Below are 109,103 nucleotides of genomic sequence, written 5' to 3'. Positions count from 1 at the left end.
GGATGTGCCGGCCTCATCGCGAGCAGGCTCGCTCCCACAGGTTTTGTGTTGAGTTCAGCCTGCGGGGCACTCGTTGATCGTGCTCGCGGCCTGGAACAGGATTTTCGCAACGAAATCGATCTCCTGCTCAGTGATGATCAGCGGCGGCAAGAAGCGCACCGTCGCCCCATGGCGCCCGCCAAGCTCAACGATCAAGCCGTGCTTCAGGCAAGCCTGCTGGAAGGCCTTGGCCCGGGCCGTGTCCACCGGCGGGTGGCCCTGCACATCGAGGGTGCCCTGCGGGTCGACGATTTCCATCCCGAGCATCAGGCCGCGACCACGCACATCGCCGATCCAGGCGAATTCGTTTTGCAGCGCCTGCAGTTGTTTCTGCAGGTAAGCGCCGACCTTTTCAGCGTGCTGGACCAGGCCTTCATCACGGATGAAACGCAAGGTCGCGGTACCCGCCGCCATCGCCAACTGGTTGCCGCGGAATGTGCCGGCGTGGGCGCCCGGCTGCCAGACGTCCAGCGACTCGTGGTAGACCATGACCGACAGCGGCAACCCGCCACCGATGGCTTTGGACAGGGTGATCACATCCGGCGTGATACCCGATTGCTCGAAGCCAAACATCCGGCCACTGCGGGCAATACCGCACTGGATCTCGTCGACGATCAGCGGGATACCGTGGGCCTGGGTCAATCGGCGCAGTTCCTGCAGCCAGCGGTCCGGCGCGGCAATCACTCCGCCCTCGCCCTGAATCGGCTCCAGGATCAGCGCCGCCGGTGCGGTCACTCCGCTTTCCGGGTCGTTGAGCAAGTGTTCCAGGTAACGCACGTTCAACGTGACCGCCTGATCACCGGCCACTCCGAAAGGGCAACGATAGTCGTGCGGGAACGGCAGGCGCTGCACACCTGGCATCAGTGCGCCGAGGGCATTTTTCGGTGACAGGTTGCCACTGATGGCCAGCGTACCCAGGGTCATCCCGTGATAGGCCCCTTCAAACGCCAGGACCGAATGCCGCCCCGTGGCGGTGCGGGTCAGCTTGAGCGCGGCCTCGACCGCATCGGCCCCACTCGGGCCGCAGAACTGGATGCGTGCATGGCGAGCGAACTCGCTGGGCAGGCAAGCGAAAATCTCTTGGACGAATGCGTCCTTTACAGGCGTCATGAGGTCCAGGGTGTGCATCGGCACACCGGCCGCCATGACCTGCGTGATGGCTTCGATGATCACCGGGTGGTTGTGGCCCAGCGCCAGGGTGCCGGCACCGGCCAGGCAATCGACAAACACTTGCCCCCGGCTGTCCTGCACATAAATGCCATGGGCCCTTTCAAGCACCAGCGGAATGCGTCGCGGGTAACTGCGGGCGTTGGATTCCTGCTGTTGCTGACGTTCCAGCAGTGGAGTCGGATCGAGGCAGTAAGGACTCGACAGACCGGTGTGCAACAGGCGCAGCTGTTGCGCGCCACCCGCTGTGACATTCGAAAAAGCACTCATGATTTCCTCCATGGAGGCTGGGTTTGGAAGGAACAAACAGCCGGGAAACAAACATCCGAAACGTTGCAGGACAGGCGCGAGGAGATTGCCTCCCCGCGCCTTTGGGTTTTACATGTCGTAGCGCAGAATCATCCCCACCGTGCGCGGCGCGCCGACGTCGATGATGTCGTCGTTACGGTTGTTGGTGATGTATTCCTTGTCGAAGGCGTTTTTGACGTAAGCGGACACAGCGACGTTCTTGGTGACTTTGTACTCAGCGTTGAGGTTCACCAGAACATAGGCGTCGCTCTTACGCTCACCCGTGACTTTGCCATTTGAATCGAATTCATACTCCGAAGGCGCGGTGCCCTGATAGACAATATCCGTGCCTAATATCAGACGGTCGTCGAAGCGATAGACACCCCCTACCGAAGCCTTGTACTTAGGCGAATAGAGGAACGACTCACCGCTCCTGTCCTGCCCGCTGCCTGTGACGAAGTCCTTATATTTGCTATCGGTCACGGAGGCGCCGACGTTCAAGGTCAGCTGTTCGGTGATGTCCTTCTCTGCGAAGACTTCCAGCCCCTTGATATCGCTGCGACCCGCGTTGAAGACATCAATGAAGTCGCTGCCGTTGCGCCTAACACTGACCTGCTGGTCTTTCCAATCCGTGTAGTACAGGTTGGCGCGGGTGCGCAGGGTCTTGTCGAAGAACGAACCGCGGTAGGACAGCTCGTAGTTGGTGGTGTATTCCGGATCGTAGGCTTGGTGACCGCTACCGGAACGCAGGTTGACGCCACCACCGCGGTAGCCTTTTTGCACCATGAAACCGAGGTATTGGTTCGCGGCCAGCTCATAGTCGATGCCGAGTTTCGGCAGCACGGCGTCAAATGACTTTTTGACTTTGCCGGATTCGGAGAAATCGTCCTGCTCGACGTCAGTGTCGTTGGTCTCGTGGTCGTAACGCAGGCCGGTGATCAAGGTCCAGCGCGGTGCGAACGTCCAGTTGACTTCACCGAACACTGCCTTGTTCTCGATCGTGGTATCGCCCTTGACCGTACCGAACAGCACGTCATCGAAAAACAACCGGTCGTGGAAGTTGTTGCTGTTGTGGCCGTAGTACGCACCCACAAAGCTCTTCACCGTGTCCGAGGTGTAGTTCAAACGCAGCTCCTGACTGAACAGGTTACCGTCTTGCTTACGCAGAACGACCTCGTTGTCCACGGCATTCTGGTCGAAGTCCAGACGGTTGCTGTAGTCGGTACTGGTATTGGCGGTCATGCTCGTCAGCGACCAGGCATCGTTCAGACGATAATCCACCTTGGCGCTGAGGGTATCCTGCTTGAGGTTGTCGAAGGCCTTGGTGTTGGACCCAATGTCGTAATAGCTCGGCTTGCCGTCGGCGCCGCGCATCGTGGAACGATCCCCTTGGCGATGTTCGCTGTGGGCGTAGGTGAGCAACACGTCGGTGTCGTCGTTGGGCAGGATCAGCAATTTGCCGCGGGTGTTGCTGGTGCGACGCGGGTTGGCGTCGTCATTGAGCGTGGTGTTGCGGATGTAGCCGTCACCTTCGCCATAATCCACGGCGATACGCCCGGCGATCTTGTCGTCGACGATGGAGCCACCACCGGCCACCGCCGCCCCGCGCTCACCGTAATTGCCCACATTGGTTTGCGCCGAAAAGCTCGGTTCGAAGGTTGGGTTCTTGGTCCGGATAACCACCGCACCGGCCAGGGAGTTACGGCCCTGGGTGGTGGATTGCGGACCGAGGAATACTTCGACCTGTTCGGCATCCCAGAGCGGGACCGGGCTGAGGGTCAGCGCACGGTTCGGCTGTACGGCACCGTCGACATAAACGGAAACGGCACCATTGAGAGTCGCTGGGCCCTGGTCGTCAAAACCGGACACCGGCACACCACGGATACCCCAGTTTTCATTGCCGGCCTGGCTATAGACGCCGGGCGTGCGGGCGAATACATCCACCAGATCCTTGTCGCCGTGCTCTCGCAGATTCTTGTCGGTGAGGACCACGACGCTGGACTGGGTCTGCTCAAGCGTGCGGTCGATTTTTTCACCTGTCACGGTGATTGGAGCAATCTCCATCGTGCCGGCTTCTTCGGCCGCCCATGCAGCGTTGCTCAGGCCTATGGCCGACCCTACAGCCAACGCAATTGTGTTCTTTTTGAAATTCACGCCCCGCTCCCCTGCGACAGATATTTTAGGTTTTTTGAGCTGGCCGAAGGCTGTGTGGCGCCAGCGGAGCGGAGTCTAATCCAAAAAAAAAATTAAATAAATAGTATTGATAATCTATCTCATTTGTACCTAGTATGACGTCTTGTATTGATCTGAATACATTACAGACGAGTCCTACACAACCGACCGCTGCCCTGCTTTCAAGGTCTTGTGACTGGTCGAAGAAGATATAAGAGGATGCACAAGGATGACCTCAATCGAACACCTCAACGGGCGTTCCGAGCTTTTTTCCATGGCGCCCACGGATGCAGGCGCCCAGTCGCTACCCCTGCTGGTGCAAGGGACATCGGGACAATCGATCCACGATCTGGACGCCTCGATTCGCGACGGCCTGGCTCATGCGCTGACCACGGTTGGCGGCGTGTTGTTTCGCGGTTTCACCGTCGCCACGCCCATCGATTTCAAGCGCTTCGCTGCCAGCTTCGGGGCACCGCTGGCCAGTTACGAATTCGGTTCCACGCCGCGCAGCAAAGTCTTCGCCGGGGTCTATAGCTCCACGGAATACCCGGCCCATCAATTCATACCCTTGCACAACGAGCAGGCCTACACCCGCCCTTGGCCTTCGCGCATCTGGTTTCACTGCATCAAGGCCAGTGAAACCGGCGGCGAGACCCCGATTGCCGACAGCCGCCTGATCTACCAGCGCATGCCCGCCGAGATCCGCGAGCTGTTCGCCAGCCGCGAGTTGCTCTACGTACGCAACTACAGCGGCGCCCTGGACCTGCCTTGGGAAAAAGTCTTCAACACCCAGGACCGTGCCCAGGTCGAACGCTACTGCCGGGACAACGACATCGAGTGGGAATGGAAAGCCGATGGCGACCTGCGCACTCGCCAACGTTGCGCCGCCGTGCAGCAGCATCCCGATACCGGTGAATGGGTCTGGTTCAACCAGGCGCACCTGTTCCATGTCTCGGCCATCGAACCGAGCGTACGCGCCAGCCTGCTGGCAGCGGTGGGTGAAGAGAACCTGCCGCGCCATGTCTACTTCGGCGACGGCTCGGCCATTGCCGACGACATGCTCGACACCGTACGCGAGGTTTACCGCGAGACTGCCATCAGTTTCCCCTGGCAGCCGGGCGATATCCTGATGCTCGACAACCGACTGGTGGCACACGGTCGCAATCCTTTCACCGGTGACCGTAAAGTCATCGTGGCCATGGCGTGAATTGCACATGTTTTCATTCAAACATTGGATCGAGGTGCTGGAAGCCAACGCCCAGCACTTCCCTCAACGTGCTGCCCTGCATTTCTTGCCGGACGGTGTAAACATCGGCGAAACCCTGACCTTTGCCCAGTTGCACGAGCAGTCCCAGTCCCTGGCGGCCGCGCTGCAAGCACGTTATGCGCCGGGTGATCGCGTGCTGTTGATGCTGCCCAGCAGCCTCGACTACGCCCGCGCCTTCTGCGCCTGCCTGTATGCGGGCCTGATTGCCGTGCCGTTGTTTCCGCCACCGTCGCGCAAACCGCGCCACCTCGACCGCGTCCGCAACGTGGTAGTGGATGCCGCGCCAGCGCTGATTCTGGCACCGGCGGATCATTGCGAAAGCCTGCAGGAACTGGTGGAGGGCCGCGTCGAGGTGCTGACCGTCCAGCACCTGGGCACACCACCGGCCAGCCAGTGGCAACGCCCGGCTATCGACGGTTCGACCGTAGCCTTCCTGCAATACACCTCGGGCTCTACCGGCTCGCCAAAAGGCGTCGAGGTGCGTCAGCGCAACCTGATCGCCAACGTCGAACTGATGCGCCAGGCGTACGATTTCGACGAACACGGCGCCATGGTCAACTGGCTGCCGCTGTATCACGACATGGGCCTGATCGGCGGCATGCTGGCTCCGCTCTACAGCGGCATGCCGTGCTACCTGATGGCCTCCCAGACCTTCGTCAATGCGCCGTCGACCTGGCTGCAGGCATTGAGTCGCTACCGAGCCACCGCCAGCTTCGCCCCCAACTTCGCCTATGCCCTGTGCAACCGCGTGGTCAGCGACAACCTGATCGCACAGCTGGACCTGAGCAACTGGAAACACGCCATCAACGGCGCTGAGCCGATCCATCCCGGCACCCTGGAAGCCTTCGCCCAGCGTTTTGCCGCCTGCGGCCTGAACCCGTTGGCCATCAGCCCCGGTTACGGCCAGGCCGAAGCAACGCTGTGCGTCAGCGCCACGCCGGCCGATGCGCTGCCGGTGGTGCTGCGCCTGGACAAAGCCGTGCTGGAGAGCGGTCGCGTGGCCCTGGCCGCTGCCGATGCCGCCGCGGTGGAGTTCGTCGCCTGCGGTTATCCGCAAGCCTTGCACAGCATCGCCATCGTCGACCCGCAAACCTTCGAGCGCTGCGCCGCCGATCACATCGGCGAAGTCTGGCTCAAGGGCCCGAGCAACGCCGAATCCTACTGGAACAATCCCGAAGCCACTCGTGAGGCCTTTGAGGCACGGATTGTCGGCTCATCGGAGCATTACCTGCGCTCCGGCGACCTGGGCTTCATGCACGAAGGCCAGGTGGTGATCTGCGGGCGGCTCAAGGACCTGTTGATTCTCAATGGGCGCAACCTTTACCCCCACGACATCGAATTCGCCATTACCGACGCCGAGCCGGGCATCCGTACCGGACGCATCGCCGCCTTCGCGCAAATGGACCCGGCACTGGGCCGCGAGAAACTGGTGATTGTCGCCGAGCCGCAGCGCAAGTTCGTCGACCCGGCGCATCATCCGGCGCTGTTCGCCTCGATGCAAAACGCTGTGCGCGAAGCCGCCGACTGTGGCATTGACCAGATTGTGCTGGTGCAAGCCGGCACCATCCCGATGACCACCAGCGGCAAGATCGCCCGTCAAGGTGCGCGCAAACAATTGGCCGCCGGCACGTTGAGCATCATCGCCCAGAGCGGTGGAACGCTGGCCTCGAACGACGAGCCCCTTGACCTTGCCCGGCTCAAGCGCCTGGCGACCGAAACATCGCAACAGGCCCAAGCCGCCTGCCGCCAATGGCTGGAACAGACGTTGCACGCGGTCAACCCGTATTTTTGCGCCGACTTCGACCTCAGCCTGATCGGCCAGGGCCTGGATTCCATCGGCGTGGCCGACTTTGCCGCGCGCCTGCACAGGGACCTGGGTTGGAACCTCGATACTCAGGACCTGTTCGGGGAAACCACCCTGGAACAATGGGCGCTGGCCCTGCACGCGTTCCTCAATGATCCAACGCCAACGGCCGACACTCCCACCGAGCAGACCAACCCCAGTCAGGGACATCAATCGTTCGCCCAGCGTCGGCTGTGGTTCCTGCGCCAACTGAACCCGGACGACACCCGCCACAACCTGGTGCTGCACCTGCGCCTGCAAGGTCCGCTGGACATCGAGACGTTGGCCCTGCGACTGAACACGCTGGTCGAGCGTCACGGCGTGTTGCGCACGGTGTACCGCGACAGTGTCGATGGCCCGCAACAACAGGTATTGCCGGCCACGGCTGTAGCACTGGCCCATCATGATTTGCGTGAGCAGAACGAAGCACAGCAACAACAGACGCTGAACGAACGCCTGGCCCAAGAACACGCCACCCCTGTCGATCTGCAAGCCGGCCCAGTGCTGCGAGCGCAGTTACTCAGCCGACATGACCAAGACCATGACCTGCTGTTGACGCTGCACCACATCGCCTTCGACGGACGCTCGGCGCAAATATTGTTGGCAGAACTGGCGGATTCGGCGGACGCCGCGCTGCCGGGGCAATACCTGGCTTTCGCCCAATGGGAAGCCCTGCACTGGAGCGAACAGCGAATCGCCACTGAGCAAGGCTTCTGGCGCGAACACCTGGCCGGCATGCCGCAAACGTTGGAACTGGGTGGCAGCGGCCAGGCCCCGGGCGAATACAGCCTGGACTTCAACGTGCCCCAGACCGGCTGCGAGCGATTGGCAGCGCTGGCCCGCGAGCAAGGCATGACGTTGTTCATGCTGTTGCTGGCCAGTTATCAATTGGTCCTCAAGCAATTGGGCGGCCAGCCGCAGTTCCTGCTGGGCACCGACGTCAGCGGCCGACCGCTGGCAGAGCACAACGACGTCATCGGTTTCTTCGTCAACCAGTTGACCCTGCGTTGTGACTTGCGCGGCGAAGCGACCCTGGCCGGTTTCCTTGAGAAGGTTCGCGATGAGTCGCGCCTGGCCTATGCCCATCAAGGCCTGCCTTTTGATCTGGTGGTCTCGGCACTCGCGCCGCAGCGCCGCCCCGGTCACTCGCCGCTGTTCCAGGTCAAGCTCAACTATCAACCGTCACGGGTGACCCCGACCGCCATCGCTGGCGCGCAGTTGTCCGCGCTCGACGTGGCCCAGGCACCGGGGGATTTCCACCTGGTGCTCGACCTGGTGCACGGCGACGAAGGCCTCGCCGCGACCCTCAAGTATCGCGGCGAATACTTCGACCGGGACCGTGCCTTGCGCCTGCAACACCTATGGACGCGCCTGCTGGAGCAGATGCACAGCCTGCTGGACGAGCCGTTGCCGGCAGTGGCCGAGCGCATCGACAGCTGGGATCAGGCCTTTACCCGGGAGCGACAGCAGTCCCAGGCGCTGGCCGGTCGCAGCCAGATGATGCAAGCCAAACGTCGCTCCTTGTCCCTTTAACCGAGTCGGATGCCGTTATGTCTATCGTGCCCCCATCGCCACGCGCCCTTGGCGCCGTGCGTCGCAAAGCCATGAACGTCTCGGAACAACAGTTGGTCACCGAGCGCCTGCTCAGTCCGGACCACGCCCTGCCCCTGGTGATCGAGCCGGCGGTCAGCGGCGTTGACCTGATCGCCTGGGCCGCCCGGGAACGCGAGTCGCTGGAAAAAAAATTGCTGCAGTACGGCGCCCTGCTGTTTCGCGGCTTCAACGTCGCGTCCGTCGAGCAGTTCGACCAGGTGATCGCCGCCCTCTCCCCCGGAGCGCTGGAATATATGTTCCGCGCGTCCCCCCGGACACGGGTCGGCGGCAACATCTACACCTCGACCGACTACCCGGCCGACCAGATGATTTTCCCCCACAACGAGCACTCCTACTCGCCGCGCTTCCCGCTGCGGTTGTTCTTCTACTGCCAACTGCCGTCCGAGACCGGCGGTGAAACACCGATCGGCTCGACCCGCGCCGTAAAGGCCAGGATCAGCCCGCAGATCGAAGCGCGGTTCCGGGAAAAAGGCGTGCTGTACGTTCGCAACTACGGCGACGGTTTCGGCCTGCCGTGGCAGAGCGTGTTCCAGTCCGAAGACCGCCGCGAAGTGGAAGCCTACTGCGCCAGCGTCGGCATCGAAGTGGAATGGAAAGACAACAATCGCCTGCGCACCCGCCAACGCGGGCCGGCCGTGGTGCGCCACCCGCGCACCGGCGAAGAGGTCTGGTTCAACCACGCCACGTTCTTCCACATCAGCACCCTGCCCGAGCGAATCCGCGAGTCGCTGCAAAGCAACTTCAACGACCTCGACCTGCCCACCAACACCTTTTACGGCGATGGCGAACCGATCGAGCCGCAGGTTCTGGAATCGCTACGCGCGGCCTACCTCGACTCGCTGGTGCGCTTCAGTTGGCGGCAGGGCGACGTGTTGTTCATCGACAACATGCTCGCCGTGCACGGTCGCGAACCCTTTACCGGCAAGCGCGCCATCATGACCGGCATGGCTGAAGCCCTGCTGTCGAGCGACGTTGCCGTCTGACATTCAACGGGTCCACCCGCCGTTCGCAGGCGGCTTGCCTGACACGAGTCCAGCAAGCCCCGACGTCTGTGCGGTGATCCAGGCTCAAACCCTTTTCCAGTCGAGATGAACATGAGCGGACTTCAAGGTTTTCGTATTTCCCCGCAACAGGCATCGGTTTACCCCCACACCCACGGCGCAGCGGCGCACCCGTTTAGCTGCCATTTGCAATGGTCGCTGTCGCAACCGCCGGATGTCGATGCACTGAACAACCGCCTGCAGGCACTGGTGGCCGGCAGCGAAATCCTGCGCACACGCCTGATGCCCGTGCCAGGCCTGCGCCACCCGGTGCAGGTGATTGACGAAGCCGGCTCACTGGCGGTGAACCTCCAGGACCTGCGCCAGCACAGCCGCGCCGATCAGGACGCCGCACTGGCTCAGCTCGCCACCCAGCCCCGTGACTGGACAACCCCGCTGTGGGTGACCCTGGTGCGCCTGTCCGATGAGCAATACGTGCTGGACCTCGCGGCGGCCAGCAGCCATTTCGACCTCGCCAGCCTGAAATGGCTGGCCGGTGCATTGCTGCAGGACACTGCCACGGACCTGTCCGAAACCCTGCAGTACGCCGATTACGCCGAATGGCGCTGGAGCCTGGTGGAAGACGCGCCGGACCATCCGGGCGTGAGCTTCTGGAAACCTGCGGGCGACACCGAGCAGGCCACCTTGCAACTGCCGCTGGAATCGACTCTCGATGGTGGATTCGCGCCGACCCGACTGGAGCTGACGCTGCCAGTCGACCTCGCCCGTCACCCGGCCCTGACCCAGGAGCTGCTGCTGGCGGCATGGGCAGCCGTCCTGGGACGACTGGCCGGCCAGCAACAGGTGCCACTCACTCTGATCCATGAAAGTCGCGGCGCGGAACTGGAGAACACCCTGGGCCTGTTCGAACAGTGCCTGCCCGTGAGCATCGAACTGGATGCCCAGGCGCCCCTGCTGGAGCAAAGCACGCAAGTGGCCGCCACCCTGGAACGGCTGATTGGCTGGCAAGACTATTACACCGGCGACCACCCCGCCGGATACGCTTTTGCCTGGCGCTCCGGCGATGCCCGGGAGCGCCACGCCAGTGCGGTCATGAACCCGTCGAAGGCTTGCCTGAACGTTCGCCAGTTGCCCGACAGCCTGCACGCGCAGGTGGTCTACGACCGCCATGTCCTCAGCGCCGACGCTGCGGGCTGCCTTGCCGAACAATGGCTGCAACTGCTGCAAGGCGCCCTGGCCGAACCGCAACGGGGCTGGGCCCAATTGCCCCTGGGTGGCGCGCTGCAATCGCAGTTGATCGGCACCGGCGCGAGCGCCCCCTCCATCGAACCGGTGACGCTGGTGGAATTGATTGCCCGTCAGGTTCGCCAACAACCGAACGCCATCGCCCTCAGCGACAAGGACGGCGACCTGAGCTACAGCCGCCTCGACGCCTGCGCCACGCAACTGGCCCATCAACTGGTCGCCGCCGGCATCGGTCCAGGCGTGCCCGTCGGCATCCTGTTCGCCCGCAGCAACGCGGCCATTGTCGCCATGCTCGCCGTCTTGAAAGCCGGTGGCGCCTACGTGCCCGTCGACCCGACCTACCCGGCCGACCGTCGCGCCTACATGCTCACCGACAGCGCCATCGCCCACATCGTGGTCAGCGCCGAACTGGCTGACAGCGTGCCGGCCAACCTGCAACGCTTCGTGCTGGATGAGCTGACGACACAGGACCTCGGCGATTGGCCGGCGCTGCCCTTGCCGGACGCCAACGACCTCGCCTACCTGATCTACACCTCCGGCTCTACCGGTACGCCGAAAGCCGTGGAGATCAGCCACGGCGCCTTGAGTTTCTCGACTCAAGTGCGCATGGTGGCCTATGAGACTCCGGTGCGCGCCTACCTGTTGTTGTCGTCGTTTGCCTTCGACAGTTCGGTCGCCGGGATTTTCTGGACCCTGGCCCAAGGCGGACGCCTGGTATTGCCCGCCCCGGGCGAAGAGCTGGAGATGGCCCGCCTGGCGCAGTTGATTGCCCAGCACCAGGTCAGCCACGGCCTGTCGCTGCCGTCGCTGTACCAAGCCCTGCTCGATCAATTGCAGCGCAGCGGGGGAACCGACAGCCTCGCCTGCTGGATCGTCGCGGGTGAGGCTTGCCCGCCGTCGCTGATCGCGCAACACAGCAAGACCCTGCCACACGCACATCTGGTGAACGAATACGGTCCCACGGAGGCCACCGTCTGGGCCACCTATGAGGTGTTGGACCCAAGCCGGAACGTCAGCATCGGCCGTCCGATTCCCGGCATGGACCTGCGCCTGCTGAACGAATTCGACACGGCTTGCGGCATTGGCGAACCAGGTGAAATCGTCCTCGCCGGCCCAACCCTGGCCCGCGGCTATCGGCACAAACCCGAAGAAACCGCCAAGGCCTTCGTCACGCTGGCCGATGGCACTCGCGCCTACCGCACCGGCGACCTGGCGTGCTGGTTGGCCGACGGGCGCCTGGCGTTCCTGGGGCGCAAGGACCATCAGGTCAAGGTCCGTGGCTACCGCATCGAGCTGGGCGAAATCGAACGCCAGTTGTGCAGCCACAGCGACGTGCGCGAAGCCGCGGTGATCGTTCAGGAACATGCCGCCGGTAAGCGCCTGCTCGCCTATATCCTGGCCGCCCACGGCTACGCACCGGACTCGGAGGCGATCAAGCGTTTCCTCGGCGAACGCCTGCCGTCGTACATGGTACCGGCCCTGGTGCTGACCCTGGCGAGCTTTCCCCGCACGCCTAACGGCAAGCTCGACACCCGCCAGTTGCCCGACCCGGACCAATTCGATGAAAGCGCCCATGTGGCGCCGCGCAATGCCATGGAGACCACCCTGCAAACCATCGTCGCCAAGGTCTTGAAACTCTCGACAGTGAGCGTCACCGACAATTTCTTCGCCATCGGCGGCGACTCGATCCTGAGCCTGCAGGTGGTGGCCCAGGCCCATGAGCAAGGCATCGCGCTGTCGGCCAAGCAAGTCTTCGAACGCCAGACCGTCGCGGCCATGGCCGAGGTGGCACAACGGCTGGATCCGAGCGCCACCGAGCCGCAAGCCGACAGCACCGAATTCAGCGCCTCGGGCCTGTCCGATGACGAAATGCAAGCGCTGATGGCCGAACTGGACGAGGCCGACCTGTGAGCGGTTCTTCTCGTCACCACGCCATCACCGTCGCCCCTATTTACGCAGGACCGTTTTAATGACCAGCGAAAAAACCACCGGTAACCCGATCGAAGACATTTACCCGCTGTCGCCGCTGCAACAAGGGATGCTGTTCCACTCCCTGCTGCACGAAGACTCCGGTGTGTACCTGATGCAGGATCGCTACCGCATCGGCGGGGCCATCGATGAAGGCGCGTTCCTCGAATCGTGGCGCCAGGTGGTGGCGCTGCACCCTTCCCTGCGTGCCAGTTTCCAGTGGAAAAGCCAAAAGCAACCGGTGCAGGTGATCCATCGTCAGGTCAAGGTACCGCTGGACACCCTCGATTTGCGCGGGCTCGCCCCCCATGAGCAGGAAGCGCGAATCCGCACCCTGCTCGAAGACGAGCAGAAAGTCGGCTTCAACCTGTCCAAACCACCGCTGATTCGCTTTCGGCTGGTGCGCCTGGCTGATGAGTCCTACGAATTCATTCGCAGCTTCCACCACATCCTGATGGACGCCTGGTGCATTTCCCTGGTGACCGTGGACTTCCTCAAAGTCTACGAAGCACTGTGCAACGACCGCACGCCGGAGCTGAAAAGCCCTCGGCCGTTTCGCGATTACATCCAGTGGCTGCAACGCCAGGATGCGGGCAAGGCCGAGGAGTTCTGGCGCGGCCAGTTGCAAGGTCTAAACGCGCCCACGCCACTGACCGTGGACAACGGCGTGACCCGCGACCGCTACACCGATGCGGTGCTGGTGGACGATCAACTGATTCACCTGAACGAGCAGCAAACCCAGGCGCTGGCGGCGTTCTGCCGCAATCGGCGGATCACCCCGAACACGTTTTTCCAGGGCGTCTGGTCACTGCTGCTGTCGCGCTACAGCGGGCAACAGGACGTGGTCTTCGGCGTCACCGTGGCCGGGCGTCCGGCCGACCTGACCGGTGTAGCGGAGATGATCGGTCTGTTCATCAACACCCTGCCGCTGCGGGTTTCGGTGGACCCGAATGCCACGCTCGGCCATTGGCTGGGCGACCTGCAAAAGCTCAACGTCGACATGCGTGACTTCGAGCACACACCGTTGACCGACATCCAGGGCTGGAGCGATTTCCCCCGGGGCGAGACCCTGTTCGACAGTATCCTGGTGTTCGAAAACGCGCCCATCGACGAACAGATCCTCGAAGGCGGCTTCCAGTTCAGCCTCGAAGGCATGGACCACAGCGTGCACACCCACTACGGCTTGACCGTGGTGATCCTGCCGGGCGAACAGCTGGGCATCCGCGTGTCCTATGACCGCGAACGTTTCGAAGCCGCCACCGTGCAACGCCTGCTGGGCCACATCGCCAGCCTGGTGCGCAGCATGCTCGCCGCCCCCGACGCGCCGTTGGCCAGCTTCGAACTGCTGGCCGCCGCAGAACGCCAACAGTTGCTGGGCGAGTGGGCACTCAACCCCCACGATTTCCCGCTGGATCAAAGCTACGCCGAGCTGTTTGCCGCCCAGGTCGCCCAGCGCGGTGATCAGGTCGCCGCGATCTGCGCCGGTGAGTCGCTGACCTACGCCGAGCTGGACCTGCGTTCCACGCGCCTGGCCCACGCCCTGCGCGAGGCCGGCGCCGGTGAAGATCAACTGGTCGCGCTGGTGGCCCCTCGTGGCCTGGCGCTGTTGACCATGATGCTGGCGGTGTTCAAGGCTGGCGCAGCGATGTTGCCCCTTGAGGTCAATCACCCGCCCGAGCGCCTGCGGGAAATCCTCGGGCTGTCCCGCGCGCCTCTGCTGGTGGCGAGCGAAGCCTGCAGCGGCCTGCTCGATCAACTGCTCAGCGGCCTCGACCCGGCGCCGGAGGCGCTGTTCGCCGAGGCCTGTTGGACGTCCAGCAACGATTCGCCACTGCCGCGGCTCGGTGGCCCGGACAGCCTGGCCTACGTGCTGTTCACCTCGGGTTCGACCGGCACGCCGAAGGGCGTGATGATCGAACAGCGCGGCATGCTCAATAACATCTTCGGCAAGGTGCCGGCCCTGGGCCTCAGCGCCGCCGACCGCATTCCGCAGACCGCCTCGGTGGCGTTCGACATTTCGGTGTGGCAGTTCCTCGCCGCGCCGGTGCTCGGTGCGACCGTGCACATTCTTCCGGATGAAGTCGCCCACGACCCGCAACGCCTGCTGCAAGTGCTCGCCAGCGAGCGCCTGAGCGTGCTGGAAATCGTCCCGAGCCTGATGCGCACCTTGCTCGCGCTGTGCCCGTGCGATTTGCAACTGCCGGACCTGCGCTGGGTATTGCCCACCGGTGAAGCCCTGCCGCCGACCGTGGCCCGGGACTGGTTCGCGCGCTTCCCCGACATCGCCCTGATGAACGCCTACGGGCCGGCCGAATGCGCCGACGACGTAGCCTTCCAGCCGATCTTCGCAGCCCCGGGGGCCGAAGTCAGTCACATGCCCATCGGCCAGCCGACCGCCAACAACCGCCTGTATGTGCTGGACGAAGCCCTGCGCCCGGTGCCGGTTGGCGTGGCCGGGGAAATCTGTGTCGGGGGCGTCGGCGTCGGCCGCGGCTACCTGCACGACCCGCAGCGCACCGCTGACGCCTTTATCGACCACCCTCAACTCGAAGGTCGCCTGTACCGCACCGGTGACCTGGGCCGCTGGCGTGCAGACGGGGTGATCGAATACCTCGGCCGCCGCGACCAGCAGGTCAAACTGCGCGGGCACCGGATCGAGCTGACGGAAATCGAACACCGTCTCGCCCAGCACCCGAACGTGCGCGAAGCCGCCGTCCTGCTGCGGGAAAACAGCGTCGGCGAAGCCTGGCTGGTGGCGTACTGGGCGGCCCATGACGAGTCCCTGGGAAGCGACGGCCTGAGCGACCACCTGCGGGCGCAACTGCCGCCGTACATGGTGCCGGCGGCCTTCGTCTGCCTGGACAAGCTGCCCCTGAACAACAATGGCAAGGTCGATCGCAAGGCCTTGGCCGCCCGGGAACTGGACTGGCAGGCCGACGCCGAGGAAAGCATCGCCCCGCGCAACGCACTGGAAACCACCGTGGCGTCCATCTGGGCCGAAGTGCTGGGCCGCGATACGGTCGGCGTGGAAGACAACTTCTTCACCCTCGGCGGGCATTCGCTGCTGGCGACCCAGATCGTTGCCCGCCTGCGCACCCAATTCAAGCTCGACCTGCCGTTGCGGGTGCTGTTCGAGCACCCCACCGTGGCCTTGCTGGCTACAGCCATCGCCGCGCGCCAGACCCAGGCCGCCGCACCGCAAACCGCGGCGATCAGCGCGCTCAAGGCCCAACCGCGTCCAGCGCTGCTGCCGCTGTCGTTCTCGCAACAACGGCTGTGGTTCATCGAGCAACTGACGCCGGGCACCACGTTGTTCAACATTCCGTTCGCCCTGCATCTGAAGGGCGAACTCAATATCCAGGCGCTGCACGCCAGCCTGAACGACCTGCTGGTGCGCCATGAAATCCTGCGCACCGGCATCCACAGCACCAACGGCCTGCCGTGCCAGCGCATCAGCCCAGCGCTGGAAATGTCACTGCCCTTCGAAGACCTGTCGGGCCTGACCGCCACCGAGCGCGCCGGTGCGCAGTTCAATGCCTTGCAAGACACCTTCGAGCAGCCGTTCGACCTGACCTGCCCACCGCTGCTGCGGGCGCGTTTGCTGCGCCTGGGGCCGGGCGAGCATGTGTTGGGTATCGCCCTGCATCACCTGGTCTCGGACGCCTGGTCGGCCACCATCGCCCTGCGCGAGCTGGCCCTGGGTTATGAAGCCCGTTGCAACGGCACTCCCGCCGAACTGCCGGCCCTGCCATTGCAGTACGCCGACTTCGCCCTCTGGCAGCGCGAACACCTGCAAGGCGCCGAACTCAAGCGCCAACTCGATTACTGGACCACCACCCTGGACCGTCGCGACAGCGATGCCAGCCCGCTGCTGGCCTTGCCCACCGATCATCCACGGCCATCGGTGCAAAGCTACCGCGCCGGGATCGTGCAGCGTGAACTCAGCGCCGACCTCAGTGGCCGGGTGCAAGCCTTTGCCAGTCGCCTCGGCACCACACCGTTCACCGTGCTGTTCGCCGGCTTCGCCGTGCTGATGCACCGCTTGAGCGGCGACGCCACGGTGCTGGTCGGCACCCCGGTCACTCACCGGGAACAACCGGGCACCGAAGGCCTGCTGGGCATTCTGTTGAACAACCTGGCGATTCGCGCGGACTTCGAGCCGCAAGCTGGCTTCACCGCCCTGGTCAAACAAGTGGCCGAGCGTCTGCGCAGTGGCCTGCTGCATCAGGACCTGCCGTTCGAACAATTGGTCGACAGCCTGCAACTGCCGCGCAGCCTCAGCCATGCGCCGCTGTACCAGGTGATGGTCGCCCAGCAACTGGCCATGGAGTCGCGCTTGCGCTTCCCCGGGCTGGAATTCGAAGCCCTGGACACGCCGCTGCGGCACTCCGAATGCGACTTGGATTTGCACGTGCTGTGCCCGGCCAATGCGCCGATCCAGCTGGAGCTGATGTTCGCCCTGGACCTATTCGTCGCCGACAGCGCCCGCCAGACTCTCGCGCGCCTGGAGCATCTGCTCGAACACATGCTCGCCGAGCCACAGCGCCCGGTCGCCGCCTTGCCGCTGCTGATGGACGCGGAGTGGCAACGCACCGTGGTCGAGTGGAACCGTACCGAGATGCAGGTGCCGACGCACCTGACCTTCGCCCAGTTGTTCGAACAACAGGCCGAGCGCACCCCGGAGCGTGACGCCCTGTGCTTCGAAGGCCGCAGCCTGAGCTATGGCGAACTGAACCGTCGGGCCAACCAGGTGGCGCATTACCTGCGCAGCCAGGGCGTCGGCGCCAACCGCCCGGTGGCGTTGTGTGTCGAGCGGTCGCTGGAACTGCTGGTCGGCCTGCTGGGCATTCTCAAGTCAGGCGGCGCTTATGTACCACTGGACCCGACCTACCCGGTGGATCGCCTGGCGTACATGCTCGAAGACGCGCAACCGGCACTGTTCCTTGGCCAGCAAGGCCTGCTGGAACAGCTGGGCGCCGAACTGCCACGCTTGCGCCTGGACAGCGACGCAGCGCTGTTCGCCAACCAGCCAGACAGCAATCCTGCCCCGCTCGCCGGCCCGCAAGACCTGGCCTACATCATGTACACCTCCGGCTCGACCGGTAAGCCCAAGGGCACCTTGGTGACCAACGGCTCGGTGGTCAACCTGGCCTGGGCGCGTATCCATGGTTTGTATCGCCGCTACACCGACCAGCCGATGCGCACCAGTTTCAACTATTCGTTCGCCTTCGACAGCTCGGTGGCCGAGCTGATCCTGCTGCTCGACGGCCACAGCCTGTACCTGACCCCGGAAGACGTGCGCTACGACCCCGAGGCCCTGGCCGGATTCTTCCGCGACACGCGCCTGGAAGCCTTCGAGTGCACCCCGGCGCAACTCAAGGCCCTGCTTGAAAGCGACGGTGTTCGCCGTGGCGAGGTGTACCTGCCGCGCTTCGTGCTGTTCGGTGGCGATGCGGTGGATGCGCAGCTATGGCAACGCCTGCCGTCGATTGCCGGCAGCCGCTTCTTCAACACCTACGGCCCGACCGAATGCACGGTCGATGCAACCGGCTGTGCGGTGGATGACTTCCCGCTGCGGCCGATCATTGGCCGGCCGATCGCCAACGTGCGCACTTACGTGCTCGATGCTTTCCTCAACCCGATGCCGGTGGGCGTCCCGGGGGAACTGCACATCGGCGGCGCAGGCGTGACCCTGGGCTACCTCAACCGTGCCGAACAGACTGCGAAGGTGTTCATCGAAGACCCGTTCTCGTCGCTGCCCGGCGCGCGGCTGTACAAGTCCGGCGATCTGGTGCGCTGGCTGCCCGACGGCCAGCTCGAATACCTGGGACGCATGGATCATCAAGTGAAGATTCGTGGCTTCCGCGTCGAACTGGGGGAAATTGAAACCCTGATCGGCGCCCAACCGGGCGTGCGCCAGGCCGTGGTATTAGCCCGTGAAGACGTGCCCGGTGACAAGCGCCTGGTGGCCTACGTGACGTGCGATCAGCAGGCCGACATCCACGCCTGGCGCAAAGCCATTGGCGCCGCCCTGCCCGACTACATGGTGCCCTCGGCGTTTGTGCTGCTCGATGAATTGCCGCTGACCGACAACGGCAAACTCAACCGCAAGGCCTTGCCGGCCCCGGACATCCAAGCCGCACCAGACGCCCTGGAGCCACCGCGCAGCGCCGCCGAACAGCAACTGGCAGCGCTGTGGGCCGAGTTGCTGAACGTGCCTCCGTCGCAGATCGGCCGTGACAGCCACTTCTTCTACCTCGGCGGCCACTCGCTGCTGGCGGCGGCGCTGTTTGCCCGCCTGCGCCAACAGTTCACCAGCGTGCCACCGTTGCGGTCGGTGTTTGAACACCCGACCCTTGAAGCCTTGGCCGCGCTGCTGGGCGATCCCCTGCAAGCCCCGGCGGCGACCTTCGCTGCACCGGCACGTCCGGCACGCCTGCCGCTGTCGTTCGAACAGCAACGCCTGTGGTTCCTCGAACAACTGAGCGCCGGCGGTGGTGAATACAACGTGGTCAGCGCCGTGCAACTGGACGGCGAACTCAATGTCCAGGCCCTGCAAACGGCCCTGGACAGCGTGGTCCAGCGCCACGAGATTCTGCGCAGCCGCATCGTGCGCGATACCGACGGTGAGTTGGCGTTGATCGTCGAACCGCAAGTCGCTATCACCTTGCAAGTCACGCCACTGCAGGCCGCCAGCGACGAGCAGTGGCAACAACTGACCGACGCGGCGATCCACGGGGAAACCGGCCGCCGCTTCGACCTCGCCGCTGAAGTGCCGGTCCGGGCTACGTTGCTGCAACGCAGCGGCGGCGCCCAGTCACTGCTGTTGCTCAGCCTGCACCACTGCGCCACCGATGACGCCTCCAGCCAGAACCTGCTGGAGGAACTGCGACAGTTCTACACCGCCCAGTGCCAGGGCACTCCGGCGGCACTGCCGGCGCTGGCGCTGCAATACCCCGATTATGCCCTCTGGCAGCGCGAGCCCAGTCAACAGACCGCGTTCAGCAGCCAACTGGAATACTGGCGCAACCAACTGGAGGACGGCGACTACCTGCTGGATCTGCCGACCGAACAGGGCCGTCCAAACCAGCTCGCCCCGACGGCCGGCGCAGTGCAACTGCAATTGCCGCCCGCCCTGGTGGAACGCCTGCGGCAGTTCGCCCAGCAACGCGGCGCCACGCTGTACATGCTCATGCTCGGTGCGGCGCAGTTGCTCTTGGGGCGCTACGCCAACCAGCGCGACGTACGGGTCGGCAGCCCGGTGGCCCAGCGTCCATTCGCCGAGCTGCAACCGCTGATCGGCTGCTTCGTCAACACCGTGGTCATGCGCGCCGATCTGGATCCGACGCTGGATTTCGAAGGTTTGCTGGGCCAGGTGCGCAACCGTGTGCTGGATGCCCAGCAGCATCAGGACGTGCCGTTCGACCAGGTCGTGGAGCACCTGAAACCTTCGCGCAGCCTCGGCCAGACGCCGCTGTTCCAAGTGCTTTTCGCCATGCAGAACGCCGATTCGTCGAGCCAGCCATGGCCGCAGTTGCAGGTCAGCGAACGGGCGGTGACCGCCCAGGCCACCAAGTACGACCTGAACTGGGAAGTGCACGACGGCGAGGAGCTGTCGGTGTTGCTGGAGTACCGTGCCGCGCTGTTCAGCGAATCCACGGCCCGGCGTTGGCTGGAACAGTGGCAACAACTGCTGGAAGCCATGCTCGAAGCACCGCAGACCCATCTCGGGGACTGGACACCGTTGCCAGCGGCAGAACGTCAGCGTCAACTGGTCGAATGGAACGCCACCGAGCGCAACTACAGCGGCCCGACCAACCTGCACACCGCGCTCAGTCAACAAGCCGCCCTGAGCCCCAACGCCCCAGCGCTGGTGTTCGAAGGCCAGCGCCTGAGCTACGCCGAGCTGGATCAGCGCGCGCAATCCGTCGCCCGGGCCCTGCGTGCGGCCGGTGTGGGCACTGACAGCATCGTGCCGCTGTGCATGGAGCGTTCGGTGGAGATGGTCGTCGCCTTGCTCGGCATCGTCCATGCCGGCGCTGCGTGGCTGCCGCTGGATCCGGATCTGCCGGCTGCACGCCTGGCGTTCTTGATTGAGGATGCCGATGCCAAGGTCACCTTGACCCAGACGCAATGGCTGTCGCGCCTGCCCGCCGGGCATCAGGCCTGGACCCTCGACGCCCTGCCCCAGGCCCCAGCGTTCGAGCCGATCAGCGTCGAAGCTCACGACCTGGCCTACGTGCTCTACACCTCCGGTTCCACCGGCCAACCCAAAGGCGTGATGAACGAACACGGCGCCTTGATGAACCGCCTGCACTGGATGCAGGAGGCCTTCCCGATTGGCCCGAACGACCGCGTTCTGCAAAAGACCCCGTACAGCTTCGACGTGTCGGTGTGGGAGTTCTTCTGGCCGCTGATCACTGGCGCGACCCTGGTGGTCGCCCGGCCGGACGGGCATCGCGACCCGGCCTACCTCAGCCAGTTGATCCAGCAGGAACAGGTCACCACCCTGCACTTCGTGCCGTCGATGCTCCGCGCCTTTGTCGAAGAACCGAGCCTGATCAACTGCCACAGCCTGCGCCAGGTGTTTGCCAGCGGCGAAGCACTGCCGGTGGATCTGGTGCGGCGTTTCATGGGCCAGCACCCGGCGGCGCTGATCAACCTGTACGGCCCGACCGAAGCGGCCATCGACGTCTCGGTCTGGCGTTGCTCAGCGGACGATGTGGTCGTGGCAATCGGCAAGCCCATCGCCAACCTGCGCTTGTACATCCTCGACGAGGCCATGCAGCCGCTGCCGATTGGCAGCATCGGCGAGCTGTACATCGGTGGCGTCGGCGTGGCCCGGGGTTATCTGAAACGCCCGGACCTGACCGAAGAGCGCTTCCTCGCCAGCCCATTCATCGAGGGTGACCGCCTGTACCGCACCGGCGACCGTTGCCGCTTCCTGGCCGATGGCAACATCGAGTACCTGGGACGTCTCGATCATCAGGTGAAATTGCGCGGCCAGCGCATCGAATTGGGGGAAATCGACGCTGCACTGCTCGCGCAGGCCGGCGTTCGCGATGCCGCCACCTTGTTGCTCGACCAGCGCCTGGTGAGTTTCTGGTGCGGAGACGCCGATGAGGCGACCCTGCGTGCCGAGTTGAGCGACAGCCTGCCCGCGCACATGCAGCCCAGCCTGTTCGTGCAGCTCGACAGCCTGCCGCTCAACAGCAACGGCAAGCTCGACCGCAAGGCATTGGCCGCCACGCCGCTGCCACAGAGCCAAAGCGACCAGCCGCGCACAGCACCGCGCAACGCCACTGAAAGCGTACTCTGCGAACTGTTCGGCGAAGTGCTGGGTTGTTCGCCAGTCGGCATCGAAGATCACTTCTTCCAACTCGGCGGCCACTCCTTGCTGGCCACCCGCCTGGTCAGCCGGGTCCGTGAGCGCCTAGGGGTTTCCCTGCCCTTGCCGCTGGTGTTCGCCCAACCAACGGTGGCGGCCCTGGCCGAGCATCTGCGCGCGGCCATGCCCGGTGAATGGATCACCGCACAACCGCGCCCGGCGCAATTGCCCCTGGGTCTGGCCCAACGCCGGTTCTGGATGCTCAGCCGCCTGGTGCCGGAATCCCGCGAGTACCACATGCCGTTTGCCCTGACCTTGCGCGGTGAGCTGCAGGTTCAGGTCTTGCGCGAGGCCTTTGAGCAGCTCAGCCAGCGCCATCTGGTGCTGCGCAGCCGGATTGTCGACGTCGACGGTGAGCCGCAACTGCTGATCGACCAGCACGGGCCAGCGCTCGCGGTCACTGGCGTTGCAAACCAGGACTGGGCCGCGGCCTGCGCCAACGCCCAGGACGAACTGATGACAGCGTTCGACCTGGCCGCCGCCGCGCCTTGGCGCGCGCATCTGCTGCAACGCCAGGGCAGCGACGAAAACCTGTTGCTGGTGTGCCTGCACCACAGTGCCACCGACGGTTGGGCCATGCAGTTGCTCATCGACGAACTGACCCAAGCCTACGCCGCCGGTCTGAAGGGGCAGTCGCCGGCCTGGACGCCGCTGGAGATCGACTACGTCGATTTCGCCGTGTGGCAACAGCACCCGGACACCCAGGCCCAGCGCAACACCAGCCTGGAGTACTGGAAAAACCACCTCGGCCAGGACGACTACCAGCTCGACCTGCCCATCGACCATTCCCGTGGCGCCGAAGCGGACCGTCGCGCCCGGCAACTGATCGTGCGCCTCGGCACCCAGCGCGCTGACGCCATCCGCCAGTTCGCCCGTCAGCGCAGCACCACCACCTATGTGGTGCTCGCTACGGCCTTGAGCGCGCTGCTGGCGCGTTACAGCGGTCAACGAGAGATTCGCCTCGGCACCCCAGCAGACCAGCGTGATCAACCGCAAGCCCAGACACTGCTGGCCTGTCTGGTCAATACTCTGGTGATTCGCAGCGACGTCGACCAACGGGCCCCGGCCGAGCAATTGCTCGCCAGCCTTGAGGCCGACCTGCGCGCAGCCCAGGCCCATGCCGACCTGCCCTTCGCCACTTTGGTCGGGGCTGTCGCGCAAAACCGCGACCTGAACCGTACACCGCTGTTCCAAGTGCTGTTCTCCCTCAACTACGGCCGGATAGACAGCAGCCAATGGCCGAGGCTGAACGTCGAAGAGCAGATGCTGCCGGTGGTCGACGCCAAGTTTGAACAGAGCTGGGAAGTCCAGGACGATGGCAGCGACATGACGCTGGCGCTGGAATACCAATCGGCCTTGTTCGACGAAACGACGATACAACGCTGGAGCGCGCAGTGGTGTGCGTTGCTTGATGCCTTGGTGGCAACCCCTGGACGCACCCTGGTCGAACTGTTCCCGCAACAGCAGGATCAGCAGCAACTGGAACGCTGGAACGCCACCGAACGTCACTACAGCGGCCCGACCAACCTGCACACCGCGCTCAGCCAACAGGCCGCCCTGAGCCCCAACGCCCCAGCGCTGGTGTTCGAAGGCCAGCGCCTGAGCTATGCCGAGCTGGATCAACGCGCGCAATCCGTCGCCCGGGCCCTGCGCGCAGCCGGTGTGGGCACTGACAGCATCGTGCCGCTGTGCATGGAGCGTTCGGTGGAGATGGTCGTCGCCTTGCTCGGCATCGTCCATGCCGGTGCCGCGTGGTTGCCGCTGGACCCGGAATTGCCGGCTGCACGCCTGGCGTTCCTGATCGAAGACGCCGATGCCAAGGTCACCTTGACCCAAGCGCAGTGGCTGTCGCGCCTGCCAACCGGACATCAAGCCTGGACCCTCGACGCTCTGCCCCAGGCTCCAGCGTTCGAGCCGATCAGCGTCGAAGCTCACGACCTGGCCTACGTGCTCTACACCTCCGGTTCCACCGGCCAACCCAAAGGCGTGATGAACGAACACGGCGCCTTGATGAACCGCCTGCACTGGATGCAGGAGGCCTTCCCGATTGGTCCGAACGACCGCGTTCTGCAAAAGACCCCGTACAGCTTCGACGTGTCGGTGTGGGAGTTCTTCTGGCCGCTGATCACCGGCGCGACCCTGGTGGTGGCGCGTCCGGACGGGCATCGCGACCCGGCCTACCTCAGCCAGTTGATCCAGCAGGAACGGGTCACCACCCTGCACTTCGTGCCGTCGATGCTCCGGGCCTTTGTCGAAGAACCGAGCCTGATCAACTGCCACAGCCTGCGCCAGGTGTTTGCCAGCGGCGAAGCACTGCCGGTGGATCTGGTGCGGCGTTTCATGGGCCAGCACCCAGCGGCCCTGGTCAACCTGTACGGCCCGACCGAAGCGGCCATCGACGTCTCGGTCTGGCGTTGCTCGGCCAACGACGTGATCGTGCCGATCGGCAAGCCCATCGCCAACCTGCGCTTGTACATCCTCGACGAGGCCATGCAGCCGTTGCCGATTGGCAGCATCGGCGAGCTGTACATCGGTGGCGTCGGCGTGGCCCGGGGTTATCTGAAACGCCCGGACCTGACCGAGGAACGCTTCCTCGCCAGCCCATTCATCGAGGGTGACCGCCTGTACCGCACCGGCGACCGTTGCCGCTTCCTGGCCGATGGCAACATCGAGTACCTGGGGCGTCTCGATCATCAGGTGAAATTGCGCGGCCAGCGCATCGAGCTGGGGGAAATCGACTCAGCGCTGCTGAACCTACCGGCCATCACCGGCGCCTGCACCCTGGTCATCGACAACCGCCTGGTAGCGTTCTACAGCAGTAGCACCGCGCAGTCGGATCTCGACACCCAGCTCGCGGCCGAACTGCCGGCGTACATGGTGCCGGCAGTGTGGGTGCAAATCCCGGCCCTGCCCCTGAGCACCAACGGCAAGATCGACCGCAAGGCCTTGGCCGCCCTGCCCTTGCCAAACACCCAGAAAGACTACGCGGCACCGCGCAACGAGCTGGAGCGCCTGCTCTGCCAGTTGTTCGGCGAACTGCTCGGCGACACCTTGACCGGCGGCCGTGAAGTCGGCACCTCGGACAGTTTCTTTGCCCTGGGTGGTGACTCGATCCTCGGCCTGAAACTGATCTCGCGTCTGCGTGAACAGGGCTATTCGCTCACGCCACGGGACCTGTTCCGTTCGCCGACCCCGGCGGCGCTGGCCCACGTGACCACGACACTGTTGACCCAGGCCGAGCAAGGAGACGTGACCGGGCCAATGCCGCTGATGCCGTTGCACCAGTGGTTCTTCGACCAGCAGCAGGTCCAGGCCGCACACTGGAACCAATCGGTGCTGGCCGACAGCGACCGTCGCCTGGAACCGGCCATCGTGCAAGCCACGCTGGACCGTCTGGTGGCCCACCACGACGCCCTGCGCTTGCGTTTCACCAATATCGACGGGCAATGGCAGGCGCACATCGCGCCGGTGGCCCCGGCCCAACTGACCCGCTGCGAACACCCGGAACAATTGCTGCACGTCGCGCAAAGCCTGGACCTGCAACACGGCCCGCTGTTCGCCGCGGCCTTGCTGGAGGGCACCCCGCAGCGCCTGTATCTGGTGGCCCATCACCTGGTGGTCGATGCGGTGTCCTGGACGCCGCTGCTGGAAGACTTCCAACAGCTATACGCCGCCCTGGAGCGTGGCGAGCAGCCGACGTTGCCGGCAAAAACCACCTCGTATCGTCAATGGGCCGAGCACCTGCAAGCCCATGCCGTGAAGGCTGCTGCCGAGCATCGCTACTGGACTGCCCAGACCTCTGCGAACCCACCGCCCATGGCCACGGTCGCCGAGCGCCAGACACTGGCGGCCCGCTGGGAGGCCAGCCGCACGCAGCAATGGCTGACCGAGTCCCACGCGGCCTACCGCACGCAACCGGAGGAACTGCTGATCGCCGCCCTCGCCGCAACCCTGGCCGAGGTCGAACAGCGCAGCGATATCGTGGTGGACCTTGAGCGCCACGGACGTGACGCACCGTTTGCCGGGCTGGACGTCGGCCGCACCGTCGGCTGGTTCACCACGCTGTACCCACTGCGAGTGAACGCCCGCGGTGCCGCGGGCGAGCAGGTGCGCAACGCCAAGCAAGCCTTGCGCGACGTACCCGGCCAGGGCCTGGGCTACGGCTTGCTGCGCCAGCGCGGCGAGTTGCCGGCCAGCCACGGCGATGTGCTGTTCAACTACCTGGGGCATGAGCAAACGCCAGAGGGCTGGTTGCGCGCAAGCAGCCTGACCCCGCCGCCGGAGGTGGCCCCGGTGAACCGAGTGACCCATGCCCGTGAAGTGGTGGCCTGGCTGGAAGACGGCGTGTTACGTGTCGAATGGCACAGCGTCACGCCGAACGCCGACAGCCGTTTGCCCGCTCGTCTGCTGGAACATTTGCAGGCGCTGGTCGAGCACTGCCTCGACCCGCAGGCCGGTTCGCTGATGCCAGCGGATTTCCCGCTGGCCAAGGCGCTGAACCAGAAGTCCCTGGACAAGCTGCTGGGCAAACTCAAGACCAAACCCAATTCCCAAAGCTAGCGAGCGACGCCGCGCCCGCGCAGGTCTCGGACCGGCGCGGCGCCCTGATCGACTCACTTGAGTTTTCAAGACTTTGAAATGGACCAAACAAGCATGAACAACATCGAAGACATCTACTCCCTTTCGCCGACCCAGCACGGCCTGTTGTTCCACAGCGTCTACGAACCGGATTCGCGGGTGTATTACCAGCAGTTGAGCCTGGACATGAACGGCCCGCTGCAATTGAGCGCGTTTCGCGGGGCCTGGCAGGCGCTGATGCAGCGTCACGCGGTGCTGCGCAGTGCTTTTCTCTGGGAAGAGCTGGACGATGCCTATCAGGTGGTGCAACAGGACGTTGAGTTGCCCTTGACTGAACTGGACTGGCAGGACCGCGCCGAGCCGCAGGCCGCGCTCGAACAGTTGGCACTGGAACAGCGGGCACAACCCCTGGAGCTGAATGACTCACCGCTGATGCGCGTGTGTCTGGTGCGCCTGGCCCCCGAGCGCTGGCACCTGATCTGGACCTTCCATCACATCCTCATGGACGGCTGGAGCGTCGGCATCGCCGTGCAGGAATGGCTGGCGCTGTACTACGAACAAGCCCATGGCCGCCCCGCCAACCTGGCGCCTACCCGCCCTTATCGGGACTACATCGCCTGGCTGGCGGAACAGGACATGGCCGCCACCGAAAGCTTCTGGCGCGAACAGTTGCAGGACGTGAGCGAGCCGACCCCACTGCCCACCTTCGCCGTACGCCAGCCAGCGCCTGCGGGGGCACCGTTCGCCGAACGGGAAAGCCTGCTGAGCGCCAGCGAAACCGAGCAACTGGCGCACTTCGCCCGCCAGCATGACCTGACCATCAACACGCTGATTCAGGGCGCTTGGGCGCTGCTGCTGGGCCAACACGCCGGGCGTGACGACGTGGTCTATGGCGTCACCGTCGCCGGACGTCCGGAGAACCTGGCGGCGGTGGACAGCACCGTCGGATTGTTCATCAACACGTTGCCGCTGCGCGTGCAATGGGCCGACGAGCCAACCCTGGTGGACTGGCTGCAACACTTGCAGCAAGCCAACAGCGATCTGCGCCACCACGCCTACCTGCCCCTGGGCAAACTCAAGTCGATGACGCGCATCGCGGCTGAACAGGCGCTGTTCGACTCGATCCTGGTGTTCGAGAACTTCCCGGTCACCGACGCACTGAACCAGGACACCGGTGGTTTGAGTTTCAGTGCCCCGAGCAGCGACCAGCAGGCCGATGGCATTACCCTCACCCAAGGCCGCAACCACTTCCCGTTGGCGCTGATCGTGGTGCCGGACAAACAACTGCACTACCTGATCAGCTACGACCGCAGTCGCTTCAGCGATGCCGAGGTCGCGGTGTTGTCGGCCCAATTGCGTGCGATCCTGTTGGCGATGACGGCGCACGCGCAGTGCCGGGTCAGCGAGCTTGAATGGCTGAGCCCTGAAGAACGCCAGCAATTGCTCGTGCAGGGTCGTGGTGTGCAACTGCCGGTGCCCCCTGCGTGCCTGCACCAGCGCTTCGAACAACAGGTGGCCGCCCACCCGCAACAGCTGGCGGTGCGCGACCGCCAGAGCGCCCTGACTTACCGTGAACTGGACCAGCAGGCCAACCGCCTCAGCCAGTACTTGCGGGCCCAGGGCATCGGCCACGACAGCGTGGTGGCACTGGCCCTGGAACGCAGCGCCGAGTTCGTGATTGCCCTGCTGGCCACCCTCAAGGCCGGCGCCGCCTACCTGCCGCTGGACCTCAAGCAGCCGGCCGGGCGCCTGGCCGACGTGCTGGTGGACAGCCGCGCCGCACTGCTGATCGGTGCCGCCGCTTCACCTCTGCTCAAAGGCCTGGTCGAGCACACCCCGACACTCTGGCTGGCGGAACAGGCCGACGCCATCGCCTCCCAGCCAGACACGCCACCTGCCGTGGTCCACAGCCCGACCGATGCTGCCTACGTGATCTACACCTCGGGCTCCACCGGCACCCCCAAGGGCGTGGTGGTCGAGCACCAGTCCATCGTCGATTACCTGACGGCAGTGCACGCAGTGCTCAACCCGCCACCGGCGGCTCGCTACGGCTTGCTGTCCAGCGTCGCCGCCGACCTGGGCCACACCCAACTGTTCGGCGCCCTGTGCAGCGGCGCCAGCTTGTTGCTAGTGGATGAAGACAGCGGTTTCAGCCCGCTGGCACTGGCCGAACTCTTCGACCAACACCCAGTGGATGTGCTGAAAATCACCCCCAGCCATCTGGCCGGCCTGTTGCAGGCGTTGCCCGATGCCCGCCTGCTGCCCCGCGCCCTGCTGGTCTTCGGTGGCGACGCCCTCAGCCCGGCGCTGCTGGAACAGGTCAACCGCCTGGCGCCAGGGCTCAGGGTGTTCAACCACTATGGGCCGAGCGAAGCGACGGTCGGGGCGATTGCCACCGAGTTGCCGGCGGGCCTGCGCAGCATCGCCCTCGGCCGGCCACTGCCGAACCGTCAACTGCAAGTGGTCGATGCCAACGGACGCCTGGTGCCCACCGGGGTGTCCGGTGAGCTGCTGATCAACGGCGCCCTGGCTCGGGGTTACCTGCACCGCCCGGACCTGACCGCCGAACGCTTCCATCTGGACGAGAATCAGCAACGCTGGTACCGCACCGGCGACCGCGTACGCTGGCAAGTGGACGGCCAACTGGCGTTCCTCGGTCGGGTCGACAGTCAGGTCAAGATCCGTGGCAACCGCCTGGAGCTGGGCGAAGTCGAAGCGCAGCTCAAGCGCCTGTCGCCGTTGATCGAACAGGCGCTGGTCCGTGCCGTGGAACTGGACGGCAGTTTGCGCCTGGTGGCCTACCTGGTCGCCAGCCAGTCGCTGTCCGCCACGAAACTGCGTAACGACCTGGGTGCGCGGGTGCCGGACTACATGGTGCCGGCGCACTTCATCACCCTCGACGAACTGCCCCTGACCCGGAATGGCAAGGTTGATGTCCAGCGCTTGCCGCTCCCGCAAAAACCCACGGACGACAGCGCCACCCACGTCGCGCCGCGCAATGAAGTCGAAGCGCAGCTGGCCGCCATTTGGCAGGACGTCCTGAAGCTGGAACGTGTCGGCGTGCACGACAACTTCTTCGCCCTGGGCGGCGATTCGATCATCAACTTGCAGATCATCGCCCGCGCCAACCAGCAAGGGCTGAAACTCACGCCCCGCCAGCTCTTCGAGAACCGCACCATCGCCGATATCGCCCGGGTGCTGGGCGCCGATGCCAGCCATGGCGTGGCGCACGCCATCGCCGATGGCTATGAACTGCCGCTGGCCGCCGGGCAACTGGCGCGCCTGCAACAAGGGCCGTTGCACGCCACCTGGCGTTGCGTGGCGCTGACCCAGGCCATCGACAGCGAGCTGCTGAGCCAGGCCATCGCGGCGTTGCAGCAACACCACCAGGCCCTGCGCCTGGCGCTTAAGGCCCTGCCGGAGGGCCAGTGGCAGCAACGGGTGCTGGTCGCGGCCAAGGCCCCGGTCATCGCCACCGAAAAACTAGAGGCCTGCGCCCCGGCGCAACTGCAAGCCCTGGCCCAGGCCGGTGTCGACGCGCTGGAACTGGACGCTGGCCAAACCCTGCATGCCCGCCTGCTGGAGGTGGACGGCAAACACGCCCTGCTGCTGGCCGCTCATCCGCTGTGTCTGGACGAGGCATCCTGGTCGCTGCTGCTGACCGACCTCAACCTCGCCTTGGCGCAACTGCGCTATCAGCGGCCGGTGCGCCTGTCCTACACCGGCGGCGATTTCACCCAGTGGACGCGGCACCAACAGGCCCACGCACAGGGCGATGCCCTGGACGACGCCTGGGAACACTGGCTGCAATACGCCGGCGTGGAAACGCTGCAACTGCCTGACAGCCAGCAGCCGGCCAGCGTGGTCGAGCAAGCCTTGCCGGCCGCCACCTCAGGTGAGCTCAAGCGTTTGGGCGAAGTGCTGCAACTGGACTGGCACAGCCTGTTGGCCGCTGCCGTGGTCGAACAGTGCCGTGAACTGTGCGGCAATGGCCTGGTTGCGCTGAGCGTGCACGATGCCCGGCCGAGCGCCGAGCGCCTGCCGGTAAATGCGCCGATTGCCGTGGCCGACCTCGACCCGGCACGCATCATGGGGCCATTGGCCCTGGCGGTGCCGTACTTCCTCCAGCCCGACGGCGACAGCCTGCTGCAACGCTTGCAGGCCCTGACCGCGCAAATGCGCGCCTACCCGCAGCACGGCGTCGACTATGGCGTCCTGCGCTACCTGTCGGACAATACCTACCTGCAAGAACCGCTGCGCGATCTGCCGGCGGCATCGGTGGCCATTCGCTGGTTCGGCAACCTCGACAGCCATCGCGAAGAGCGTGGCATCCTGGCCCAGGTCGAAGCCGCAAGCCCAGCAACAGCTTCGACTTGCCCGCTGACCCTGGACGCCTGGTGGCAGGATGCCTGCCTGCACTTGCGCAGCCAGGGCACCCTCGCCGCCGACTGGGCACCGCGCCTTGCACAACGCCTGAGCGACCTCGCCGGGCTTGCCACCGCAGCCGACCTGCGCCCCGCCAGCCAGGCATTCGCGCTGTGCCACAAGCAAGCGGCAACCTTGGCATCCGAACCGCTGGACTGGTCAAACATCGAAGACGTCTACCCGCTGTCGTCCATGCAACAGGGCATGCTGTTGCACACCCTGTTGCAACCCCACAGCGGCATCTACCTGATGCAGCAACGCTACAGCTGGGACGGGGTCTTGCAGCGCCCGGCGATGGAAGCCGCTTGGCAGCTGTTCCTTGAGCGCCATCCCATGATGCGGACCGCCTTCTGGTGGCAGGACGATCATGAGCCGCTGCAATGCGTGTACCGCCAAACGCCTCGGGCGTTCGACTGGCAGGACCTGCGCCACCTCGATGAAGAACAGCAGCGTCTGGCGATGGACCAGGCCCTCGAAGCACAGCGCCTGCAGGGTTTCGACATGGCCTGTGCGCCGCTGACCCACCTGCGGGTGTTCCAACTCGATGAGCGACGCTTCGCCGTGGTGCGCAGTTTCCACCACATCCTGACCGATGCCTGGTGCTTCGGCCTGCTGATGGAAGACCTGTTGGCGATCTACCAGGCCATCGTGCGCCAGGAGCCTGTGGCCCGTGCGCGCCTGCGCTCGTTCCGCGGCTACATGAGTTGGCTGGAACGCCATGACATGGCCGCCGCCCATGCATTCTGGCAGGCCGAAATGGCCGGTTTCAGCGAACCGACGCCACTGCATGTGGACAGCCCCGTGGCGCGCCCGGAGCAAGCGCCGGAACAGGTCGGCGACGTTGACCAGACCCTGAGCATCGCCCAGACCCAGCGGTTGCAGCAGCTGTGCCAGCAATACCAACTGACCCCCAACACCTGGATCCAGGGCGCCTGGGCGCTGTTGCTGTCGCGCTACAGCGGCAACCGCGATGTGCTGTTCGGCGTGACCGTCGCCGGCCGCCCGACTGACTTGGCCGGTGTCGAAGAAATGGTCGGGTTGTTCATCAACAGCTTGCCACTGCGCATCGATGTCGACCCCCAGGCGCCAGTGGCTGACTGGTTGCAGGCGCTGCTGTCTCACAACGCGCAATTGCGCGAACACGAAAGCGCGTCACTGGTGGACATCCAGCGTTGCAGCCAAGTGCCGCGCGGCCAGCAGTTGTTCGACAGCCTGGTGGTGTTCGAGAACGCGCCGCTGGACATCAGCAGCGTGCAACTGGACGCCTTCAGCATCGACATCTATGAAGACCGGGTGCACACCAATTTCCCGATGACGGTGGTGTTGTACCCCGGCGACCGCCTGGGCATTCGCCTGTCCTACGACAGCATGCGTTTTTGCACTGACACCGTGCAGCGCATGCTCGGCCATCTGGTGCAGCTGCTTTCGGGCATGCTGGAGACGCCGCAAGCGCCACTGGGCAGCCTGCACATGCTGCCCGAGGCGGAACGCCGGCAGTTGCAGATCGATTGCAATCGCAGCGACGTCGACTTCCCGCTGGAGCGCGGCTATGCGGCGCTGTTCGCTGAACAAGTGCGTCGCCGCTCGCAACACCTCGCTGCCGTATGCCAGGGGCAATCGCTGACCTACGCCGAACTGGACCGTCGCGCCAACAGCATCGCCCACGCGCTGCAAGCAGCCGGTGCCGGCCCGGAAACCCTGGTGGCGCTGTTCGCTGAGCGTGGCCTGGCCTTGCTGACGATGATGATCGCCACCCTCAAGGTGGGCGCGGCGTTCCAGGCCCTGGACATCCAACAGCCCCACGCACGCCTGGCGGAGTTGCTGGACCTGGGTGAAGCACCGCTGTTGCTGGTCTGCGAGCACGCGAGCTCGACGCTGGACAAGGTCCTGCCGCAGATGCGCCAGCAACCCACCTGCCTGATCGCCCAGGCGCTCTGGCAAGGCCGCGAACAGCCGCCAGTCACCTATGCGCACAACCCGGATCAACTGGCCTACGTGATCTTCACCTCGGGTTCCACCGGCACGCCAAAAGGGGTCATGGTTGAACAACGCGGGATGCTCAACAACATGTTCGGCAAGGTCCCGAGCCTGGGCCTGGGTGAGCACGACAGGATTGCCCAGACGGCTTCGGCGGCATTCGATATCAGCGTGTGGCAGTTCCTCGCCGCGCCGCTGTTCGGCGCCACCGTGCACATTCTTCCCGATGCCCAGGCCCACGATCCTGTGGCCCTGCTCGATGCGGTTCAAGAGCAGCAACTGACACTGCTGGAAACCGTGCCGGCGCTGATTCGCGGCATGCTCCAGGAAAGCCAGGCGCACCACTCCCTGGCGAGCCTGCGCTGGCTGCTGCCCACCGGCGAGGCATTGCCGCCGGCCCTGGCGCGGGACTGGTTCGCCCGCTTCCCGGCGATCCCGTTGATGAACGCCTACGGTCCCGCCGAATGCTCGGACGACGTCGCCTTCTACCCCATCACCGAAGCTCCTTCCGACGACTGCCTGCACATGCCCATCGGCAAGCCGACCGCCAATAACCAGGTGTTCGTTCTCGATTCGGCGCTGCGCCTGGTCCCTGTCGGTGTACCCGGCGAATTGTGCATCGGTGGTGTCGGCGTCGGTCGCGGTTACCTGCGCGACCCGCAACGCACCCGCGAAGCCTTTGTTGCGCACCCGTTCCAGGCCGATGCGCGCCTGTATCGCAGCGGTGATATCGGCCGGATGCGCGCCGATGGCGTGATCGAATACCTCGGACGGCGCGACCAGCAAGTGAAGATCCGTGGCCACCGCATCGAACTGGGCGAGATCGAAAACCGCCTGATGCAACACCCAGCGGTGAACAGCGCGGCGGTGCTGGCACTGCCCGACGCGCGCGGGGCGCTGCAGCTGGTGGCCTGGTATGTGCTCGACGACACGGCCAACCTGGGCGGCGAGTCCGCGCAACAGGTCTTGAGCGCTTACCTGGGCCAGCAACTGGCAAGCTACATGGTTCCGGCCCGTTGGTTGGCCCTTGCGCAGTTGCCGCACAACGCCAATGGCAAGGTCGACCGTCGCGCCCTCGCCGCCCTGGGCGTGCCCCAGGACGAAACGGCGCAGGCGCAATGCTTGGCACCGCGCACGCCGACCGAACAGGTCCTGGCCGAGCTGTGGCAGGAGATTCTCGGCCTGGAGACCGTCGGTGTGCACGACGACTTTTTCGCCATCGGCGGTCACTCGTTGCTGGCCACCCAGGTGTTGTCGAGGATTCGCCGACGGTTGAACGTAAACCTGCCGCTGCGCACGCTGTTCGAGCGTGGCACCTTGGAACAATTGGCCGAAGCGGTCGATCAGCAGCGCGACGCCCAGACCGAGACCGACGGCAACAGCGAGATTGCCGTGGCGCCACGCAACCAGCCATTGCCGCTGTCCTACAGCCAGCAACGGTTGTGGTTCCTGGATCGCTTCGAAGGCTCCAGCGCCGCCTACAACATGACCACCACCATCAGGCTGCGTGGTGCGCTGGACATCGCGGCGCTGCAAGGGGCCTTGCAAGCGGTGTTGGAACGCCATGAGTCCTTGCGCACGGCGTTCCATCTCCACGGCGACCAGCCTTGCCAGGTCATCAGCCCGGCACCGCGGGTTGACCTGACACCGACCGAACTGAGTCACCTGGACCACGAGGAACAGGCGCAAACCCTGCAACGCCTGATCGATGAACAGGCGGCACGCCCGTTCGATCTGCAACAGGCGCCGATGTTGCGCGCCAGCCTGCTGCGCCTGGGCACTGGCGATCATGTACTGCAACTGGTGCTGCATCATATCGCCACCGATGCCTGGTCCATGGGCATCCTCATGCAGGAGCTGATCGTCGGGTATCAGGCCCGCACCAGCGGCTCGACACCGGTGCTGCCGGTGTTGCCGATCCAGTTCGCCGACTATGCCTACTGGCAACGCAGCGAAGCCCAACAGCGCCTGCTGGCACGGGCTATCGACTACTGGCGCCGTCAGCTCGACGGCGCGCCAACGCTGATCCCGCTGCCGCTTGACCAGCCACGGCCGACGCGTCCCGACTATCAGGGGGCGGCCCTGGAGCAACGTTTCACACCGGCCCAGGCACAGGTGCTCAAAGCCTATGCTCAACAGCAGCGGGCGACGCTGTTCATGGTCCTGCTCAATGCCTTCAACAGCCTGTTGCAACGGGCCACCGGGACCCACGACTTTATCGTCGGCACCGACCTGGCCAACCGCGAACATCCGGCCCTGGAACATCTCATCGGGTTCTTCGTCAACGTGCTGCCGATCCGTGCCCGTCTGAGCGAGGGCGAAACCTTTGACACCCGTCTGCAACGTTTGCGCGAGGATTGCCTGTCGGCGTTCCAGCACCAGCAGGTGCCGTTCGACAAACTGGTCGAGGAGCTGCAACCGCCGCGTACACCAGGGGTCAATCCGCTGGTCCAGGTGCTGTTCGTCATGCAAAACACGCCCAGCGGCAATGCCAGCCTGCCGGACCTTGAGGTGGAACACCTGGTGTCACGCCAGGAAAGCAGCAAATTCGACCTCGCCGTGTTTGTCGAAGAGGACGACGATCAAGGCCTGAACGTGCGCTGGGTGTATCGCACCAGCGTGTTGCAGGAGCCGACCATCCAGCGCCTCGAACAAGGCTTCGAGAGCCTGTTGGAGCAGATCGTCTCGGCCCCAGGGCAAGCGCTGGAGCATTGGTCGTGGCGCCTTGAGGGTGGCAACGCCAGCACAGCGTCCCTGCCGGATTCATCGCTCGATGAGGCCACGGCACGCAGCGCCCGCAAGCAGTCCAAATTGAGCAAGCTCAAGCAGACCCGGGCAACCGCTGTGAGCCAGGTGGCCCATGAGCAGGTCCGTACCCGCACCCTTAACGCCGGGCAAGCCTTGCCGTTGGTGATCGAGCCGTTGCTCGGCGACCTGGACCCGGTGCACTGGGCGCTGCAAGCGCGGGAATGGATCAATGCACAGCTGCTGACCCACGGTGGCCTGCTGTTCCGGGGTTTCAACCTGCCGGATGCTGGCGCTTTCGAACAGTTCGCCCAAGCCATCGAGCCCGACCTCTACGGGACCTACGGCGACCTGCCGAAAAACAAGTCCGGCAAGAACATCTACCACTCCACACCGTACCCGGAACAGCACATGATTCTCTTCCACAACGAGAGCTCCCATCTGCCGCAGTGGCCACGCAAGCAGTGGTTCTATTGCGAAACGCCGGCGCCGCGTGGCGGTTGCACGCCCATCGTCGATTGCCGACAGGTGTTGGCGCGCTTGCCCGAGGACATCGTCGCTCGCTTCAAGGCCCTGGGGCTGCTGTACGTGCGGCACTTCACCGACAAGCTGGACGTGCGCTGGCAGGACTTCTTCAAGACCGAACAGCGCGAGGAAGTCGAGCGCCAATGCCTGGCGTCGGGTATGCGCTGGGAATGGCTGGGGGCCGACAACCTGCGGATCGCCCAGCACTGCCCGGCCATCGTCGAGCATCCCGAAACCTTGGAACTGTCGTTCTTCAACCAGGTGCAACTGCACCACACCGCCTGCCTGGAGCCGGAAGTGCGCAGCAATCTGATCAGCCTGTTCGGCCCCGGACATTTGCCCCGCAACGTGTACTACGGCGATGGCAGCGTGATCGAAGACGCAGTGATGCAAGTGATCGGCGAGGCTTATGAAGACTGCGCGGTACGTTTCAGTTGGCAAAAGGGTGACATGGTGATGCTGGACAATATGTTGGTGGCCCACGCTCGGGATCCCTTCGAGGGTGAGCGCAAGATCTGTGTCGCCATGGGCCAGATGATGCGTCGCGAACAATTGACCGGTTGCCTGCCCGAAGCACAGCCGGCGTTAGTTGCAGAGGTGCAGGCATGAGCGCCTTTGAAACTCGCGAAGAAGCCTTCGCCCTCTCGCCCCAACAACGCAGCCAGTGGTTGGCGGGGTTGCCAGCGGCGCGCTTGGAACTGGAAATAAAAGGCCCGTTGGCCCTGGAGCGTCTGCACCAACGACTCGCCGCCCTAAGTGTGTGTCACGAGGCCCTGCGCCTGCGAGTACGGCCAGAGCCGGGCTTGCTGATGCCCTTGCAAGTGGTTGAATCCACGGTCATGGGCGCGGACGCCATCAGCGTCGAGGTGCAAGCGGTCGACGGCGATCGGCAGCGAGTGACGCTGCACCTGCCGGCGCTGAGCGCGGATCGCGGGACGTTGCTACGCCTGGCTCAGGCATTGGGCTCGGTAGAGGCACCATCGGTGGATGACGAGGCGATGACCTATACCCAGTACAGCGCCTGGCTCTACGAATTGCAGGCCGATGAAGACGCCGAGCCTGGCCGGCGTTTCTGGGCCAGCCAGGCCTTGGACGAGGCGGCCGCCAGCGAGTTGCTCTACCGTGAGGTACGCAGCGAGCGCTCCGACGCCCCGGTGACCACTCGCTTGAGCGCCAACCCACAGCTGAGCATGGCCCTGGAAAGCTTTTGCCAACGTCACGACGCATCGCCCGAGCAAGTCCTGATGACGGCCTGGGGCGTGCTGTTGCAGCGCCTGAGTAGCGGCGACAGCCCGGCACTGACGTTGAACTGGGTCCACGATTGTCGCGACGACTATGAAGAACTCGCCGATTGCTGGGGATTGTTTGCCAAGCCCCTGCCCCTGCGCTGGCAACCGGCGGCGAACAGCCATTTTGCCCAGGCGCTGGCGAACCTGCAGGTGCTCTGCGAGCAAGCCACCGAATGGCAAGAATACTGCGGCGTCAGCGCTGCACTGCCGGCCGACACTTTGCAGTACGGCTTCCAGTGGGGTGGGCAGTTGCCCGATCGGCTCGACACCTTGGGCAGCATAGCGTCGACGCTCACGGTGCTGGACGCACAGGCCATCCCCGCGGGCATGGAGCTGCTGCTGGTGGCCGAAACGACCGCTGGCGGTTATCGCCTGAACCTCTGCCACCTGCCGAGCCGCTACAGCGAACAGGCCGCCCTGGTCCTGCTGGAGCAACTCCAATCGCTGCTGCTCGATGCCCTCGCCAACCCAGGCAAGCCCCTGGCTGAACTGTCAGTGCAGGCGCCGAGTTTTACCGCAACGCTGGCCGCTCTGCAGGCGCCATCCGACCCTGCGGTACTGCCGTTTACCAGCGTGCCGGCGGGTTTCGATAAATGTGCCGCGCAGTTTCCAGAACACTTGGCCCTGCGCGACCCCAATGGGCAACTGAGCTATGCCCAATTACAGGCCCGCAGCAACCAACTGGCGCATTACCTGCGCGCCCAAGGTGTGGGTCGCGAAGATCGCGTGGCGCTGTACCTGGATCGCTCGACACAGATGGTCCTGGCCATGCTCGCCGTGCTCAAGAGCGGCGCGGCGTTCGTTCCCCTGGATGTGCATCAGCCGGCACAACGCTCGTTGGCGATCCTGCAACAAGCCCAGCCGACCTTCATTCTCAGCGGCTCGGCCGGCAGTGCCCCCGCGTTGCCGGGCATCGGCAGCCTCGACCTGCGCGATGAAGCGGCCTGGCAGCAAGCGCCAACGACTGCAACCAACGTCGAGCTCCAAGGACAGGACGCGGCCTACGTGCTGTTCACTTCCGGCAGCACCGGTACGCCCAAAGGCGTCATCGTCGAGCACGGACAGCTAGCCAGTTATGTCGCCAGCGTATCCCGGCGCTTGCAACTGGCCGCAGGCGAACGCAGCGCAGTGGTCACCTCACTGGCGGCCGACCTGGGCTACACGTTGCTGTTCCCGGCCCTGCTCAGCGGCGGCGAATTGCACCTGCTGGACAAGGAAACGGCCATGGACGCCCAGGCCTGGGCAGCCTGGCAGGCGCAGTACCCGATCGACCACTTGAAGATCGTGCCGTCGTTGCTCGACGCCTGGTTGATTCACGCCCAAAGCGCTGCCGTGTTGCCGCGCAAGCAATTGATCCTCGGTGGCGAAAGCTGCTCGCGGCGCCTGCTGCAAAGCATTCGCAGCCTTGCTCCGGCGCTAACGGTCGTCAACCATTACGGCCCGACCGAAACCACCGTTGGGGTGGTGATGCACAAAGCCGATCCGAGCGTGGATTATCGTCGCCTGCCCCTCAGCGACCGCCTCGACGGCATGCGCCTGTACCTGCTCGACGAGCAGCAAGCGTTGGCCGCCCCAGGGCAAAGCGCCGAGCTGTATATCGCCGGCCCGCAACTGGCCCGCGGGTACCTGGACACGCAACAAAGCGCCGGGCGTTTTATCGAGCTGGCACATCGGCCAGGCGAACGTCTCTATCGCACCGGCGACATGGCCCGCTATCGCCATGACGGCAGCCTGGAAATCACCGGGCGGGCCGACCGCCAGGTGAAAATCCGGGGGTTCCGCGTGGAGCTCGATGAGATCCAGGCGCAGCTGACCAACCTTCCCGGAGTGGCCCAGGCCGCGGTGGAATGCATCCCCCGGGGCGAGCTCGGCCAGCAACTGTTCGCCTTCATGACCCTGGCGCCCGGGCATTCGACCACAGTCGCCAGGCTGCATGGCCAGGCCCAGGATTGCTTGCCGGACTACATGCTGCCCACCCTGCGGATCGTCGAAGCCTTGCCCCTGATGGGCAACGGCAAGCTTGACCGCAAGACCTTGCAGCAATGGGCTGACAAAGTCCTCGACACGGTCGGCAGTGCCTTGCCACGCACGCCGCTGGAAGCCCTGCTCGCCGAGGTCTGGGCACAGGTGCTGGGCCTGGAGCGAGTGGGCATCGACGATGACTTCTTCGAGCTGGGCGGCCACTCCCTGGCGGCGGTGACGCTTGCCAGTCGCCTGCAGACCGCGCTATCGGCACCGGTGACGGTCAATGCGGTGTTCAACGCCCCGAGCGTCTCGGCATTTGCAGCATTGGTGCAGGCCGAGCTCAAACTCTCGCCGTTGGTGCGGTTGTCGGCGCCAAACGTCGACGCCGTACAACCTCCCAACCTGTTCTGCTTCCACCCCTCCACCGGCCACGTGCAGGATTACCGCACGCTGCTGGCGCCGCTGTCGACCTGGCACTTGTGGGGCTTGCAGGCGGCGTACCTGAGCGACGACAGCACAACGTTGGGCGGCGATATCGAGAGCCTTGCCGCGCTCTATGTCGAGCACCTGCGCCAACAGCAACCACAGGGGCCTTACCACCTGCTGGGCTTCTCCCTCGGTGGTCTGCTGGCGATTGCCGCGGCCGCTCGCCTGGAAAGCCAGGGCCAAGCAGTGGCGTTTCTCGGTATCATCGACTCGCAGTACCAGCATCAAGTGCCAGAAGACAGTGTCGAGGCGCTGCTGGAATCAGCCTCCCAAGCGCTGACACCGGACAGCCAGACCGTGTTGCGCCAGTTGCCGCCGCCGATCATGGCCGCATTGCGGGAGCAACTGGACGCCCTGCCCCCAGCGGCACGCCTGCCGGAGCTGGTGCAGTGGGCACGCCAGCAAGGCCTGCAACTCGATGGCGACAGTTGGGAGCATTTGCAAACGCGCCTGCGCTACCAACAACACACGCAGCATCTGCTGGCGACCTTCAAGCCTGCCCGGCTAAGCTGCCCGGTGCATGTCTGGTGGGCCAGCGACACCCTGGCCCAGGCTGACTTCGCCGACCCGCAGTGGGAAGACCTGAGCAGCGGGCCGTTGACCCGCGAGGTCATCACGGCGCAACACCTGACCATCCTTGAGCAACGCGCCTTGCACGAACAGTTGGCGGCGCGTCTCACGGCCATTGCTACACACGGAGCGGTTTGAAATGGATCTGTTGTTACTCATGGCTAAACGCTCCTGGCGCGCACTGCTGGTGGCGACCCTGACGGGGTTGATTTGCGGCCTTGCGGCAGCCGGTCTGATCGCCAACATCAACCACAGCCTGGAGGTGTTCGATAAGCTGCGCCCGGTGGATGGCCTGCTCTTCGCCGGCCTGGTGGTGTTGGTCGCGGTGTCGCGGATAATCTCCGACATCAGCCTGTTGCGCCTGGGCCAGGCGGCCGTCAACGACATGCGCCTGCACCTGAGCGCCAAGCTGATCGACACGCCTTACGCGCAATTGCAGCGCCTGGGCAAGCATCGCCTGCTGGCGATGCTCACCGACGATACGCAGACCATCAGCCAGGCGGTGGAGTTGGTGCCGATCCTGCTGGTCAACGTCGGGATCATCGCCGCGTGCCTCGGCTACCTGGGTTGGCTCAGCATGCCATTGCTCGGCCTGACGCTGCTGCTGATCGTGCTGGGCAGCCTGAGCTTTCACTGGCCGCAACGCCGGGCGCTGACCTCGATCTCCCGTGCTCGCGAGCTCAAGGACCAGTTGTTCAATCAATACCGCCTGCTCACCGATGGCAGCAAGGAACTGCAACTCAACCATCCACGCCGGCAGCACTTCTTCACCCGCCTGCTGATACCGGTGAGCCAGCAATACCGCCGCGATTTTGTACGGGGTATGAGCATCTACGCCCTGGTCCTGAACTGGGGCAATGCGGTGTTCTACATGCTGATCGGTGTGGTGTTGTTCGCCGCGCCGCATTTCATCGACCTGAGCGCGAGCCTGGTCACCGGCTATATCCTGGCGATCCTCTACATGATCACGCCGTTGTCGGAGCTGATGCACGCCTTGCCGACCCTCGGTCGGGCCAGCGTGGCCCTGAACAAGATCCGCGCCTTGGAAGGCGAGATGCAAACCGCCGACGAGGCCGTCGAGACGATCTCGCCGACCCAGGTTCGCAGCCTGGTGTGCCGCCAGGTCACCCACACTTACTACCGCGAGCGCGAAGACGGTCATTTTACCCTGGGGCCCATCGACCTCACCCTCAATGCCGGCGAAGTGGTGTTCATCACCGGCGGTAACGGCAGCGGCAAGACCACCCTGGCGTTGTTGCTGACCGGGCTGTACCGGCCGGAAAGCGGCGACGTCATGCTCGATGAGCAAGTGTCCTCAAGCAATGACAATCACCATTACCGACAGCACTTCTCAGCGATCTTCACCGACTTCTGCCTGTTCGAAAACCTGTTCGATGGCGACGATCCGCACCTGGTGAAACAGGCACAGGACTACCTGGTGCATCTGCAACTGGACCACAAGGTGCAAATCGAGGACGGCAAGCTGACGACACTGGCGTTGTCCACCGGGCAACGCAAGCGCCTGGCGCTGCTCAGTGCGTACCTGGATGATCGCCCCTGCTACCTGTTCGACGAATGGGCGGCCGACCAGGACCCGGTGTTCAAGCACTTCTTCTACACCCGGATCCTGCCGGACCTGCGCGAACGCGGCAAACTACTGATCGTCATCTCCCACGACGACGCCTACTTCGGCCTGGCCGACCGGTTGATCCGCATCGAACATGGCAAGCTCAGCGAAGCCGCAGCCTGCGTCGAGGCTTCGTCTCAGGCCACGATGCTGTCCAACTGAGCGAACACACCTTCAGGGCTGCTTCGCAGCCCAACGGGGATACATCCCCTCGCCACAACTGTGCGCAGGCCGGGAATCCGAGGAATCGCGATTCTTGCATAGCCCTCCCCAAGCTGGAGTGGGCCCAACAATCTCAGGCAAACAGGCTTGGTTTTGTGGCGAGGGGATGTATCCCCGCTGGGCTGCGCAGCAGCCCCTTTGTGAGCGCCGCTCAACCGTCTTCATAGATGTAATGCAGGTAGCTCACCTGCTCCGCCAGCGGCAGGCGGTGCAGCTTGGGGCAGGATTCGCAGAGCACCGGCGGTTGGCCTTCGACCGGCTCGTGCAATTGGTAATGCAGGCAACAATGCCGGCGCAATGGCAAGCAGGGGCAAATCTGCGGCGCCGGTGATTCGACCATGCGTTGCAGACCTCGCAGCTTCAAGCGCCCGTTGTTCACCGTGACCTGTTCCAGCCACCGGTGCGCCTCGGCAAAGCCGTCCCTGGACAGGTCAGGGTCCATTCTGGCGAAGGCACCGTCCCAGATAGCAACGAAGTTGCCCCACAATATTTTCGGGGCCAGGCCACCGGCGGCGGCCAATGTGCTGAACAGTGGTGCCAAGTGCTCGTGGATCAACCGCGACCAATACACCGCACGGCCATCCGCATCCAAGGCAGACAGTCCGGTGGCCAGGCCCAGCGCCGACGGTTGGCCGTCGTCGTGTATCAGCAAGGCCTCCTCGTCCCAGAACTCGATCGCGCAGCCACGCGTCAGCACACAGGCCAGGGTGGCCGGCAGGACGATACTCATGTAGTTCATCGACCACTGCGAAACCACGGCGGCGCGGTTCACCCCTGGGTAACGCAAGGCAAACCGGGTCAGCAAGGGTTGCAGTACGGCAGGGTCGGCAAGCTGGCTCAACGCGATGGCAGGCTGATCACCAGGTTCCTGCCGAATGACACGCTGTATCGGCGGCCAGGCCTGGTTAAGCCATTCTGGAAATTCGATAACGGGGCTCCCGTGGCTTTCCCTAATTAATGCAAACGATTAGCATTGGCTGATCCTATCCTCCCTCCCCTGCAAACTCAACGTCGTTAGCGACCAGGCTCATCAAGACCACATGCACACACTCCGCAATTTCTGGCGTCTCGCGCGGCCTTTCTGGGCATCCGAGGAAAAGTACCCGGCCCTGTTGCTGCTGTTGGCCACTGTGCTGATGACCCTGTGCCTGGTCGGGGTCAACATCCTCACCAACTTCTGGAACCTGCATTTCTATAATGCCTTGCAGGCCCTGGACTACCACGGCTTTCTGATCGGCAGCCTGCAATTCATCCTGCTGCAGATCGGCACCGCCGCCTTCACCGTGGGCGCGTTCCACTTCCAGCAGAAGCTGACCATCCGCTGGCGGCGCTGGGCCACCCGCAACATGCTTGATCAATGGCTGGACAGCCAGCGCTACCAAAAGCTGAAGCTGACCGAAACCGAGGTCGACAACCCCGATCAGCGGATCGCCGAAGACATCGACCTGTTCATCGTCAAGTCGCTCAAATTGAGCCTGGGCCTGTTGACCTCGGTGGTGTCGCTGTTTTCCTTCCTGCATATCCTCTGGCAGGCTTCAAGCCTGGTCAGCGTGCCGTTCAACGACCAGTCCATTATCATTCCGGGACTGCTGGTATGGGTCGCTCTGGTGTATGCGCTCCTGGGCACAGGCCTGGCCTTCTGGCTGGGGCGCGCGCTGCCCAGCCTCAACTTCATGCAGCAGCGACGTGAAGCGGATTTTCGTTTTTCGCTCATCCGCCTGCGGGAGAACGCTGACTCGGTAGCGCAATACCGCGGCGAAGTCGTAGAGAACGAACGCTTCAACCACCGCCTGGAGGCGGCGCTGGAAAACTTCTGGGCGCTGGTGAAAAAACAGAAGCTGATCATGGGCTACTCGACCTTCTACTTGCGCAGCGCGACGGTCATTCCGATGTTCATCATGGCGCCACAGTTCTTTGCCGGCGCCTTTCCCCTCGGCCGCCTGACACAGATCAGCGCGGCCTTCGGCGAAGTGCACGCCGCCATTGCCTACCTGGTGAGCGTGTTCCCGGAGCTGTCGGAATGGAAGTCGGTGATCGACCGTTTGATCGGCTTCCAGGAGCGCTTGGATGACGTTGAGGTCAAGTCTCAGGTCAGGCTCGAACAACAGGCCGACGGTCTCGACATCAAGGACCTGGACATCTGGCTGCCGAACGGCCGACCGTTGTTCAAAGACTTCAATCTGTCGCTCAAGCCCGGTGACAGCCTGATGATCCGCGCGCCGTCCGGCTACGGCAAATCAACGCTGATCCGCACGATTACCGGGCTTTGGCATCACGCTCGTGGCTCAAGCTGTTATGACCGTGAGCGTGCCCTGACGCTTGCGCAAAAACCCTATCTGCCGTTGGGCAGTCTGCGTGAAGCGCTGTGGTACCCCAACCCACCCCGTCGCGAAGAAGATGCCGCGCTGCGCCAGGCCATGGAGCAAGTCGGCCTGCAACACCTGAGCGATCTGTTGGAGCAGGAGCGGGACTGGACGCAGACCCTCAGCGTCGGCGAACAGCAACGCTGTGCGTTCGTCAGGGCCCTGCTGGCCCGCCCGACGGTGCTGTTCCTCGACGAGAGCAGTTCGGCACTGGACTCAACCAACGAGGCGCGCTGCTATCAACTGCTCAAAGAGACGCTGCCGGAAACGATCCTGATCAGCGTCGGACACAATGCTTCGCTTGAGCGCTTCCATTGGCAAGTCCTGGAGCTGCAAAGCGAAGCACGGTGGGTGCATCGGAAGGTCAAGCAACCGGTGTGAGTTCGCAGAGCACCGGTTTTGGCGATGGGTTTAGTGTATTCACCGCCCATGAGCAGAACACTCCAGCCCCAGCCAAGTATTAAAACAAGGCATCCAGTACCCGGTAATAGCTAATCCCGGCGGCAAGATAAAGCCGCTGCAAAGCATGAAAGGGAATCTGGCGCAGTGGCATGACCGGAAACGGGAAATCCTGCGTCGTCCCCGACAGCTTCGCTGCCAGATGCCTGCCTAACGCCGTGGACAGGGCAATGCCGCGACCGTTGTAGCCGAGCAGGACTGACAGCCCCGGTGCGGGATCATGCACATGCGGTAGAAAACTTTGTGTCAGGGCGACCCGACCACTCCAGCGGTATTCGACCGGCACATCCGCCACTTGCGGAAACAGCGCACCCAACGAACGCTCCAGATGCGCCCAGTCACGCTGTCGGGAAGGCTCCGAGAAGGGGCCCCGCCCTCCCAGAAGCAAACGCCCCTGTGCATCCTGCTTGAAATACAGCAGCAAGCGTCGTGAGTCCGAACAGACCTCGCCACCGGGCAAGATGGTCTTGCGTATCGCCGGTGGCAGCGGATGGGTCGCGATGATGAAGCTGTTGGCCGCGACGACGGTCTGGCGCAATCCGGGCCACAGGTCGTCGGTATAGCCATCGGTGGCCAACAACACCCGCTGCGCACTGATCCTGGCCCCTTGCGCAGTAGACACAGTCCACCCCGATTGCTGTCGCTGCAACCCCGTGACACGGCTGTGGCCGTGGATCATCGCGCCCAGCCCCATTGCGGCCTTCGCCAGGCCACGGGCGTAACTCAGTGGATGCAAACTGCCGGCCCGCGGATCAACCCAGCCGCCCAGATAGTTCTCGGTACCAATACGTTGACTGACCGCGGCTCGGTCCAGTAGCTCCACCTTGACTCCGCGGCGTTGCCATTGCGCGGCGCGCTGCTCGATGACCTTCATCGCGGTGGCCGAACAGGCGGGTTGAATCCAGCCTTTTTGGCTCGCATCACACTCGATGCCGTACTGGCGGACCAACGAAAACACTTCGTCAGCGGCTGAACCGGCCACATCGAGCATCGCTTCGGCTCGGGCCGGACCGAATTTGGCGTGCAATTGATCGGGGTCGAATTTCAGCCCCGGGATCACTTGTCCACCGTTGCGCCCCGAAGCCCCCCAACCCGGCTCGCCGGCATCCAGCACACAGACACTCACACCTGCTTCGGCCAAGCGCAAAGCTGTGACCAAACCGGTGTAACCGGCACCGACAATGGCGACATCCACCTGTTTATCTTCGGCCAGCGCCGGCGTTTGCACCGCGGGTGTCGCAGTCGCGGCCCAGAGAGAGGCCGGCAGTTGAGGTGCGAAAGGTACGTTCACGCCTGCACCTCACCGCTGTGATTGAGCAGTCGGCGAAGAAAGTCCTGAGTGCGTGGATGCGCCGGGGTGCTCAGAACCTCCCCCGCCGGACCTGACTCGACGATCTTGCCGCTGTGAAGAAAACAGACCTTATCGGCCACGTCTCGAGCGAACGCCATCTCGTGCGTCACCACGATCATGGTCATGCCTTCATCGGCGAGATTGCGCATCACCGCCAACACTTCGCCGACCAGCTCCGGATCGAGCGCTGAGGTCGGTTCGTCGAAGAGGATCGCCTGAGGGTTCATCGCCAACGCTCTGGCAATGGCGACACGTTGCTGCTGACCTCCGGACAGTTCGTCCGGGTAGGCATTCATCCGATGGGACAAGCCAACCTTTTCCATCAGCGCCTCAGCATTCCTGCGAGCAGCTTGAGGGTTTTCCTTCTTCACATAGATCGGCCCCTCCATGACATTTTCCAAGGCCGTGCGATGCGGGAACAAATTGAAGCGCTGAAAAACCATTGCCACCCGGCTGCGAATGTCGTGGATGGTCCGGGCATTGCGCTCGACACGTTCGTCGTTGACCAGAACGTCGCCCTGATCATAACTTTCCAGGCCGTTGATACAGCGCAGCAACGTGGACTTCCCCGACCCCGAAGGGCCGATCAGGCACACCACTTCACCACTTTTAACCTGCAGGTCGATGCCTTCGAGGACCGCCACGCTGCCGTAACTCTTGTAAACGCCCTTGATCTCTATCATGACGTTCTCCGAGTGCTGAAGCGTGCTTCCAAACGACGTAGCGCAAAGGACAGCGGCAGGCTCATCGCAAGGTAAAGCAATGCCACCAGGGTGTAGACCGTCATGTTCTCAAAGGTTGAAGAGGCGATCAGTTGTCCCGCGCGAGTCATCTCGGCCACGGTGATGGTGGAGACCAACGAGGAATCCTTGAGCATCATGACCAGCGTATTGCCATAAGGCGGTAAAGCAATGCGAAATGCCTGGGGCAGCACCACTCGCCGCATCACCATCGCACCACGCATACCCAACGATTCCGCTGCCTCGATCTGTCCTTGCTGAATAGCCTGGATACCGGCCCGGAAGTTCTCCGCCTGATACGCCGAATAAGCGATCCCCAGACCAATGACACCGGCCTGCATTGCGGTCAGCTGGATGCCAAATTCCGGCAGAACGAAATAGATATAGAACAGCTGCACGATGATCGGCAGACCACGAATGATGTTCACCACGCTGATGGCGAACAAGGCGATCGTGCGTATCTTCGAAACCATCATCAGGGCAAAGAGCAGCCCTATCAGCGAGCTGAGTACAAACGAACCGGCCGTTACCTGAAGAGTGACCACCGCCCCTTTGAGTAAGATAGGGAGGAAGTCCAAAACATTCTGGAGAATCATAAAGCTACCCACAGGACAATGAGTGGACCCGCCTGCCGACGCAGGCGGTCGACAAAACCGTCAGTTGAGTTTCCACTTCTCGATGATTCGTTCGAGCGAACCGTCAGCCTTGATCGCAGCGATGCCTTTGTTGACCTGCGCCAGTGTTGCGCTGTCCCCCTTGCGCACGATCAGGCAAACGTCCCCCATCACCACAGGCTGATAACTCTGTACCAGGTGCACCTTGTTCTGTGTGCCCTGAGCCAGTTGGTAGGCCACGATCGGGCGATCGGCGAAGCCTGCCTTGATACGGCCAAGCGCCAGGTCACGCATCAGATCAGGGATCGAGTCATAGCCACGGACCTCCTTGAAGACACCACGCTTGTTCAGCTCATCGATGAACACAGTACCGACCTGGGCGCCGACTACCTCACCGGCAAAATCTTCCATGCGGGTGTACTGGGTCTGGTCGTCGGCTTTGACGATAAGCCCCTCGCCATAGCTGAAGACCGGATCGGAATACTGCACCACCTTTTCCCGCGCCGGCGTCCGGAGCATGGCGGCGGAGATCAGGTCGATCTTGTTTGAAGTCAGTGACGGAATAAGCGAAGCAAAAGTGGTCTGCTGGATCTCCACCTCGAAGCCGCCAGCCTTGGCCACCGCCTGCGCGGCGTCGACCATCATGCCCTGGATGCTCTGGCTTTTGACGTCGAGAAAGGTGAAGGGAATACCCGTCGCGGTTGCGCCAACCTTGTAGACGGGCTCGGCGACGACATTGGCTGAAGCGATGCCAGTAGCCAGAGCGACAACGAACGTGAATGCACGAAAGCGAGTAAGCATGGCGTATCTCCCATTGGACGTTTTTGTTTGTCTTAAGTCCGGTAAGGGTTGCCCCAATGAATGGCAGGAGGCTCAAAATGACTATAAACGATTTACTAAAATCGTAAAGAGATTTATAAATATCGAATATCGATACTTATAAATCAATAAAACAAGGATTCCCCATGAGCGATACCCCTCATCCCCTCTTCAATCAGTCACTGGAAAAAGGTCTGGCCGTGTTGCGGGCTTTCAACGCATCCCGGCGCACGATGAATCTGGCGGATATCGCGCAAGCGGCTGAGATCAACAAAAGCTCCGCGCAACGCATGATTCACACCCTCGAAGAGCTGGGTTACGTGCGCAAGCATCCGCAGACCAAGCGCTTTCAACTGACCCCGAAGGTCATGGAAATCGGCTACAACTACCTGGCCGCCGACACGCTGGTTGACGTGGCCAATCCGTTCCTTGCCGAGCTGGCGCAGGCTACCGGGGAAACGACCAATCTGACCGAGCCCGACGGACTGGACATGGTTTACGTTGCACGCTTCGTAGCGCCGAAATTCATCCCTATCCACATGCCCATCGGCAGTCGGATACCGATGTACTGCACCGGTTCTGGACGAGCCTTTCTAAGTGCCCAGCCAGACGACGAACTCGCTGCCGCACTGCAAGCCAGCGACCGCAAACGACATACCCAATACACGCTGACCGAGATTGCCGACATCATTGAGCAAATCGAGGCCACGCGGCGCAGGGGGTACGCCATAAACAGGGAAGAGCTGTTCCTGGGCGACATGTCCATAGCTGCGCCAATCATTGGCAGTCAGGGCCTGCCGGTGGCGGCGGTGCATGTGGTGGTGCCCAGCAGTCGCTGGACCATGGAGGAAGCCGAGCGCAAGCTGGCGCCCGCGGTTATCGAGTGTGCACGGGCGATTCGCTCGTCAATACGAACCCTGTAGCCGATGTTTTTTTTGCGGCAGTCTGAAGGCGAGGCATGCTGAGTCGTGCGCGAACTGTTTTCGCCGTGCAGGAGGGTTGCCCGATACAGGGCGAGCCGGCGGCGCGCTTGAGTGTACCGCTACAAAAATGAGCGCTTTAAAGTTTTTACCCCATAAAGTATTTTTGCAGCACTGACTGGGGCCAGATGTGCCCTACTCTTGACCTGACAAGGAACTTGCGTGAGCGGACTGCGAGAACGGCAAAGGCTCGAACGGCGCCAAGCCATCAGTAAAGCGGCGATCGAACTGTTCGAACGCCAGGGCTTCCAGAACACCACCATCGAACAGATCGCCAACCAGGCGGGCGTTTCGGCGCCCACGGTATTCAAGTACTTCGGCAACAAGCAGGAAATCATTCTGGAAATCCTCCATGAGGCTGACCGACGCGCCCTGCACGATACCCGCCGCCTGATCCCGGCCATGGACGACCCGGTGGACGCCCTCTGCTACCTGGAAAAACTCCTCACCGATTATGCCCTCCAAGTCATGCACCCCAGCCTGTGGCGCGAGCTGTTACCGCTGATCCTGTTCGGCGGCCAAAGTGAATTGCCCGAAGGCTACCGCGCCATGAACGATGCTCTGCGCGCTGAAATCAGCGGTCTGCTGCGCGAGTTGCAACAAGCCGGCAAACTGCGCGCCGACCTGGACGTCGACCTAGCGGCGTTCCTGCTCAACGACTACGCGCACCTGCAACTGCTGCGCCTGGTCAGCCAGACACCGCCGGACATCGAATCCCACTCCAGCCAGGTACGACGCATCACCGCCCTGCTATTCCAAGGCATGCGTACCTGACCCTGGCGGGCATCCTGGTCGCTGAAATCACCACCCAGGATCGGCTAATTGCGGCGACGCAACCATAGCCACGCCGCCGCGCTGTTCAGCGGTTGGTCTTGATGGTGGTCCAGACACGGGTGCGGATACGCTCCATCGCCGCCGGCATCGGCTGCAGCGGGAACAGGGTTTTGCGCGCCTCTTCAGGAATGTACATGTTGGGATCGTTGCGAATCTCGGCATTGACCAATTGCGTCGAATCCTTGTTGGGGTTCGGGTAGCCGATCCGGTTGCTGATCATGGCGATCACTTCCGGGCGAAGGATGTAGTTGATAAACGCGTGAGCCTCGTCTGCATGCGGCGCATTGATCGGCACCACCATCACATCCGACCACATTGGTGCCCCCTCCTTGGGCAATGCCATGGCGACCTTGACGCCCTTGCCTGTCGCGTCCGCCAACCGCTTGGCCAAGGCCACGCCGCCAGACCAGCCTACCGCCACGCAGACCTCATCGTTAGCCAGGTCCATGCCGTATCGCGAGGAGTTGAAGTAGGTGATATCGGGGCGGATTTTCAGCATCAACTGCTGCGCCTGGGCGTAGTCCTCACGTTTCTGGCTGTTAGGGTCCAGGCCCAGGTAGTGCAAGGCGATGGGCAGGATCTCGTTGCCTGCGTCGAGGAAGCCGACGCCGCAGCCGGCCATTTTTTTCAGGTTCTCTTCCTTGAAGATCATGTCCCAGGTGTTCATCTGCACATCCGCGCCAAAGATCTTCTGGACCTTGTCGACGTTGTAGCCGATCAGCGTAGTGCCCCACAGATACGGCACAGCGTAACGATTGCCGGGGTCGCCCACCGCCTCCAGGGAGGTCATGAACTGCGTATCGAGGTGTTGCCAGTTGGGCAACTGGCTGCGGTCCAACGGTTCGATGGCGCCGGCGGCGATCAGATGGCTGATGTTAGAGCTGCTGGGAAACACCACATCGTAGCCGGAGTTGCCGGTCAATAACTTGGATTGCAGGGTTTCGACACTGTCAAACACATCATAGATCGGACGAATGCCGGTCTCTTGCTCGAAGTTCTTGAGGACTTCGGCTGGCAGGTACTCGATCCAGTTATAGATGCGCACCGTGCGCTCTTCGGCCAAGCACCAGCCGCTACACAGCCAAGTGATGACGACGCCCGACAAGGTACTACGCAAAGACTTGTTCATGCTCAAACACTCCTACGCGGCCGCGATGGCTCGCGGCGCTCAATAACGGTAGGTGAAGTAGAGTTCCAGGGCATCGAAGTTCCGGTCATTGCCGAAGATTTGCTTGGCCGCCGCCAGGGGTTTGACCCAGTTGTACGACAGTGAGGTGTAGAAGGACGGCGTTGGGGTCCAGTCGAGAAATACCACGCTTTCATCGGCAAAGCGCCGGTCACTGACTGCAGCACCCATGTAGTTTTTCTCGTCGAGCCAGAACTGATAGTGGATCGCGCCCAGGGTCAGGGTTTGGCTCAGGTGCGTCTTGAGCGAGAACTGCTGGACGTTTTCGTTGCTGTTGAACAACAGGTAGTTGCCGACCACGTCGCCGACCAGCCAGGTACTCCAGTCGATGAAGCCTTTACTCAACGGGTCCCAGGCCTTTTGCCGATTGTCACCTGGGTTGTCGTCGCCGGAAAAGCTCGCGTAGCGGTAACCGAGGATCGGCGTCAGCGGCACGTCGCCAAAGGCATAGTCGGCCTGGGCGTACCAGGCGTTGGCCGCATAGTCGACGCCCTCACCACTGCCGCGCTCCACAGCGTATTCGGCGTTCAGGGTCAAGGCTGCGACACCCGGCACCTTGGTATTGAGCGCGCGCAGGTTGTAGACCTGCATGCCGTCGCGCCGTCGTGGCAGCGTGCTGCCGCGCGGGCCGAGGGCGTTGACCTTGAGCGCCATCGCGCCGAGGGTGACTTGATCGTCGAGGTTGTAGTCGAGATTGAACCCGGTCATGCGAAAGTCACCCAGGTCGTCGTCGGTGCGTAAACTGAAGACCTGACTTTTCAGCGCACCCTGCTCCCAGGCCAGGATGGCCGAATCCTTGAAAGCTGTACGCGGACCGAGCCAGTAGGCGCCGTCGTTGAACTGGTCGAGGTTGCCATCCATAACGATGAAACCGGTGCCGACCATATAGTTCTGGCGCCCGGCGGTAAGCTTCCACTCGCCGACCTGCACGCCGGCAAACATCTCCTCGCTGGCCACCTGGCCATCGGAGCTTCGGGTAAAACCACCCGCGTCGCCATCACCGAAGGTGGTGGCGGCCACCACCGACGCGCCGCCGAGCAGGTTGACGTCCGGGGTCAGGGCGTAATCGAACTTGATGCCGGGTTTAACGTAAAACTCCTGCCAACCGATACGGCTGCCGTCATTGCGGCCGTTGCGCTGGTCGACCCGGCCACTGCCGAAGTTGACGTTGCGCGTGGTGATGGTCGCACCGCCAGCGGTGAGGTTGAGCTCGCCCTTGAGGTCGCCGTCCTCGAAGGCGTAGCCCGCCAGGGCAACCTGGGCGCTCAGGGGCAGACAGACCGCCGCCAGCGCGCGGGTAGAACGCATCGTGAAATACATCGTGAAGCTCCTGTGTAGTTATTGTTGTTACAGGGCAGTTGCAGACGGCACAGCACGCCGCCAACACCTGGGCAAGCCAGGTGGAATCCAGACGCTGGATCGTTATTGTTGGAAGTGGCGTCAGCGCGTCAGATGCGCAGCAATGGCGCGCAGCATGCGCACGCTGTCGGCATCGAACGGGCCGACCGCCTCCGGCAGCGACGACTGCTTGACGATCACCACTTTGGAAGGCTTGTCGATGAACAGGTATTGGCCATGGATGCCACCCGCCATCAGGGCCTGACTGTGGTCGTTGAACACGTACCACTGGCTGCGGTAGGACGCGCCGGGCGTCCACGCCGAAAACTCGGGGTTAGCCGCATAGATCGCCGGAGACGCGCCACTGGCGATACGCCCGATGGCCTCGCTGGACAACAGTTGCGAACCTGCGTGCCGGCCGTCATTGGCCAGCAAACGACCAAAGCGTGCCATGTCACGAAGGGTGGCGCTGAAGCCGGCACCCGCCACGCTGCGCCCCCAGGGGTCGGCCATGAAATAGCCGTCGCGCTCACAACCCAGCCGGCTCCAGACCGCTTGCAACAATTGCGCGCAGGACCTGCCCGAGGCACATTCCATCACCCAGGCCAGGGCCTCGGTGGTGGCGGTCACGTAATGGAAAAACCCACCGTGCTCACCTCGCTTTCGCAACGACGGCAGGTATTGGTAAAGGGATTCGAATTCGCTGTATTGGCTTGGCGCCGGGTTGAAACCGCAGGCATAACCGTATTGCGAACTCTCGGACGCCGGGTCGTCATAGACCTCGCTGTAGTCGACCGCCACAGCCATGTCGAACAGCTGACGCACGCTCGCATCACCGAAGGCGCTGCCTGCCAGTTCGGGCACGTAGCTGCTGACCTGGCGCGCCGGGTCGAGCACGGCATCGCTGATCAACTGTTCGCCCAGCACGCCGATCAGCGACTTGGTCACCGAAAACATGATGTGGCGATCGTCAGGACGCTGACCGTTGAAATAACGCTCGAACAGCACCTGATCACCTCGCATCACCAGAAAGCCATCAGTGTGACTGGCCCTCAGATGATCAAGCACGCTAATGCTCAGGCCGCAAACGCTGTCAAAATGCAGCTCATCCAGCGCCTGGGGCGCTTCGGCCAAGGGGTCGCATGGGCCCCGCCCAGCCTGCACTTCAATGGATGGGCGCAACTGAGACAGATGGCGAAACCCCCAGCGGTTGAAGGGCGGGCGCATCCAGTTTTCCCAAGTCACACGCTGCTCCGGCGCAGCGGGAAACCCTTGCATCAAGCGCGGAACGACCGGCTCGACAAGTGAAGATTCATTGACCTCTACGTAAAGCCTGACGAGTAAGGGGACGGCGTTCTGGCTCATCTATGTGATCCTGGAAATGACTCTGCGTGGAAGCAGATGCAGGAAAACAATTACCCCTATAAAATATTTTAGTCAATAAAATATTTAATCGTCGTTTGATATGTCCACCTCGTCGGCGGAAAATGCCACAGGCCAAAGACCTGTGGTGATGAGGGTCAAATCCTTTGATATACAAGCCGAAGCGGCCGGAGCCGGTATCGCTTAGTTAGTCTTTAGTATCCCAGCAGCGAAACAGGACGCTGGCGTTAACGCCGCCGAACCCGAATCCATTCGAGAGCGCATGGGTGATCGGCATCTTCCGGGCATTGAGGGCGACCAGATCAAGCCCCTCTGCGGCCTCGTCGGGGTGAAGCAGGTTCAGCGTCGGCGGTACGACTTGATCACGCAGCGCGAGCACTGTGAAGATCGCTTCAATGCCCCCCGCCGCCCCCAAAAGGTGCCCGGTGGCGGACTTGGTCGAGGTGATAGCCACGCCGGAGTCAGTCCCGAACACCGAGCGAATCGCTGCCAACTCCCCGTTGTCGCCCACCTGTGTGGAGGTCGCGTGGGCATTGATATGCTGCACGTCGGTGGGGCTGACCCCCGCCTGGCGCAGAGCCTGCTGCATGGCACGCCCTGCGCCGCTGCCGTCTTCCGGGCCCGCCGTCAGGTGATAGGCATCGGCGCTGGTGCCATAGCCGACCAGTTCGGCCAGGGGCTTGGCACCTCGAGCCAAGGCATGCTCCAGCGACTCGATCACCAGCAGCCCGGCCCCTTCGGCCATGACAAAACCGTCACGGTCACGATCAAAGGGACGCGAGGCCTCCTGAGGGCGTTCGGCAAAGCCCGTGGACAGCGCGCGGGCGGCGGCAAAACAGCCCAGGGTCACACGGTCTATCGCCGCTTCGGTACCGCCACATATGGCGATATCCGCCTCACCGCTTCTGATGAGCCTGGCCGCATCGCCAATGGCTTGCACCCCGGCGGCACAAGCCGTTACAGGCGCACCGAGAGGCCCCTTGAGCGCATGCCGGATGGAAACGTGTCCGGCCGCCATGTTGGCGAGAAAGGCCGGCGCGGTGAATGGCGACAAGCGGCGCGGCCCACGTGCATCGGTAGTGCGTACAGCGTCAGCAATTGCGCCAAAGCCACCGACGCCCGATGAAATGATCGTCGCAGTGCGTTCCTGGTCTGAGGCTTGCGTCGGATGCCAGCCTGCCTGCGCCAGGGCTTCATCGGCAGCGACCAGGGCGAACTCGATGAAACGGTCCATCTTCTTGCGATCCTTGACCGAGATAAAGCGCTCGGGGTCATACCCCGCAACGGCATCCTCTTGCAGAGACGGCACCTGGCCGCCCACCGCAACGCCGGTACCTTCGGTGATATCGCCAGACAGGTTACGAATACCGGAACGTCCTGCCAGCAACCTCTGCCAGACTTCTTCCACTGCACAACCCAGGGGGCTGACAATGCCCATGCCTGTGACGACGATTCGCTTTTGACCTTCGGCAGTCATCATAAAAACCTCTTCATTTCTCAGTCGACATCCACTGACAACAGCAGGCGTTTGCTGGCTTACGCCAGCCTCGCTGTTTCAGTTTGGACCTGTTTGTCAGGATGGATCTTGAACCAGATGGAATACATCGCCGGCAGAAACACCAGCGTCATGATGGTGCCGACGAAGGTCCCTCCGATCAGCGTGTAGGCCAGCGTCCCCCAGAAGACGGAATGCGTCAGGGGGATGAATGCCAGGATGGCCGCCAGCGCCGTCAGCAGCACCGGCCGGGCCCGTTGCACGGTGGCCTCGATCACCGCGTGGAACGGGTCCAGCCCTTCTTGCGCGTTGTGGTGGATTTGCCCAATCAAAATCAGCGTATTGCGCATCAAAATGCCCGACAGTGCGATCAGGCCGACCAGGGCGTTGATACCAAACGGCTGCTGGAAGATCAGCAAGGTCGGCACCACGCCAATCAATCCCAGCGGCGCGGTGAAGAACACCATGACCATCGCCGAGACCGAGCGTACCTGGAGGATGATGATCAGCAACGTCAGGGCAACCATGATCGGCAGCAGCGGAACGATCGCCTGGCCGGCCTTGCCCGACTCCTCGATGGCCCCCGCCTGCTCGATCCGGTACCCGTCAGGAAGGGTGTCCATGAGCGGCTGCAGTTGTTTGAGGATTGCGCTCGAGACGTCCGGTGGCTGCAAGCCTTCGGCAATGTCGCCGCGCACGGTAATGGTTGGCGTGCGATCACGCCGCCGCAGGATCGGGTCCTCCATGCGCACATCCACCTCGCCGACCTGGGACAGCGGGATACGCTGTCCCGCCGCGCCCACCAGGGTAAAACCTTCTATCTTGGCGGGATCGAGTCGAATATCACCCGCGGCGCGACCAACCACCTGCACCGAACGGATGTCCTCGCGAACCGCCGTAATCGGCACCCCCGTGAGCAGGAACTGCAACTGCTGGGCGACGGCATTCGAGGTCAGACCCACCGCCTGCAAGCGATCTTGATCCAGGCTGAAATGCAGCGTCGGCGTCAGTGGTCCCCAGTCGGTATTGACGGTCCGCATCATCGGGCTCGCCTGCATGACGTCCTGTACCCGACCGGCGATCTCGCGCAACGTTGACGGATCGGGGCCCATGACCCGGTAGGCCACGGGGAATGGCGAATACGGACCAAACACCAGTTGAGTCACCCGCACCCGCGCCTGCGGGGCGAGCCCTTCGGCGACCGCTTCGCGAAGACGGAACTTGAGGGTTTCACGGGCTTCCTGGCTGCTCGTCAGCACCACAATCTTGGCGAAGGATGGGTCAGGGAGCTCCGGCGCCATCGCCAGGTAGAAGCGCGGCGCACCTTGACCGATATAGGCGGTGATGATTTTCGCCTCATCCTGCTTTTGCAACCAGGCCTCGACCTTGGCCGTGGCGGCGCTGGTCTGCTCGATGGAGGTTCCATAGGGCATCTGCACCTCGACCATCACCTCGGGACGGTCTGAGGTCGGGAAGAATTGCTTCTTGACCAGACCCATGCCGAGCATCGCCACGACAAATGTCGCGACCACGGTGCCGGCCACCCACCATTTGCGCGCGATGACGCGAGTCAGGACCTGGCGAAAACGATTGTAATGACGCGTGTTGTAGATCGCCGCGTGACCGCCCTCGACCGGTTTGATGTCCGGCAATAGCTTCACCCCAAGATAAGGGGTAAAAGCCACCGCGACGACCCAGGAGGCGATCAGGGCGATGCCGACGATCCAGAACATGTTGCTGGTGTATTCGCCGGCGGTCGATTGCGCAAAGCCGTTGGGCATGAAGCCAATCGCCGTCACCAGCGTACCGGACAGCATCGGCGCAGCGGTGTGGCTCCAGGCATACGCGGACGCTTTGATCCGGTCGTAGCCCTCCTCCATTTTTACCACCATCATTTCGATCGCGATGATCGCGTCGTCCACCAACAGCCCGAGCGCCAGGATCAGCGACCCCAGGGTGATCCGGTCGAAGTTCTTGCCGGTGGCCGCCATCACCACAAACACGATCGCCAATGTCAACGGTACGGCGGCTGCGACCACAACGCCTACACGCCAGCCCATGCTGAGAAAGCAAACGAGCATGACCACCAGCAGCGCGACAAAAAATTTGACCATGAACTCACCGACGGCCGAGTCAATGTTCACGGCTTGATCGGTGACCTTGGTCAGCGTCATGCCCAGTGGCATGCCTTCATTGATCTTGGTCGTCTCGGCGTCCAGTGCCTTGCCCAGGTCCAGGCCGTTCCAGCCCTCGCGCATGATGATCCCCAGCAGCAGCGCCTCTTCGCCGTTATTGCGAACCAGGAAAGTGGCCGGATCTTCATATCCGCGCTCGACTGTCGCGACGTCCGAGAGCTTCAGCGTGCGCCCCTGGATCGTAAGCGGTGTATCGCGAATTTTCGCCAATTTATCGAAGGCACCGTCCACCCGCAGGACGACTTGCGGCCCTTGGGTTTCGATAGAGCCAGCAGGCGTGAGCAGATTCTGGCTGTTCAGCGCGGCGAAGATATCCTGGGGCGAGACGCCCAAGGTGGCCAGTCGATCATGAGAGAACGACACAAAGATTCGCTCGGGCTGCTCACCGATGATGTTGACCTTCTTCACGCCCGCCACGTGCAACAGGCGCTGGCGCAACGCTTCGGCATCTCGCACCAGCAGGCGCTGCGGCTCGCCTTTGGCCTTCAGGGCGAACAGCGCGAAGGTCACGTCCGAATACTCGTCATTGACCATCGGCCCGATGACGCCCGCCGGCAGCCGAGTGGCCTCATCGTCGAGTTTCTTGCGCGCCTGATAGAACTCCTCCTGCACTTGCGAGGGCGGCGTGCGATCAACCAGTGAGACCATGGTGAAAGCCAGACCTGGACGGGTGTAGGTTTCCGAGCGGTCGTACCATTTCAGTTCTTGCAGGCGCTTTTCCAGCGGCTCGGCGACTTGGTCCTGCATCTCCTGGGCGGTCGCGCCCGGCCAGGCAGTGATGACGGTCAATTGCTTGACCGTAAACGGCGGGTCCTCGGCACGCCCCAACTGGAAGAACGCCAAGGTACCCGCGACGGCAATCAGGAAGATCAGGAAGACGGTAATGGAGCGCTCGCGAACGGCGAGTGCCGATAAATTGAGGCTCATTGACGGCCCCCGGCAACCTTCACGTCATCCTGTTGGCTCAGCCGCACTTCCTCGCCATCACGCAGTAGATGGGCGCCCAACGCGACAATGCGCTCGCCAACCTTGAGCTCACCTGCAACTCGAGCAGCGTCGTCGCTCAAGCCCAGGACCTGAACAGGCCGCCAGCTGACTTTCGCCGGTTCCCCGGCGATGACCCACACACCGGTTCCCTTGCCCGGGTCATAAAGGGCTGCGATCGGAACTTGCAGGACCGGCCCTTGCGCGGCGTCTTCGGCGATCCGAAGGGTCACGGTCGAACCCAGCGGCGCATTGGCCAGCCCGCCCGCCAATACATACCGCGCCTCAAAGGTGCGTGTCACAGGGTCAGCCGAATCCGACAGCAGCCTCAACTTGGCAGTGACAGCAGCCGAGGTGTTGCCGTAAAGCGTCGCCTGCGCGGAGGACCCTGTGGCCGGACGCAATGTCTCAGGCAATTGCACGATGGCTTCGCGCTGACCGGCCCGTGCCAGTCGAACCACTGGCTGCCCAGGGCTGACCACTTGCCCGGGTTCGACGAGCGTCTCCATGACAACGCCATCGGCGTCCGCCAGCAGTACAGCATAGCCCGACGCATTCCGGGCCACGTCAGCCTGAGCTTGCGCGGCGCTGAGTTGTGCCTTCGCGGTATCGGCGGCGGCTTTGATCTGGTCGTAGCCGGACGCGGAAATGGCACCCGCGGCGACCAGTTCGCGATAACGGGCCTCGTCATCGGCGGTCTGTTTGGCTCGGGCTTTGGCGGCGGTGACAGCTTCTTGCTGCGCGCGTGCTTGCAAGCCTAAGTCGATGGGGTCCAGACGCATGAGCGGCTGCCCCCGCTTAACGGTCTGACCGGTATCGACCAGCCGCTCAAGTACCTTGCCCGACACTCGGAAACCCAGGTCACTCTGGACGCGAGCCGCCACGACTCCGGTGAATGAACGCCAGAGGCCGGACAAATCCTGAACTTCAGAGACCCTCACCAAAGGAGCGAGCGTGCGCGGATCTTGGAGGGTGGAAGAGTCGCCACACGCCGTCAGGACGAGAGGCAACAAGCAAGCGGCAAGGGTGACAGGTCGAAGCCGGCGCATAGATTCCCTACTTGAAGAATAGAAACAGGTGTCACATTCTCTGGCGCGTGACCAATACTGTCAATGGTCACAACTATCATGACCAAAGTCTGTATCGCAGCTCTCTCGACACTACTGCGACCTGAGTCCCCACAGATAGCAACCACTTATGAGGCGTCCATTGACAGGAAGTGACCAATATATAATATGGTCACAAATCAATCTCCACTTCAGGAATCTCCATGTCGCCACTGCACCCCGCTGCTCTGATACTGAGTGCCAGCTTGATGGCAGGCTGCGCGGTGGGTCCGGACTATCACCGTCCGGACACTGCGCTATCGGACCGTTTCCTCGGTCAACCCTCTGTCGAACAGCGGTCCGCGACGATGCCGGCCAGTCTCGTAGCTTGGTGGGAAGGCTTTGATGACCCAGCGCTGACCGAATTCGTCGCCAAGGCACTTGAACAGAACCTGGACCTGGCGCAGGCCTCGGCGCGCGTCGCGCAGGCGCGGGCCGGCCTGGGTGCGGCCAATGCTGCTTTGCTGCCCTCGGGCAATATCAGCGGCCAGGCTGCGCGCGCCTATCAGTCAGTCGAAACCCCACTCGGCCAAGTGCTGAGTTCAACGCCTGGCTATGATCGGTATGGAAGCGCTTACGAACTCAACCTCGGGGCCAGTTGGGAGGTCGATTTGTTTGGCAGCCTGCGACGGTCACGCGAGGCCGCCCTGGCCGAATACCAGGCATCCGCAGCGGGCGCCACAGCCATCCGCCTGGCCGTCGCTGCACAGACCGCCGACATCTACATCACTGTTCGCGGATTGCAGACCCGTTTGGGCATTGCCAACCAACAGGTCAAAACGCAGCAGGAACTGCTGGAGAAGGTCCAACTGCTCTACAGCAAGGGCCTCGCCGCCAGCTATCAGGTTCGCCAGACCGAAGGCGCCTTGGCACAGGTCCAAGCAACAGTGCCGGTCCTGCAAATTGGCCTGGATGCTGCGATGAACGCACTGGATATCATGCTCGGCACGCCGCCCGGCACGCATCGCACACAACTGGCCAATGCGCGGAGCATTCCTCTGCCCCCCCAAATAACCGCTATGGGAACGCCTGCCGATCTGCTGCGCCGCCGGCCCGATCTCATCGTGGCCGAGCGCCGTCTAGCGGCCTCCAATGCACGCATCGCAGAGGCCGTTGCTGAGTACTATCCAAAATTCTCCCTCAGTGCGTTGCTCGGTAGCGCCTCCGCTGTATCCGCCGGCAACCTTTTCACCGGGGGCGCCAGCCAGTCGGCGGGTGTATTGGGACTGCGCTGGAGGCTCTTCGATTTTGGCCGTATCAACGCGCAAATCGATCAAGCCAAGGGACAGGAAGCCGAGGCCCTGGCCGCTTATCGCCAGTCCGCGCTGCGTGCCAGCGAGGATGTCGAGAACGCGTTCTCCTCGTTGGTCAATCGCGAAGCCCAGGCGACCACCCTCACCGCAGCAGAGACGGCCCTGACTCAGGCCCGTCAATCCTCGTTCATTGCCTATGAGAAAGGCACCGCTAGCCTCATCGACGTCCTGCAAGCCGACGAAACACTGCTGCGGGCTTCCGATGCCCGAGCGCAAGCGCGAACCGAATCGGCACGAGCGGCGGTTGCGGCGTTCAGGGCACTGGGCGGTGGCTGGCAGCCTTCCCACGCCGACCCTGTGGCAAGTCGATGACGTAACCAGGTGACGTGGCACCACCTGCGCGCCCTCCTCCTTAAGCTAAAACCAGCAGAGAACAGCGATATGAAAACGAACGATAACTCTTGGGTGCTCATCACGGGCGCATCGAGCGGATTTGGCGAGGAGTTTGCCCGGCAATATGCAGCCCAAGGGAAATCACTGGTTCTGGTAGCACGCCGATTGGATAAACTCCAAGCGCTGTCGGCGCAGTTGCACGAACGCTTCGGCGTTGAGGTGCTCGTCGAACAAGTCGACCTGTCCTCGATTTCGGCAATCATCGAACTGTACCAGCGACTGAGCGAGCGTGGTGTCGTGATCGATGTGCTCATCAACAATGCCGGGCATGGCTTGCAGGGGCCCTTTCTGGATCAATCCGTAGAACAATCCCTAGCCATGATCGATTTGGACATCGCCAGCCTGACAGCCCTGACGCGCCTCTTCGCGACTGACATGCGGGCCCGAAAACGCGGACATATCCTGATGGTTGCCAGCCTGCTGGCCTTCCAGGGCGTGAAGAATTTCGCCGTTTACTCTGCCGCGAAGGCCTATGTGCTTCGCTTCTCTGACGCGCTTCATCGTGAACTCAAAAACGACGGCGTCGTGGTAACCGCACTTTGCCCCGGGATGTCGGACACCGGATTTGCACAAAGCGCCAGGCAAAAGCTCACACCGGCCCTGAAAATGGTGATGATGCAGCCCCAGCCCGTTGTCGCTGCGGGGATCCGTGCGCTGCAAGCCGGACGCATGAGTGTCGTGCCAGGCTTTGGCAACAAAGCGATTACGGTCTTGACCTGGGCCACGCCTCGCCGGTTTCACCAAGGCATCATGGCGCACGTCATGGGCGTCTGAGTGGGCGATGTGGAGGCCTTCCCGAAGGGAAAGAAATGCGTACAAAAAGGCCGGAGGCAACCTATGCTCCCGGCCTTTTCTTTATCGTAAAGCGGCAATCAATCAGAAGCGATAGCTGACAGAAGCACCGAGGCCGCTGGCACTGTTCTTATACGTGGAGCTGTAGGCGCCCCGGGTCGCTGAGGTGTGATTGACCTGCACGCTCTCTTCCCACAGATAAGAATAGGCAACGTCGATCGTGACATCGTCCACCGGCGTCCAGCCTGCACCGAAGCTGATCACCGTCCGGTCGCCCGTAGGAATACGTGGCCCGCGGTCGGTGTTGTTGGTGGGCGACTGGTCGACCGACAGGCCTGCGCGAAGCACCCACTGGTTGTTCAACCGGTACGCCGTACCGATGGCGTGGGCCCACGTGTCATGCCAGTTCTGCTCTTCGGCAACGATGCTCAGCGAGCCACTGAGCAAAGGAGGCAAACCCGAGTTCTGGATGACCAGTTCCTTGAAGCGACTCCAGCGTGTCCAGGTGCTCCCCGCATAAAGCGTCCAGTCATCGTTGAGCTGATGAGTCACCGAGAAGTCCACCGACTCCGGTGTATCCACATCCAGCGAAGCGTCATAGCTCTGGCCGCTGACGCCCAGCAAGCTGAAGACTCCACCAGTAACCTTGGTCTTGGCGTCCAAGTGGTAACTGACTTTGGAGTGGTACGTCAGACCCACTCGGGTTCGGTCGGTAGCCTGCACCAGGATCCCCGCGTTGAAACCCAGGGCCGTGTCGTCGCCGGTGCTTTTGAGTTTTCCATCATTGCGCCCAGGACTGAGTGGATTGGGCACCATCCCGGACAACTCACCGCTGATACGGTTGATGGTAGGACCGAACCCGATCGACACTTTGTCGTTAAAGGCATAGCTGATAGTGGGCTGGAACGTGAGGGTCGTGACCTCGCTTTTGTTGGCGTAATAACGCCCGGCGAAACCGCTGCCATAGTCGGTAATCAGGCCGAAAGGAACATAAAAACCAACACCGAACGCCCAGTGCTCATCAATGGGATTGACGTAGTAACCCATCGGCACCGTGGTCGCTGGCACCATATCGCCGTCCTGCTGGCCACCGAAGGTGCTGCGAGTCTGGCTGATGTCGGACTTGGCGAACAGCGTCGCCGCCCCCAGACTGACCTGCTCCCTCTTCAAGCGAGACATGCCCGCCGGATTGCCAAAAACGGTGCTCGCATCTTCAACAGAAGACGAGCGACCGGCAAACCCGGATCCCATCCCACTGATGCTTTGCTCATTGAGCGCGAAACCGCTCGCCAGCACATGAGAAGTTGCGAGCGCAACAGCGAGACCCAGCGGGGTCTTGAGCCATATTTTTTTCATTATTAAAACTCTTAAAAGCAGTAGCTGAGGTGAATGGAGCGGGTGTTGTGTTATGTGAAAATTGCCACGGTCTGGCGCGCCCAAAGCACTCGTCGACCGCTTTCGTCCCAGATTTCCATATCTTGCAATGAGTAACCTTCCAGCGCCTGCTGGCTGAAAGAACTGATAAGAAACCATTCACCAGCAACGGCCGGCTGCGGTAGATCAATCATCCAGGACGCAGAGCTGATGGCGGCGGGTTCGGTGAAGCAGGTCATGGCGGCCGGCGGCAAACTGTCAGCGAGCGCAACCAAGGCGACGGCCGGGTCCACGCCCTGTGCATCCAGGTGCCGCACCCACATCAACAGTTCGGGATTTTCTGCGCCAGATACTGGCAATGAACCGCCCGCCGCGCGCATCTCGAAGTTATGGGCGCAAGCCGGCGCGACGTTGCTATCCAGAACCAGCGTGGGGTATTTGGATGGCCCCTCTACAAGCGGTCTTCCCCAGGAGTTGTGGCTGATTTTGCTCGCGCGCGGCTGAGCGAATAACAGCGTGGTGCGCAGCGCCAAGTCATCGCCCGACATACAGTCGACCGCTACCGAGGTAACTGACCGCCCTTGACGCAACACGCTGGCCTGGAATGTCTGAGCCTGTGTGACAGGACCAATGAACGACACCTGGGCTGACCTGAACGGCGGAAAATCTGTCGGACACTCACGCAAAACCGCTTGCAGCGACAGCGCCGCAGACAGGCCGCCAAAGACCGTGCGTCCCTGTAGCCAGTTGGGTGGGGCTACAAAAGGTGAGTGTGGATCGAATTGCTGCAGCATCTGGGCAAAGCTGGTCATATCAACGCTCCCCTGAACTGACCGGTCGTGATCCCCACCAAGCAGCACGCAGGCGTCGCCCTCTCCCAATCGAAACGGGTGGATGGGATCGGTGAAGACCTGACCTGAAGAAAAGCGCAGGTCTGCGGCGGCGCTGGATCATGGCGATCTCTTGAGAACTGATTCGCCATACTTATTCAAGTGACCATTTGTGTCAACAGTCACAATCCAGGAAAATGAATACCTTCACTCAGAAGGTGAAATCACAGGGGACCCACGCGGGGATAGGTTGCAACGGCAATGCAGCCCTCAGCCTGAACTCAGGGCATGAGGCTACGCAGGATAAGATTGGAGGTGAGCGTTGGGGCATCCTCGATGCGATCGAGGTTGTACTGCAACAGCAACGGATTGACGAAAGGCTGGAGCGCCAGATGTATCGCGTCTACCGTCTCGTCCAGTGGCGTCCTGCGCTCGAACTCACCGAGTTCTCGACCCTCCCGTACGATCTGCAGAACAAAGTCTTTGATCTGGGCATTATAAACCTGCGAACTTGGCCAACGCTCCGAGGCCGAGAACGCGGCGATGTCGTAGAGCTTGCGGTCGTTGAAGAACAGGTCCGCGCCCGTGACCATCAGTGTTTTGACCATGCGTCTAAAGCGCTCCGTGGGTGAGAGGCCTTCCACCTTGATGGCCTGCTCCACGGCGGCAACGATTTGCGCCAGACAATTTTTGCAAATGGCTTCGCCAATGGCCTGCTTGGAATCAAAAAACTTGTAGATGTACGCCTTGGAAAACCCAATGGCCTTGGCCAGGTCGGACACCGTGGTCTTGCCGTAACCGTATTGACTGAAATGTTCGTTGGCCGCCGCGACAATTTGGTCTCGGATGTCATGGTCAACGGGGCCACGGACGCTGGGGGAGTTTGGCTGGTTCATGCAATCAGCTTACTGACCTCGGAGGCGGATGACAACTTGTGACCATATTGTAATTAAGTCACATACCTGGCGATTTGGCTGGATAGCCGTTTGCATGTCAGGAACTGCCATCGACGCAACTGCCCTGCTGTACTGGGTGTACCTGGGACTCGCTTCCAAATGATTTCCTGACATCTGGTGCTCATCCCTGCGTCTGCGGACCATCAAGGGGAATATCGAGGATGAAGGTTGCCCCCTGTCCAACCCCGTCGCTGTGCACGGTCAAGCTGCCCCCCATTTCCTGCGCGGCCAGCGCGCAGCTGTGCAGGCCGAAACCGTGACCATCTTTGCGAGTAGTGAAGCCATGGGAAAAGAGCCGCGCCAGGTGCTCCGGCGCGATCCCATTGCCGTTGTCGGTCACCTTGATACGCAACGCTGGCCCGTCAGCCAGGAAGGCGCTGAACGTGATGCACGGGCGGCGATCGGTCACGCCGTTCATTGCTTGCTTGGCATTGCGGATCAGGTTCACCAGAATCAGCAGCACCCGATGCCGGTCCAGCGACAGCAAGGGCAAGTCGGCAATGTCCTTGACCACAGTCACCTCCTGACGCGCCAGTGATCCAGCACTCATGCGCAAGGCATCATCGATCAATTCCGGGACCGGTACTGTCTCGACGATACTGACGGCAACGGCATAGGATTGCTGGGCAGCGACAATGGTCTTGATGTGGTCAATGCCCTTGGTGAGTTGACCGAGTTCTTCGATGATGCCCTGTTGCTCTGTCGCCACCACCTCCGCCAGCTTGAGCAGATAGCCGGGCAGCAACTTTCCTTTGTGGTCTGTGGTGAGAAAATCGCTCAAGTCATGGACGTGTTCGTTCATCATCTGAGCCACCTTGCCCAGCCCTTGGGCTTTGGAGGTGCGCATCAGGCTGCTGACCAGTTCTGCCGATACGTTCACGCTGTTGAGGACGTTGCCGACGTTGTGCAGCACAGTCGTAGCGATTTCGGCCATGCCCGCCTGACGGGATTTTGCATGCAGTTCGGTTTGCACTTGGCTCATGCGTAGCGCCGCGCGTACGCGAGCCATGAGCTCCAGCGGTGAGAAGGGTTTGGCGATGTAGTCATCGGCGCCACTCTCCAGCCCGGAGACGCAGGCCTCGCTACCGCCACGGGCGGTCACCAGGATCACCGGTAAATGGGCAAAACCGGCGCTGGCTTTGATTCTGGCGGTCAGGCCAAAGCCATCGAGTTTCGGCATCATGACATCCGAAACGACGACATCGATGGGGCGACGCTGCAGGAGTGCCCAGGCCTGCTCTCCATCAACTGCGGTGGCGACGATGTAATCGTTTTGCAAAAGTTCTCTGAGATAGCTGAGCATTTCCGGGCTGTCGTCGACCACCAGCACTCTGGATCGCAAGGCGTGTTCCGGGTGCTGCTCGTCGCCCGCGCCTTGCGTCGCGACTTGGTCGATGCGACTGCCTTGGTGGCCGTCGTCGAAACGCAGGAGGCGCTGCTCAATAGTGCTTGTTGTGCTCGATGACAATCGCTCCTGCATATTGCTGGCTTCGGTCGGCACGGTGTTTGGCTCGGCCCCCAGCGGAAGTCGAACAAAGAAGCACGAACCCCGTCCAGGCTCACTGTTGACGCCGACTTCGCCCCCCATCAGTTCGGCCAGATCCTTGACCAGGGCCAGACCGATGCCTGTACCGCTGTAGTGGCGCGTAGCGGAATTGTCGATCTGGGAAAAACGCTGGAACAGCAACGGCAGCTTGTCAGGCGCAATGCCGATCCCCGAGTCTTGCACCGCGAGTTCAAAACGCTCGCCATCAATCAGCGTCACTGCCAGGTGCACGGTGCCGCCAGCGGGCGTGAACTTGATGGCATTGCTCACCAGGTTGAGAAGAATCTTCTCGAAGTGTCGGGGGTCCAGGAACACCGTGCCGAGCGCAGGATCGATGCTGCTGGTTAAGGTGCAGCCTTTGCCCTCGGCCACCATGGCGGCATCCTCGGCCAGCACCCCCACCATCTTGTTCAAATCAACTGGCGAGGCACACAACTCGAACTTGCCCGCTTCGGCTTTGGAAAAATCGAGGATGTCGTTCACCCGGTTCATCAAGCGCAGCGCATTGCGTTGGGCGCGGTCGATTTGCACATGCCAGTCCGCCGGCGGGATGGTCGCTGCCGAGAGCTGCTCCAGGGGGGCGAGAATGAGGGTCAGGGGGGTGCGCAGTTCGTGGCTGACCGTGGCGACGAAATCGCTCTTCGCCTGGTTAGCCGTCTCGGCCTGGTTGCGCGCCAGAATGAGCTCGACGGCCTGTGCCTCCAGCACCTCGGTCTGTTGGTGCAGTGTGTCGGTCCGTTCGGCGACCATTCTCTCCAAGGACGCCTGGACTTGCTGTCGTTCGGCTTCGGCCTCAGCCTCCAGCACCCGGATGCGCAGGGCATTCTCCTGGAACACCCGTACGGCGCGGGTCATGATTCCAATCTCGTCACCGCGTCCGGCGCTGGCGATCTCGGCGTTCAGGTCGCCGGCCGCAAGCCTGCGCATGACCGAGGCCAGGGCCACGATGGGCTGTGCGACAAATCGCGACGTGCTCCAGGCGATGGCGCCGGCTAGCAGGATGGCGATGGTACCGGCAACTATCGTTGCAAGCATGCCGCGATCATTGTGGACCAAGGCGTCGGAACGCGCTTGGCCCGCGAAGCGCGCAACCAACTGGCCGGCGCTGCGTGCCTCGTCGCGAACCTGGTCGCGCGCGTCGCTCAAAGCGTTGCTCGCCTGATGGAACCTGGCGAATGCCGCCCGGTAGCCGGCAATCTGTTCGCTGACCGTCAGGGGCGTAGCCTTGGCTTGCAGTCCCCCGGACGAAGGCAGAACCCGAGCGAGACGGGAGAGTTCATCAAGGATGTGGCCGACAGAGCTGGCGACCTCGGCTGACGGTGAGAGGCGAAACGACAAGGTCTGCGCCTCAAGGGTGGCTACACGCTCGGCGAAACGCTTGGACAACGCGGCGGCATTGTTCAGCAAACCGGTGGCTGCCTGAATGTCGCTTGCGTCATGCGCAACGCGCCCATCCACCTCACTCAACATGGCCTCGAGATGCTCGACCACATCGCCTACGACGGCGAGCTGCCGCAACGCCTCGCCTCCCCGCAACTTGGGCGCCTCGCCAAGGCGCTCTACCGTCACGCAGGTAGCAACGACTGCCGTCGCCAACTGGTCCAGGGTCTCTCTTTCCTGCGGTTCCCCCATCACCTCGCGCAATTGCCCGACCACGGGCGGGAGTGCCGCGCAGGCGTTGCGCGCCGCGGCCGCCCCATCACCGGTCACCAGCATCTTGGCCACATTGGCGATGATGATCCTTTCGCCGTTGCGGAGGATATCCAGGATGCGATGGGCGCTTTCAATGTTGCTCACCTGCGCCTGGTGCTCAGCGGTGCGAGCGTCAAGCCCCTTCAGCCCATCGGCAATGCCCTGTTCGACCAGGATCGTCGCTTCTCGCATCCGGCCGTAGTGGGCTGTCATGTTCTCCGTTTCGCCATCCATGGTCAGGGTCGCCGCCCGCAAAGCGGCGATCGCCGCGGCGAGCCTGTCCAGTCCACCCTTGAGCGATTGCGCCTCTGCCACGGCAATGGCGGTAAGGCCAGCGATAGCCGTCGCCACCATGCCTTCGGCCTGGGAGAGGCTTTCCTGGTCGCGGGTGGCGATGAAGTTTTCCACCCGCTCGGTGGCCCCGTTGACCGAGGCCAGTATTTCTGCGGAATGGCTGGCCGAGTCCACCGAACGAACCATGCCTCGCAGGCCATAAAGGTTCACTAGCGATACCGTCAGCATCAGAAACACCAGTGCGGCGACCGCCAGCCCGATCCTGACGGCAATAGGCCTGTCCGTAGTGGGCCTGAATGTCAGCACGTCGCCTCGCCTCCTCGCTCCCCGCCCACCACTACTGCTTCGTCACCTCCGGCAAAGGCGCCGGCGGCGCCGTATGGTTGACCGCCGCGTCGATCATCGCCGCAACGGAAGCCTGGCTGTAGAAAGGATTGGCGGCGCCGCCCACCGGCATAGTGGCGAGCCAGGCGTCCAGGTCTTTCGCGTCGATGCGTACCAGCGGCACCTCGACGAACTTCGGCACCTGCTTGCCCGCCAGAATCTGCTGGGCCACCCAGAACCCCACCTGGGAGACGCTTGGGGAGGCAGAGACCGAGACGGTCTCGTAGCCATTGGCATCGCGCTCCTGTTTCCACAGGGCAAGTTCGTCCTGACGGTTCCCCATCACAATGATCGGCAAAGGGCGCCCCGCCGCCTTGAACGCCATGGCCGCGCCATAACCGTCGCCTCCCTGAGTTGCGACGGCATCAATGTTGGGCAGCGACGGCAGGGCCAGCGCCACCTCTTTGCGGGCGACGGACGCTGTCCAGTTCCCGTACACGGTCTTGGCGAATTTCAGGCCCGGATAGTCGCTGGCGGCCTTGCGAATGCCGTCGCTGATGTTCTTGTCGGTGGCATCACCGGCAATGCCGCGGATCTCCAGCAGCGTGCCGTTCCCCTTGAGGCGCTCGGCGATGTAATCCATTTCCACGCGGCCCATGGCGGACCAGTCGTAATCCACGGTATAGACGCAGCCTTCGCTGACCAGGCTGGCCATGACGACCACCACGATGCCAGCGTTGCACGCATCGCGGATCACCCCGTTGAGGGCAGTGTCGGACGCGGCCAGGATGACGATGGCGTTCACGCCTTTGACGATCAGGTCCTGGATATGGGCCGCCTGTTCCGCCGCCGAGTTATTCGCGCTGACCACCGAAGCCTCGCGGATCAAGCCATCCTTTTGTGCTTGGGCCGCAACCTCCTGCCAGTTGCGCACCATCACTTTGCGGAAATCACTGCCAGCGTAGGAGTTACTGAAAGCAATGCTATAGCTTGAGGTAGGGCCGCCGGCGATGCCGCCGTCGGCAGCTTGGGCTGGATTGGCAGCAACCATCGCCAGCCCGGTCACGCAGCCGGCGAGTCGCCACAAGACTTTGTGGATCCGTTTAGTGCTCATACTGCTCTCCACGTCCTTGGGATGTACCAAAAGTCATCCACCTGCCCCGCCGACAGCCTGGATCGACTGTTCTATCTGATTGCAGAAACCGGTGTGCAGATTGGAGATCGTCGTCAGGCTTCCTCTAGCGGCCCAATCGAGTGTCTCGCGCAAATGCTAATGAAGTGGCTATCAGCATAGTCTCAACATGCCCGTTGCGCTCACACCATGGTGTTGGCTCAACTGTTCCCAGCCTCAAGCGCACGGTAATGGTCAATCTTGACTTGTAGTGCAGCAACGGCCTTTTGCATGGCAGCAACTTCGGCCTGTACATCATGTAAATGGCTCTCCAGCATCTGGCGGCGTTCGGCAATCGTTGAATCCCCGGCGCTGCGCAGCTTGGCGAATGTTTGCATTTTGCCGATGGTCATGTGGGTGGTGCGTAAACGCAGCAGAAACTCCAGCCACGCCATATCAGTCGGCGCATAAAGCCGTTTCCCGCCGGCCGCACGGGCGACCGGTGCCAACAGGCCGATGCGTTCGTAGTAGCGCAGGGTATAGGCCGTGAGGCCAGTGCGCTTGGCGACCTGGTCAATCGTCTGGTAGGCGTTCATAAGCACAATCCTTGGCCATCAGTGTTCGGTAATGCACCCGTCCAGCTCACTCAGGAGATGCGGCAACCATTTTGATGCCTCGTTTGGCAAACACTTCCCGCGCTGCGCTGATGCCATTCAACGCGCTTGGAAAACCAGCATACACCGCCATCTGGATGATGATTTCAACGATTTCCTCAGGTTTGCAACCCACATTCAGCGCCCCTTCTATATGCACTTTGAGCTGAGGTTGCGCATTCCCCAATGCGGTGAGGGCCGCGATGGTTGCCAGCTCGCGTGTGCACAGAGCAACACCAGGTCTGGAAAACACATCACCATAGGCGAAATCGACTATCCATTCACCCAGCTCGGGCGAGATATCGCTAAGCGATTTGACCACGTTGTTGCCGGCGGTCCCGGTGATTCTTTCCAGGGTTTCGGCCCCTTTCACTCGTCGACTATCCGGTTCAGCTGCCGACGCCGGAATTGCGATTGCTGAAAGCACGAGCCCGGTTACAGCGCTCAGTTTTTTTAATGTCATGACCTGTCTCCTTGTTTAAGCCGCGCAACGGACCTGGCCGTTTTGGCGGTGCAACAAGGAGGCTATTGGTTAGAGCGCGCTCTAAGTCAAGCGCCAGTTGCTTTCAGCTAAAGGGGCCCGCAGCTAAAGGGGGACAAGCCTGTTTTCTGTACGCCCCCCCCTGCTTCTGGCCGTTTCGCAGATTGGGGGGAGCATGTTGAGCATTTGCGAATGGCTGCGATGGGCGCTAGCCGTCACTGATCAATGGTCACTCACAGCCCCCGCACTTCATCGTCACACCACCGCAGTTGCAATCGTTCTGGAACGCCAGGCAAAAGCCAACACCATCAACAGCCCCAGACCCGCCATTGCCGCTCCAGCCAGGGAAATCGCCGGATAACCCAGCCCGGCATTGATCACCGCTCCGCCCAGCGCCGCACCAATGGCGTTGCCGAGGTTGAAGGCGCCGATGTTCACCGCCGAGGCCAGATTGGGCGCGTCCTTGGCGGCTTCCATGACGCGCATTTGTAGCGGCGGCACCAGGGCGAAGCTGGCAATACCCCATATCAGGATGGCAACGGCGGCCGGCAGCGGCCAACGCATCAGTACGGTGAACGCCAGCAAGACGAGAATCAGCACGCTCAGCGAAACGATCAGGGTGCGATCTATCGAGCGGTCGGCGGCCTTGCCGCCCCACATGTTGCCCAGCGTCAACCCCACACCGAACAGCACCAGCATGGCGGTAATGTAGGCGGTGGACGCATGGGTCTCACTGCTGAGGATCGGCGCAATGTAGGTGAAGACGGTAAACATGGCACCCGAACCGACTACGGTCAGGGCCAATGCCCCCAGCACCGGTCCACGACCCAGCACCCGAATTTCGGCCAGTACACCGACGCCTTTCGGCGCCTGCAGGTTGGGCAGGGCGAACCACAACGCGATCATGGTCGCCACGCCGAGGCCGGTAATACCCCAGAATGCCGTGCGCCAGCCGAACAGTTCGCCAAACCAGGTGGCCAGCGGCACACCGCCGATGGTCGCCAGGGTCAGGCCCATGAACATGGCTGCAACCGCCCCGGCACGTTTCTCTGGGGCGACCACGCTGGCGGCGACGATGGAGCCAACGCCAAAGAATGCACCGTGGTTCAGCGAGGTCACTACCCGGGCGACCATGAGGCTGTAGTAATCGGTGGCCAAGGCTGACATCAGATTACCCAGGGTGAAAATCGCCATGAGTCCGATCAGCAGGTAGCGCCGGGGAATCCTGCCGGTGGTCAGGGTCATCAGTGGCGCGCCGAGCAGTACGCCCAGGGCGTAGGCACTGACCAACAAACCGGCGGCAGGGATGGAAACGCCGAGATCCGCAGCGATGCCCGGCAACATGCCCATGGGGGCGAACTCGGTAACGCCGATGCCAAAGGCACCTATGGCGAGTGCGACAAGTGGTGGATTGATACGCATGGAAGGCTCCTTATCTATGCCGCCAATGCTACGATCCGGTCTTTTCAGGCGGTAGATAGTATTTTTGGCAATCACCTTTGCGTAAGAGGCATAAATGGATTTCAACGGCAGGTCGGGTGAAATGAGTGTGTTCGCCACCGTGGCGCAGGAAGGCAGCCTGTCCGCCGCCGCGCGTGCATTGGGGCTGACACCCTCGGCGGTCAGTCGGATCATCGCGCGTACCGAACAACGTCTTGGCACTCGCCTGTTGTTGCGCACCACCCGAGCGATCACCTTCACCGCCGAGGGCGAGGCTTTCCTGCGCGGCGCCCGGCGTATCCTGGCCGACATGGACGAGGTCGAAGAAGCCATCGCCGACCAGGGCGTGCCCAGGGGCCGTTTGCGGGTGAGCGCCGCCCTCGGCCATGGGCGGCAGACCATCGTTCCCTTGGTGGCAGCATTCAGCGCCCGCTACCCGAACATCGTCGTCGACCTCACCCTCGGCGACGAAGTGGTCGACATTCTCGGCGGCCAGGCCGACGTGGCGGTACGCTTTGGCCATTTGCCCGACAGCCCGCTGACCGCACGAAGGATCGGCGACACCGGCCAGGTCGTGGTGGCATCACCCGAGTATCTGCAGCGCCACGGCATCCCCCAGGAACCGGAAGACCTGCTACGGCACAACTGCCTGCGCTTCAACTTCCGGCGTGCCGAACCCAACTGGCCGTTCATCCGCGACGCCAGGGAGTTTTCCCTGAAGGTCAGCGGCAACATCGAATGCAGCAGTGGTGAAGCATTGGCACAACTCGCGCGAGTAGGTGCCGGCATTGCGCGTATCGGCGAATTCACCGTGAGCGAGGATCTGCAACGCGGTGACCTGATACCGCTGCTGGAAGCCTGGAACCCAGGCGACCGAGAACCCATCCATGCGGTGTTCGCAGGGGGTTCGGCAATGCCGGCGCGGGTGCGGTTGTTCGTGGACTTCTTGCTGGAACATCACCGGATGTAGTCAGTTCGCAAAGCTGCCCCCCTCGATGTGATAGACCGTCGGTTCTTCCGAAAAATATTCCTCTAAACCTGCCATGAACACCTGATGGTCTTCACTCGCTTCGAAGCCCTTGTGGTCCTCGAGCGAGCGCCAGCGCACGATAAGGTTGAGTACCTGGGGCGTTTCGATGCCTTGCGCAAGCATGTGGCCGCCGTAACCCGTTGCGCGTTTGAGCAACGGTTCGACATCGGCAAATGCACGTTTGAAACGTTCAATGCGTTCTTTGTGAACGGGGAGCAAAGCGATTTCATAGATCATGACGTCCTCCAAAAAAGACTTAAACGGTTAAGGACTGTTACGGGATGAGCGATGGCTCGATTGCAATCGCAATTTTCCCTTGAAGGCCGTTGTTGGGGCTCTCCAGTCGAGCGTGGGCAAGCCCAATATCGGCCAGCGAATAGACCGCGCCAACGTGCGGGCGCAGTTGACCGCGCTCTACCAATGCGCTCAGCTCATCCAGTTTGCCGCGGTTTTGTCGGGTAAAAACGAAGTGATAACTGGCGTTCTTGCCCCAGGCTTGAACAAGGTTTTGCGGCTTTGCAATGTCCACAATCGAGACCACGCGACCGAGTTGGGCGAGCACGTCGGGGCTACGCGTCAGGGTGTCGCCGCCGATGGTGTCGAACACCACATCCACGCCGTGGCCGTCGGTTTCCCGCAGGATGGCGTCGACGTAATCCTCCTTTTCGTAGTCGATGAGCACATCGGCACCCATGCGGCGTGCGAACTCAAAGTTTGCTTCGCGCACGGTCGTGAAGACCCGCGCTCCAATGGCTTTTGCCACCTGGATCGCGACATGCCCTACGCCTCCCGCGCCGCCGTGGATCAGAATGCTCTCCCCCACTCTGAGCGCCGCTCGCACGGTCAGTGCTTCCCACACCGTCCCGCCAACCAGGGTCAGACTGGCTGCCTCAAGGTGGCTCAGTGATTTCGGCTTACGCCCGATGATGCCTTCAGCCGCAACGTGGTACTCGGCATAACTGCCCGGGCCGTCGAAAATTTGCGGGGTGTACCAGACTTCGTCTCCTGGAGCGAAGCTCGTCACACCCGGCCCGACTTCTTCGACAACGCCCGATACGTCGTGGCCGGTAATGGCTGGCAGTGGCACCAGGTCGGCATAGTCGCCACGTCGAACCTGATAATCCAACGGGTTGATAGAGGTGGCGTGTACACGCACCAAGACCTGTCCCGCACCCGGCACGGGCTTGGGCACGTCGCTGAGTTCGAACGACTCCGGGCCGCCAAATGATTTCAGTATCATCGCTTTCATGGTAAATCCTCGCATCGACAAAAAGGGATATCGAGATATTTCGATATCTTACGGTAAAAAAATTACAGATCTTTCCCTATGATCTCGGCCAGCGCACTGATGGTCGCTTCATTGCGCTTGTAGTAGGTCCACTGACCGATGCGCCTGACTTCAACCAGGCCCACTCGTTGCAACGTAGCAAGATAACCGGACACCGTAGACTGCGACAGCCCGATGCCTTCTTGAATACTACTGACGCAGACGCCGACCGTGAGAACGTCACCTTCATCCTGTGGAGGGAAGTTCTTTGCCGGATCCTTCAAACCTTTCAGGATTGCAAGACGCGTAGGGTTTGAGAGTGCTTTGAATATTTCGATCAGTTCCATGCGCCTAGAATATCGAGATTTACCGATATGTCAATACAAGAAATTAAAGTCATTTTGCGATCTGAATTGCCAACGGTTTCGTCGGCCAGACCGAGTGGCGGGTTCTGGCGCCATCGCAGCATCGACGACAGAGGCCGCGAATGCAGCCTCTCAGAGCATCTGGTGAGATCGCCTTTAGCGTGTTCACACGGCTTGCAACGGCGCCCTCTTTATCCTGGGTAACTTCAGAAATCTACGGTGGCCGACACTTTTAGTGTGCGCGGCGCACCTTGGGTCAGATAGCCACCGTTGGCAGAGGCCCAGTAATTCTCGTCGGCGACGTTCTCCAGCATCGCGTTGAAGGTCAGCGCGCGGCCCTCCAGTTGCGTCCGATAGCGCGCGCCAAGGTCGACACGGGTCCAGGCGGGGATGCTGTATTCGTTGGCGCTGTCAACGAACTGACCGCCGGTGCGCAGTAGCAGGCCGTTCAGGCTCACTCCGGGCAAGCCGGGCACATCCCAGTCGGCGCCCAGATTGAACTGGAATTTCGGCACACCCACCGCCTGGTTGCCATCGTCGCGACCGCCGGTGGTGCCGCTAAGTTCGGCTTTGGTCCAGGTGGCACCACTCAGCAGGCGCAGGCCGTCCAGCGGCTCGCCGAACAGGCTCAGCTCTACACCGCGATTGCGCTGCTCGGCATCCACCCGGTAGTAGCCATCGCCGCCGAGCACGCCCTGCGGCTGCTCGATGCGGAACAGGCTGAGGCTGCCACCGAAGGTGCCCCAATCAAGCTTGGCGCCCACCTCGGTCTGTTTGGAGCGATAGGGCGCGAACATCTCGCCGTTGTTGAGCGCGGCGACCGGCGCGGTCGGCCCCTGCTGCAGAGACTCGACGCGGTTGGCATAGAGCGACAGGAACTCGGTGGGCTTGATCACAAGGCCATAGGCCGGCGTGGTGATACTTTCTTGATAGTTCGCGGTGCGGGCACCGCTGGCCGCGCTCCAGGCATCGGAGCTGATGGACTGGCGACGCACGCCCAGGGTCAACAGCACGCGGTCGTCGAGCAAGCCCAGGGTGTCGGACAGCGCCAGACTGCGGTTCTGCACCTTGGCGGTGGTGTCCGGGTCGTGAATATCGCCGGAGACGCTGGTGGCCGGCGGCTCGGCGATGGGCTGGCCCTGATACAGATTGCCGAAGCCGCGACTGCCCGCCGCGGTGGACTCGAACGCGTTGCGCTTTTCCTGCCAGATGCCGTTGGCGGCCAGGTTGAGGCGGTGGCTGACCGGCCCGGTGGTGAGTTCACCGCGCAGCCCCGTGACGGCGCTCAGGGTCTCCTGGTCCAGCGGTGAATAGAGGCGGCCGATGCGTGCGTCGCCGTTCGCGCCGTAGACGTAGTTGGAGGCGTAGACACCGTTCTCCCGCGTGTATTTGCCGCCTGCGCTCAGGTAGGCGGTCCACGTGGGCGAAAGGTCGTACTCGGCGCTGAACATGCCATAGGTGTCTTCGAGCTGCGACCAGCTCCACGGTTGTGCGTAGTTGTGGTCGGAGTCGGGTGCCGACGGCGTCTTGCCGTTGAGTGTGCTGGTCGGCCCCGTCGTGGTCAGATAGACCACCGAGCGCCCCTCATTGACCCGTTGCTTCTGGTAACCGAGGTCCGCAGACAGTCGTAGACGGTCGTCGCGGTAGTCTAGGCCGAGGGTGGCCAGACTGAAGCGCGAGTGCTCATCGTCCACCGCGGTCTCGCCCTCGCGCTGGGCCAGGTTCACCCGCACGCCGAAGCGGTTGTCCTCGCCGAAGCGCTGGCCCAGGTCGAGGTGCCCCCCCACTCGGCTGTCGCTGGCATAGTCCAGGGTGGCGCTGCGCGTGGGGGTGTCTTCGGCACGCTTGGAGACCACGTTGATCGCCCCGCCGACACCGCTGCCCGACGGCGATACGCCATTGACAAAGGCGTTGGCCCCCTTGAACACCTCGACCCGCTCGACCGACTCGGTGGAGATGATCTGTCTCGGCAGAATGCCGTACAGCCCGTTGAAGGCAATATCGTCGCTGAACAGTTGGAACCCGCGCACGACGAACACCTGGGAGAAGTTGCCGAAGCCGAACGACTGACGCACGCCCGGATCGCTGGCCAGCACATCGGCCAGGGTCTGCGCCTGGCGCTTCTCAATCAGCTCGGAGGTGTAGCTGGAGAAGGCGAAGGGCACATCTTGCATGTCCTGATTGCCCAGCACGCCGATGCGGGCACCTCGCGCCGCCTCCCCACCGGCGTACTCGGCCGGCAGGTCGACACGGCCTTCGGCGAGCCCGCTGATGGTGGTCGAGCCCAGCTCCAACACGCCCTGTTCGGGCAGCGGCACCAGAGTGAAGGTGCCGTCGTCGCCGGTCTGGAATGTCAGGCCACTGCCCTCCAACAACCGCTGCAGGCCGTCGACCACCGAATAGTCGCCCTTGAGCGCCTGCGCCACGCCGCTGCCACGGGTCAGGCCGGCGTCATAGAGCAGACGCACGTCGGCCTGCTCGGCGAAATCGACGAGCGCCGCGTCAAGCCGCTGGGCGGGCACGTCGAGCTCGACGGCTTGCGCCTGTGCGGCAGCCATGGCCAGGGGGAGAACGGCTAGCGCCGCAAGGAAGGGGGTCGACCGCATGCTGATGTCCTTGGCTGTCAATACGAAGAAGTCGCATTTGCAGGAACAGAAGACGAAGGCGCCGATGATTTCTGAACCATCGCCGCTTAAATATTTTCTGTTTTCTTGAAGACCCAGGTGCGGTGCGAGTCTCAGCGGCGTGACGCAACCAGAATCAATCCCGGCAGACGCACCAGACGCACAGGCAAAGTGGTTTCGACAGCACTTAACACCGCCTGTGGATCGTCAAGGGCGAACACGCCGGTCACCTGTAGCCTGCGAGCGGCTTCGTCGACAAACAGCACGCGTGCAGACTGGCTGCGTTCGAGCTCGGCAAACACTTGCTCCAGTGGCCGGTCGCGGAATATCAGCTTGCCGCGCTGCCAGCCCAAGCGCTGGCGCGCATCCAAAGCCTGCGGCGCCTGCAGCTCCCCGCCGCGCCACTGCACCTGCTGCCCGCCGACCACCGGCAGCGGTTCATGCCCCTCGCTGGAGGCCAACACTCGGCCCTCGCTGACCGCGAGGTCGACACCGCCCTCCTCCAGACGCACATCAAAGCGCGTGCCGGTGACGCGTATGCGCGCCTCGCCGGCACTGACAATGAACGGCCGAGCCGGGTCATGGGCTACCTGGAAATCCGCCTCGCCGCGGTACAGCCTCACCTCGCGGCGACCGTCGACAAACTGCCAGTCCAGCGCCGAATCACCGTTGAGGGTCAACAGCGAACCATCTGCCAGACGCAACTCGCGCACCTCGCCCGGCTGGGTGCTGATATCGGCATACAGGCCAATCCAGGTGCCGCGCGGTAGCCACAGGGCAAGCAACAGCATCGCGGCGCAGGCCAGCGGAGGCGCCCAACGTCGATGGCGCCGCATCACGCGCACCTGAGGCTGCTCGGCCGGACGTTCTATCTGGCCGAGCAACGACCACAGCCCTTCCACCTCACGCAATGCTTGCTCGTGCTCGGGCGCCGCCTGGCGCCAGGCCTGCGCGGCATCGCGATCGGCAGCGGTGGCGCGGCCAGAATGCAGCAGCACCTGCCATTGCCGGGCCTGATCGAGAAGCGAAGGATGAGTCACGGCTGCGGGTCCATCTGCTGCTGGCAGTGTTCGAGGGCCTTCAGGATATAGCGTCCGGCCATGCTTTCCGAGACCCCCAGGCGTTCGCCGATCTCACGCTGGGTCAGCCCGTCCAGGCGATTCCACAACAACGCCTGACGCAGATGCGGTGGCAAACCCTGGACTGCGCGCTGCAGTAGCTCCAGGCGCTGGGCGTCGCTTGCCGCTCGCTCCGGACCCGGCTGGGCACTGACCAATTCGATGGATATCTCCTCCTCGACAGGGCGCGACTTTTGCTGACGGCGGTAGTCAATGATCAGGTTGCGCGCGATGCGGTAGAGGAAAGCGCGGAGATTGCCGATCTCCTTCCCGGACTCGCGCCGGCGAAAGCGCAACCACGTCTCCTGGCGCAGATCGGCCGCCAGTTCTGCACACTTCACCTGCCGTGTGAGAAAGCGCAGCAGCTCGCTCGAATGGCTCTCGAACTCGCCGTCAGCAGAATGAGGATCGGGTGGCCAGGACACGCAAAACGACTCAAGCGAGGAGGAATCGCGAGAGTATATCAAATGATAATGACTTTCAATTAGTGCGACGCCTGCAATATTTCGCTAAACCGTTGGCACTGTTCCGCCGTCGATCACAAACTCACTTCCCGTGATAGATGCCGCTCGCGGCGAAGCCAGGAAGCCGATCAGGTCAGCAACTTCAGAAGGCGTCGATGGGCGGCCGAGCGGGATACCTCCGAGTGCTTTCATGATGATCTCTTTACCACCTTGATAGTCAGTACCGGCCTCCTGCGCGAGTCGCTCGGCTAATGCCACCGACGCTTCGGTTTCAACCCAGCCCGGCGAAACCCGAACCACGCGGATGCCTCCGGGCGAAACCTCTTTCGATAAACTTTTACTGTACGTCGACAGCGCGGCCTTGGCCGCCGCGTAAGCGGTTGTAGCTTCCGGCAGTGGCAGCCGACTCTGGATGGAGGTGACGTGGATGACGACCCCTTCCTTGCGCTCCAGCATACTCGGGAGCAAGGCGCGATCGAGACGCACCGCCGGCAACAGGTTCAGGCTGAGCTCTCGTTGCCACTGTTCCTCATCCAGCGCAGCAAAACCGCCGCCGGGTGCCGACGAACCACCCAGGACGTGGATCATTATGTCCACGCCACCCAACCGCTGCTGGATCGCGGCGATCAGCACGTCACAACCTTCCCGGGTGGAAAGATCAGCCGCAATCAGAAGAGCGCCCGGCATTTCCACGTCCACCTGTCTGGCCGAGGTAATGACCTTCGCGCCCTCGGCCAGTAACAACTCGACGACAGCCTTGCCGATGCCTTTGGTGCCTCCGGTGACGAGGACCCGCTTGCCAGTCAAACCTAGATTCAGCATGGCGTGCTGACCGCAAAGTACGTCTGCACGACGTCGGGAAGCTGAAGGTTCATTCGCTAATCTCCTGGATGGATTTCCTGAAGCAATCTTGCTGCCTGACGGATAGTTTGTTCAACTGGGACAAACCTTTATGACCAATCCCGAAAATCAGGATAATCCATGCCACAAGATCGTTTAGGCCTCAATGAGCTGGACGCTGTTATGGCGGTCGCACGCAGGGGTTCGTTTCGGCAAGCCGCTATCGAGCTCGACGTCTCCACCACCGCGTTGAGCAACACCATTGCCCAACTGGAAGCCCGCCTCGAGTCGCGGCTGTTCAATCGCACGACCCGTAGCGTGGCCATCACTGAAGCGGGCAGGATATTTCTGGAGCAGGTGGGGCCAGCCTTGCAGGATTTGCGTGCGGCACTCGATGCCGTGCGATCGCATAACGCCGGGCCCTCGGGCACGCTGCGTATCAATGCGTTCGCCAGCGCTGCCCGATCGGCACTCCTGCCCCTGGTGATGGAGTTCCTGCAGCAGCATCCGAAAGTACACATCGACCTCGTCACCGAAGGCCGTCTGGTGGATATCGTGGCTGACGGCTTCGATTTCGGCGTGCGCTCAGCAAGCCTCGTTCCGAACGACGCGATTGTGATCCCGCTCGGTCAGCCGCAACGCTACGCGGTGGTCGGCTCGCCGGCGTACTTCGAAAAACATGGCAAACCGCGAACGCCAGCCGAGCTGCTCCAGCATCGATGCATCCGCGTTCGACTACCCAATGGGGCGATTTTCCCGTGGCATTTCGAGCGGGACGGGGAAGTGACGCGTCTCGATGTGAACGGGCCGCTTACGCTGGATGAATCCAGCGTGGTCAAGGTGGTGGTGCAGGAAGGCATGGGGCTCGGCTTTTTCATGGAGCAGGACGTTCAAGACGAAATCCGCGCCGGTCAGTTCGTGCGGATTCTCGAAGACTGGACACCACCCAGAGACAAGCTGTGCCTGTACTACCCGAACCGCCGCAACCCCAGCGCGGCAGCCAAGGCATTCATCGACCTGGCACGCGCCAGTCAAGCCGATCAGGATGGGCTCGCCTGATTCAGGCTTAACCCAGGCCTGGCTCAGGCAATCAATCCCAGTGTCAGCCCCTTCAAGGTAGCGGCTGCCCGGGTCGAGCATTCCAGTTTGCGAAAGATGCTTTCCATGTGCGTGCGCACCGTGCTCGGACTGATGTCCAGCAGCCGCGCCACCTGCTTGTTGCTGGCGCCACGGCTGATTTCCAGCAGGATGCGGCACTCGCGAGTCGTGAGCAACGAAGCCTTCGGTTGCCGCATTCGACGCTCGCCACCTGCGGCGGCAATGACTGCGTCGCAAACATCGTTGTCGAACAAGCCATTGCCAGCATCCTGTTTGAGCAGCCTGGCGGCATCCGCTTCGCCGTGGGCCGATCGCCATGGCCTGGCTTCCCTTAGCGCGACCCAGGCTACCGAGGCGGCGAACAGGCGATGCTCGGCACACAGCGCATCACCCGCCACGCCTCGAAAATAGCCACTGCCATTGAGCCGCTCATAGGCATGGGCTGCAATCGTTGCGGGCACGGCCAGTTCAGTGATAGGCCTAAGCGCCTGTTGCGTCCAGTAAGGGACAAGGCGCACCCGCTCCGCAGCGCCATATGGCAGCGTCCCTGCGGTATTCCAAAGGTGGTTCGAAACGGCTGCCCGGCCGAGACCGTAGATGAGCGCGGACTTGCCAATGTCTGTCAAGGTGGGTTCACGCAGCCCCCACAGGCGTGCAGCTTCCACGGCGACATGCGCCACCTGCCGCGAATGCCCTGCCAACCACGGGAGCTTCAAGTCGATGATGTCTCCCACCAACGTCAGTGAGACGCAACGTTGCTCATGCCCGTGCTCAACGGTTTTCGAAAGCGTTTCCAGATCCGCCAGCCAGTCCTTTGCGTTGCCCAGAAGCAACGATACTAGCGACGCTGGATAGCGCCGATCCGACTGCTCCCCGATCCAGCGTAGCGCCGCGTCCAGGCCGTGTGCACGACTGAGAATATCCAGATCACCCGCAAGCACTACCTGATAGGCGACCTCCGGAATGTGCTCATGGGTCAGGCCCAGCGGCCGGCCAGTGCCGTCGTAGGTTTCGAACACGCGACACAAGCCCGCCTCGACGGCGGCACCGAGCTGGAGAGTTTTGGCGATGGCTCCAGACACCTCACAGTGCACGACGGCAAGCGGGGTGGCCTGATGCACCGCGTTCATTTGCTCATTGCCCAGCGTCAGATCGAGCATCGCGCGGCGGCCATCGACGTCGTCGCCCAGCAGATCCGCAAAGCCTTCGGCATTGGCGGTGCAACCGGACCAGCGCAGCAAGGCAACCTGTTCCGCTACCCTCAGGTGCTCACCGTCGCCGTGCTGGGCCTGCGCCAGCCTCCGCGCCAGTGCGGCAACGCGCCGGGAATGACCGAGGGGTTGTCCCATGCTGAGGTCACCAACCTGGGCGATCGTCGCCAGTGCCCCATCCAGGGAGATGTCCAGTTGCAACGCACTATCCATGAAAAATATCCCGGGGTCGGATAATTGACCGATGCCCACATCGCAGGCCAGTCCGCAGAATTTGAACTCCCGAACAGGAGCTCATCCAATGAAAACATTCAAATCGAAAATCGCTACCGTCGCCTTTGCCCTGGCCGGTGCCTTCATCGCAAGCGCCAGTCACGCGCAGGATACAACGCCCTCCGTGGTGATCGTACACGGCGCGTTCGCCGACGGCTCCGATTGGGCCAAAGTGGTGCCGCTGCTCCAAGCCCAAGGGGTGGCCGTTACGGTTGTGCAGAACCCGCTCACCTCGCTTGCCGACGATGTTGCCGCGACGCGCCGCACGTTGAACAACCAGCAGGGCAAGGTGGTTCTCGTCGGGCACTCTTGGGGCGGCACCGTGATTACCGAAGCCGGTAGCGATCCGAAGGTCAGCGCGCTGGTGTATGTCGCCGCCTTCGCGCCAGAGGCCGGGCAAACCAGCGGCGAACAAGGTAAAGGCGCCCCCACGCCCCCTGGCATCAGTCAGATCAAGGCCGACGGCAACGGTTTCCTCTATTTGACGCCAGAAGGCATGGCCAAGGACTTCGCCCAGGATCTCCCGGCAGCGCAGACCGCCGTCATGACCGCCACGCAAGGTCCCATCAAGGCATCTGCCTTCGAAGATAAAACGACCGTGTCGGCCTGGAAGACCAAACCGTCCTGGTATCTGCTCGCCACAGAAGACCGGATGATCCACCCCGACGTCCAGCGCTCTGCCGCCAAGCGTATCGGTGCCACCCTTGCAGAGGTGCACACCAGCCATGTTCCCCAGCAGTCAAAGCCGGCCGAGGTCGCCTCAGTGATCCTTAAGGCAGTGCACAGCGTTGGCGAGCAGTGATCGCAGGGAAACACCGCCACTGGTCACCGCAAACTCAATCGCTGCATCGATACGGAGCGTCCTGCATGAATCATCTGCGTGATCAACACTATGACTTCATTGTGTGTGGTGCAGGTACGGCGGGCTGCGTGGTCGCTGCCCGTCTTGCCGACCATAAAAGCGCACGCGTCTTGCTGATTGAGGCTGGCGAGGGGTACTCGGGCCCCGAGGTTACCGAACCGGCGCAATGGCCGATGAACCTCGGTTCAAAGCGCGACTGGGCATTCGAGGGGCAACCCAATCCACACCTCAATGGTCGACGGCTATCCCTGAACATGGGTAAGGGCCTCGGCGGTGGCTCCAGCATCAATGTGATGGTCTGGTCGCGCGGGCACCGTTCCGATTGGGACCATTTCGCTGCCGAGTCCGGCGACCCGGCCTGGGGCTACGATTCGGTACTCGATTACTACCGCAGGATCGAGAACTGGCAAGGCAGCCCTGATGCCACGCGGCGTGGTTCAGGTGGCCCCGTGCATGTCGAACAGCCGGCCACGCCTCAACCCCTCGCGTGGGCCACGTTGGAGGCGGCCAGCCGGTTGGGTATCCCCCGATTCGACAGTCCCAATGGCGCGATGATGGAAGGCCCGGGCGGGGTCGCTATTACCGACCTGCGCATTAACCAGGGCAAGCGCGAATCCGTTTACGACTCCTACATCCGGCCACGGTTGCACTATCCGAACTTGACGGTTCTGCCAGAGGCATTGGTGACTCGCGTATTGCTTGTCGGTACACGAGCTATCGGTGTCGAAGTGGTGATCGCAGGCGAACGTCAGTGCTTCTATGCCGCAGCCGAGGTCATCCTGTCCATGGGCGCGGTGCAAACACCCAAGGTGCTCATGCAATCGGGAATCGGCCCGGAAGATGAACTGCGACACCACGGCATCGCCCCGATCAATCACCTTCCTGGCGTAGGCGAGAACCTTCAGGATCACCTCGCCTTTGGCTGCACATGGGAGTACCTGCAACCCCAGGCAGTCGGTGGCAGCGGGTGCGAAACCACCTTGTATTGGAAAAGCGACAGTCGCCTGGATGTCCCGGACCTGTTGCAGTGTCAGCTGGCGTTTGCGGTACCCTCTCCGCCCGAAGTCGCGATTGAGCCGCCACAGCATGGCTGGACGATGTTCGCAGGGCTGGCCAGGCCTGCCAGTCGAGGACGCTTGCGCCTGTCGGGTGCCGGGCCACTGGATGCCCCACTGATTGAGCCGAACTCGCTGAGCGCGCCCGAGGATATGACTGCGGCGTATGCGTCGATCGACCTGTGCAGGGCGCTCGGTAACAGCGACGCCTTCAACGGGCTGGTCAAACGCGAAGTTGTGCCCGGGCCGAAAGAACATCGCGCTATGGAGCAGTTCATCCGCCGCTCTGCCGTGACTTACTGGCACCAGTCCTGCACCGCGAAAATGGGCCGAGATACGATGTCGGTGGTCGACCATCAACTGCGCGTATATGGCATCGATAAACTGCGCATCGCTGATGCTTCCATCATGCCGCGAATTACCGTTGGCAACACGATGGCGCCGTGTGTCGTCATCGGCGAACGAGCAGCCGATCTTGTCCTCGCTGCGCAGGGTGGGACAGCTGCGGCTACAGCGCTGCACCGGTAATTCATAAGAAAACTGATTGCACAGGCTCACTGCTTCGACGTGTCTGTCTACTCGCCCCTGGCGGCTGGCCAATGATGCGCTTGAATGCACGGCTGAACGCCGCTTGTGAGGTATAGCCCAAGCGTTGTGCGACGGCATCGATCGACAGGTTGTCCTGCGTCAGCCATTGGCTTGCAATCCGCATCCGCAACTCGGTGGCGTATCGCAAGGGAGGCACGCCAATGGTGGCTTGGAACCGCTGCGCGAACACAGAGCGTGACACGTGAGATTCGGCTGCCAGTTCGGCAACCGTCCACTCGCGCCCGGGTTGGCGATGCAGGGCGAGGATAGAACGCGCCAGGCGGGGATCTCGCAGCGCCGCCATGAGACCTTGCGCGCTTTCAGAGCCACACTCGACCCAACCCCGTACGAATAAGGATGCAGCGACCTCCGCAAGCCGAGCCATGATCCCGGCATATCCTATACGTCCGGCGCAGATCTCATATTTGATTGAATCGAGTATCGACCCCAACCCTGGATAACTCTGACCACCGGTGTCCGCCACCATGACATTCGGCATCAGCTTGCCTAACGCCCGCATGCCCCCAAGATCGAACTCCATGCAGCCATAGAACAGGATCGCACTTGGCGTAGAAAGTGTGCTGGGACAGGTGTTCACACCACTGACGGCCTCGCCTAAAGGGGCTGCATCAAGTTGGTCGACATTCTGAACGGTGGCATCCAGCGCTGATAGCAATTGGTGCCCATGACCTTGCGGCACCAATACCGCGTCACCTGCCGAGAGATGATGTATCGCGCCATCTCCCGTACGCAGGATGGCCGTACCCACCGCCAGATAATGAAAGTAGGCATGCGCCGATCTGTGTTCAAAACCCAAGCCAAAGCTCGGCCCCGTTTGAACGCGGCGGTACTGAACACCGCGCAGCCGCATACCCGTTAACAGTTCGCTAATCAGTTCAGAAGACAGCGCAAATTGTCCTGACTCAGTCATATTAGGCGTTTTGATCAAAACAATAGGGGTTTGCATCATAGATCATCCTGACACTCAACTCTAGACTGCCGATCACGATCACTTCCCAAGGATTCTTGAGATGAGTAGCAATGTGCTTGATGCTGCACCTGGCAGCGCTGCTGGAGTAGAGCCGGCAACCCCGGCCTGGACGGCGGTTTTCTCTCTGGCCATGGGTGTCTTTGGCCTACTGACGGCTGAATACCTTCCGGCGAGTCTGCTAACGCCGATGGCCTCGGACTTGAGCGTGTCCGAAGCGATGGCCGGTCAGGCCGTGACCGTCACCGCCGTGGTTGCGTTGTTTGCTGGACTCTTGGTGCCAGGGCTTACCCGCAAGCTTGACCGCCGTACCGTCTTGCTGGGTTTCTCCTTGCTGATGATTGCATCCAACTTGCTCGTTGCCATGTCATCGAATCTGACGGTCCTGTTGTTGATGCGAGTGCTTCTTGGCATTGCGCTGGGTGGGTTCTGGAGCATGGCGGCTGCCGTGGCCATGCGCCTGGTACCGGCAAAATGGGTGCCACGCGCGCTGTCCATCATCTTCAGCGGCATCGCCGTTGGAACCGTGGTCTCCGTTCCGCTGGGCAGCTACTTGGGCGGCCTGTTCGGCTGGCGCAGCGCCTTTTATGCGGCAGCGGCGGTCGGCGTGCTGACGTTGCTCTTCCAGTGGTTCACGCTACCCAGCATGGCGCCTCGGAAAATGGCACGCACAGCATCCGTGCTGGAATTGCTCCGGCGCCCTGGCATTGCCATTGGCATGGTCGGATGCGTGCTCGCACACACAGGTCAATACGCACTTTTCACCTACATCCGTCCCGCACTTGAAAGCGTCGTGCACATCGACATCGATGGCCTGGCTTTAATGCTATTGGGCTTCGGCGCCGCCAATTTCGTCGGCACACTCGTGGCGGGTTGGCTGATGGAACGTAGCTTGCGCCTGACATTGATCCTTATGCCTGCCTTGGTAGCCGTGGCCGCGTTTGCCATGATCTCGCTGCCTCTCCAGGAGCCGGGGCTGGCACTCGTAGTCGCGCTATGGGGCCTGGCTTTCGGCGGGGTACCGGTTGCCTGGTCAAATTGGGTGGCACGCACGGTTCCGGATCAAGCCGAAACCGCAGGCGGGATGGTCGTCGCCGCGGTGCAATCGTCAATCGCCGCGGGAGCTGCACTCGGTGGGTTGGTCTTCGGCTTTGGCGGTGTAGAGGGAGTCTTCATCATCGCGGGCGCAGTGATGCTGCTGGCGGCGCTGATGATTGCTCTTCGTGTTCGGGTGGAATTGCCGAAGCAGGGTGACGCGTTAGATCAGGCTGTACATATCTGAACAGACCGACCAGACCAGTTTGGTTCAGGGTGGCTCCGGCCTTCTGGAGATCTTTGCGGTATTGAACGCAGTGATTTATGGTCAGAGTTGGAACCGAAGCCTGGCAACAGCGTACCCGATCGAAACATTATATGACCGACACCTTTGGACGCCGCCCCTTGCCATCAAAAACATAACCCTCAAAAGGAATTGAATTGTCATGACCGCACTGGATAACGCATTTCACAATCTGCATCAGAACGGACTACTGGTCTTGGCCAATGTGGCCGATGCGGGCGGTGCGCGTATCGTCGAACGTTTGGGCGGCAAGGCGGTAGCGACCAGCAGCGCGGCCATGGCCTGGTCCCATGGTTATCAGGATGGCAACAAGCTGCCTCTCGACCTGCTGAACACCACCGTCAAGTCGATGGCACGGGTGCTCAGCGTACCGCTCACGGTGGACATCGAAGGCGGCTACTCGGATGACTTGGAGCAGGTCGGCCAGGTGATCAACGCCGTCCTTGACGCCGGGGCGGTCGGGATCAACATCGAAGACGGCGTGGGCTCTCCAGAGTTACTGGTTCGCAAGATTGACGTCGCGAGAAAAGTGGCGAACCAGGCGGGCGTAAAACTGTTCATCAACGTACGGACCGACGTCTACCTGAAAAACCTGTTCCCTGCCGACCAACGCCTAGAGGAACTCCTCAAACGCGCCGCACTGTATGCCAGCGCCGGGGCGGATGGTCTGTTTGCCGCTGGCGTGGTCGATTCGAACGACATTGCCACCGTCTGCCGGGACACCAAACTGCCAGTCAACCTGCTGTCCCGGGACGGACTGCCCTCCCCCGACGAATTGAAGCGTCTGGGCGTTAGACGACTCAGTGCGGGCTCCAGCATCGCCGAGTTTCTGTACGGTGCCATGGGAGCATTGGTTCGCAGCTTCTTGGACAACGGCCAACTCGACACCCACGCCTTGAAAGCCCATACATACGGCGAATTGAATGCCTTGATGGCGGTGAAGACCGAGTAATGCCTGATCCCGGACGAGACCAAGCGCCACGTTGAACAGAAGGTGTTTAGTTCTGAAACAGGTTGACTCCAGTTTCAGGAATTGCCTGTCGGGAGATTGAAGCGCGGTGCTCCTCTCCAGGAACATAAGATCGTAATTTTACCGATCGATGACACAACACCAATATGTCTGGAACGAGGTTCATAGCCGCTTCAGACTCGGAACAGCAATACGTTCGGGTACGGGTTACCCAGAAGCGGGTCGATGCTGGCTTCTGCCTTACTTCAACCTGGATGAACTCCCTGTGCAGACTATTGAACGCGCCCCAAGCGGCCACGCAGGACGTAGCCGTTCCTGCGCCTAGGCCGATATCGTTTACACCGGTGGCGCCGGCGGCATCCAGTGGCTGATCGATGGCTCGGGCCTGCCGTCCGCGCCGTGGATCAGCTCGTAGTTGAGGGCATATACGTTCCGGTCCAGGCTCACCGTGAGCTTGCCGGCTGCAACGCCTTGCGTTGACACCAGGAGGTCACCCTTAGGTGTGTAGATATCCATGTAGTAGTGGTCCGGCGAGCTGCCGTCGCCAGTATAGGAAAGCACATAGACATACCCCTTGGCCTCCACGTCCAGATCGAGGTACGTCGACTGGTCGCGGGTTTTTATCGTCAGCGGCAGCATCGACGAAGTCTTGTTCTGGAAGTACTTGACCGGATTACCGTGGATGTCGAACGCCTGCACCCGTGCGTTATCGGATTCGAGCACCATCACCACCCCATCCAGGCCAATCGCGATCGCCACCGGCCCCGACACCAGCCCCTCCCGCAAGCCCGCGCCGGAAAACAAGCAGGCGTCGGGGGCCTCCCCCTCCGCGACAGGGACGCTCGACAGCTCGCATCGGAGCAGTTTGCTTCGCCCGGTGCTGATGGCAAACACGTAACCTTGCGGATGCAGGACGAAATCGTCCAGCGGGACATCCGCCGGGAACCGACCATAGCTCTGTCCCGTCCCGGAGTGGAGGGGAGCGCATTTCGATCCGTTGTCGTAGCTCAGCTCCACCTTGCGAAGATGAACGTACGACGGCGCGTCATAGTCGCTGCTGGTTGCAACTGGGTAGCTGTCGAGGAAGAAGTTGCGCGCGGAGCCGTCCGACCGGCTCATCAGGTCGTAGCAAATACCTGATTTACTGCTATAGCCGACGTCGAGCGGCTGGTAAGCCTGCTCCGGTGGCACGAGAAGCGACACGTTCTGCAGCGTGTACATGGGGTCGATGGACCGCGGGTTGGTCGAGATGTTCTCCGGAATGTTCAGGTTGGAGGCCTGCCAGCTGTAGCCGATCGACGCCGGCCCCTGCGCCAGGGTGATGCTCGTCAGACTAATGAGGTCCGAGCTTGACGTACCGAGCGTAACCGTTGGGGGCGGCGCTGCCTTGTCCCACACGTGCGCACCGCCTTGGTAGACCAGCTTCTCCACGTGCTCGTAGACCGAGCTCGTAGTGAGCGGAGGCAGATTGTTTTTGATCTCGAGGCTCGGAATCTCAAGCGTACTGCCGTTCGTGCCCAGCGCAGGCGTCCAGTCGGTGGACCCCTTCCCCGCGACCCATCCATTGTCGGCATAAAAGATCGCGGTCACCTTCAGCTTCCCCCCACCCGGGACACCCTTGAAGCTGATCTGAATGGGAGTGGTGTCCGTCCCCTTTGGCAGCGCAAACTCCTTGGAAGGCACCGTCACTTGGCTGTCGTACGTCACGGTAACCACGTAGTGCGTCGCCTGCATCGGAAAATAATGGTACTGCGAGTCCGGGACGAGTTTTATATCCAGATCGATCGTCCTCGTCACCGTCGACGTGTAAATCGGCGGCGCCTCGAACACCTCGACCGTCGTCTGACTGAGCTGCGCGAAGGTGACAACCGCGTTGGTCGCCTCCAGGGCGATGTCCACGAACGGGATTGCCTCCTCCAGAGCCCCTTGCGCGATCAACTCCAGCAACACCGTCTTCAAGCCCGTCTTCCATAGCAAGGGGGCGATGATGTTGGCCAGCTTGAGGAGGACCTCCTTGATTCCGCCCGTCAATGCATAGTCGAGGATCGCGGCGTCGATCGTCGCCAGGACGGCCAGAATGCCGACGTACACCTTGTTATCCTTCAGGAGGTTGGTGACGAACTCGGTCTTCATGAGGGCCGCGCCCACGGCGAGGGCGATAACCGGAATCGCATACTCGAAGGTTGCCGTCATGAAGATGCCGAGCAGGCAGATGTGCCTGTCGGTGTGCCCCGGGCCGAAAACGCCGAGCCCCGCTAGATGGATGTTCACCGCACTGGCCGTATCAGGTACCGGGAACGTCAGCGTCATGTCCGTGACGTCGATGGGGATGCCAGCGATCTCATCAATGGGCCCGACCCGGTCGAGGTATTTCGAAGTGGCGGTGCCGTTGAACATGCTCGGGATCGAAGCCGCCGGCCATGAATCCGGCGGCGCGACGGGGGTGCCGCTGGCATCCAGAAACTCGATGTAGGCCCCCAGGTGCCTGAGCCACTGGTTCTCCACCGTCACGGACATGTTGTTCCCTTCGCATGTCACGCTGGCGGGGTCGACCACGACGCCCTTGCCCGGAGTGAGGTTCTTCAATTGCCACTGAGCGTTCTGGTCTCGCTGCTGGGCGCGCGACTCCACGGCTTTGGAGCCCGCCGTCCCCTGGTATTCGCTCGATACGACGCCATCGAGCACTTTCCACAGCGCGCCGCGCAGGTACTCGTCCTGCCTCGAGAGCTGGATCGCCAGGGGCAAGGTGCTCGTCATGGCCATATTCACGCCCTCTTCGAGCTTGGCCGTATAGATGGGCTTTTTGTTGTCGTCGTATACCTTGTCGTTGTTCCAGTCGAGGAGGAGCACCTTTTTTTGCCATCCATCGCCTACGTCGTTGATCGCGTCCACCAGGGTGCCACTATCGTTCTGGATCGCGGCTGTTATGCAGTTCTCCTTGATGTATGCAGGGATGGCACCGCCTTTATCTCCACTCAGGTTCAGGAGGCTCGGATGGTGGAAAAGTATAGCGACCGCTATCTCCATGGGGTCGTTGTAATCGTCCACGTGATCCGGGAAATCGGAGTCCAGGACCAGGGGCTTGAGATCGTCCGACGTGATGCCGTATCTCGCGAGCTTGTAGTGAGCCGAGGCGAACACATCCTTGCCGCGTTTCTTCATCTCTTCGCGCGCGGCGGCTCTGCCGGCCTTGGGGACGTGCAAGTGCATGGCGATGGTGTTGCCAGGCGCCCCGTTACCCGTCCCGGTGGACACGGTGATCAGTGCCGGGCGGTTCGAGGGAACGGGGAGGTCCTCGATGTAATGAGTGACGTGTTCCTGCGGGAGCAGTTTCAAGAACGGCGTGTTCTGGCTCGCGCGTGCGAGGGTCTGCGGCGTATGACGCTTGAGCCGATACTTCCTCAAGTTCGCGTGCAGAAGCACGTCGTCCGGGTTCTTGCAATGCTTCAGGTTGAAGTGCAGCGTGCGTGTCTCGGTCGGTCCGGGCAGCTTGTTCGAACGCTGGTTGGTCACCCCATCATTCCGTTGATTCATCGCTCTCTTCCTGTGAGTGGTTGTACTGATTGAGCTTGTTTACGCGGGAGCGGGCCGCGCCTCACGGCCCGTAGTGCCAGTCGGTCATGGGCGCGTCGTCGGCGTTCCACATCGTGCCGGTGCAAGGCCCGGTCTGGCCGCTCGGGCACGTTGCGCCAGCGGTGTTCGTCGGCTTGTGCGTGATAAGGTACTGGACCTTGTGCTTGTCCTCCCGGCCGCCATGGACGATCAACGTACCGTTGTCCGTGCTGACGGCCGCTCCTGTGAAATTGACCCCACCCACACTCGCACCGGAGAAATTGGCGCCTTGGAGGCAAGCCTTCGCGAATGAGGTCGCGCGCTCCGAATTCACCAGCGACAGCACGGTGCCGGTGAAATTGGCGTTGATCAGGCAGGCGCCGTCGAAGTTGACGCCCGCCGCGTTTTTATCCTTGATGCCAGAGAAATCAGCTGCGACGAGATACGCACCGCTGAAATCCGCCTGCATGATGTTCGCGCCGACCAGCGCCGCGCCGTTGCCGTACAGGTAGCAAAACGGCATCTGGGCGTACGACATGTCTGCCTTGACGAACGTGGCCCCCATCAGGTTCGCCTCGCTCAGGTTGCAACGGAGCAGACCGTCTGACGTCGAGAGGGTGGCGTTGTCAAACGTGGCGTACGCCAGGTCCGCTTGCGCCAGGGCGGCGCCCCCGAGCTCGGCGTAGGACAGATCGGCGTAGCGAAGGCTCGGTTTTTCCACGGCGGAGAACTGCACCCCGGTCAAAACGGCGTACTGTGCGACCAGATGATTGAGCGTCCCATCGAGGATCGCCTTCCCCGGGTTTTTGGGATCAGGCGTCATAAATTTAACGCCGTCCATCTGTGCGTAGCTCCAGATGTAGATGTCGTTATCCTTGTCGTCGATCGCGTGCGTGAGGATCTTGTTCACGCGGGCATTCGAAAAAATGGTGCGTTTTGTTTTGTCTCGGGTGATGCGGATGGGCTTGGCAAGATCCGAGAGGGTCGCCAGGGCCAGATCGGCGCTTTCCAGATCAGCGCTTTCAAAGTTGCAGTTGTCGAGCACCGCGCCCGTGAAGTCGCTCCCTTTCAGGCTGGCGTTGCTAAGGTCGACGTCCTTCAGCGATGCATTGCGAAAGTTCGCGCCATCCAAAATGCAACCGGAGAGGTTGCTGCCATCGAGCACTGTGCCCGAGAAATTCGCGATGCCCGAGAACGTGACATTGCTCAGATTGCTGTTCGTCACCCGAGTGCCGGAGAAATCCACGTTGTGCAGGAACAGATACCAGAAATCGGCCTGGTCGTACGATTGCTTGTTCAGCTCCGACGCCCCGGGGAGCAACTGTTGCGTAGTGACAGGCACGGATGGGTTGGCAGAGACCAGGGCGAGTTCAACATCTTTCCAGGTGACCGTATCGGCGATGATATCGATATCGAGCACGGATATAACCGACCGGCCTCGAATGAGCTCCATCCAGATGGCATTGTCTGCCGGCGGGATGCCATACGGAGCATGGGTCGCCAGAGCAAGCGTCGCTGGTGTGTCCGGAGAGGTGAGTGCGACAAAGAAATCATGACAGTCGCCGCCCGTCATCGGGCTGCCACAGTCCAACCAAACCCCGTCACGTACTGATTGAACCTGAAGCCAGTTGTGGGTGTCCTGGTTGACAGCGTTGTCGGGGGTGAATGTATCTCCCAGATAGAAGGCGAACAAGGTAGAGTCTTTCTCGGTGTCGTCGTCCAATAATTCGCATGCCAGTGAATCACCGTTGCGGTATGCGAACCAGGTATTGGAACCTATCCCCCCATAATTGACGGTTATGGTGAGGTAATAGCAGCCGATGTAAGTTTTCACGGCATTCGGGTCAGTCATAGGGGCTCCCTGGGATTGAATAGCCGATTGATGAGCGCGAAAAAACTGCGATTCCTGGCAAAGATGAACTCACCGCCCCCATCGCGTCAGCCTAAGTACTACTGGGCAAAAGGCTTCCGGATAAGTGAATTGCAGCTGCGTCGACTTCTCCAAGGAAACCTCGGCAACTGCAACTCAAACATCTGGACGGCGAGACTGCCCCGCTAGCTGCCGAACGGCGGCATCGGTATATCGGCGGGCTGCAGGCCCAACAGTGTCATGTACTCATAGATGTGCTGATAGCCGGATTGAGACCTGTAGTTTGCGCAGTCGGATTGAGGTTTCCCGCAGAGCCGCAGCTCCATGTTCACGCTGCCCATTCCCCATTGCGTATAGTTCAGGTTGTTATTCACAATCTTGTCTATGCCGGACCAAACCGCGTTCCTCGTGTCTTCATCAATGGGATCATCCTCATACACGGTCAGGGAGTAATCGAGAGACGTTGCGCACCACGCCATCGGAACAATATCCAGGGTGTTGTAGATGCGAAGCGCATTACCGGCCATTTGCTTATTGAAATAACTGGCGAAAAAACCATCTCCCACCGTGGGCGCAGCGAAGGTTTCGCAAAAGAAGTTAAAGCCCGGGAACCTGTCTTTCAGATAAAGCGCGAGCACCGACATGAGCGCACCGCCAAGGCTATGTCCAACCAGACGGATCGTCGCCCCACTTTGCTGCTTCCCAAGAAAATCGCACAGTGTGCCCGTGGCACCGATAGTCGAGGCTGTGGTCAGTATCGCGTTCACACCATCGGCCGTTCCCTGGGCGATACTCGCCGATCCCTGGTAACCCGGAATAACGCTCTGCAACGGCACCATTGGAAAAATATCGAGATCGTCCAACTGATCCTTAAAGGAATACTGGAGTGTCCCACTCGTCACCACGACGATGTCGTTCCCACTTCTCCCGCCGATCAGCACCACGGTGATGTGCGCCGTGTACTCGCCATCCGGTACCAGCGCGGGGCCCCAGGCTACAGCATAGCCGCCACCTACCTTCGAGCCATTGAGACGCGTAAGAATATTGTCTTTGACCTGGCTCGGCGTGGGGTTCTTGATGTTTTCCCAGGACTGCGAATACAACGTCGCGTTATTGACCACGAACGCGTGGGTGAGGCTGATTTGTCTTTGCACAAGTGTGTCTGGGGTAGTCATGACTGCTCCTTGTCTCGAAGAAAGTTTTCAAAGGATCCACGAAAACCTGTGGCAGCCGTCGATCCTTCTTGGGCCTGCAAGACCGAGTGTAGTCGCAGTTTTGGAAGCGACAACTGTACTGAGCCACCAACATTCCCTTGCTCAGCGCCATGGGCGCCTTGGTGATCCAGACGCTGCATCCATGGAGCGTGGCGGCGGGTGACGATCAGGATGGTTGGCGAGAAGAGACGTTCAACGGGGTCCAGGGTCACGGGCATCCCATGCCCTGGTATTTTCGAACCTTGTCCAGCTGGCTTAACGCGTTGGACAGGGCCGGTTTTCAACTGGCGTGCCTGCAGGAACCGCAACATCCGCAGAGCCCCGCGCCGCAGTCGTTGCTGCTGGTGGCCGAGCGACGGAACGACCCGCACACCGCGCCTGGAGAGGATGCCGTGTGAGCTTCTGGCTCAAACGATTGGGATCATGTTGCTGATGATCTCGCGCGTGTGGCTCGCCAGGTCCTTGCTATTCATGCTTGCCACGACATCCGCCTCGATGGGCGGGTGGGCGACGATGCTGACGTCAGTAGCGCGCAATGAATTGTAGGCAACGTCCCTGACAGCGGAGCAGATCGTCACGGGAACGATCCCCACCCCCATGTCCTTGGCGAGCCGGAACGCGCCGCTCTTGAAAGGCAACATGTTCCCGCCGTTGTTCCGGGTGCCTTCAGGGAAAATCCAGAGGGACGTATTGTTGGCCACGACATTCTTGGCCACCTTGCGCATGCTCTGGATCGAGGCCCGCGGATTGCTTCGGTCAATGAACAGGCTGCCGGTCAGCCAATACAGTTGCCCCACCAGGGGCAACCACTTGAGCGATTCCTTCCCGACAATGACCGTGCCTGGCTTGAGCGCCTCGGCAACGATCATCACGTCATAGTTGCATTGATGGTTGGCCACGTAGATATATGACTTACCCTCGGCAATCGTGTTGAAGCCCCTGACAGCGACACGAACCGAAAATATTCGATTGATCACCGAATAGGCGCGGCAGGCGACGTGCAGGTTCCGGTTCTTCTTCGGATTGACCAACATGAACACACATAAAAATGGGAAGCTCAGGACGATGAACAGCCCGACCAACAGCCATCTCACTACCAGAATCATACGTCACCCCACCTTGCCTGAATCACTTGAACCCTTGGCAGCACCGGCCTGGACTTCGCTACCCCCCACCAATGCGATGCCATAGAAGCCTTCCTCATCGACACACGCCATTACCCCAACATCGCCGGCCTTGACCGACTGCGCCAAGTCGGCGAGTTGGTAGGCACCGACCAGGGACAGGCTCAATGCTTTTGTCCGTTGCAGGACAGCGAGTTTCTCCCCGAATGCCTGGCCGAGATCGTCCAGGGCGGCCCGCCACGAATCCGCTACCGACACGCTGACCCGACCCAGTCTGTCAGGCTCCACCCCATTACCTGCCGCGAACGTGAGTAGCAGGTCGCCCAGGCTGGCCCCGCTCGCGGGGAACAAGCGCCCGGTCACGCAGGACCTGACTACCGGCCCCGGCGTTTGCGGATCGGAACAGGTTCGGAAACTGAAAATCGCGGCGGTATCGATTCGTTCTGCCGCGTCCAGCCCATGGCTGTCGGCATAAAGAGTGCCGAATTCGCCGCTGAAGGTTTCCATGGCTGTCGCGTAGATCCGCTCGCAGTCCCCGCGCCTGGCGAATCTGAGCCCTTGCACCATCGCGCTGTAGAAGCTCAGCTCCTTGGCGCAGAGCGAAACGTTGGCACCCTTGATGCCGTATTTGATCGCCAACTGCCCCACCGAGGAGTTTATGACGGTATTGGGGATCTGCGCCGGATTGACCTGGAATGCAAAACGACTTTCGTTCGACTCCTTGATCAACTGGATGACGGTATCGATCGAACCGTTGGACGTGCCACCAATGACGGCCGCGCGCGCCAGGGATTCCCCCTGGTTGGCATCCTCGATCAACGACATCGCCGCCAACAGCAACAGGGACTGTCGATCGAAGCTCTTCAACTCCCGGCTAGGCACCAGTTCGCCCGCCGTCAGGTCCCACCGGGGCGTCAGCCCATGATGCAACTCCGTGCCCCCTTGCTCAAATGCGCCGGGCATCCGCAACATGACCCAATCGTTTACGGCCAGTGCAACGATAGCGTCATTGCTCATTTGAGATTACCGAATACCAGGATTGAATTATTTCCGCCAAAAGCGAAGGCATTGTTGATGACCACGTCGACTTTTCCGGCCCTGAAACCCTCGCAAACCACGTCGATGGGTATTTCAGGATCCTGCTCGCTCACGTTGATCGTCGGCGGCAACCCTTCGCTGAGGGCAAGCATGCAGGCGATGGCACCGAAACCCGCCGCCGCGCCCATGCTATGCCCCATCATGGACTTGATCGAACTGACCGGTGGCGGTGAGTGGCCAAAGACCGCCTCGATGGCCTTGTACTCGTTACTGTCATTGGCTGCCGTACCGGTGCCGTGGGCACAGATATAACCCACCGTCCCGGGCGGGACGCAGGCGTTTGCAAGTGCCGCCTTCATGCAGTCGCCAACGCTGTGGTGATTGAGCCTCACCATGTGGTCCGCATCGCAATTCATCGCGAAGCCCAGCACTTCTGCATAAATGTGTGCTCCACGGCGAATGGCCCGTTCGTAACTTTCGAGCACCAGCGCGCTGCCGCCTTCGGAGGTCAGGACACCCTTGCGACCGGCGTTGAACGGCGTGCAGTCCTTGTCGGTCATGCTGCCCAGGCGATGGAAGGTCGCGAAGGTCGCCTTGTACACTGCATCGCTTCCACCGCAGATGGCCAGCTCGCAGTCACCCGCCTGAATGGCCTCGTAGCCGAAGATCAACGCGGCATTACTGGCCGAGCAGGCATTGCCAATCGTCACGGCCTCGCCGGTGGAACCTATCGATCTCGCCACGTCTCGACTGATCTCGGAGGCAAACGTGCGCCCCAGCGACGCATGCCGGCCTGGCTGGGACTGCGCCATGGCCGTGACCATGTCGTCGATCAGGTTGGATTCACCATAAGTCGTGCCGAAGTAACAATTGACCCGCTTGCCAGCAATCGCTGCCCGCTCGATCCCGGCATCGGCAAGGGCGAGCCCGGTGGCGGCCAGGGCAAAATGACTCGGCGTACCCGATTCGGCGAACGCATCGAAATCAGCGACCCATTCAGCGATGGTGCCTTTCACCTCGCAGCCGTACTTTCTTTCGAAGCGCTGTGTGTCGATTTTCGACAGCGGCACGGTGCCGTTCACCCCTGTTTTCAAGGCATGGAAAAAGGCCTCTTTTCCGATCCCGATCGGGCTGACCGGCCCCAGGCCCGTCACCACCACCCTTGCGCCCTTACCGGAGCTGTTCATGCACACTCAGCCTCAAGGGTCTTGTCGATAAACGAGAGTATCGAATCCACACTGGTGATCCTGGGGATATAGGCTTCATCGACCCGCACCTGGAACGCACCTTCGATGCCGGCGAGAATTTCTATTCCCGACATCGAGTCGGCGCCATAAGCTTCGATGAAGTCCTTGTGGTTCTGAATTTCTTCGGCGTTGACCCCCAAGACCCGGGAAACGATTTCCTTGATTTTTGCTTCGTGAACGTGAGTCATGAGACCTCCTGGAATGACGCAATCAAATAATGAAAGGAATGACCTTGAAGCTGTCGGCCTGATAACGGACGTAGGATTCGCCAAAAAAACCGACCAACATTTTTTCTTCGCCGTCGACCCGTTTAAGAATCAATGCCAGTGCAACGGCGAAGATGATCGCCGCCGCGTATACGCTGGCGTACAAACTGAATCCGGTCACAATGAGCAGCGTGCCGAAATAGGCCGGGTGGCGGATGTAGCGGAAGGCGCCCGCGCGGATCAATTCATGGTCATCCAGCACCCGCAGCGAATGGGAAAAGTGCCGTCCCAATATGATCTTTCCATGGGCTCGAAGGCCGATGCCGCACAGGATCAGCAGCGATCCGGCCAATTGCAGCATCGCATCGCTGCGCGTCAGTAACTGCAGCAGCATGACGATCGCGATGGCGCACGACACCATGAAGCCGCTTTTCAGGCCTTTGTCGAATTGGCTGCCGCTGTCGGTTTCGCGCAGGAAATAAAACTCTGCGGCGAGCAGGATGGCGGCCATGACGACTGACTGGAACAACGCAAACCCCGTGCAGACATACAGCACCCAAGAGGCGCATGCGACCGGCACCAGCAAACTGGCGGCGACATCAATCCTGAACGTTTTCAAAATATGCCCCCACCAATACCGATAACGTTGAACGAGTCATGATCACCCTGACATCCTTTTCGACCCGCCAGGGGTACACGAACAAGTCATTGAAGCGCGCCCAAGGAAACAACTTGCGCTGGCGCCTAAAGGCATCGACGAAAGACAGCACCTTGTAGATCCTGAACAGTGTGCGCACCCTTACTGTGCGTAACCTCGCCCGGCCTTCGGCGCCCTGGAGCCGGCGGTACACCTCGTCGACCAGATCGTTATAGGTAACCGTGTCGTCGCTCAGCAGATAGCAGGTCTGCAAAGTCCGTTCGGGAGGACGTGAGAGCCATTGGAGGATGGATCGGGCAATGCTCTCCACGCCAATGACGTGCAAGGCTGGAAGTTCGCTGGTGACCAATGGCAATAACTTCAATTTGCACATCGAAATCATCGGCAGCAGGTTTTTATCGTGGCGACCCAGTACCGTCGGCACCCGTAGGATCACGCCCTGCACTTTGTGGTCATTGGCACGAATAACCTGCTCGGCCGCCCATTTGTCGTCCGCGTACGCATCCCGCCTTTTCTCCGGGTTATAGGCCTTGACGCTGCTCAGGTGGAACAGGTTTTTCTTATCGAGCGCGCCGACTCGGATGGACGCCATTATCTGTTGGGTCAGTGTCTCGTTATTGGCACGGCTCGTCCCCAGGCGACTGAGGCCGATGCCCGTGCAATTGACAATGAAATCGTGATCTTTGACCAGTTCGATAAACGCCGTAGAGCCGACCTCGCAAACCGCAAAACCCGCCTTTGGCGAACGCGAGTGGCGGGTAACCCGCAGGTCTTGTTCCTGCCTGAGGATTTCGTAGACACCCTGCCCGATAAAACCACTGGCGCCTAAAAGCAGTACCTTCTTCACCTGTCAGTCATCCTTTTCCTGGCGCTAAAGCCTCAACCGTAAAACACCCCGAGCGATACACCGTACGGCACTCCATGCCCTGTCTTTGCAGCGTCTTGCGCACGGTCCTCAGGAACATGCCGTGGGAGACCACGACCGTGGTCTCCCCGGTCGTGGTGCACGCGGTATAAAGCTCATCGGCCACCCCCACGGCACGCAGGTGTTCCGATCTTCGGGATGCGGCCCCCAACGAAATACCCATCAGCCAAAGCACGCGATGCAAGGCGAACCATTGCCTCAAGCCCATCTTCAACAAAGGCACGCGACCCAGCCGCAGGTCGAATTCCTTCAATCGGTTGTCTTGTCGGATACGTTCGGCATCGAACAGCCGGCAGGCCGTGGCATAGGCTCGATTGATCGGCGATGAAATGATGTTCAGCCCTGGCGTCATCAGCGGCCCGGACAACTCCGCACGGCTCAGGAAGTCGGCAATTTCGGCCTCGTCGATCGACGAAGTCTGGTTGTACTCATCCAGCAGCGCTTTGGCCGAGACAGCACCGCAGCGTCCGTAGTCGATCAGGGGGGTGGCGTGGCGTATCAAATAAATCACAGTAAATAGACACCGGTGACAATGGCATTGCCGACCATGAACAAGAACGGCGTATCCCACGTGTGAGGGGACTTCGCTTCGGTCAGGGTCAGCGCGAGAGGAAAAACGGCACACAACAATACGAACTGATGCCCTGCGAAGTAATCCTTGAACAACACGCAAAACAGCATCGACATCACAAACACCGTGGCCGAGCCTTCCAGGGTCCTTTTGAATGTCTTGTCGACAAAAAAACCTTTGGTCGTATATTCATGTTTTCCAAACCTGATACCGACAGGCTCCGCCAGGCCGTCACCAAACGTCGTCGCCAGGATCGTGATGTAGAGCAGTTCCAGCGGGACGCCGATGGCCAGCCAGATATATTGCGTCACCCACAACACCAACAAGCCCGCGACCGTCTGGCTCACCAACCAGGACAGCGTGTTCGGTGCGTCTTCTGGCCGGTCAATACTGGCGAACATGTGTTGCGCGGTCAGCGACCGACGGCGTGACCAGCCACACATGGCAAAGAACAGGATGGCGGTGGACAGCGCCGAGAGCAGCAGCCGCTCATGGGTGTCCTGGATATTGAACAACGCAAAAAACAGACTGGGCAGCATGAACATCGCAAAGTGCCCGACCTTCCTTGTGTAATTGACGCGCACCCCTCGGTTGATGACTAGCAGTCCCAATCCCTTGCACAACATGAAGTAGAAAAGAACGATACCTAACAGCGCCGAACCCACTTGAATCATTTCGTTTTTCGTCCGTTCAAATGATCTGGCGCAGCGCATCGATGCAATAGTCCACATCGCTCTGGGTGTGGTTGTAAGTCAGGCACAACCTGATCCTGGACTGGTGTTTCGGCACGAACGGCGGCACAAACAACGACCCCATGATCCCTTTCTCAACCAACCCGGCGTTGACCCGTGCAGCTTCCATCGGGTCCTTGAACACCACCGGAATCACCGCTGTTTTCGAATAAAGCTTGTCGACCCCGAGCGCGTCGATTTGCTCATGGGTGTAGCGAGTGAGTTCAGCGAGCCCGGCCCGGCGCATGCTTCCTTCCGTGGCATTGATCTCCAACGCGGTGCAGGACGCCGAGGCAACGCCTGGCGAAACCGAGCGCGAAGCATTGTAGGTCGGGCATCGGAACCTGACTTCTTCCGCGAACACCTCGTCTTTGAACACCACGAAGCCGCCCGATGAGCCGAACGCCTTGCTCATGGTGCCGACAATGTAGTCGATGTCCGAGAGCACCCCGGCCGCTTCGCAGGCCCCTTGGCCGCTGTTGCCCAGCATGCCAACGCCGTGCGCGTCGTCGATGTAGATTTCCAGCGCCGGATGGAGCTGCTTCAAGCGGGTGATCTTCTCGAGATCGGCGACATCGCCGTCCGCCGAGAACACCCCGTCGGTCACGATCAGGATTTTCTTGTCCAGGTTCAGCAGGACCAATTGCTCCAACATTTCGACGTTGGCATGACTGTAGGCCCTGAAGGGGCTGCCCGATAACTTCACCCCGTCCCAGATGGAAACGTGGGACAGCTTGTCAAGCAGGATCAAGTCGGCGCGTTCAGCCACCAACGGAATAACGCCGAAGTTCGCCTGGTAAGAGGTGGTGAACATCAACGCGGTGCGCCCGGTGTACAGCTCGCTGTAGCGCTGCTGCAAACGCTCGTGGTACTCGGTGAAGCCACTGAAAATCATTGGTCCGCCAATGTTCGAGCCGTACTTCTGGATGGCGGAAATGGCCGACTCTTTCATGCGTGGGTGATTGGAAAGCCCCAGATAGTCGCACGATGCAAAATTCAGCATCGTCCGGCCGTCCAGCAGCGTCATGTCCCGGCCGCACGCCGAGCGCACTTGAGGGAAGTACGTGTAGAAACCCAACTCTTTCGATTTGAACGCGACATCATCAATACGCATAAAACTCTCACTCAACCGATGCGGTGTATCTGAAAATGCGATAGGCCCTTTCGGTGCATATGCCATCGCGGGTGAGGTGGCGCATCGTTCGAAGCACCATGACGTTATCCTCGAGCATCCAGGACAAACTGATTTTGCTGCGGCCTATCTGGTGCAAGGCGATGGCGGACAATTTCAATGTCAGCACAACCGACAGGCCTTTTTTCTGATATTCGGGTGCCACCCCGGTAAAGAACGCGCGACCATACAACCCCTGCTCGTTCATCGCCGGAGCAAACATGGTGAAGCCAAGGATTTCGCCGTCCTGTTCGGCAATCAGTGCCGACATGTCCTTGATGTTGCGAGCCGCCACTTCAAACTGCTCGGCGGAAGAAGGACTGAAACCCCAGTTCCGTTGCCAGGCGCGGTTGTAGCAGTCAGCCAGCGCTTGACTCTTGGCAACCAACTCGTCCTGGCCATAACGATGGAACTGAATACCCGTCAAGCGGCGGGTCAGTTTTTCTTCCAGGTCGTGCTGCTGGTAGCCCTCGGCTGGGGGCTGGAACACAATCTCAATCAGGTCCTTTGCCTTTTCGCAGCCGGCCTCGATAAAGGCGTCGGTTAGCTCAGGGCTGTTGGACGGCAACGAAAACACATTGAAGTCCGACTCGAATGTGCGCAAACCGCGCTCAACCAGGAACGAGCTGTGGAGAGGGCCCACCAGCTCCGTCACCTGTCCGGGCAACAACCCCGTGTTGTTTATGTACTCGACACAGCTGCACAACAGCTGTTTCAGCATGCTCGCCACCGGCAAGGCCATCAGCGTGGAGAAATACGCATTGCCCACGCCATTGACCGTATCCTGCTGATCGAAATGCACGATGCAGAACGCGACGACCTCGCCCTCTTCATCCCTCCACGCCACCGGCACATTGTGCTCGGTCGCAGAGTAGGTGCAGGCCGTGGTGACCCGCTGCTCAAGTTGTTGCCGGGAGCGCCCCACGGCCGAAATACGTTCATCCAGCCGTACCAGGGCATCCCAGTCGCACGCCGCCAAGCCCGAGACTCTACTCATCGATTATTCCAACTATGATTCGCTATGATGACTAGGCGGCCAGAGACAAAGCGCTGGTGGTTTCGTCGTCGATTTCGATCCAGAAAGGCACGACACTTTTATTGTCGATAAGCTGTGGCGCCGAAATCCTACGGGTGTTCACGCCCATTCGCTTCAACAGACGCTCGTTGCCCACGGCTGTAAAGGCAATCAGCCGAAACGCGCCTTTCGAACGTGCGACGTCGATGACTTCCTTGACCAATTTCACTGTATTCCGCCAAGCTTGCTCAGCCGTCAGTACTTGCCCTTTCGGCTTGCTGATGGCGAACCGGGAAAGTTCCCATATCTGCGGCGACGACGGCAGCGGATTGCTTCCCATCAAATACGGGAAAACATCCCCCAGCAGATAAGGCCGATGCGTGGGAATCAATCGAGCACAACCGAAAATCTCCTGATTATCATCACAGGCCAGGACATACACTGTGTCGGAACGATCAAAGGCGTCTAATTCAATTCCTTGTTCACAAGGCAAAGGCCAGCCTAACTCTTTAACGAATACCTGATATCTATATTTAGCCAGCGCAGTTTCCATTCCTGGCAAAAGATCGCTAACAGTCCCTGTTACCGCGGTCAGCATAACTACCTCCTGACGAAAGTTATTCCGCCAGTACAACAAACCGGGCTCTTTGTGGGTAGCTGCCCGAATGGGCAGGTCAGGTAAATCAGCGAGTCGCCACAAGGTACTTCTTGGAAATACAGAATTGTATCTACGACAAAATAATAATGCCGTCTCTTGCCAGCTCTTCTAGCACTTTCGTACTAAAAAGTGCGCCATTAGCTCTGACCGCTATTACTCTGTCTAGACGCATCGGCGATGCCTAATGCTTGGAAGCGTCGGGCTGCTGGCCTATCGGCTGAAGAATTGCCAGCGGAAGGCCGCTACCTCTCCCGGCAGCGTTTCAATCCTGTATGATGAGCCCCGCTCTTGTCACGAAAGAGCGCTGACCACGGAAGGTAATATTGGTGATTGATTGGCGTGAAGACTTTATAGCGCTTGTGGCTGACTGTACTTACGAAAACGAGCTATTTAACGAGCTCGTTAAACTTACAACAGACTTAGGCTTCGAGTTTTGCTCTTATGGGTTAAGACTTAGTTCGCCGTTAGCTCCGGCGCAATATTTTCTGCTTTCAAATTACCCGGACGCCTGGGAAAAAAAGTACATTGCCGGCGATTATTTCTCCCAAGACCCCACCGTTGAACATGGCCTGACCCGTTCGATTCCATTGCGCTGGTCTGCGCAGCAGCAAAATCCGGGGCGCGGGTTCTGGGAAGAAGCGCGGCATTACAACCTCAACCATGGCTGGTGCCTTTCTTCGCGGCGCGAACATAACTCGATCGGCCTGCTCTCCGTCTCCCGCTCAAGCGAACGCATTTCAATGCAGGAAATGGAAAGCAAAGAGACCAAGCTGATTTGGCTGACTCATCTGGTACATGAGGCCATGGCGCAGTTTTTCTCCGCAAAAACCATGATCGATACTTACAAGCCACTGACCGCCCGGGAGAAGGAAATCCTCAGGTGGACGGCATCGGGAAAAACCTATGTCGAAATCGGGATCATCCTGAACATCGACATACGAACGGTGAAGTTCCATCTGGTGAATGCGATGCGCAAGTTGCGGGCGTCGAACAAGACTGAAGCGGCGGTCAAGGCGTCGTTATCTGGTTTGTTGTCCTGAGACGCAAATGTTCTGAAGCTCGAATGCAGTCCGGCCGTTATCAGAATACCAGCGAAGTGATGCGCGAAGGTTTGCGACTATTGGAACAGCGCGTCGCCGAAGACACCGCTAAAATTGAGGCCCTGCGTCAGGCGACCTCGATCGGAATCATGGATCTTGAGCACGGGCGCTTTACTCAGTTGAACGAAGGGAATCTGGAGCATTTCCTTGAGGGATTGAGCCAGGAGGCCACCCTCCCCGCGCGTGAGAAACACTGAGCATGCCGCAGTATCGGATTTCCAACGCGGCGCGCGCCGACATTGTCGACATCCTCAGGCTCTCGCAAACGCAGTTCGGTGATCAAGCACGCCAGCGCTACCAGACGCTGATCCTCTGCGTATTACAAGCTATCGCCGACATGCCCTATCGCATTGGCAGCCACGACGGCGAAGAGCTTGCACCGGGCCTTCTCAGCTATCACCTCATCTATTCACGCCAGCAGGCCAAACAAACCTATGGAACGGTCCCACATTCAGTAGAACCAGCAATCATCAAGCTATCGAGCTCAACCGCACAGAATTAGAGGGAGATGCCCCACCAGAAAAACGTCTCAACCTACCTCTCCCACCAGTCAGCTCACTACCAACAGATATCGGGGACCACGGGCGGCTCTTCAGGCTGGTATGTCGGACGCTGGGCCGTATGTACACCGCATCAGTCTCAACGTGTGACTCAGCGCTGCGTTCCAAGTCAGAGTCAACATTGACCAACCCGAAAAAGCCATAAGGCCGCTATCGTTACTGTTTTGTAACTCGCCAATAAAAGGTATCTGTGATCCCTGCCCGGGCAAAACCGCAATACAATTGAGATAAGCATGACAATTGATACACCGCAACAGCGGTATTCCAATCTGGACCTTACCCGTTCTATCCACTGATACAGACCATCACCACCAATCCTGCCTTAGATCAGCGCCCCGCCTGACATTCATCCCAAACACCACGCATCAGTTCCTTCAGCATCAACGCCTCGCCCCAGCGATCCGTTATATCGCGCCCATCACTCCCCGTGATCGCATAAGGTGGCGGGCCAAGCTCGCAGGTGAAGGACAGGCTCGCGGGGGTGTTCGGTCGCGCCAGCCAATCCTTGATTCCGTAACGCCACCAGCCCAGAAACCGGTCCAGCCAGGGGCGATGCTGGGCGAAGGTCATGGGCACCTGGACCTGCTCGCTATTAGCGACCCGCCCGTGAAAACCCCAACTGTGTCGCAGGATGGTGTGAATCTGTTCGTCGTCTTCGGCCGTGGCCGAATCAGGCAATTCGCGGCCCACGACGTAATGGGACAAGTCAGCCAACAACTTGAGGTCGGGCATCTGCACGAGCAAGTCGAGGGTGAACAACAGGTCACTGGTGAGACGATAGCGGTGGGTTTCCAGCAGGATCGGAAAGTCCACCTGCTCGGCCAGACGCTGCCAGCCTTCGATCAGAGTGATCGCTTGTGCCAGCGTGCGCGGCCGGACGTCGGCTTGCAGCGTGAGGTGGTGGCAGCCGTAGCGGGAGGCAACCTCAAGCGCTTGCGCCAAGTCACTCACGGTGCGGGGAAACAGTTGACCTTCGATTTGCAGGCCTTGCGCCTTGGCAGCGGCATGCAGACGTTCGGCCTGTGACGCAATCCAGAAATGGTCGGTGATCCCATCGAAGCCAGCAGCGGCAATCTTCTCCACCTGCGCCTCCAGGGAAAGATCGCATTGACCACGGTGATCTTGCATGGCCCACAGGGACTGAAATACCAGGAACTCACGCATGTCAGAGCCTTAGGAGATGTTTGAGAGGCACATCGGCGTCGGCCAATGCGTCCATAGAGAGCGGGGTCAAGTTGGCAATCAGCCGTTCACACAACTTGATGTCCTTGGCAACGCTGTTGCCCTGCCCCCAACCGCAGGCGCCTTGCAAACGCTGGTCGGTATCCAGGTAGAACAGCAGCAGACCACCGTCTGCCAGGGTGCGAACGGCCGAAGGTGGCGTCGATGAGATCACGCCCACCGTCTGCAAGCCCCAGTCGTACTGATCAGACCAGAAGCCGGGAACCCCCTCGAATGGCAACTCGCCGCCCAACAGATTCAATGCCGCGTGACGGCCCTGGGTCTCGGCATTGCGCCAGGTCTCCTGGCGCTGGAATAACGCGTCGGCGTGCAGGCGAAACTCACACACATCGCCGGCGGCAAAGATGTCTGGCGCGCTGGTGCGCAACTGGGCATCGACTCGAATTCCCTGGCCCACCTCAAGCCCCGCCGCCGCGGCCAATTCGATGTTGGGTTGCATGCCGATACCGACCACCACCCAGTCACAGGGCAGCACCTGGCCGTCCACCAGTTGCACCGCCTCAGCGCGTTCGATGCCTTGTACCCTTTCAAGCGCTACGTTCAGCCGCACGTCAACGCCCTGTTGCCGATGCAATTCCAACAAGGCCTGGGACACAGCTTCTGGCAATACTCGCCCGGCCAGTCGTGGCCCGGCTTCCAGCAACGTCACCTGACAGCCTAAGGTCCGGGCCGTTGCCGCGAC

The 109,103-nt window shown here is 61.6% G+C and carries 67 protein-coding genes and 4 pseudogenes (1 of these 71 cut by a window edge); 23 read left to right on the top strand and 48 right to left on the bottom strand.

Features of this window, described 5'->3' with window-relative positions:
• Positions 1 to 54: 54 nt before the first annotated feature.
• Together BMY45_RS07830 and BMY45_RS07825 are read right to left on the bottom strand one after the other, a co-directional pair.
• The gene (locus BMY45_RS07830; RefSeq protein ID WP_092396323.1) at positions 55 to 1,476 is read right to left on the bottom strand and encodes a diaminobutyrate--2-oxoglutarate transaminase; all 1,422 of its coding nucleotides are present in this window, start codon (positions 1,474 to 1,476) and stop codon (positions 55 to 57) included.
• A 108-nt stretch (positions 1,477 to 1,584) separates the two neighbouring features.
• Positions 1,585 to 3,648, bottom strand: coding sequence for a TonB-dependent receptor (locus tag BMY45_RS07825; RefSeq protein WP_092396321.1), 2,064 nt, complete (start codon positions 3,646 to 3,648; stop codon positions 1,585 to 1,587).
• Between the two features lie 247 nt (positions 3,649 to 3,895).
• On the opposite strand from BMY45_RS07825, the gene BMY45_RS07820 reads away from it, so the two are divergent.
• The 8 genes from BMY45_RS07820 to BMY45_RS07785 all read left to right on the top strand — a co-directional run bounded on the left by BMY45_RS07820 (position 3,896) and on the right by BMY45_RS07785 (position 42,341).
• On the top strand, positions 3,896 to 4,873 hold the full coding sequence (locus BMY45_RS07820) for a TauD/TfdA family dioxygenase (protein WP_092396319.1): 978 nt from the start codon (positions 3,896 to 3,898) through the stop codon (positions 4,871 to 4,873).
• A gap of 7 nt (positions 4,874 to 4,880) precedes the next feature.
• Complete coding sequence (locus BMY45_RS07815) at positions 4,881 to 8,309, top strand: condensation domain-containing protein (protein WP_092396317.1); 3,429 nt, start codon at positions 4,881 to 4,883, stop codon at positions 8,307 to 8,309.
• A gap of 17 nt (positions 8,310 to 8,326) precedes the next feature.
• Complete coding sequence (locus BMY45_RS07810; protein ID WP_092396315.1) at positions 8,327 to 9,373, top strand: TauD/TfdA family dioxygenase; 1,047 nt, start codon at positions 8,327 to 8,329, stop codon at positions 9,371 to 9,373.
• A gap of 111 nt (positions 9,374 to 9,484) precedes the next feature.
• The gene (locus BMY45_RS07805; protein WP_092396313.1) at positions 9,485 to 12,547 is read left to right on the top strand and encodes a non-ribosomal peptide synthetase; all 3,063 of its coding nucleotides are present in this window, start codon (positions 9,485 to 9,487) and stop codon (positions 12,545 to 12,547) included.
• A gap of 58 nt (positions 12,548 to 12,605) precedes the next feature.
• The gene (locus BMY45_RS07800) at positions 12,606 to 26,552 is read left to right on the top strand and encodes a non-ribosomal peptide synthetase (protein WP_092396311.1); all 13,947 of its coding nucleotides are present in this window, start codon (positions 12,606 to 12,608) and stop codon (positions 26,550 to 26,552) included.
• A 93-nt stretch (positions 26,553 to 26,645) separates the two neighbouring features.
• Positions 26,646 to 36,851 carry a non-ribosomal peptide synthetase gene (locus BMY45_RS07795; protein WP_092396309.1) on the top strand — a complete coding sequence of 3,402 codons (10,206 nt, stop codon included), beginning with the start codon at positions 26,646 to 26,648 and terminating at the stop codon, positions 36,849 to 36,851.
• The gene (locus tag BMY45_RS07790) at positions 36,848 to 40,690 is read left to right on the top strand and encodes a non-ribosomal peptide synthetase (RefSeq protein WP_092396307.1); all 3,843 of its coding nucleotides are present in this window, start codon (positions 36,848 to 36,850) and stop codon (positions 40,688 to 40,690) included. The genes BMY45_RS07795 and BMY45_RS07790 overlap by 4 nt, the downstream gene beginning before the upstream one ends.
• A 1-nt stretch (position 40,691) precedes the next feature.
• Positions 40,692 to 42,341, top strand: a complete 1,650-nt coding sequence (locus BMY45_RS07785; protein WP_092396305.1) for a cyclic peptide export ABC transporter — start codon at positions 40,692 to 40,694, stop codon at positions 42,339 to 42,341.
• A 211-nt stretch (positions 42,342 to 42,552) separates the two neighbouring features.
• On the opposite strand, the gene fhuF is transcribed toward BMY45_RS07785, so the two are convergent.
• Positions 42,553 to 43,242, bottom strand: coding sequence for a siderophore-iron reductase FhuF (fhuF, locus tag BMY45_RS07780; protein ID WP_092396303.1), 690 nt, complete (start codon positions 43,240 to 43,242; stop codon positions 42,553 to 42,555).
• 199 nt (positions 43,243 to 43,441) lie between these two features.
• On the opposite strand from fhuF, the gene BMY45_RS07775 reads away from it, so the two are divergent.
• Entirely contained in the window at positions 43,442 to 45,145 is a 1,704-nt protein-coding gene (locus BMY45_RS07775; RefSeq protein ID WP_092396301.1) for an ABC transporter ATP-binding protein/permease, read from the top strand.
• A 79-nt stretch (positions 45,146 to 45,224) separates the two neighbouring features.
• Here the strand turns inward: BMY45_RS07775 and BMY45_RS07770 are convergent, their stop codons facing one another.
• The 4 genes from BMY45_RS07770 to BMY45_RS07755 are packed head-to-tail and all read right to left on the bottom strand — an operon-like array spanning position 45,225 to position 48,729.
• A complete protein-coding gene (locus tag BMY45_RS07770) occupies positions 45,225 to 46,514 on the bottom strand; it encodes an NAD(P)/FAD-dependent oxidoreductase (RefSeq protein ID WP_092396299.1) in 1,290 nt (429 codons plus the stop codon).
• On the bottom strand, positions 46,511 to 47,257 hold the full coding sequence (locus BMY45_RS07765; RefSeq protein WP_092396297.1) for an amino acid ABC transporter ATP-binding protein: 747 nt from the start codon (positions 47,255 to 47,257) through the stop codon (positions 46,511 to 46,513). Before BMY45_RS07765 ends, BMY45_RS07770 begins: the two co-directional genes overlap by 4 nt.
• The gene (locus BMY45_RS07760) at positions 47,254 to 47,910 is read right to left on the bottom strand and encodes an amino acid ABC transporter permease (RefSeq protein ID WP_092396295.1); all 657 of its coding nucleotides are present in this window, start codon (positions 47,908 to 47,910) and stop codon (positions 47,254 to 47,256) included. Before BMY45_RS07760 ends, BMY45_RS07765 begins: the two co-directional genes overlap by 4 nt.
• 60 nt (positions 47,911 to 47,970) lie before the next feature.
• Positions 47,971 to 48,729: an ABC transporter substrate-binding protein gene (locus BMY45_RS07755; protein ID WP_092396293.1), complete on the bottom strand. Its 759-nt coding sequence runs from the start codon at positions 48,727 to 48,729 to the stop codon at positions 47,971 to 47,973.
• Between the two features lie 164 nt (positions 48,730 to 48,893).
• Between BMY45_RS07755 and BMY45_RS07750 the strand changes: the two genes are divergently transcribed.
• Entirely contained in the window at positions 48,894 to 49,670 is a 777-nt protein-coding gene (locus BMY45_RS07750; protein ID WP_092396291.1) for an IclR family transcriptional regulator, read from the top strand.
• Between the two features lie 219 nt (positions 49,671 to 49,889).
• Entirely contained in the window at positions 49,890 to 50,501 is a 612-nt protein-coding gene (locus tag BMY45_RS07745; RefSeq protein ID WP_092396289.1) for a TetR/AcrR family transcriptional regulator, read from the top strand.
• A gap of 85 nt (positions 50,502 to 50,586) precedes the next feature.
• Here the strand turns inward: BMY45_RS07745 and BMY45_RS07740 are convergent, their stop codons facing one another.
• The 6 genes from BMY45_RS07740 to BMY45_RS07715 all read right to left on the bottom strand — a co-directional run bounded on the left by BMY45_RS07740 (position 50,587) and on the right by BMY45_RS07715 (position 60,191).
• The gene (locus tag BMY45_RS07740) at positions 50,587 to 51,690 is read right to left on the bottom strand and encodes a polyamine ABC transporter substrate-binding protein (protein ID WP_092396287.1); all 1,104 of its coding nucleotides are present in this window, start codon (positions 51,688 to 51,690) and stop codon (positions 50,587 to 50,589) included.
• A gap of 39 nt (positions 51,691 to 51,729) precedes the next feature.
• Entirely contained in the window at positions 51,730 to 53,067 is a 1,338-nt protein-coding gene (locus BMY45_RS07735) for an alginate export family protein (protein ID WP_092396285.1), read from the bottom strand.
• Positions 53,068 to 53,187: 120 nt separating this feature from the next.
• Positions 53,188 to 54,450 (bottom strand): serine hydrolase domain-containing protein, encoded by a 1,263-nt coding sequence (locus BMY45_RS07730; protein WP_092396283.1) that lies wholly within the window; start codon positions 54,448 to 54,450, stop codon positions 53,188 to 53,190.
• A gap of 205 nt (positions 54,451 to 54,655) precedes the next feature.
• Entirely contained in the window at positions 54,656 to 55,948 is a 1,293-nt protein-coding gene (gene fabF, locus BMY45_RS07725; protein WP_092396281.1) for a beta-ketoacyl-ACP synthase II, read from the bottom strand.
• 56 nt (positions 55,949 to 56,004) lie between these two features.
• Positions 56,005 to 59,085 carry an efflux RND transporter permease subunit gene (locus BMY45_RS07720; RefSeq protein ID WP_092396279.1) on the bottom strand — a complete coding sequence of 1,027 codons (3,081 nt, stop codon included), beginning with the start codon at positions 59,083 to 59,085 and terminating at the stop codon, positions 56,005 to 56,007.
• Entirely contained in the window at positions 59,082 to 60,191 is a 1,110-nt protein-coding gene (locus BMY45_RS07715) for an efflux RND transporter periplasmic adaptor subunit (RefSeq protein ID WP_092396277.1), read from the bottom strand. Before BMY45_RS07715 ends, BMY45_RS07720 begins: the two co-directional genes overlap by 4 nt.
• A 221-nt stretch (positions 60,192 to 60,412) precedes the next feature.
• Here BMY45_RS07715 and BMY45_RS07710 point away from each other — a divergent pair, with 221 nt between their 5' ends.
• Together BMY45_RS07710 and BMY45_RS07705 are read left to right on the top strand one after the other, a co-directional pair.
• Positions 60,413 to 61,873, top strand: coding sequence for an efflux transporter outer membrane subunit (locus tag BMY45_RS07710; protein WP_092396275.1), 1,461 nt, complete (start codon positions 60,413 to 60,415; stop codon positions 61,871 to 61,873).
• 69 nt (positions 61,874 to 61,942) lie between these two features.
• The gene (locus BMY45_RS07705; protein ID WP_092396273.1) at positions 61,943 to 62,728 is read left to right on the top strand and encodes an SDR family NAD(P)-dependent oxidoreductase; all 786 of its coding nucleotides are present in this window, start codon (positions 61,943 to 61,945) and stop codon (positions 62,726 to 62,728) included.
• A gap of 102 nt (positions 62,729 to 62,830) precedes the next feature.
• Here BMY45_RS07705 and BMY45_RS07700 read toward each other — a convergent pair whose 3' ends face one another.
• The 10 genes and pseudogenes from BMY45_RS07700 to BMY45_RS07665 form a co-directional block, all read right to left on the bottom strand.
• The gene (locus BMY45_RS07700; RefSeq protein ID WP_092396271.1) at positions 62,831 to 64,102 is read right to left on the bottom strand and encodes an OmpP1/FadL family transporter; all 1,272 of its coding nucleotides are present in this window, start codon (positions 64,100 to 64,102) and stop codon (positions 62,831 to 62,833) included.
• A gap of 50 nt (positions 64,103 to 64,152) precedes the next feature.
• Entirely contained in the window at positions 64,153 to 64,932 is a 780-nt protein-coding gene (locus BMY45_RS07695) for a thioesterase family protein (protein ID WP_092396269.1), read from the bottom strand.
• A gap of 299 nt (positions 64,933 to 65,231) precedes the next feature.
• Positions 65,232 to 65,846 carry a TetR/AcrR family transcriptional regulator gene (locus tag BMY45_RS07690; protein WP_092396267.1) on the bottom strand — a complete coding sequence of 205 codons (615 nt, stop codon included), beginning with the start codon at positions 65,844 to 65,846 and terminating at the stop codon, positions 65,232 to 65,234.
• A 181-nt stretch (positions 65,847 to 66,027) separates the two neighbouring features.
• Positions 66,028 to 66,369: pseudogene (locus BMY45_RS28600) on the bottom strand (ATP-binding protein); the annotation flags it as partial.
• A gap of 519 nt (positions 66,370 to 66,888) precedes the next feature.
• Positions 66,889 to 67,224 (bottom strand): annotated as a pseudogene (locus tag BMY45_RS28595) (response regulator transcription factor); the annotation flags it as partial.
• 213 nt (positions 67,225 to 67,437) lie between these two features.
• Positions 67,438 to 68,487, bottom strand: a pseudogene (locus BMY45_RS28590) (sensor histidine kinase); the annotation flags it as partial.
• A 1,288-nt stretch (positions 68,488 to 69,775) separates the two neighbouring features.
• Positions 69,776 to 70,876 carry an ABC transporter substrate-binding protein gene (locus BMY45_RS07680; RefSeq protein WP_092396263.1) on the bottom strand — a complete coding sequence of 367 codons (1,101 nt, stop codon included), beginning with the start codon at positions 70,874 to 70,876 and terminating at the stop codon, positions 69,776 to 69,778.
• Between the two features lie 218 nt (positions 70,877 to 71,094).
• A complete protein-coding gene (locus tag BMY45_RS07675; RefSeq protein WP_092396261.1) occupies positions 71,095 to 71,469 on the bottom strand; it encodes a MerR family transcriptional regulator in 375 nt (124 codons plus the stop codon).
• A 46-nt stretch (positions 71,470 to 71,515) separates the two neighbouring features.
• Complete coding sequence (locus tag BMY45_RS07670; protein WP_092396259.1) at positions 71,516 to 71,989, bottom strand: carboxymuconolactone decarboxylase family protein; 474 nt, start codon at positions 71,987 to 71,989, stop codon at positions 71,516 to 71,518.
• A gap of 273 nt (positions 71,990 to 72,262) precedes the next feature.
• Positions 72,263 to 73,429, bottom strand: coding sequence for an MFS transporter (locus BMY45_RS07665; protein ID WP_092396257.1), 1,167 nt, complete (start codon positions 73,427 to 73,429; stop codon positions 72,263 to 72,265).
• 94 nt (positions 73,430 to 73,523) lie between these two features.
• Between BMY45_RS07665 and BMY45_RS07660 the strand changes: the two genes are divergently transcribed.
• Positions 73,524 to 74,417, top strand: coding sequence for a LysR family transcriptional regulator (locus BMY45_RS07660; protein ID WP_092396255.1), 894 nt, complete (start codon positions 73,524 to 73,526; stop codon positions 74,415 to 74,417).
• On the opposite strand, the gene BMY45_RS07655 is transcribed toward BMY45_RS07660, so the two are convergent.
• The 7 genes from BMY45_RS07655 to BMY45_RS07625 form a co-directional block, all read right to left on the bottom strand.
• Positions 74,418 to 74,714, bottom strand: a complete 297-nt coding sequence (locus BMY45_RS07655) for an antibiotic biosynthesis monooxygenase family protein (protein ID WP_092396253.1) — start codon at positions 74,712 to 74,714, stop codon at positions 74,418 to 74,420.
• A 37-nt stretch (positions 74,715 to 74,751) separates the two neighbouring features.
• Positions 74,752 to 75,726 (bottom strand): zinc-dependent alcohol dehydrogenase family protein, encoded by a 975-nt coding sequence (locus BMY45_RS07650; protein WP_092396251.1) that lies wholly within the window; start codon positions 75,724 to 75,726, stop codon positions 74,752 to 74,754.
• A gap of 62 nt (positions 75,727 to 75,788) precedes the next feature.
• Entirely contained in the window at positions 75,789 to 76,091 is a 303-nt protein-coding gene (locus BMY45_RS07645; protein WP_092396249.1) for an ArsR/SmtB family transcription factor, read from the bottom strand.
• A 224-nt stretch (positions 76,092 to 76,315) separates the two neighbouring features.
• A complete protein-coding gene (locus tag BMY45_RS07640) occupies positions 76,316 to 78,715 on the bottom strand; it encodes a TonB-dependent receptor (RefSeq protein ID WP_092396247.1) in 2,400 nt (799 codons plus the stop codon).
• Between the two features lie 131 nt (positions 78,716 to 78,846).
• Positions 78,847 to 79,773: a FecR family protein gene (locus BMY45_RS07635; protein WP_092396245.1), complete on the bottom strand. Its 927-nt coding sequence runs from the start codon at positions 79,771 to 79,773 to the stop codon at positions 78,847 to 78,849.
• Positions 79,770 to 80,276, bottom strand: coding sequence for an RNA polymerase sigma factor (locus BMY45_RS07630; RefSeq protein WP_092396243.1), 507 nt, complete (start codon positions 80,274 to 80,276; stop codon positions 79,770 to 79,772). Before BMY45_RS07630 ends, BMY45_RS07635 begins: the two co-directional genes overlap by 4 nt.
• 84 nt (positions 80,277 to 80,360) lie before the next feature.
• Positions 80,361 to 81,137, bottom strand: a complete 777-nt coding sequence (locus BMY45_RS07625; protein ID WP_092396241.1) for an SDR family oxidoreductase — start codon at positions 81,135 to 81,137, stop codon at positions 80,361 to 80,363.
• A 159-nt stretch (positions 81,138 to 81,296) separates the two neighbouring features.
• On the opposite strand from BMY45_RS07625, the gene BMY45_RS07620 reads away from it, so the two are divergent.
• Complete coding sequence (locus BMY45_RS07620) at positions 81,297 to 82,214, top strand: LysR family transcriptional regulator (protein WP_092396239.1); 918 nt, start codon at positions 81,297 to 81,299, stop codon at positions 82,212 to 82,214.
• Between the two features lie 23 nt (positions 82,215 to 82,237).
• On the opposite strand, the gene BMY45_RS07615 is transcribed toward BMY45_RS07620, so the two are convergent.
• Positions 82,238 to 83,677 carry an HD domain-containing phosphohydrolase gene (locus BMY45_RS07615; protein WP_092396237.1) on the bottom strand — a complete coding sequence of 480 codons (1,440 nt, stop codon included), beginning with the start codon at positions 83,675 to 83,677 and terminating at the stop codon, positions 82,238 to 82,240.
• Positions 83,678 to 83,765: 88 nt separating this feature from the next.
• Between BMY45_RS07615 and BMY45_RS07610 the strand changes: the two genes are divergently transcribed.
• Both BMY45_RS07610 and BMY45_RS07605 read left to right on the top strand, forming a co-directional pair.
• The gene (locus BMY45_RS07610) at positions 83,766 to 84,539 is read left to right on the top strand and encodes an alpha/beta hydrolase (protein WP_092396235.1); all 774 of its coding nucleotides are present in this window, start codon (positions 83,766 to 83,768) and stop codon (positions 84,537 to 84,539) included.
• Between the two features lie 65 nt (positions 84,540 to 84,604).
• Positions 84,605 to 86,182, top strand: coding sequence for a GMC family oxidoreductase (locus tag BMY45_RS07605; RefSeq protein WP_177193316.1), 1,578 nt, complete (start codon positions 84,605 to 84,607; stop codon positions 86,180 to 86,182).
• A 1-nt stretch (position 86,183) separates the two neighbouring features.
• On the opposite strand, the gene BMY45_RS07600 is transcribed toward BMY45_RS07605, so the two are convergent.
• The gene (locus BMY45_RS07600) at positions 86,184 to 87,209 is read right to left on the bottom strand and encodes an AraC family transcriptional regulator (RefSeq protein WP_256573631.1); all 1,026 of its coding nucleotides are present in this window, start codon (positions 87,207 to 87,209) and stop codon (positions 86,184 to 86,186) included.
• Positions 87,210 to 87,273: 64 nt separating this feature from the next.
• Between BMY45_RS07600 and BMY45_RS07595 the strand changes: the two genes are divergently transcribed.
• On the top strand, positions 87,274 to 88,512 hold the full coding sequence (locus BMY45_RS07595) for an MFS transporter (RefSeq protein ID WP_092396231.1): 1,239 nt from the start codon (positions 87,274 to 87,276) through the stop codon (positions 88,510 to 88,512).
• A gap of 199 nt (positions 88,513 to 88,711) precedes the next feature.
• A complete protein-coding gene (locus BMY45_RS07590; protein ID WP_092396229.1) occupies positions 88,712 to 89,521 on the top strand; it encodes an isocitrate lyase/PEP mutase family protein in 810 nt (269 codons plus the stop codon).
• Between the two features lie 354 nt (positions 89,522 to 89,875).
• Here the strand turns inward: BMY45_RS07590 and BMY45_RS07585 are convergent, their stop codons facing one another.
• From BMY45_RS07585 to BMY45_RS07575, 3 genes are all read right to left on the bottom strand, one after another.
• On the bottom strand, positions 89,876 to 93,073 hold the full coding sequence (locus tag BMY45_RS07585) for a hypothetical protein (protein ID WP_092396227.1): 3,198 nt from the start codon (positions 93,071 to 93,073) through the stop codon (positions 89,876 to 89,878).
• 61 nt (positions 93,074 to 93,134) lie between these two features.
• Entirely contained in the window at positions 93,135 to 94,943 is a 1,809-nt protein-coding gene (locus tag BMY45_RS07580) for a pentapeptide repeat-containing protein (RefSeq protein WP_092396224.1), read from the bottom strand.
• A 203-nt stretch (positions 94,944 to 95,146) separates the two neighbouring features.
• The gene (locus tag BMY45_RS07575; RefSeq protein ID WP_092396222.1) at positions 95,147 to 96,136 is read right to left on the bottom strand and encodes a lipase family protein; all 990 of its coding nucleotides are present in this window, start codon (positions 96,134 to 96,136) and stop codon (positions 95,147 to 95,149) included.
• Positions 96,137 to 96,267: 131 nt separating this feature from the next.
• Here BMY45_RS07575 and BMY45_RS07570 point away from each other — a divergent pair.
• A pseudogene (locus BMY45_RS07570) lies at positions 96,268 to 96,573 on the top strand (class I SAM-dependent methyltransferase); the annotation flags it as partial.
• Between the two features lie 9 nt (positions 96,574 to 96,582).
• Here the strand turns inward: BMY45_RS07570 and BMY45_RS07565 are convergent.
• The 11 genes from BMY45_RS07565 to BMY45_RS07515 all read right to left on the bottom strand — a co-directional run bounded on the left by BMY45_RS07565 (position 96,583) and on the right by BMY45_RS07515 (position 105,459).
• Positions 96,583 to 97,281, bottom strand: coding sequence for a lysophospholipid acyltransferase family protein (locus BMY45_RS07565; protein ID WP_092396220.1), 699 nt, complete (start codon positions 97,279 to 97,281; stop codon positions 96,583 to 96,585).
• Positions 97,282 to 97,284: 3 nt separating this feature from the next.
• The gene (locus BMY45_RS07560) at positions 97,285 to 98,316 is read right to left on the bottom strand and encodes a beta-ketoacyl synthase N-terminal-like domain-containing protein (RefSeq protein WP_092396218.1); all 1,032 of its coding nucleotides are present in this window, start codon (positions 98,314 to 98,316) and stop codon (positions 97,285 to 97,287) included.
• Positions 98,313 to 99,524 (bottom strand): beta-ketoacyl-[acyl-carrier-protein] synthase family protein, encoded by a 1,212-nt coding sequence (locus BMY45_RS07555; protein WP_092396216.1) that lies wholly within the window; start codon positions 99,522 to 99,524, stop codon positions 98,313 to 98,315. Before BMY45_RS07555 ends, BMY45_RS07560 begins: the two co-directional genes overlap by 4 nt.
• Complete coding sequence (locus BMY45_RS07550) at positions 99,521 to 99,772, bottom strand: acyl carrier protein (protein ID WP_092396214.1); 252 nt, start codon at positions 99,770 to 99,772, stop codon at positions 99,521 to 99,523. The genes BMY45_RS07555 and BMY45_RS07550 overlap by 4 nt, the downstream gene beginning before the upstream one ends.
• A 22-nt stretch (positions 99,773 to 99,794) precedes the next feature.
• Positions 99,795 to 100,301 carry a methyltransferase family protein gene (locus BMY45_RS07545; RefSeq protein ID WP_143071618.1) on the bottom strand — a complete coding sequence of 169 codons (507 nt, stop codon included), beginning with the start codon at positions 100,299 to 100,301 and terminating at the stop codon, positions 99,795 to 99,797.
• Between the two features lie 88 nt (positions 100,302 to 100,389).
• Positions 100,390 to 101,295: an NAD-dependent epimerase/dehydratase family protein gene (locus tag BMY45_RS07540; protein WP_092396210.1), complete on the bottom strand. Its 906-nt coding sequence runs from the start codon at positions 101,293 to 101,295 to the stop codon at positions 100,390 to 100,392.
• A 7-nt stretch (positions 101,296 to 101,302) separates the two neighbouring features.
• Positions 101,303 to 101,884 carry a histidine phosphatase family protein gene (locus tag BMY45_RS07535; RefSeq protein ID WP_092396208.1) on the bottom strand — a complete coding sequence of 194 codons (582 nt, stop codon included), beginning with the start codon at positions 101,882 to 101,884 and terminating at the stop codon, positions 101,303 to 101,305.
• Positions 101,881 to 102,618: a diacylglycerol/polyprenol kinase family protein gene (locus tag BMY45_RS07530; protein WP_143071617.1), complete on the bottom strand. Its 738-nt coding sequence runs from the start codon at positions 102,616 to 102,618 to the stop codon at positions 101,881 to 101,883. Before BMY45_RS07530 ends, BMY45_RS07535 begins: the two co-directional genes overlap by 4 nt.
• 16 nt (positions 102,619 to 102,634) lie before the next feature.
• Positions 102,635 to 103,789 (bottom strand): aminotransferase class I/II-fold pyridoxal phosphate-dependent enzyme, encoded by a 1,155-nt coding sequence (locus tag BMY45_RS07525; RefSeq protein ID WP_177193315.1) that lies wholly within the window; start codon positions 103,787 to 103,789, stop codon positions 102,635 to 102,637.
• 7 nt (positions 103,790 to 103,796) lie between these two features.
• The gene (locus BMY45_RS07520; protein ID WP_092396202.1) at positions 103,797 to 104,843 is read right to left on the bottom strand and encodes a GNAT family N-acetyltransferase; all 1,047 of its coding nucleotides are present in this window, start codon (positions 104,841 to 104,843) and stop codon (positions 103,797 to 103,799) included.
• Positions 104,844 to 104,874: 31 nt separating this feature from the next.
• On the bottom strand, positions 104,875 to 105,459 hold the full coding sequence (locus BMY45_RS07515) for an acyl-homoserine-lactone synthase (protein WP_202883606.1): 585 nt from the start codon (positions 105,457 to 105,459) through the stop codon (positions 104,875 to 104,877).
• Between the two features lie 386 nt (positions 105,460 to 105,845).
• Between BMY45_RS07515 and BMY45_RS07510 the strand changes: the two genes are divergently transcribed.
• Genes BMY45_RS07510 through BMY45_RS07500 form a run of 3 tightly spaced genes read left to right on the top strand, consistent with a single transcriptional unit; the run spans position 105,846 to position 107,121 of the window.
• A complete protein-coding gene (locus tag BMY45_RS07510) occupies positions 105,846 to 106,559 on the top strand; it encodes a LuxR family transcriptional regulator (RefSeq protein ID WP_143071616.1) in 714 nt (237 codons plus the stop codon).
• A gap of 23 nt (positions 106,560 to 106,582) precedes the next feature.
• Complete coding sequence (locus BMY45_RS07505; RefSeq protein WP_092396198.1) at positions 106,583 to 106,816, top strand: ribbon-helix-helix domain-containing protein; 234 nt, start codon at positions 106,583 to 106,585, stop codon at positions 106,814 to 106,816.
• A gap of 2 nt (positions 106,817 to 106,818) precedes the next feature.
• Positions 106,819 to 107,121, top strand: a complete 303-nt coding sequence (locus tag BMY45_RS07500) for a type II toxin-antitoxin system RelE/ParE family toxin (RefSeq protein WP_092396196.1) — start codon at positions 106,819 to 106,821, stop codon at positions 107,119 to 107,121.
• A 385-nt stretch (positions 107,122 to 107,506) separates the two neighbouring features.
• On the opposite strand, the gene BMY45_RS07495 is transcribed toward BMY45_RS07500, so the two are convergent.
• Entirely contained in the window at positions 107,507 to 108,343 is an 837-nt protein-coding gene (locus BMY45_RS07495) for a sugar phosphate isomerase/epimerase family protein (protein WP_092396194.1), read from the bottom strand.
• Between the two features lies 1 nt (position 108,344).
• Positions 108,345 to 109,103, bottom strand: partial view of an NAD(P)/FAD-dependent oxidoreductase gene (locus BMY45_RS07490; protein WP_092396192.1) — the 3' portion only. 474 nt of this gene lie beyond the right edge of the window; only the last 759 of its 1,233 coding nucleotides appear in the window; the start codon falls outside the window, past its right edge — the gene reads right to left on this strand; the stop codon is at positions 108,345 to 108,347.

Source organism: Pseudomonas sp. NFACC39-1 (genome assembly GCF_900110355.1).
GTDB lineage: Bacteria > Pseudomonadota > Gammaproteobacteria > Pseudomonadales > Pseudomonadaceae > Aquipseudomonas > Aquipseudomonas tehranensis.
This window is presented reverse-complemented; position numbering and strand designations above follow the sequence as displayed.

Bases quoted from the DNA above. Each gene is read 5' to 3' on its own strand.
- BMY45_RS07580 (WP_092396224.1), bottom strand. From the start codon at position 94,943: ATGACTGACCCGAATGCCGTGAAAACTTACATCGGCTGCTATTACCTC.
- BMY45_RS07675 (WP_092396261.1), bottom strand. From the start codon at position 71,469: ATGAACGCCTACCAGACGATTGACCAGGTCGCCAAGCGCACTGGCCTC.
- BMY45_RS07800 (WP_092396311.1), top strand. From the start codon at position 12,606: ATGACCAGCGAAAAAACCACCGGTAACCCGATCGAAGACATTTACCCG.
- BMY45_RS07815 (WP_092396317.1), top strand. From the start codon at position 4,881: ATGTTTTCATTCAAACATTGGATCGAGGTGCTGGAAGCCAACGCCCAG.
- BMY45_RS07655 (WP_092396253.1), bottom strand. From the start codon at position 74,714: ATGATCTATGAAATCGCTTTGCTCCCCGTTCACAAAGAACGCATTGAA.
- BMY45_RS07735 (WP_092396285.1), bottom strand. From the start codon at position 53,067: ATGTATTTCACGATGCGTTCTACCCGCGCGCTGGCGGCGGTCTGTCTG.
- BMY45_RS07710 (WP_092396275.1), top strand. From the start codon at position 60,413: ATGTCGCCACTGCACCCCGCTGCTCTGATACTGAGTGCCAGCTTGATG.
- BMY45_RS07575 (WP_092396222.1), bottom strand. From the start codon at position 96,136: ATGACTACCCCAGACACACTTGTGCAAAGACAAATCAGCCTCACCCAC.
- BMY45_RS07810 (WP_092396315.1), top strand. From the start codon at position 8,327: ATGTCTATCGTGCCCCCATCGCCACGCGCCCTTGGCGCCGTGCGTCGC.
- BMY45_RS07600 (WP_256573631.1), bottom strand. From the start codon at position 87,209: ATGCAAACCCCTATTGTTTTGATCAAAACGCCTAATATGACTGAGTCA.
- BMY45_RS07740 (WP_092396287.1), bottom strand. From the start codon at position 51,690: ATGAACAAGTCTTTGCGTAGTACCTTGTCGGGCGTCGTCATCACTTGG.
- BMY45_RS07650 (WP_092396251.1), bottom strand. From the start codon at position 75,726: ATGAAAGCGATGATACTGAAATCATTTGGCGGCCCGGAGTCGTTCGAA.
- BMY45_RS07690 (WP_092396267.1), bottom strand. From the start codon at position 65,846: ATGAACCAGCCAAACTCCCCCAGCGTCCGTGGCCCCGTTGACCATGAC.
- BMY45_RS07785 (WP_092396305.1), top strand. From the start codon at position 40,692: ATGGATCTGTTGTTACTCATGGCTAAACGCTCCTGGCGCGCACTGCTG.
- BMY45_RS07680 (WP_092396263.1), bottom strand. From the start codon at position 70,876: ATGAGCACTAAACGGATCCACAAAGTCTTGTGGCGACTCGCCGGCTGC.
- BMY45_RS07525 (WP_177193315.1), bottom strand. From the start codon at position 103,789: ATGCGTATTGATGATGTCGCGTTCAAATCGAAAGAGTTGGGTTTCTAC.
- BMY45_RS07775 (WP_092396301.1), top strand. From the start codon at position 43,442: ATGCACACACTCCGCAATTTCTGGCGTCTCGCGCGGCCTTTCTGGGCA.
- BMY45_RS07500 (WP_092396196.1), top strand. From the start codon at position 106,819: ATGCCGCAGTATCGGATTTCCAACGCGGCGCGCGCCGACATTGTCGAC.
- BMY45_RS07750 (WP_092396291.1), top strand. From the start codon at position 48,894: ATGAGCGATACCCCTCATCCCCTCTTCAATCAGTCACTGGAAAAAGGT.
- BMY45_RS07665 (WP_092396257.1), bottom strand. From the start codon at position 73,429: ATGCGTATCAATCCACCACTTGTCGCACTCGCCATAGGTGCCTTTGGC.
- BMY45_RS07640 (WP_092396247.1), bottom strand. From the start codon at position 78,715: ATGCGGTCGACCCCCTTCCTTGCGGCGCTAGCCGTTCTCCCCCTGGCC.
- BMY45_RS07585 (WP_092396227.1), bottom strand. From the start codon at position 93,073: ATGAATCAACGGAATGATGGGGTGACCAACCAGCGTTCGAACAAGCTG.
- fabF (WP_092396281.1), bottom strand. From the start codon at position 55,948: ATGATGACTGCCGAAGGTCAAAAGCGAATCGTCGTCACAGGCATGGGC.
- BMY45_RS07660 (WP_092396255.1), top strand. From the start codon at position 73,524: ATGGATTTCAACGGCAGGTCGGGTGAAATGAGTGTGTTCGCCACCGTG.
- BMY45_RS07530 (WP_143071617.1), bottom strand. From the start codon at position 102,618: ATGATTCAAGTGGGTTCGGCGCTGTTAGGTATCGTTCTTTTCTACTTC.
- BMY45_RS07595 (WP_092396231.1), top strand. From the start codon at position 87,274: ATGAGTAGCAATGTGCTTGATGCTGCACCTGGCAGCGCTGCTGGAGTA.
- BMY45_RS07605 (WP_177193316.1), top strand. From the start codon at position 84,605: ATGAATCATCTGCGTGATCAACACTATGACTTCATTGTGTGTGGTGCA.
- BMY45_RS07590 (WP_092396229.1), top strand. From the start codon at position 88,712: ATGACCGCACTGGATAACGCATTTCACAATCTGCATCAGAACGGACTA.
- BMY45_RS07545 (WP_143071618.1), bottom strand. From the start codon at position 100,301: ATGGCCGCCATCCTGCTCGCCGCAGAGTTTTATTTCCTGCGCGAAACC.
- BMY45_RS07705 (WP_092396273.1), top strand. From the start codon at position 61,943: ATGAAAACGAACGATAACTCTTGGGTGCTCATCACGGGCGCATCGAGC.
- BMY45_RS07550 (WP_092396214.1), bottom strand. From the start codon at position 99,772: ATGACTCACGTTCACGAAGCAAAAATCAAGGAAATCGTTTCCCGGGTC.
- BMY45_RS07790 (WP_092396307.1), top strand. From the start codon at position 36,848: ATGAGCGCCTTTGAAACTCGCGAAGAAGCCTTCGCCCTCTCGCCCCAA.
- BMY45_RS07610 (WP_092396235.1), top strand. From the start codon at position 83,766: ATGAAAACATTCAAATCGAAAATCGCTACCGTCGCCTTTGCCCTGGCC.
- BMY45_RS07625 (WP_092396241.1), bottom strand. From the start codon at position 81,137: ATGCTGAATCTAGGTTTGACTGGCAAGCGGGTCCTCGTCACCGGAGGC.
- BMY45_RS07560 (WP_092396218.1), bottom strand. From the start codon at position 98,316: ATGAGCAATGACGCTATCGTTGCACTGGCCGTAAACGATTGGGTCATG.
- BMY45_RS07700 (WP_092396271.1), bottom strand. From the start codon at position 64,102: ATGAAAAAAATATGGCTCAAGACCCCGCTGGGTCTCGCTGTTGCGCTC.
- BMY45_RS07505 (WP_092396198.1), top strand. From the start codon at position 106,583: ATGCAGTCCGGCCGTTATCAGAATACCAGCGAAGTGATGCGCGAAGGT.
- BMY45_RS07820 (WP_092396319.1), top strand. From the start codon at position 3,896: ATGACCTCAATCGAACACCTCAACGGGCGTTCCGAGCTTTTTTCCATG.
- BMY45_RS07730 (WP_092396283.1), bottom strand. From the start codon at position 54,450: ATGAGCCAGAACGCCGTCCCCTTACTCGTCAGGCTTTACGTAGAGGTC.
- BMY45_RS07620 (WP_092396239.1), top strand. From the start codon at position 81,297: ATGCCACAAGATCGTTTAGGCCTCAATGAGCTGGACGCTGTTATGGCG.
- BMY45_RS07615 (WP_092396237.1), bottom strand. From the start codon at position 83,677: ATGGATAGTGCGTTGCAACTGGACATCTCCCTGGATGGGGCACTGGCG.
- BMY45_RS07670 (WP_092396259.1), bottom strand. From the start codon at position 71,989: ATGACATTAAAAAAACTGAGCGCTGTAACCGGGCTCGTGCTTTCAGCA.
- BMY45_RS07695 (WP_092396269.1), bottom strand. From the start codon at position 64,932: ATGACCAGCTTTGCCCAGATGCTGCAGCAATTCGATCCACACTCACCT.
- BMY45_RS07795 (WP_092396309.1), top strand. From the start codon at position 26,646: ATGAACAACATCGAAGACATCTACTCCCTTTCGCCGACCCAGCACGGC.
- BMY45_RS07755 (WP_092396293.1), bottom strand. From the start codon at position 48,729: ATGCTTACTCGCTTTCGTGCATTCACGTTCGTTGTCGCTCTGGCTACT.
- BMY45_RS07555 (WP_092396216.1), bottom strand. From the start codon at position 99,524: ATGAACAGCTCCGGTAAGGGCGCAAGGGTGGTGGTGACGGGCCTGGGG.
- BMY45_RS07830 (WP_092396323.1), bottom strand. From the start codon at position 1,476: ATGAGTGCTTTTTCGAATGTCACAGCGGGTGGCGCGCAACAGCTGCGC.
- BMY45_RS07515 (WP_202883606.1), bottom strand. From the start codon at position 105,459: ATGCTGACCGCGGTAACAGGGACTGTTAGCGATCTTTTGCCAGGAATG.
- BMY45_RS07765 (WP_092396297.1), bottom strand. From the start codon at position 47,257: ATGATAGAGATCAAGGGCGTTTACAAGAGTTACGGCAGCGTGGCGGTC.
- BMY45_RS07720 (WP_092396279.1), bottom strand. From the start codon at position 59,085: ATGAGCCTCAATTTATCGGCACTCGCCGTTCGCGAGCGCTCCATTACC.
- BMY45_RS07760 (WP_092396295.1), bottom strand. From the start codon at position 47,910: ATGATTCTCCAGAATGTTTTGGACTTCCTCCCTATCTTACTCAAAGGG.
- BMY45_RS07565 (WP_092396220.1), bottom strand. From the start codon at position 97,281: ATGATTCTGGTAGTGAGATGGCTGTTGGTCGGGCTGTTCATCGTCCTG.
- BMY45_RS07495 (WP_092396194.1), bottom strand. From the start codon at position 108,343: ATGCGTGAGTTCCTGGTATTTCAGTCCCTGTGGGCCATGCAAGATCAC.
- BMY45_RS07805 (WP_092396313.1), top strand. From the start codon at position 9,485: ATGAGCGGACTTCAAGGTTTTCGTATTTCCCCGCAACAGGCATCGGTT.
- BMY45_RS07645 (WP_092396249.1), bottom strand. From the start codon at position 76,091: ATGGAACTGATCGAAATATTCAAAGCACTCTCAAACCCTACGCGTCTT.
- BMY45_RS07715 (WP_092396277.1), bottom strand. From the start codon at position 60,191: ATGCGCCGGCTTCGACCTGTCACCCTTGCCGCTTGCTTGTTGCCTCTC.
- BMY45_RS07520 (WP_092396202.1), bottom strand. From the start codon at position 104,843: ATGAGTAGAGTCTCGGGCTTGGCGGCGTGCGACTGGGATGCCCTGGTA.